General features: G+C 63.1%; 105 protein-coding genes, 1 tRNA gene and 1 pseudogene (2 of these 107 only partly in view). 55 read left to right on the top strand and 52 right to left on the bottom strand.

From position 1 onward, the window contains the following. On the bottom strand, positions 1-81 hold the 5' end (the start) of the coding sequence (msrP, locus tag AC0IPL_RS00040) for a protein-methionine-sulfoxide reductase catalytic subunit MsrP (protein WP_474270988.1). 825 nt of this gene lie to the left of the window's left edge; the window shows 81 of its 906 coding nt (coding positions 1-81); it begins with the start codon at positions 79-81; the stop codon falls past the left edge of the window. 200 nt (positions 82-281) lie between these two features. Between msrP and AC0IPL_RS00045 the strand changes: the two genes are divergently transcribed. The 3 genes from AC0IPL_RS00045 (at position 282) to AC0IPL_RS00055 (ending at position 1,746) form a co-directional block, all read left to right on the top strand. Beyond that, entirely contained in the window at positions 282-719 is a 438-nt protein-coding gene (locus AC0IPL_RS00045) for a DUF302 domain-containing protein (RefSeq protein ID WP_474270989.1), read from the top strand. Positions 720-819: 100 nt separating this feature from the next. Further along, complete coding sequence (locus tag AC0IPL_RS00050) at positions 820-1,386, top strand: hypothetical protein (protein WP_474270991.1); 567 nt, start codon at positions 820-822, stop codon at positions 1,384-1,386. Positions 1,387-1,419: 33 nt separating this feature from the next. Continuing rightward, a complete protein-coding gene (locus tag AC0IPL_RS00055) occupies positions 1,420-1,746 on the top strand; it encodes a hypothetical protein (RefSeq protein WP_474270994.1) in 327 nt (108 codons plus the stop codon). A gap of 113 nt (positions 1,747-1,859) precedes the next feature. On the opposite strand, the gene clpB is transcribed toward AC0IPL_RS00055, so the two are convergent. After that, entirely contained in the window at positions 1,860-4,478 is a 2,619-nt protein-coding gene (gene clpB / locus AC0IPL_RS00060) for an ATP-dependent chaperone ClpB (RefSeq protein ID WP_474270996.1), read from the bottom strand. A 317-nt stretch (positions 4,479-4,795) separates the two neighbouring features. Here clpB and pyrF point away from each other — a divergent pair, with 317 nt between their 5' ends. Further along, entirely contained in the window at positions 4,796-5,506 is a 711-nt protein-coding gene (gene pyrF, locus AC0IPL_RS00065) for an orotidine-5'-phosphate decarboxylase (RefSeq protein WP_474270998.1), read from the top strand. A gap of 309 nt (positions 5,507-5,815) precedes the next feature. On the opposite strand, the gene AC0IPL_RS00070 is transcribed toward pyrF, so the two are convergent. Next, the gene (locus tag AC0IPL_RS00070; protein WP_474271000.1) at positions 5,816-6,295 is read right to left on the bottom strand and encodes an NUDIX hydrolase; all 480 of its coding nucleotides are present in this window, start codon (positions 6,293-6,295) and stop codon (positions 5,816-5,818) included. A gap of 97 nt (positions 6,296-6,392) precedes the next feature. Here AC0IPL_RS00070 and AC0IPL_RS00075 point away from each other — a divergent pair, with 97 nt between their 5' ends. Next, positions 6,393-7,646 carry a DNA polymerase IV gene (locus AC0IPL_RS00075; protein ID WP_474271001.1) on the top strand — a complete coding sequence of 418 codons (1,254 nt, stop codon included), beginning with the start codon at positions 6,393-6,395 and terminating at the stop codon, positions 7,644-7,646. Positions 7,647-7,679: 33 nt separating this feature from the next. Here AC0IPL_RS00075 and AC0IPL_RS00080 read toward each other — a convergent pair whose 3' ends face one another. Further along, complete coding sequence (locus tag AC0IPL_RS00080) at positions 7,680-8,540, bottom strand: N-formylglutamate amidohydrolase (protein WP_474271003.1); 861 nt, start codon at positions 8,538-8,540, stop codon at positions 7,680-7,682. A 163-nt stretch (positions 8,541-8,703) separates the two neighbouring features. Between AC0IPL_RS00080 and AC0IPL_RS00085 the strand changes: the two genes are divergently transcribed. The 4 genes from AC0IPL_RS00085 to AC0IPL_RS00100 all read left to right on the top strand — a co-directional run bounded on the left by AC0IPL_RS00085 (position 8,704) and on the right by AC0IPL_RS00100 (position 11,487). Then, positions 8,704-8,778 (top strand) — tRNA-Val (locus AC0IPL_RS00085). Between the two features lie 79 nt (positions 8,779-8,857). After that, a complete protein-coding gene (ykgO, locus tag AC0IPL_RS00090; protein WP_005648635.1) occupies positions 8,858-8,983 on the top strand; it encodes a type B 50S ribosomal protein L36 in 126 nt (41 codons plus the stop codon). Positions 8,984-9,413: 430 nt separating this feature from the next. After that, complete coding sequence (locus AC0IPL_RS00095; protein WP_474271006.1) at positions 9,414-10,430, top strand: Fe(3+) ABC transporter substrate-binding protein; 1,017 nt, start codon at positions 9,414-9,416, stop codon at positions 10,428-10,430. A gap of 196 nt (positions 10,431-10,626) precedes the next feature. Then, positions 10,627-11,487 (top strand): CobW family GTP-binding protein, encoded by an 861-nt coding sequence (locus AC0IPL_RS00100; RefSeq protein ID WP_474271009.1) that lies wholly within the window; start codon positions 10,627-10,629, stop codon positions 11,485-11,487. 76 nt (positions 11,488-11,563) lie between these two features. Here AC0IPL_RS00100 and AC0IPL_RS00105 read toward each other — a convergent pair whose 3' ends face one another. From AC0IPL_RS00105 to AC0IPL_RS00125, 5 genes are all read right to left on the bottom strand, one after another. Further along, positions 11,564-13,243 (bottom strand): ABC transporter permease, encoded by a 1,680-nt coding sequence (locus tag AC0IPL_RS00105; protein WP_474271011.1) that lies wholly within the window; start codon positions 13,241-13,243, stop codon positions 11,564-11,566. A 153-nt stretch (positions 13,244-13,396) separates the two neighbouring features. After that, entirely contained in the window at positions 13,397-14,614 is a 1,218-nt protein-coding gene (locus AC0IPL_RS00110; RefSeq protein WP_474271013.1) for a phenylacetate--CoA ligase family protein, read from the bottom strand. 17 nt (positions 14,615-14,631) lie between these two features. Further along, positions 14,632-15,480, bottom strand: coding sequence for an ABC transporter ATP-binding protein (locus AC0IPL_RS00115; RefSeq protein WP_474271014.1), 849 nt, complete (start codon positions 15,478-15,480; stop codon positions 14,632-14,634). A 126-nt stretch (positions 15,481-15,606) separates the two neighbouring features. After that, positions 15,607-16,890: an ABC transporter substrate-binding protein gene (locus AC0IPL_RS00120; protein ID WP_474271016.1), complete on the bottom strand. Its 1,284-nt coding sequence runs from the start codon at positions 16,888-16,890 to the stop codon at positions 15,607-15,609. A gap of 92 nt (positions 16,891-16,982) precedes the next feature. Then, positions 16,983-18,059: a branched-chain amino acid ABC transporter permease gene (locus AC0IPL_RS00125; protein WP_474271018.1), complete on the bottom strand. Its 1,077-nt coding sequence runs from the start codon at positions 18,057-18,059 to the stop codon at positions 16,983-16,985. Positions 18,060-18,252: 193 nt separating this feature from the next. Here AC0IPL_RS00125 and AC0IPL_RS00130 point away from each other — a divergent pair, with 193 nt between their 5' ends. After that, on the top strand, positions 18,253-18,588 hold the full coding sequence (locus AC0IPL_RS00130) for an SHOCT domain-containing protein (protein WP_474271019.1): 336 nt from the start codon (positions 18,253-18,255) through the stop codon (positions 18,586-18,588). 39 nt (positions 18,589-18,627) lie between these two features. Here AC0IPL_RS00130 and AC0IPL_RS00135 read toward each other — a convergent pair whose 3' ends face one another. Continuing rightward, positions 18,628-19,614 carry a branched-chain amino acid ABC transporter permease gene (locus AC0IPL_RS00135; protein WP_474271020.1) on the bottom strand — a complete coding sequence of 329 codons (987 nt, stop codon included), beginning with the start codon at positions 19,612-19,614 and terminating at the stop codon, positions 18,628-18,630. A 74-nt stretch (positions 19,615-19,688) separates the two neighbouring features. Continuing rightward, a complete protein-coding gene (locus AC0IPL_RS00140; protein ID WP_474271022.1) occupies positions 19,689-20,507 on the bottom strand; it encodes an ABC transporter ATP-binding protein in 819 nt (272 codons plus the stop codon). A gap of 88 nt (positions 20,508-20,595) precedes the next feature. Between AC0IPL_RS00140 and AC0IPL_RS00145 the strand changes: the two genes are divergently transcribed. Continuing rightward, positions 20,596-20,781: a hypothetical protein gene (locus tag AC0IPL_RS00145; protein ID WP_474271024.1), complete on the top strand. Its 186-nt coding sequence runs from the start codon at positions 20,596-20,598 to the stop codon at positions 20,779-20,781. Between the two features lie 53 nt (positions 20,782-20,834). Here AC0IPL_RS00145 and AC0IPL_RS00150 read toward each other — a convergent pair whose 3' ends face one another. Next, on the bottom strand, positions 20,835-22,799 hold the full coding sequence (locus AC0IPL_RS00150; protein WP_474271924.1) for an AMP-binding protein: 1,965 nt from the start codon (positions 22,797-22,799) through the stop codon (positions 20,835-20,837). A gap of 364 nt (positions 22,800-23,163) precedes the next feature. On the opposite strand from AC0IPL_RS00150, the gene AC0IPL_RS00155 reads away from it, so the two are divergent. The 3 genes from AC0IPL_RS00155 to AC0IPL_RS00165 all read left to right on the top strand — a co-directional run bounded on the left by AC0IPL_RS00155 (position 23,164) and on the right by AC0IPL_RS00165 (position 26,065). Continuing rightward, positions 23,164-25,065 (top strand): hybrid sensor histidine kinase/response regulator, encoded by a 1,902-nt coding sequence (locus AC0IPL_RS00155; protein WP_474271026.1) that lies wholly within the window; start codon positions 23,164-23,166, stop codon positions 25,063-25,065. Then, complete coding sequence (locus AC0IPL_RS00160; RefSeq protein WP_474271028.1) at positions 25,062-25,766, top strand: response regulator transcription factor; 705 nt, start codon at positions 25,062-25,064, stop codon at positions 25,764-25,766. The genes AC0IPL_RS00155 and AC0IPL_RS00160 overlap by 4 nt, the downstream gene beginning before the upstream one ends. Before the next feature lie 71 nt (positions 25,767-25,837). Further along, positions 25,838-26,065: a WGR domain-containing protein gene (locus AC0IPL_RS00165; RefSeq protein ID WP_474271030.1), complete on the top strand. Its 228-nt coding sequence runs from the start codon at positions 25,838-25,840 to the stop codon at positions 26,063-26,065. Between the two features lie 96 nt (positions 26,066-26,161). Here the strand turns inward: AC0IPL_RS00165 and AC0IPL_RS00170 are convergent, their stop codons facing one another. Further along, on the bottom strand, positions 26,162-27,361 hold the full coding sequence (locus AC0IPL_RS00170) for a hydantoinase/carbamoylase family amidase (RefSeq protein WP_474271032.1): 1,200 nt from the start codon (positions 27,359-27,361) through the stop codon (positions 26,162-26,164). 121 nt (positions 27,362-27,482) lie between these two features. Between AC0IPL_RS00170 and AC0IPL_RS00175 the strand changes: the two genes are divergently transcribed. The 5 genes from AC0IPL_RS00175 to AC0IPL_RS00195 are packed head-to-tail and all read left to right on the top strand — an operon-like array spanning position 27,483 to position 31,237. After that, a complete protein-coding gene (locus AC0IPL_RS00175) occupies positions 27,483-28,133 on the top strand; it encodes a histidine phosphatase family protein (RefSeq protein ID WP_474271034.1) in 651 nt (216 codons plus the stop codon). 22 nt (positions 28,134-28,155) lie between these two features. Beyond that, positions 28,156-28,770 (top strand): glutathione S-transferase family protein, encoded by a 615-nt coding sequence (locus AC0IPL_RS00180; RefSeq protein WP_474271036.1) that lies wholly within the window; start codon positions 28,156-28,158, stop codon positions 28,768-28,770. 11 nt (positions 28,771-28,781) lie between these two features. Further along, positions 28,782-29,834, top strand: a complete 1,053-nt coding sequence (locus tag AC0IPL_RS00185; RefSeq protein ID WP_474271037.1) for a saccharopine dehydrogenase — start codon at positions 28,782-28,784, stop codon at positions 29,832-29,834. Further along, entirely contained in the window at positions 29,834-30,082 is a 249-nt protein-coding gene (locus AC0IPL_RS00190) for a SemiSWEET family sugar transporter (RefSeq protein WP_474271926.1), read from the top strand. The genes AC0IPL_RS00185 and AC0IPL_RS00190 overlap by 1 nt, the downstream gene beginning before the upstream one ends. A gap of 12 nt (positions 30,083-30,094) precedes the next feature. Beyond that, positions 30,095-31,237 (top strand): saccharopine dehydrogenase family protein, encoded by a 1,143-nt coding sequence (locus AC0IPL_RS00195; RefSeq protein ID WP_474271041.1) that lies wholly within the window; start codon positions 30,095-30,097, stop codon positions 31,235-31,237. 95 nt (positions 31,238-31,332) lie between these two features. Here AC0IPL_RS00195 and AC0IPL_RS00200 read toward each other — a convergent pair whose 3' ends face one another. The 4 genes from AC0IPL_RS00200 to mutL all read right to left on the bottom strand — a co-directional run bounded on the left by AC0IPL_RS00200 (position 31,333) and on the right by mutL (position 36,396). Continuing rightward, positions 31,333-31,656, bottom strand: a complete 324-nt coding sequence (locus AC0IPL_RS00200; protein WP_474271043.1) for a DUF3775 domain-containing protein — start codon at positions 31,654-31,656, stop codon at positions 31,333-31,335. An 85-nt stretch (positions 31,657-31,741) separates the two neighbouring features. Then, positions 31,742-33,037: an adenylate/guanylate cyclase domain-containing protein gene (locus tag AC0IPL_RS00205; protein WP_474271045.1), complete on the bottom strand. Its 1,296-nt coding sequence runs from the start codon at positions 33,035-33,037 to the stop codon at positions 31,742-31,744. Beyond that, positions 33,038-34,414 (bottom strand): DNA recombination protein RmuC, encoded by a 1,377-nt coding sequence (locus AC0IPL_RS00210; RefSeq protein WP_474271928.1) that lies wholly within the window; start codon positions 34,412-34,414, stop codon positions 33,038-33,040. A 38-nt stretch (positions 34,415-34,452) separates the two neighbouring features. After that, positions 34,453-36,396 carry a DNA mismatch repair endonuclease MutL gene (gene mutL, locus AC0IPL_RS00215; protein ID WP_474271048.1) on the bottom strand — a complete coding sequence of 648 codons (1,944 nt, stop codon included), beginning with the start codon at positions 36,394-36,396 and terminating at the stop codon, positions 34,453-34,455. A gap of 248 nt (positions 36,397-36,644) precedes the next feature. Between mutL and deoC the strand changes: the two genes are divergently transcribed. Both deoC and AC0IPL_RS00225 read left to right on the top strand, forming a co-directional pair. Next, positions 36,645-37,634 carry a deoxyribose-phosphate aldolase gene (deoC, locus tag AC0IPL_RS00220; protein ID WP_474271051.1) on the top strand — a complete coding sequence of 330 codons (990 nt, stop codon included), beginning with the start codon at positions 36,645-36,647 and terminating at the stop codon, positions 37,632-37,634. A 19-nt stretch (positions 37,635-37,653) separates the two neighbouring features. Beyond that, entirely contained in the window at positions 37,654-39,990 is a 2,337-nt protein-coding gene (locus tag AC0IPL_RS00225) for an aldehyde dehydrogenase family protein (RefSeq protein ID WP_474271053.1), read from the top strand. 241 nt (positions 39,991-40,231) lie between these two features. Here AC0IPL_RS00225 and rpsO read toward each other — a convergent pair whose 3' ends face one another. From rpsO to truB, 4 genes are all read right to left on the bottom strand, one after another. Next, positions 40,232-40,501 (bottom strand): 30S ribosomal protein S15, encoded by a 270-nt coding sequence (gene rpsO / locus AC0IPL_RS00230; protein WP_024088374.1) that lies wholly within the window; start codon positions 40,499-40,501, stop codon positions 40,232-40,234. Positions 40,502-40,722: 221 nt separating this feature from the next. Then, on the bottom strand, positions 40,723-41,808 hold the full coding sequence (locus AC0IPL_RS00235) for a calcium-binding protein (RefSeq protein ID WP_474271054.1): 1,086 nt from the start codon (positions 41,806-41,808) through the stop codon (positions 40,723-40,725). Positions 41,809-41,895: 87 nt separating this feature from the next. After that, positions 41,896-42,426: a DUF1643 domain-containing protein gene (locus AC0IPL_RS00240; protein ID WP_474271056.1), complete on the bottom strand. Its 531-nt coding sequence runs from the start codon at positions 42,424-42,426 to the stop codon at positions 41,896-41,898. Between the two features lie 189 nt (positions 42,427-42,615). After that, complete coding sequence (gene truB, locus AC0IPL_RS00245; protein ID WP_474271058.1) at positions 42,616-43,542, bottom strand: tRNA pseudouridine(55) synthase TruB; 927 nt, start codon at positions 43,540-43,542, stop codon at positions 42,616-42,618. Between the two features lie 157 nt (positions 43,543-43,699). On the opposite strand from truB, the gene AC0IPL_RS00250 reads away from it, so the two are divergent. After that, positions 43,700-44,353 (top strand): RluA family pseudouridine synthase, encoded by a 654-nt coding sequence (locus tag AC0IPL_RS00250; RefSeq protein WP_474271061.1) that lies wholly within the window; start codon positions 43,700-43,702, stop codon positions 44,351-44,353. Between the two features lie 121 nt (positions 44,354-44,474). On the opposite strand, the gene AC0IPL_RS00255 is transcribed toward AC0IPL_RS00250, so the two are convergent. Further along, positions 44,475-45,914, bottom strand: a complete 1,440-nt coding sequence (locus tag AC0IPL_RS00255) for an aldehyde dehydrogenase family protein (RefSeq protein WP_474271064.1) — start codon at positions 45,912-45,914, stop codon at positions 44,475-44,477. Positions 45,915-46,225: 311 nt separating this feature from the next. Between AC0IPL_RS00255 and AC0IPL_RS00260 the strand changes: the two genes are divergently transcribed. Next, the gene (locus AC0IPL_RS00260) at positions 46,226-46,876 is read left to right on the top strand and encodes a peroxiredoxin (RefSeq protein WP_474271066.1); all 651 of its coding nucleotides are present in this window, start codon (positions 46,226-46,228) and stop codon (positions 46,874-46,876) included. Positions 46,877-46,971: 95 nt separating this feature from the next. Here AC0IPL_RS00260 and AC0IPL_RS00265 read toward each other — a convergent pair whose 3' ends face one another. The 10 genes from AC0IPL_RS00265 to AC0IPL_RS00310 all read right to left on the bottom strand — a co-directional run bounded on the left by AC0IPL_RS00265 (position 46,972) and on the right by AC0IPL_RS00310 (position 60,157). Next, on the bottom strand, positions 46,972-48,129 hold the full coding sequence (locus AC0IPL_RS00265; RefSeq protein WP_474271068.1) for a rhamnan synthesis F family protein: 1,158 nt from the start codon (positions 48,127-48,129) through the stop codon (positions 46,972-46,974). A 68-nt stretch (positions 48,130-48,197) separates the two neighbouring features. After that, the gene (locus tag AC0IPL_RS00270) at positions 48,198-49,064 is read right to left on the bottom strand and encodes a glycosyltransferase family 2 protein (RefSeq protein WP_474271071.1); all 867 of its coding nucleotides are present in this window, start codon (positions 49,062-49,064) and stop codon (positions 48,198-48,200) included. A gap of 92 nt (positions 49,065-49,156) precedes the next feature. Continuing rightward, on the bottom strand, positions 49,157-51,301 hold the full coding sequence (gene pnp, locus AC0IPL_RS00275) for a polyribonucleotide nucleotidyltransferase (RefSeq protein ID WP_474271073.1): 2,145 nt from the start codon (positions 51,299-51,301) through the stop codon (positions 49,157-49,159). Between the two features lie 232 nt (positions 51,302-51,533). Beyond that, entirely contained in the window at positions 51,534-52,853 is a 1,320-nt protein-coding gene (locus AC0IPL_RS00280; RefSeq protein WP_474271075.1) for a M16 family metallopeptidase, read from the bottom strand. After that, complete coding sequence (locus AC0IPL_RS00285; protein ID WP_474271078.1) at positions 52,850-54,193, bottom strand: M16 family metallopeptidase; 1,344 nt, start codon at positions 54,191-54,193, stop codon at positions 52,850-52,852. Before AC0IPL_RS00285 ends, AC0IPL_RS00280 begins: the two co-directional genes overlap by 4 nt. Positions 54,194-54,362: 169 nt before the next feature. After that, positions 54,363-54,884, bottom strand: a complete 522-nt coding sequence (locus AC0IPL_RS00290; protein ID WP_474271079.1) for a DUF3035 domain-containing protein — start codon at positions 54,882-54,884, stop codon at positions 54,363-54,365. A 54-nt stretch (positions 54,885-54,938) separates the two neighbouring features. Beyond that, on the bottom strand, positions 54,939-55,421 hold the full coding sequence (gene lspA, locus AC0IPL_RS00295; protein WP_474271081.1) for a signal peptidase II: 483 nt from the start codon (positions 55,419-55,421) through the stop codon (positions 54,939-54,941). Between the two features lie 17 nt (positions 55,422-55,438). Continuing rightward, a complete protein-coding gene (gene purH, locus AC0IPL_RS00300) occupies positions 55,439-57,028 on the bottom strand; it encodes a bifunctional phosphoribosylaminoimidazolecarboxamide formyltransferase/IMP cyclohydrolase (RefSeq protein ID WP_474271083.1) in 1,590 nt (529 codons plus the stop codon). Between the two features lie 24 nt (positions 57,029-57,052). Next, positions 57,053-58,795: a heparinase II/III family protein gene (locus AC0IPL_RS00305; protein WP_474271086.1), complete on the bottom strand. Its 1,743-nt coding sequence runs from the start codon at positions 58,793-58,795 to the stop codon at positions 57,053-57,055. Between the two features lie 99 nt (positions 58,796-58,894). Continuing rightward, positions 58,895-60,157 carry an RsmB/NOP family class I SAM-dependent RNA methyltransferase gene (locus AC0IPL_RS00310; RefSeq protein WP_474271088.1) on the bottom strand — a complete coding sequence of 421 codons (1,263 nt, stop codon included), beginning with the start codon at positions 60,155-60,157 and terminating at the stop codon, positions 58,895-58,897. Positions 60,158-60,252: 95 nt separating this feature from the next. On the opposite strand from AC0IPL_RS00310, the gene AC0IPL_RS00315 reads away from it, so the two are divergent. Then, a complete protein-coding gene (locus AC0IPL_RS00315; protein WP_474271089.1) occupies positions 60,253-60,444 on the top strand; it encodes a DUF1674 domain-containing protein in 192 nt (63 codons plus the stop codon). Between the two features lie 129 nt (positions 60,445-60,573). Here the strand turns inward: AC0IPL_RS00315 and dapB are convergent, their stop codons facing one another. Next, positions 60,574-61,383 (bottom strand): 4-hydroxy-tetrahydrodipicolinate reductase, encoded by an 810-nt coding sequence (dapB, locus tag AC0IPL_RS00320; RefSeq protein ID WP_474271091.1) that lies wholly within the window; start codon positions 61,381-61,383, stop codon positions 60,574-60,576. 86 nt (positions 61,384-61,469) lie between these two features. On the opposite strand from dapB, the gene rbfA reads away from it, so the two are divergent. Both rbfA and AC0IPL_RS00330 read left to right on the top strand, forming a co-directional pair. After that, positions 61,470-61,865: a 30S ribosome-binding factor RbfA gene (gene rbfA / locus AC0IPL_RS00325; protein ID WP_474271093.1), complete on the top strand. Its 396-nt coding sequence runs from the start codon at positions 61,470-61,472 to the stop codon at positions 61,863-61,865. After that, a complete protein-coding gene (locus AC0IPL_RS00330) occupies positions 61,862-62,605 on the top strand; it encodes a phosphodiester glycosidase family protein (protein WP_474271095.1) in 744 nt (247 codons plus the stop codon). The genes rbfA and AC0IPL_RS00330 overlap by 4 nt, the downstream gene beginning before the upstream one ends. A 96-nt stretch (positions 62,606-62,701) precedes the next feature. Here the strand turns inward: AC0IPL_RS00330 and dnaA are convergent, their stop codons facing one another. The 4 genes from dnaA to mutM form a co-directional block, all read right to left on the bottom strand. Further along, a complete protein-coding gene (gene dnaA / locus AC0IPL_RS00335; RefSeq protein ID WP_474271097.1) occupies positions 62,702-64,102 on the bottom strand; it encodes a chromosomal replication initiator protein DnaA in 1,401 nt (466 codons plus the stop codon). A gap of 546 nt (positions 64,103-64,648) precedes the next feature. Then, positions 64,649-64,912 (bottom strand): 30S ribosomal protein S20, encoded by a 264-nt coding sequence (gene rpsT, locus AC0IPL_RS00340; protein ID WP_474271099.1) that lies wholly within the window; start codon positions 64,910-64,912, stop codon positions 64,649-64,651. A gap of 218 nt (positions 64,913-65,130) precedes the next feature. Further along, a complete protein-coding gene (locus AC0IPL_RS00345) occupies positions 65,131-65,907 on the bottom strand; it encodes an enoyl-CoA hydratase (protein WP_474271101.1) in 777 nt (258 codons plus the stop codon). Between the two features lie 63 nt (positions 65,908-65,970). After that, the gene (gene mutM, locus AC0IPL_RS00350; protein ID WP_474271103.1) at positions 65,971-66,822 is read right to left on the bottom strand and encodes a bifunctional DNA-formamidopyrimidine glycosylase/DNA-(apurinic or apyrimidinic site) lyase; all 852 of its coding nucleotides are present in this window, start codon (positions 66,820-66,822) and stop codon (positions 65,971-65,973) included. A gap of 86 nt (positions 66,823-66,908) precedes the next feature. On the opposite strand from mutM, the gene ubiE reads away from it, so the two are divergent. From ubiE to AC0IPL_RS00380, 6 genes are all read left to right on the top strand, one after another. Then, positions 66,909-67,661 (top strand): bifunctional demethylmenaquinone methyltransferase/2-methoxy-6-polyprenyl-1,4-benzoquinol methylase UbiE, encoded by a 753-nt coding sequence (gene ubiE, locus AC0IPL_RS00355; RefSeq protein WP_474271105.1) that lies wholly within the window; start codon positions 66,909-66,911, stop codon positions 67,659-67,661. 3 nt (positions 67,662-67,664) lie between these two features. Further along, a complete protein-coding gene (ubiB, locus tag AC0IPL_RS00360) occupies positions 67,665-69,191 on the top strand; it encodes a 2-polyprenylphenol 6-hydroxylase (RefSeq protein ID WP_474271107.1) in 1,527 nt (508 codons plus the stop codon). A gap of 163 nt (positions 69,192-69,354) precedes the next feature. Continuing rightward, entirely contained in the window at positions 69,355-70,839 is a 1,485-nt protein-coding gene (locus tag AC0IPL_RS00365; RefSeq protein ID WP_474271109.1) for an ATP-binding protein, read from the top strand. Next, positions 70,832-71,221, top strand: coding sequence for a response regulator (locus AC0IPL_RS00370; protein WP_474271111.1), 390 nt, complete (start codon positions 70,832-70,834; stop codon positions 71,219-71,221). Before AC0IPL_RS00365 ends, AC0IPL_RS00370 begins: the two co-directional genes overlap by 8 nt. 103 nt (positions 71,222-71,324) lie before the next feature. Then, the gene (locus AC0IPL_RS00375; protein WP_474271113.1) at positions 71,325-74,621 is read left to right on the top strand and encodes a chemotaxis protein CheB; all 3,297 of its coding nucleotides are present in this window, start codon (positions 71,325-71,327) and stop codon (positions 74,619-74,621) included. Positions 74,622-74,747: 126 nt separating this feature from the next. Beyond that, on the top strand, positions 74,748-75,896 hold the full coding sequence (locus tag AC0IPL_RS00380; RefSeq protein ID WP_474271115.1) for a sensor histidine kinase: 1,149 nt from the start codon (positions 74,748-74,750) through the stop codon (positions 75,894-75,896). A 44-nt stretch (positions 75,897-75,940) separates the two neighbouring features. Here the strand turns inward: AC0IPL_RS00380 and AC0IPL_RS00385 are convergent, their stop codons facing one another. Further along, complete coding sequence (locus tag AC0IPL_RS00385; protein WP_474271929.1) at positions 75,941-76,375, bottom strand: response regulator; 435 nt, start codon at positions 76,373-76,375, stop codon at positions 75,941-75,943. 316 nt (positions 76,376-76,691) lie between these two features. Further along, on the bottom strand, positions 76,692-77,867 hold the full coding sequence (locus AC0IPL_RS00390; RefSeq protein WP_474271117.1) for an acetyl-CoA C-acyltransferase family protein: 1,176 nt from the start codon (positions 77,865-77,867) through the stop codon (positions 76,692-76,694). A gap of 180 nt (positions 77,868-78,047) precedes the next feature. On the opposite strand from AC0IPL_RS00390, the gene AC0IPL_RS00395 reads away from it, so the two are divergent. Both AC0IPL_RS00395 and AC0IPL_RS00400 read left to right on the top strand, forming a co-directional pair. Next, positions 78,048-78,614, top strand: a complete 567-nt coding sequence (locus AC0IPL_RS00395) for a helix-turn-helix domain-containing protein (RefSeq protein WP_474271119.1) — start codon at positions 78,048-78,050, stop codon at positions 78,612-78,614. 184 nt (positions 78,615-78,798) lie between these two features. Next, positions 78,799-79,005 (top strand): cold-shock protein, encoded by a 207-nt coding sequence (locus AC0IPL_RS00400; RefSeq protein ID WP_474271121.1) that lies wholly within the window; start codon positions 78,799-78,801, stop codon positions 79,003-79,005. A gap of 72 nt (positions 79,006-79,077) precedes the next feature. On the opposite strand, the gene AC0IPL_RS00405 is transcribed toward AC0IPL_RS00400, so the two are convergent. Next, a complete protein-coding gene (locus AC0IPL_RS00405; RefSeq protein ID WP_474271123.1) occupies positions 79,078-79,473 on the bottom strand; it encodes a VOC family protein in 396 nt (131 codons plus the stop codon). Positions 79,474-79,637: 164 nt separating this feature from the next. Here AC0IPL_RS00405 and AC0IPL_RS00410 point away from each other — a divergent pair, with 164 nt between their 5' ends. Both AC0IPL_RS00410 and tdh read left to right on the top strand, forming a co-directional pair. After that, on the top strand, positions 79,638-80,822 hold the full coding sequence (locus AC0IPL_RS00410) for a glycine C-acetyltransferase (protein ID WP_474271125.1): 1,185 nt from the start codon (positions 79,638-79,640) through the stop codon (positions 80,820-80,822). Positions 80,823-80,839: 17 nt separating this feature from the next. Further along, positions 80,840-81,868 (top strand): L-threonine 3-dehydrogenase, encoded by a 1,029-nt coding sequence (gene tdh / locus AC0IPL_RS00415; RefSeq protein ID WP_474271931.1) that lies wholly within the window; start codon positions 80,840-80,842, stop codon positions 81,866-81,868. A 76-nt stretch (positions 81,869-81,944) separates the two neighbouring features. On the opposite strand, the gene AC0IPL_RS00420 is transcribed toward tdh, so the two are convergent. Continuing rightward, positions 81,945-82,673 carry a metallophosphoesterase family protein gene (locus tag AC0IPL_RS00420; RefSeq protein ID WP_474271127.1) on the bottom strand — a complete coding sequence of 243 codons (729 nt, stop codon included), beginning with the start codon at positions 82,671-82,673 and terminating at the stop codon, positions 81,945-81,947. Positions 82,674-82,824: 151 nt separating this feature from the next. Between AC0IPL_RS00420 and AC0IPL_RS00425 the strand changes: the two genes are divergently transcribed. Then, positions 82,825-83,223 (top strand): hypothetical protein, encoded by a 399-nt coding sequence (locus tag AC0IPL_RS00425; protein ID WP_474271129.1) that lies wholly within the window; start codon positions 82,825-82,827, stop codon positions 83,221-83,223. Positions 83,224-83,282: 59 nt separating this feature from the next. Here the strand turns inward: AC0IPL_RS00425 and serA are convergent, their stop codons facing one another. Both serA and AC0IPL_RS00435 read right to left on the bottom strand, forming a co-directional pair. After that, positions 83,283-84,878, bottom strand: coding sequence for a phosphoglycerate dehydrogenase (serA, locus tag AC0IPL_RS00430; protein ID WP_474271131.1), 1,596 nt, complete (start codon positions 84,876-84,878; stop codon positions 83,283-83,285). Between the two features lie 96 nt (positions 84,879-84,974). Further along, on the bottom strand, positions 84,975-86,120 hold the full coding sequence (locus AC0IPL_RS00435) for a phosphoserine transaminase (RefSeq protein WP_474271132.1): 1,146 nt from the start codon (positions 86,118-86,120) through the stop codon (positions 84,975-84,977). Between the two features lie 293 nt (positions 86,121-86,413). On the opposite strand from AC0IPL_RS00435, the gene serB reads away from it, so the two are divergent. The 5 genes from serB (at position 86,414) to AC0IPL_RS00460 (ending at position 89,278) form a co-directional block, all read left to right on the top strand. Further along, entirely contained in the window at positions 86,414-87,301 is an 888-nt protein-coding gene (gene serB, locus AC0IPL_RS00440; RefSeq protein WP_474271134.1) for a phosphoserine phosphatase SerB, read from the top strand. Between the two features lie 6 nt (positions 87,302-87,307). Beyond that, positions 87,308-88,066 (top strand): TSUP family transporter, encoded by a 759-nt coding sequence (locus AC0IPL_RS00445; protein ID WP_474271135.1) that lies wholly within the window; start codon positions 87,308-87,310, stop codon positions 88,064-88,066. 72 nt (positions 88,067-88,138) lie between these two features. Then, entirely contained in the window at positions 88,139-88,459 is a 321-nt protein-coding gene (locus tag AC0IPL_RS00450) for an ArsR/SmtB family transcription factor (protein ID WP_474271136.1), read from the top strand. Positions 88,460-88,486: 27 nt separating this feature from the next. Further along, positions 88,487-88,924 (top strand): SRPBCC family protein, encoded by a 438-nt coding sequence (locus tag AC0IPL_RS00455; RefSeq protein WP_474271138.1) that lies wholly within the window; start codon positions 88,487-88,489, stop codon positions 88,922-88,924. Between the two features lie 33 nt (positions 88,925-88,957). After that, the gene (locus AC0IPL_RS00460; protein ID WP_474271140.1) at positions 88,958-89,278 is read left to right on the top strand and encodes a YciI family protein; all 321 of its coding nucleotides are present in this window, start codon (positions 88,958-88,960) and stop codon (positions 89,276-89,278) included. A gap of 36 nt (positions 89,279-89,314) precedes the next feature. Here the strand turns inward: AC0IPL_RS00460 and AC0IPL_RS00465 are convergent, their stop codons facing one another. After that, positions 89,315-90,313: an asparaginase gene (locus AC0IPL_RS00465; protein WP_474271142.1), complete on the bottom strand. Its 999-nt coding sequence runs from the start codon at positions 90,311-90,313 to the stop codon at positions 89,315-89,317. Between the two features lie 180 nt (positions 90,314-90,493). Between AC0IPL_RS00465 and AC0IPL_RS00470 the strand changes: the two genes are divergently transcribed. Together AC0IPL_RS00470 and rlmN are read left to right on the top strand one after the other, a co-directional pair. Continuing rightward, complete coding sequence (locus AC0IPL_RS00470) at positions 90,494-91,021, top strand: invasion associated locus B family protein (RefSeq protein ID WP_474271144.1); 528 nt, start codon at positions 90,494-90,496, stop codon at positions 91,019-91,021. A gap of 192 nt (positions 91,022-91,213) precedes the next feature. Further along, on the top strand, positions 91,214-92,401 hold the full coding sequence (gene rlmN / locus AC0IPL_RS00475) for a dual-specificity RNA methyltransferase RlmN (protein WP_474271146.1): 1,188 nt from the start codon (positions 91,214-91,216) through the stop codon (positions 92,399-92,401). A 63-nt stretch (positions 92,402-92,464) separates the two neighbouring features. Here rlmN and AC0IPL_RS00480 read toward each other — a convergent pair whose 3' ends face one another. Next, positions 92,465-93,907: a M10 family metallopeptidase C-terminal domain-containing protein gene (locus AC0IPL_RS00480; RefSeq protein WP_474271148.1), complete on the bottom strand. Its 1,443-nt coding sequence runs from the start codon at positions 93,905-93,907 to the stop codon at positions 92,465-92,467. A gap of 181 nt (positions 93,908-94,088) precedes the next feature. Then, positions 94,089-94,937 (bottom strand): LOG family protein, encoded by an 849-nt coding sequence (locus tag AC0IPL_RS00485; protein WP_474271150.1) that lies wholly within the window; start codon positions 94,935-94,937, stop codon positions 94,089-94,091. A 148-nt stretch (positions 94,938-95,085) separates the two neighbouring features. Between AC0IPL_RS00485 and AC0IPL_RS00490 the strand changes: the two genes are divergently transcribed. The 4 genes from AC0IPL_RS00490 (at position 95,086) to AC0IPL_RS00505 (ending at position 99,163) form a co-directional block, all read left to right on the top strand. Next, the gene (locus AC0IPL_RS00490; protein ID WP_474271152.1) at positions 95,086-96,006 is read left to right on the top strand and encodes a threonine/serine dehydratase; all 921 of its coding nucleotides are present in this window, start codon (positions 95,086-95,088) and stop codon (positions 96,004-96,006) included. Between the two features lie 54 nt (positions 96,007-96,060). After that, positions 96,061-96,660, top strand: a complete 600-nt coding sequence (locus AC0IPL_RS00495; RefSeq protein WP_474271933.1) for a GntR family transcriptional regulator — start codon at positions 96,061-96,063, stop codon at positions 96,658-96,660. Positions 96,661-96,781: 121 nt separating this feature from the next. Then, the gene (gene dapD / locus AC0IPL_RS00500) at positions 96,782-97,609 is read left to right on the top strand and encodes a 2,3,4,5-tetrahydropyridine-2,6-dicarboxylate N-succinyltransferase (RefSeq protein WP_474271154.1); all 828 of its coding nucleotides are present in this window, start codon (positions 96,782-96,784) and stop codon (positions 97,607-97,609) included. A 186-nt stretch (positions 97,610-97,795) separates the two neighbouring features. Continuing rightward, positions 97,796-99,163 (top strand): formimidoylglutamate deiminase, encoded by a 1,368-nt coding sequence (locus AC0IPL_RS00505; RefSeq protein WP_474271156.1) that lies wholly within the window; start codon positions 97,796-97,798, stop codon positions 99,161-99,163. Here AC0IPL_RS00505 and AC0IPL_RS00510 read toward each other — a convergent pair whose 3' ends face one another. After that, a complete protein-coding gene (locus tag AC0IPL_RS00510) occupies positions 99,164-99,751 on the bottom strand; it encodes a HutD/Ves family protein (protein ID WP_474271158.1) in 588 nt (195 codons plus the stop codon). It lies immediately after the preceding gene. Between the two features lie 119 nt (positions 99,752-99,870). Between AC0IPL_RS00510 and AC0IPL_RS00515 the strand changes: the two genes are divergently transcribed. Next, positions 99,871-100,218, top strand: coding sequence for a hypothetical protein (locus tag AC0IPL_RS00515; RefSeq protein ID WP_474271159.1), 348 nt, complete (start codon positions 99,871-99,873; stop codon positions 100,216-100,218). 59 nt (positions 100,219-100,277) lie between these two features. Here AC0IPL_RS00515 and AC0IPL_RS00520 read toward each other — a convergent pair whose 3' ends face one another. Further along, positions 100,278-101,333, bottom strand: a complete 1,056-nt coding sequence (locus tag AC0IPL_RS00520; protein ID WP_474271161.1) for a transporter substrate-binding domain-containing protein — start codon at positions 101,331-101,333, stop codon at positions 100,278-100,280. Between the two features lie 196 nt (positions 101,334-101,529). On the opposite strand from AC0IPL_RS00520, the gene dapE reads away from it, so the two are divergent. Genes dapE through rnr form a run of 4 tightly spaced genes read left to right on the top strand, consistent with a single transcriptional unit; the run spans position 101,530 to position 106,007 of the window. Then, complete coding sequence (gene dapE, locus AC0IPL_RS00525) at positions 101,530-102,675, top strand: succinyl-diaminopimelate desuccinylase (RefSeq protein ID WP_474271163.1); 1,146 nt, start codon at positions 101,530-101,532, stop codon at positions 102,673-102,675. Further along, positions 102,672-103,097 carry a GNAT family N-acetyltransferase gene (locus AC0IPL_RS00530; RefSeq protein ID WP_474271165.1) on the top strand — a complete coding sequence of 142 codons (426 nt, stop codon included), beginning with the start codon at positions 102,672-102,674 and terminating at the stop codon, positions 103,095-103,097. Before dapE ends, AC0IPL_RS00530 begins: the two co-directional genes overlap by 4 nt. Beyond that, on the top strand, positions 103,094-103,675 hold the full coding sequence (locus AC0IPL_RS00535; RefSeq protein WP_474271167.1) for a TIGR04282 family arsenosugar biosynthesis glycosyltransferase: 582 nt from the start codon (positions 103,094-103,096) through the stop codon (positions 103,673-103,675). The genes AC0IPL_RS00530 and AC0IPL_RS00535 overlap by 4 nt, the downstream gene beginning before the upstream one ends. A gap of 52 nt (positions 103,676-103,727) precedes the next feature. Then, a complete protein-coding gene (gene rnr, locus AC0IPL_RS00540; RefSeq protein WP_474271169.1) occupies positions 103,728-106,007 on the top strand; it encodes a ribonuclease R in 2,280 nt (759 codons plus the stop codon). A 26-nt stretch (positions 106,008-106,033) separates the two neighbouring features. On the opposite strand, the gene AC0IPL_RS00545 is transcribed toward rnr, so the two are convergent. Further along, positions 106,034-106,456, bottom strand: a complete 423-nt coding sequence (locus AC0IPL_RS00545; RefSeq protein ID WP_474271170.1) for a DUF1801 domain-containing protein — start codon at positions 106,454-106,456, stop codon at positions 106,034-106,036. 151 nt (positions 106,457-106,607) lie between these two features. Here AC0IPL_RS00545 and AC0IPL_RS00550 point away from each other — a divergent pair, with 151 nt between their 5' ends. Together AC0IPL_RS00550 and AC0IPL_RS00555 are read left to right on the top strand one after the other, a co-directional pair. Continuing rightward, positions 106,608-107,390, top strand: coding sequence for a helix-turn-helix transcriptional regulator (locus tag AC0IPL_RS00550; protein WP_474271172.1), 783 nt, complete (start codon positions 106,608-106,610; stop codon positions 107,388-107,390). Between the two features lie 8 nt (positions 107,391-107,398). Beyond that, the gene (locus AC0IPL_RS00555) at positions 107,399-108,718 is read left to right on the top strand and encodes a lytic murein transglycosylase (protein ID WP_474271173.1); all 1,320 of its coding nucleotides are present in this window, start codon (positions 107,399-107,401) and stop codon (positions 108,716-108,718) included. 133 nt (positions 108,719-108,851) lie between these two features. Here AC0IPL_RS00555 and AC0IPL_RS00560 read toward each other — a convergent pair. The 3 genes and pseudogenes from AC0IPL_RS00560 to AC0IPL_RS00570 form a co-directional block, all read right to left on the bottom strand. Next, positions 108,852-109,697, bottom strand: a pseudogene (locus tag AC0IPL_RS00560) (ABC transporter permease); the annotation flags it as partial. Between the two features lie 14 nt (positions 109,698-109,711). Further along, positions 109,712-110,983 (bottom strand): ABC transporter permease, encoded by a 1,272-nt coding sequence (locus AC0IPL_RS00565; protein ID WP_474271175.1) that lies wholly within the window; start codon positions 110,981-110,983, stop codon positions 109,712-109,714. A gap of 87 nt (positions 110,984-111,070) precedes the next feature. Continuing rightward, positions 111,071-111,887, bottom strand: partial view of an extracellular solute-binding protein gene (locus AC0IPL_RS00570; protein ID WP_474271177.1) — the 3' portion only. The gene runs 284 nt beyond the window's last position; 817 of the gene's 1,101 nt are visible here — the last part of the coding sequence; its start codon lies off the right edge, out of view; its stop codon occupies positions 111,071-111,073.

The following is a 111,887-nucleotide window of genomic DNA, read 5'->3' on the forward strand; positions in this document are numbered from 1 at the left end:
AATGATCTCGCGACGGTTCCAGAACGCCGCCTCCGGGGTTGCATCGGCATGGGTCAGATCGTTGGTCCAGCGGCGCGCCATCGGTGTCTCCTGCGGTTTTGCGTTCTTCTTGAGCTAACCTTCCCCACGGCAAATCCCAAAACATATCCGGTCACGAGTGCGCGAGAGACCTGTAACCTTTGCCGGGGCCGAGGCGCCGCGGCCTGCAAAAACCTGTAGTGTTGCGGAACAGTCTCGGGCAGAAAACCCTGAGACGCCGCAACGAACCCCGGGGAGACCGCATGAAACACCTCATCACCGCAACCCTGCTGGCGCTGGCCGCGCCCCCCCTGGGCGCCCAGGACATGCTGAGCTACGACACTACGCTCAGCTTCGACGATGTGACCTTTGGCCTGGAGAATGCCATCGCGAACCGCGGGCTGCGGCTGGAACATGTCAGCCACGTGGGCGAAATGCTGGAGCGCACCCGCGCCGACGTCGGCTCCGATGTGGTGCTGTTTGAGAATGCCAAAGTGTTCTCCTTCTGCTCAGCGCGGCTGTCGCGCCAGGTGATAGAGGCAAACCCGATGAACATCACCTATTGCCCCTATGACATCTTTGTCGCCCAGCTGCCGGACAGCGAGACCGTTACCATCGGGTTCCGCCCCTACCCGCCGGGTGACATGCAGCTGATTCAGAACCTGCTGGACAGTTTGGTGCAGGAAGCGATCGCGGAGTAACCCGCGCAGGGCGCTGCCGGGCCGAAATTTCCCCCCTGCCCCTGCGGCCCGCATCCGTTATGGTGACGGCAAACGGATAAACCGGCACGGGCAGACCCTGATGAAATCGCTACTGACTACACTGATGCTGCTGGCGGCCAGCCTGCTGAGCGCCTGCGCTACCGGCCCTGCGACCAGCCGCGACGATGTCGCCGAACTGACACGCGCGCTGCAATCTCTGGGTCCGGGCGTCGATCCGGCAGAGGCCCGCCGGGCGGCAGAAATTGCCTATGATCACTCCGCCCAGCTGGCCGAACTGTATAATGTCACCACCTCGCCGATCATCCACAACACGCTGGTCAACACCGGCGTGAAGGAGCGCGGCATCTGCGTGCACTACGCAGAGGACATGCAAGCGCGGCTCAGCCAAGAGAACTTTCAGACCCTGACCATGCTGCGCGCCATCGCCGAACCCCGCAACGAATTCCGCATCGACCACAGTACGGCGGTGATCGCCCCCAAGGGCGCGGATATCTATGGCGGGATCGTGCTGGACCCCTGGCGTCACGGTGGCCGCCTGTTCTGGTCGCCCACCTCTGAGGACACACGCTATGACTGGGAACCCCGCATGAAGGTGCTGCGCCGCAAGTACGAACGCAAGGTCGCCAGAGGAGCGGCTGGAATATGAGCAGCGCCCGCGCCGTCCGCCCACCTGCTGCACATGTCTGGCGCAGTTTGGCTGACACTGGCGGCGCTCCCGCTTGAAGCGGCCAGCGATACGCCCGTTCAGGACGGCCAAAGCTGGGCCGAGCAAAAAAGCGCTCTGTTTCAGCGCGCCACCGGCGACGCGGTGGAGTTCTTGGGACCGGAAAGCTTCCGTTCCGAATTCCAGCCCCGAAACGACGCTTTCATTGAAGGCGGCTGTGTCGGCCGGGGCGATGTCTGCCCGCAGACCGGCAAGGAGCTGGAGTTTGCCAACCTGCTGACCCGCATGACAATGAATGAGGGCATTGCGAGCTCCTTTGTTCCATTCGGCTGCCAGACCTAGACCATAATTGAAACGGTCAACCGGGGGCTCAGTTGGCCGGGTCCCGATCAGACCAGCACAAAAGAAAGGCCCGCCATCGCTGGCGGGCCATTTGATTTACACTCCAAAGGTGATCAGTGCACCACGGCATCGTCAGGCTTGGGCCGGTCCGTGGTTCCCAACCGGTCACCAATGATCAGCCCTTCGCTGCCGGCCGACACCGGCACCGTGTCGCCGTCCTTTATCTCGCCGCTCAGCAGAGCCTCTGCCAGAGGGTTCTGCAGGGCACGCTGGATCACCCGTTTCAGCGGCCGCGCCCCGAACACCGGGTCATAGCCTTCGTCCGCCAGCCAGGTCTTGGCGGCACCATCCAGCTCCAGCGCGATCTTGCGCGCGGCCAGGCGTTTCAGCAGCCGCGCCAGCTGGATGTCGACGATACCGTCCATATCCTTTCGGTTCAGCCGATCAAATATGATCGTCTCATCCAACCGATTCAGGAACTCGGGCCGGAAATGCGCCCGCACCGCGTCCATAACATCGCGCCGCGCGTCGGACGCATCGGCCCCATCCGGCAGCTGACTCAGCGCCTGTGCGCCCAAGTTCGAGGTCAGGATGATCAGCGTCTGCTTGAAGTCCACCGTACGGCCCTGGCCGTCGGTCAGCATGCCGTCATCCAAGACTTGCAGCAGCACATTGAACACATCCGGATGCGCCTTTTCGACCTCGTCAAACAGCACCACCTGATAGGGGCGGCGGCGCACGGCCTCGGTCAGCACGCCGCCCTCATCATAGCCGACGTACCCCGGAGGCGCACCGATCAGCCGCGCGACGGAATGCTTCTCCATGAACTCGGACATATCGATGCGCACCATCGCGTGCTCGTCGTCGAACAGGAAGCCAGCAACCGACTTGGTCAGCTCGGTCTTACCCACGCCGGTGGGGCCAAGGAACAGGAAAGAACCCAAGGGGCGGTTCTCGTCGTTCAACCCGGCACGCGCCCGGCGCACCGCATTGGCTACCGCGGTCACGGCGGTATTCTGGCCAATCACCCGGCGGTGCAGCTCATCCTCCATACGCAACAGCTTGTCGCGCTCGCCTTCCAGCATCTTGGAGGTCGGGATCCCCGTCCAGCGCTCCACCACAGCAGCAATTTGCTCTGGCCGCACGGCCTCTTCGACCATCAACCCCTGTTCTTCCTTGTGCTCAGCATCTGCCAGCTGTTTCTCCAGCCCCGGAATCACTCCGTAGGACAGCTCCCCCGCGCGGGCCAGATTGCCTTCGCGTTTGGCAATGTCGAGATCGGCACGGGCGCGGTCCAGTTGCTCCTTCAGGTCGCGGGCGGAGGCCAGCTTATCCCGTTCAGACTGCCACTGTGCGGTCATCTCGGCGGAGTGTTCCTGCAACTCGGCCAGCTCCTTTTGCAGCTTTTCCAGCCGATCGCGCGAGGCCGCATCCTCTTCCAGCTTCAGCGCCTCTTCCTCGATCTGCAATTGCAGGATCTGGCGGTCGAGCGCATCCAGTTCCTCTGGTTTGCTGTCGACCTGCATCCGCAGCCGACTGGCGGCCTCGTCCATCAGGTCAATGGCCTTGTCGGGCAGGAACCGGTCGGTGATATAGCGATTCGAAAGGGTCGCCGCTGCCACCAGCGCCGCATCGGCGATGCGCACCCCGTGGTGCAGCTCGTACTTCTCCTTAATCCCGCGCAGGATCGAAACGGTGTCCTCCACCGTCGGCTCTGTCACCATCACCGGTTGGAAGCGGCGCGCCAGAGCGGCGTCTTTCTCCACGTACTTGCGATATTCATCCAGCGTGGTGGCACCGATGCAATGCAGCTCGCCACGGGCCAGCGCCGGCTTGATAAGGTTCGCCGCATCCATCGCGCCATCGGCCTTGCCCGCGCCGACCAGCGTGTGCATCTCGTCGATAAACAGGATGATCTCGCCCGCGGCCTCGGTGACCTCGGTCAGCACCGCCTTCAGACGCTCCTCGAATTCGCCGCGGTACTTGGCCCCGGCGATCAGCGCACCCATGTCGAGCGCCAGCAGCTGCTTGTCGCGCAGGCTTTCGGGCACATCACCGTTGACGATACGCAGCGCCATGCCTTCGGCGATGGCGGTCTTGCCCACACCGGGTTCACCAATCAGCACAGGGTTGTTCTTGGTCCGGCGCGACAAAACCTGCATTGAGCGGCGAATTTCTTCATCGCGGCCGATGATCGGATCGATCTTCCCCTCGCGCGCCGCCTCGGTCAGATCGCGAGCGTATTTCTTCAGCGCATCATACCCCTCTTCGGCCGTGGCCGAATCCGCCGTACGCCCCTTGCGAATATCATTGATCGCCTCATTCAGCTTCTGGGCCGAGACATCGCCCGCCTCCAGCGCCTCCTTGGCCTTGGATTTCACCATGCAAAGCGCCATCAGCAGACGCTCGACCGGCACAAAGCTGTCGCCCGCCTTTTCGGCAATCTTGGCGGCCTCATCCAGCACCTTCGCCGTCTGGCCGTCCAGATAGATCTGCGCCGCATCGCCGCTCACCTTTGGCTGCTTGGAGATGGCGGCATCGACCGTTTCGGCCACACGCTGCGGCGCACCGCCCGCGCGGGTGATCAGGTTGCTGGCCAGCCCCTGGTCGTCATCCATCAGTGCTTTGAGAATATGTTCCGGCACCAGACGTTGATGCCCCTCGCGTATCGCGATGGTCTGCGCGGCCTGCACAAACCCGCGCGCACGCTCCGTGAACTTGTTCAAGTCCATCTTGCTCTCCTTTATCAAGCGCCCGTTTGGTTCGGCAGCGCCCGCTTTGCGGCACGCCCCGATCTGGGCCTCAGGGTTAAATGTGGGAAGCAAACCAGCCGCTTCAAGTCCGATAAACACCAAAATGATGAGTAAAACCCTGATCTGGATCAATCCGCCCGACCTGGGTGCTGTCCTGCCAAACGGCAACGCCCGGCGCACCCGGCCGCAGCAGCTGCACAGGCCGCTCCGGCCGCACCGGCCTTGCCCAATGCGCGCTCCACGCGTATGAAACGCCAGTTTCACGCCAAATCCGCCAGCCTCAAAAGGATCCCCCGATGCCCCAAGCCCCGCGCGCCGACGACCGTCTGATTGTTGCCATGGATGTCCCCAACGCGCTGGAGGGGCTGAAGCTGGCCGAACAGCTGGGCGACGCGGTCTCCTTCTACAAGATAGGGCTTGGCATGCTGACAGGCGGCGGGCTGGCGCTGGCGAATGAGCTGAAGCAGGAACAGGGCAAGCGCATCTTCCTCGACATGAAGCTGTTTGACATCGGTGCAACTGTGGAAAACGCGGTGCGCGGACTTGCGCAGTTCGACCTCGACTTTCTCACCGTTCATGGCGATCCTTACGTGGTCCGCGCCGCCCAGGAAGGCGCCGCCGGCAAAGATCTCAAGATCCTGGCCGTCACCATTCTGACCTCGCTGGACCGACAGGATCTGGATACGGCGTTGATCAAGGATGGTGCGGTGCAGGATCTGGTGCTGGAACGCGCCGGAAACGCATTGGCGGCTGGTGCCGACGGGGTCATCGCGAGCCCGCAGGAAGCCGCTCTGATCCGCGCCCTGCCGGAGGCCGAGGGCAAGCTGATCGTCACCCCCGGCGTGCGCCCGGCAGGCGCGGCCCTTGGCGATCAGAAACGCGTTGCGACCCCGGCCAGCGCGATTTCCGACGGCGCCGATCACATCGTGGTAGGCCGCCCCATCTGGCAAGCCGAGGCCCCCCGCGACGCCGCCGAAGCTATCCTGGCAGAGCTGGCCGCCCTGTAAGGCAACATCCATTGCGCGCGCCGCCTGATCGATGCACAAAAAACAGGCGGAATAAAAAATCTATCCAAGTGACGCCTTTTCCCGGTCGCGCCCTGCTCGGCGACCGGGTGACGCCGCAGCAAGACTTTCTTTTGTAAGATGAAAGCCGCGCCGCAGGTGGTCGCTGCGCCAAATCGTCCTGTGCTCAAAATGGCACACCGTTTTTCCCGCCCGTACCCTCCGTTCGCCGCAGTCTTTGCGAAACGCAGCGGGCTGAGCGATTCTAGGTCTTGAGACACTCCCCCGACGGGCTGGACTTCCTGAGGCCCGTCACCTGCCCCCGCCTAGCAGCGGGGGATCTTTCTTTTCAGCACCACCAAACGTTCCGGGCCTTGCCAGGTAGCCCAGCAATTGTCGGGCAAAATGCGGCACCGCAAGGGGGTGGTTGCAATACTCCTGCGGCGCCATCAGCGCCCAACCCTGCCCCTCGTCTCCGAACCGGATATCGCCCGCCAGTGCCGTCGGCTGATGGCTGGCGAACATCCAAACCCGGCCGCGCGTTCGCATATAGGAGCAGGACCAGGACAGCATTGACGACGACAATCGCAACCCCACTTCTTCGAAGGTTTCGCGCAGGGCGCACTCCGCCGGGCTCTCGCCTCCTTCGCGGCCGCCGCCCGGCAGATCCCAATGCCCCGGATAGGGAATGCCTGGCTTGTCGTCCCGCCGGATCACCAGCAAATCGCTGCCCAGGAACAAGGCCAGCTTGGCCCCGGAAAAGTCTGCGTTGGCGCTCTTGTCTGACGTCATGATCTGTCACTTGGTTGCCCCAGCAGCTAAAGACAACCCCTGCGCCAACCGCTAGACTGCTCCCCTGCCCTTTCGCCCGGACACGACCTGACCCGACATGCACGCCCTTTGCCGAGACTGCCTGAGCCCGATCGCCCCAGCGCGACGCTGCCCCCATTGCGGCAGCCCTCGCATCAAGGCGCATGCGGAGCTGTTTTCGCTCACGATTGCGCATATGGATTGCGACGCCTTTTATGCCAGCGTCGAAAAACGTGACAACCCGGAGCTTGCCGCCAAACCCGTCATCATCGGCGGCGGCACACGCGGCGTGGTGTCCACAGCCTGCTACATCGCCCGCATCCGCGGGGTGCGTTCTGCCATGCCGATGTTCCAGGCGTTGAAACTCTGCCCGGACGCGGTGGTGGTGAAGCCGCGCATGGATGTCTATGTCGAGGTCAGCCGTAACATCCGCAAGATGATGAATGAGCTGACCCCTGAGATCGAGCCGCTGTCGCTGGACGAAGCCTTCATGGACTTGTCCGGTACCCAAAAGCTGCACGGCGCGCCGCCTGCGGTGATGCTAGCCCGGCTGGTCAAGCGCATGAAGGACGAACTGGGCGTCACAGGCTCAATCGGGCTCAGCCACAACAAGTTTCTCGCCAAGGTGGCCTCTGACCTCGACAAGCCCAGGGGGTTCTCGGTCATCGGCAAGGCGGAAACGGCCGACTTCCTGCGCGACAAACCGGTGCGCATGATCTGGGGTATCGGCCCCGCAGCGCAGGCCAGCCTGGAAAAGGCCGGGATTCGCACATTTACCGACCTGTTGCGTTGGGACCGGACCGCGCTGCACAGCCGTTTTGGCGCCATGGGCGACCGGCTCTGGCATCTGGCCCGTGGCCAGGACAGCCGTCGGGTCTGCGCCCATGCGCCCGTCAAGTCGATCTCCAAGGAAACCACATTCTCTGAGGACACCGCCTGTCTCGACACGCTGGACGGCCACCTGTGGCGGCTCGCAGAACAGGTCGCCGACCGCGCCAAGGCGCGCGAACGCGCCGGGCGCGTCGTGATGCTCAAGCTCAAACGCGCCAATCACTCTGCCCTCACGCGGCGACTGACACTGCATGCGCCGACGCAGATGGCTGACCGGATCTACCGCACAGCGCGCATGTTGCTTGACCAGCTGGGCGACGAAGGCCCCTACCGGTTGCTGGGCTGCGGCATTTCCGATCTGGTTCCCGAATCACAGGCCGAGGAGGCCGGTGATCTACTTGATCCCCGCGCCAGTCAGCGTGCCGAAGCCGAGCGCGCCACAGATGCCATCCGCAAACGCTTTGGCCCTGCCGCAATCCTGAAGGGCCGCGCCCTGCGATGACATTGCTCCACGGCCGGTGTGCAGCCCCGCCGACTACTCGGCCGCGAGCGGCATTTCCTCGTAACCGATTGCCGCTATTTCTGCGATGACTCCGCGCAGCAGGCGCTGAAAGGCTTTGAAATTCTGATTGGGCTGGATGTTCACCTCATCCATATACAAGGCCCGGTCGATTTCGATTTGCACAGCATGCTGCCCCCGCGAAGGCCGCCCGTAGGTCTGGGCGATATAGGCTCCGGCAAACGGCGCATTGCGCGCAACTTTCAGACCGGCCGCGACAAAGGCCGCCTCGATCCGTTCGACCACCGCCGCATCAGCTGCCGCCCCGAAGCGATCGCCCAGCACCACCTCCGGGCGCCCACCTGCCAATGGCGCCATGGTATCGACGGCCTCATGCGGCATCGAATGGCAGTCCACCAGAATCGCTTGGCCGAATTGCTGGTGGGCCTGCTCCAGCATTGTCTTCAACGTCTGGTGATAGGGCCGCCAGCACTCTTCGATCCGGCGTTCGGCCTCGGCCAGTGGCAGCTTGCCGTGATAAATCGCCCGCCCGTTGGCCACCACCCGCGGAATCACCCCCAGGCCAGAGGCCACACGTGGGCTTTGGCCGCGTTTCTGCACGCCTTCGATCAGCGCCGGGTCCAATTCCTCGGGGGAGCGGTTCAAGTCGAGATAGGCCCGCGGCTTTAGCGCCCGCAACAGCGGTGCGCCATAGTCCGGGGCGGCCGCAAACAGCTGATCGACAAAGGCATCCTCGGAGCTGCGGATCGCCTTTTGCCCCAGAATCGTCTGCGCCAAGAACGACTCACAGTAATCAGTGCCGCTGTGCGGGGAGGCAAAAACCACCGCCGAGGCGGGCTTTCGCGGCGAAATTACGGAAAACGCTGTATCTGGCATCCTTGCTCCGGTGCTTCTTCTGCAAGAAACAGCATATCGTGGAAATTTCTGGGGTCAAAAGCTCTTGCGCCCTCCCGCGACTCTATTTATAGACCCCCTCACCGGCGCGGCACCCCGCGCCCCTTACACTTCTGAGGGGCAGGAACGGCGCGCAGGCCAGAGTGGGCGATTAGCTCAGCGGTAGAGCACTTCGTTGACATCGAAGGGGTCACAAGTTCGATCCTTGTATCGCCCACCACCTCATTCACTGCCCCGGCTTCGGCCTCGGCACTCGCTAACCCAGGCGCTGGTTCGCGCCGCAGACAAGGAGAGAGACCATGAAGGTCAAGAACTCGCTCCGTTCGCTGAAGAACCGGCACCGCGATTGCCGGGTTGTGCGCCGTAAAGGCCGCGTGTACGTGATCAACAAGACCCAGCGCAAGTTCAAAGCGCGCCAGGGCTGAGATCCGCACCAGCGACATTTGAAAAAACCGCATCAGCCGATGCGGTTTTTTTGTGTTTGGCCCCCTGTCGAGCGTCAGGGTGCTTCCTACGACTGGCTGGCGGCGAGACCTGAAGCCGACCGCTCCGCGATCCGCGCGTGCTGCCGACTCCCCCCCTCCCCCGCGCGGGCGGTCCCGCAATCGCGCGCGCGGCCGCCTTGGTCCGGGCGAGGGCCGGCACCTTTGAGCGTAGGAGCGCCACCGCGCAATCGTCACGGAACGCATGCCAAATCACGCGCGGCAGCACTGCGCCGCCCCACCAGTCTGAGACCTGGTGCCTTTGAACCAAAAATCCGATGCTTTCAGTCGGAAATACATTGCATCCGCTGAGAATTGCTTTAAGCGACTCTTTCAGTCGGAATATGAACCACCAAGAAAAATGGGACATGACATGCTGAAAGCCACCACAATTCTCGCCGGCACCCTTGCCGCCTCGATCGCCACCTCCGCCTATGCCGAGGGTGAGCTGAACATCTATTCCTCGCGTCACTACGACACCGACGAGGCGCTCTATACCGACTTTGAAAACGCCACCGGCATCACCATCAACCGAATCGAAGGCAAAGCGGATGAACTGATGGCCCGGATGTCCGCCGAAGGCGAAAACTCCCCCGCCGACGTGCTGCTGACGGTCGACACCTCGCGTCTGAGCCGCGCCAAGGACGCCGGCCTGCTGCAAACGATCGACAGCGACATTCTGGAAGCCCGCGTACCCGCCTATCTGCAGGACGAGGACAACCAGTGGTACGGTTTCAGCCAGCGTTCGCGCATCATCTTCTATGCCAAGGACGCCGTCGCGAACCCGCCGCGCACCTATCTGGACCTGGCCGACCCCGCCTATAAGGGCAAAGTCTGCATCCGCTCCTCGACCAACACCTACAACCAGACCCTGCTGGCCTCGATCGTGACCCACCACGGCGCCGAGAAGGCGCAGGAATGGGCCGAAGGCGTGGTGGCCAACATGGCGCGCGATCCGCAGGGTGGCGATACTGACCAGATCCGCGGCATCGTGTCCGGCGAGTGCGAAATCTCGGTTGCCAACAGCTATTACTTCGCCCGCTCGATCCGCAAGGATGTCAAAGGCCTGTCCGACAGCCGTGACCAGATTGGCTGGGTGTTCCCGTCGCAAAACGAAGAAGGCGCCCACATGAACCTGTCCGGCGCCGGCGTCGCGGCGCATGCCCCCAACCGCGACAATGCGGTCAAGTTCCTGGAGTATCTGGCAAGCGACTCCGCGCAGCAGTATTTCTCGGCCGGCAACGACGAGTATCCCGCGGTGCCCGGCGTTGGGCTCGCCCCGTCGATTGCGGCGCTTGGCCACTTCAAGCCGGACGACGTGAACCTGTCCGAGGTTGCCAAGAACCTGCCCGAGGCCCAGAAGATCTTTGACGCCGTTGGTTGGAAGTAACCACCCGGTCAAAACAGGAAAAGGCGCGGCATTGTCCGCGCCTTTGCCGTTTTGCCGCTGCGCAACGGACCTTCAGCCATCTTAACGCACAATCGCTGGACCGACTTCCCCAAGCTGCCTATACCTGCGCAAAAGTCTTTCAGGGGAGAAATCACATGCAGTATTTCGCATGTTCAGCCACACGAGGCCCGCGCCGATGACACGTGTTCCGGTAACGATTATCAGCGGCTATCTGGGCGCGGGCAAGACCACGCTGGTCAACCGCCTTCTGGCCGAGGACCACGCCCTCAACCTGACTGTCATCGTCAATGACTTTGGTGCCATCAACATCGACGACGCGCTGATCCAGAACTGCGGCGGCGGCACCCTGGCGCTGACCAATGGCTGTGTCTGTTGCTCGATGGATGATGATCTTTCCGCAGCGCTGCAACAGGTCATTGCCCAGGATCCACGCCCCGACCACCTGCTGATCGAGGCCAGCGGCATTGCGGATCCGGTTTCGATTGCCAACACGGTTCTGAATGAAAGCGCGCTGAGCTATGGCGGCATTGTCACCCTGGTTGATGCGCAAAATGCCGACACGTTGCTGGCCGACCCGCTTGTGGCGCCCCAGGCACAGCAGCAGATCCGTGCCGCCGACCTGGTAATGGTCAGCAAATGCTACACGATTACCCCGGAGCTTGGCGACTTGCTGGCCGAAACCGGCGCGCGCACGCCCACGGTGATGAACGGCCGCCCGGTGGCAGAGCTGCTCTTCGATGTGCTGCCCTTGCCCAAGGGCCGCGCGGTGTCGGCCCACCCGGCCTACGCCACCTGGCAACACCGCAGCGCGGAGGTGTTGGACCGCCGCCGTCTGGGTGAGAAACTGGCCGCACGGCCCGCGGGGCTTTACCGGATGAAGGGGTTTGTTATGACCACTGGCGGTGCCTATGAGCTACATGTCGTCGGCCGCCACGTGGAGGCCAGGCGGTGCGACGCTGAGGAGACGGTGCTGGTCGGCCTTGGACCGGCAGACCGCATCAGCCCCGACCAGATCGACGCCTGGTGGGCAGCCTGAGCCTTCGGTGTCGTTCGCGTCTTTACCCCAAGGACGCTCGAACCTCCCTGGCGCTAATTGCCCAACCGTCCTGACTCTAGTGCCGCCGCCCCACCTGGCGACAGATCAGGATCACCGGCAGCAGCCCCACCGCCATGATCACCAGCGACGGCACCGCGGCGCCCTCCAGTCGCTCGTCCGCGGCCAGTCGGTGCGCCTGCACTGCCAGAGTGTCAAAATTGAAGGGACGCATGATCAGCGTGGCCGGCAGCTCTTTCATCACGTCGACAAAGACAATTAGGAGGGCCGTCAGCAGGCTGGGGGTCAGCAAAGGCAGATGCACCCGCCGCAACATACCCAGCGGCCCCTGCCCCAGCGACCGCGCTGCCGCATCTACATTGGCATGCATGCTGGCCTGACCGCCCTCATAGGCCCCCAGCGCCGCCGCCATGAAGCGCACGCCATAGGCCGCAACCAACAACCAGATCGAGCCGGTCACCAAAAGGCCCGTACGGAGGCCGAATGTCTCACGCATCCAGGCATCCAGCGTATTGTCAAAGGCCGCAAAGGGCACGATCAGCCCCACCGCGATGACACCGCCGGGCACCGCATACCCCAAACGCGCCAGATAGGCCGCCAGCGCCGACCCGCGCCCAGGTCGCAGACGTTGATAAAAGCCCAAGCAGATGGCGGCCGCCACCGTCAGCACCGCCGCAGCCGCAGCCAGTGTGATGGAGTTGGAGGTGAAGGCGATGTAGCGACGGCTGAGCAGATCCTGCTCCGAATCGAGGCTCATCACCGACAGGATTACCATCGGCAGAACAAAGCCCAGCAGCACAGGCACCGCGCAGAACACAATCGCCAGTGCCGCCTTGATCCCGCCCAGCTGCGCAGGCGGCATCTGGTTGTGATGCTTGCCCGCGTGGTGATACCTGGCCCGCCCGCGCGTTGCCCGCTCCACCACTGCCAACGTCAGCGCAAAGCCCAGCAGACACAGCGCCAGCTGCGCTGCACCGCCGCGATCTGCCAGTGAAAACCAGCTGGTGTAGATACCGGTCGCAAAGGTCTGCACCCCAAAATACGAGACCGTGCCGAAATCGGCGATGGTTTCCATCACCGCCAGCAGAACGCCAGAGGCAATCGCCGGGCGCGCCATCGGAAGGCTCACCCGCCAAAAGGCCGCCCAGGCGCTTTTGCCCAAAGCGCGCGCCGCCAGAAAGGCGCCCGCGCTCTGTTGCAAAAAGGCTGCGCGCGCCAGCAGGTAGACATACGGATAGAGCACCAGCACCAGCATCAGCGCCGCCCCACCGGTAGAGCGGATTTCCGGAAACCAATAGTCCCGTGGCCCCCAGCCGGTCACTTCCCGCAGGGTGGCCTGCACAATGCCGGGGTGGTCCAGCACATGGGTATAGGCATAGGCCAGCACATAGGCAGGAAAGGCCAGCGGCAGCACCAGCGCCACTTCCAGGAAACGCACGCCGGGAAAGCGCGTCATCGTCACCATCCAGGCCGCCCCAGTGCCGATGGCAAAGGTGCCCAGAGCCACCAAAGCCACCAAAATCAGAGTGGTCAGAGAATAGGTTGGCAGAACCGTCGCCGCCAGATGGCGTATGGTATCGGTGCCGCCTAACAGCGCTGCCAGCGCCACCGCAAGCATCGGCAGCACACAGGAAAGCGCCACGCCCCAGGCCAGCACCGCAAACACACCGCCGCCGCCACGGCCACCGCGGTGCCGCCCCTTGGGGGAATACTCTAACGTGTCATCTGCGGTTGTCATTGGTTCGGCTCGGATTGCGCACAGCCCTAATACGACCAAAGCAGTCGGAAATTCCACCCAGAAAGCACGCTCCGCCCTCTGACAGGCGGCGCAAATGAAAATCGGGCACCCCATGGGACGCCCGATTGCACGTTCGCGGCTCTGGCGGTGGCGTCAGTCGTAGGTGCGCTGGTCCTCGATGACCAGACCATCCTTGGGCAGCGCCCCCGGTGCCAGCAGCTCAACCCGGCCCTTCAACTTGAGCAGTTCCGTGACAGAGCGGGCAAAGGCCGCCTCATCCCCGCCCTGCGCCTCGATGCGGACAGTCATCACGTCCATCTCGCCATCGCGACTGGCCACCACACGCGCCTTGACGATCTCGTCGTGCTTGTCGACCAGCGCCGCCACCTGTTCGGGGCGCACGAACATGCCCTTGATCTTGGTGGTCTGGTCGGCGCGGCCCATCCAGCCCTTGATCCGCAGGTTGGTGCGGCCGCAGGGCGATTCCCCGGGCAGCACAGCCGACAAATCGCCGGTGGCAAAGCGGATCAGCGGATAATCCGGGTTCAGGGTGGTCACCACAACCTCACCCACCTCTCCGGGGGAGACCGGGGTGCCGGTGCCGGGAGTGACGATCTCGATGATCACATGCTCATCGGCAATCAAGCCCTCCATCGCCGGACTTTCATAGGCGATATTTCCCAGATCGGCGGTCGCATAGCATTGCAGGCAGCTGATACCCCGATCGGCATATTCCTGGCGCAGGGACGGAAACAGCGCACCGCCCCCCACCGCCGCCTTGGAGAACATCAGCTCGATTCCCATCGCATCAGCCCGGTCCAAGATCACCTTCAGGTAATCCGGTGTGCCGGCATAGGCGGTGGCTCCAACATCCCGCGCGGCTGTGACCTGCAACTCGGTCTGGCCGGTTCCGGCAGGCAGCACCGCCGCCCCAACCGCCCGCGCACCGCTTTCAAAGATCATGCCCGCCGGGGTCAGGTGATAGCCGAAGCAGTTCTGCACCACGTCGCGCGGCCCAATCCCGGCGGCGTTCAGGAACCGCCCCATGCGCCACCAATCGTCGTCCGCGCCGCCCGGTTCATAGATCGGTCCGGGGGATTGAAAGACATGGGCAAAGCCGTGCGCCGGCTTCGCCGTAAAGCCGCCAAAGGGCGGGTTTGCCGCCTGCGCGCGGCTCAGCTCTGATTTGCGCAGCACGGGCAGGCCCGCCAGATCGGCGTGGGTGGTGACCTGATCCGGGTCCACCCCGTCCAGCATCCCGGCATAACCCGGCGCCTGCTTGGCGCGCGCCAGCTGCTGCGGCAGCGCCCGGGCGAGATCGGCGGCGCGCTCATCGCTGCTGCGGGTTTCCAGCGTGTCAAAATGGCTCATAACATCACGCTCCTGCATCAGCTCAACCACCTCTTGCGGCGGCGGTAGGAGCGCACGTCGCGAAAGCTCTTGCGCCCCTCATCCGACATGCCGAGGTAGAATTCCTTCACATCCGGGTTCTCGCGCAGCTCTGCCGCAGGCCCGTCCATCACCACCCGGCCCGATTCCAGGATATAGCCATAATGCGCATAGCGCAGCGCGACGTTGGTGTTCTGTTCGGCCAGCAGGAAGGTCACCCCTTCCTTTTCGTTGATCGATTTCACGATCTCGAAGATCTGCTCCACCAGCTGCGGTGCCAACCCCATCGAAGGTTCGTCCAGCAGAATGGTTTCCGGTCGCGACATCAGCGCGCGCCCCATCGCCACCATCTGTTGCTCGCCGCCGGAGGTATAGCCCGCCTGGCTTTTGCGCCGTTCCTTCAGACGGGGGAAATAGTGATAGACCATTTCCAGGTCTTTCTGGATGTCGGCGCCGCTGTCGCTGCGCGTATAGGCACCGGTCAGCAGGTTTTCCTCGACCGTCAGGTGTTCAAAGCAGTGGCGGCCCTCCATCACCTGGATCACGCCTTTCTTCACCAGATCGGCCGGGTCGCGTTCGTGCACGCTCTGGCCACGGTACTTGACAGATCCCTTGGTGACCTCGCCGCGTTCCGAATGCAGCAGGTTCGAAATTGCCTTCAGCGTTGTTGTCTTGCCCGCGCCATTGCCGCCCAGCAGCGCGGTGATGCCGCCCTTGGGAACATTCAGGCTGACGCCCTTCAGAACGAGGATCACGTGATTGTAGATCACCTCGATGTTGTTGACCTCCAGCAGGGTTTCGGCCTGCACGTCGGTGGTGCCTGCGGGGGTATTGGCTGCATCCAGCATCAATGCTTGTCCTCATGCGGTCGGGTCAGGCGCGGTCGGCGGCGCTGTCCCGGTCTGTTCCGGCAGGCGCGGCAGCTCCCCGCCGCGCCAGTTTGCATGCGGCCCCGCCAGGGGCCGCGCGCCTTATCACTTGCAGCGCGGCTCGATGTTGTTCTCGGACGCGTAGGCCCCCGAGTCCTCCTCGATCAGCTTGCCGATCACCTCTGTGTCGGTCGGCTTAAAGTCGGAAATCAACGACCAGGTCTGCGTGTCGGCATCCCACTGGGTCACGCCGACCAGGCCAGGGCCACCATGGTTTTCGCAAGACACGCTGAAGGTCGGGCCAAAGTTCGGCATCCCCAGCGATTCCATCTTCGCTTCATCGATCACCAGCGCTTCCATGCCGTCGCGCATCATCGCCGCGGTGATCTCCTTGGTGCCGTGGATCTCCTGCGCAGTCTTGGCGGCCTCGGCAGCCAGCATCGCCGCATACATGCCGCGGTTGTACAGCACGTTGCCCACCTGATCGCCTGCACCAGCGGCCTTGCCAGCGTCCACGACATATTTCTGGATGTCGTCAAACACCGGGAAGTCGCGGCCGACGTTGTGGAAGGTCACGGCCTTGTAGCCATCGGCCTTGGCACCCGCGGGCATCACGTCATGTTCTGCACCGGACCACCACACACCAATGAAGTTCTCCATCGGAAAGCGGATGTTGGCCGCTTCCTGGATCGCGACCTGGTTCATCACGCCCCAGCCCCACATCACGACAGTGTCGGGACGCTCACGGCGGATTTGCAGCCACTGCGACTTCTGCTCCTGGCCCGGATGATCGACCGGCAGGGCAACCAGTTCGAACCCGTGTTTCTCCGACAGCTCCTCCAGGGTGCGGATCGGCTCCTTGCCATAGGCGGAGTTGTGATAGATCAGCGCAATCTTCTTGCCCTTCAGATCACCACCGTTCTCCTCCAGCAGATAGTTGATCACGCCGGAGGCACCGTTCCAGTAGTTGGCCGGATAGTTGAACACATGGCTAAACACTTCGCCATTTGCGGCAGAGGTCCGGCCATAGCCCATGGTGTGCAGCGGGATGTCGTCAGCGGTCACCTTTGGGATCAGCTGATAGGTGATGCCGGTGGACAGCGGCTGATAAACCAGCGCGCCTTGTCCCTTGGTGGATTCATAGCATTCCACGCCTTTTTCGGTGTTATAGCCGGTTTCGCATTCGATCACCTTGGCCGGCACGCCGCCGATGCCGCCGTCGCGTTCATTCAACAGGGTGAAATAGTCGTTGTAGCCGTCCGAAAACGGGATGCCGCCCGCGGCATAGGGGCCGGTGCGGTAGCTCAGATCGGGAAATACCAGATCCGCCATCGCCGGACCTGCGGCCATCGCGGTGCCCAGCACCAGTGTGGTCAGTGTCTTCTTCATCGGCTTGTCTCCTCCCATGGTTTTATCCGATGTACGCATGCTGCGGGGGTGGTCTTGCTTTTCTCCCCGCAGCGCATTGGCCATTGCCCGCATCAATGCGGGAAAGGCCACAGTCTCAGTTTTTCCTTGGCGACGCGCCACAGCTGCGCCATTCCGTGCGGTTCCGCGATCAGGAACACCACGATCAGCGCGCCGACGATAACCAGCTGGAAATGCGCCACGATGTCGGTGGGCCAGCCCAGGATGTCGACGCCGACCACTTTCAGCACCACCGGCAGCAGCACCAGAAAGGCCGCACCGGCAAAGCTGCCGAAGATCGACCCCAGACCGCCCAGGATCACCATGAACAGCACCAGGAACGACTTGGTGATGCCGAAGGCCTCGCCAACCTCGACCGCGCCGAGGTAGACCGCAAAGAACAGCGCGCCGGAGATCCCGATGAAGAAGCCCGACACCGCAAAGGCGGTCAGCTTGGCCTTCAAGGGGTTCACGCCGATGATCTCAGCCGCGATGTCCATGTCGCGGATCGCCATCCAGCTGCGGCCCACGGTGCCGCGGGTCAGGTTGCGCGCCACCAGCGCACAGCCGGTCAGAAAGATCAGGCAGAACAGATAGGTCGCCCAGGCCGACGCATTGGGGCCGGTGATGATGATGCCGAAGGTATCGCGTTCCGGCGCGTTGATCTGGCCCGAGGCGGAGTAGTTGTAGAACCACGGCACGCGGTTGAACAGCCACACCAGGAAGAACTGCGCCGCCAGCGTCGCCACCGCGAGGTAGAACCCCTTGATGCGCAGGGACGGCAGGCCGAACAGCACGCAGACAGCTGCGGTGATGCCCCCTGCCAGCAGCACGTGGATGAACATGCTGACCTCGGGAAAGGCGGTCATCAGCTTGTAGCAGGCATAGGCGCCCACCGCCATGAACCCGCCGGTGCCCAGGCTGACCTGACCGCAGTAGCCGACCAGGATATTCAGCCCGATGGCGGCGATCGAATAGATCAGGAACGGCAGCAGGATCGCGTTGGCCCAGTAGTCATTGATCAGAAAGGGGATGACTCCGAAGGCTACCGCCAGAACCACGTAGTACCGGACGCGGTCAAATTTGATCGGGAAGGTCTGGCTGTCTTCAGCATAGGAGGATTTGAAATCCCCGGCTTCACGGTAGAACATGTCTCAGATGCTCCCTTTCTTTTGCGGGCGGGGTTCGCCCCCGACGCCTGTCTTTGAAATCCCGGTTGCGGCTGCCATCTGGCCTGGTCGTTGTGCGCCAGTGTTGTTAACCAGTTCTTCGGAAATCCTTCTGTGGTCATAATTTGCCCATTTCTCTTTGCGAGCCTGTCGGCGGGTAGAGTGAGTGGAAAAAATGACCGCGATTTTTGAGGAAATCCGGCGGCTGGAGGCCGCGCGGAAGAACGGTGACATATCAGAGGCAGAATTTGCCGACGCCAAAGCGCGATTACTGGACACCGTGGAAGACGCAACCGTATTGACGCCGTTCGAGCAGGCAGCGCCGCCGCGGCGGCAGAGTGCCGACGCCGCGCCGGGCCCTTGGGGGCTGATGCTCTTGGGGTTGTGCGGCGCGGGTCTGCTGACCTTTCTGGCCGGGCAGCTGATCGGTGATCTGACGATCGCGTTCACGCTGGTGGCCGCCTGCGTCGCCGCCGTGGTGGTCGCCGCCTTCCGAAGATTGGAAGGCTGAGCGCACCGGCCATGTCCCGGGGAGCAGATCATATGCGCGTCAGACCCGTTCAATGATCTTCTCCCCGAACAGGCCCTGCGGGCGGAACACCAGGAAGAGCAGCGCCAGCACATAGGCAAACCAGTTCTCGGTCGCACCGCCGACCATCGGACCAATGGCGAATTCGAACAGTTTCTCGCCCACGCCGATAATCAACCCGCCGACGATTGCGCCGGGGATCGAGGTGAATCCGCCCAGCATCAGCACCGGCAGCGCCTTGAGCGCGATCAGCGACAGCGAGAACTGAACGCCGGACTTGGTGCCCCAGACGATGCCCGCAACCAGCGCCACAAAGCCTGCCACCGACCATACCAGCACCCAGATGAAGTTCAGCGAAATGCCGACCGACAGCGCCGCCTGATGGTCGTCCGCCACTGCGCGCATCGCCCGGCCCTGCTTGGTGTATTGGGCAAAACAGACCAATCCGGTCACCAGCAGCGCGGCGATGACGGTCGCTACGATATCCAGGTTGTCGATAAAGAAGCCGTAGCCGAAGATGTTGAACGTGGTCTCGTCGATCCACAGGTTGATCCCCTGCGGCAGGCCGACGTCCAGCGTCTTGATCTCGGAGCCCCACATCAGGTCAGCCACGCCTTCGAGGAAATAGGCCAGGCCAATGGTGGCCATGAACAGGATGATCGGTTCCTGCCCGACCAGATGTTTCATCACCAGCACCTGCACCAGCCAGGCCAGCAGAACCATCACTGCGACGGTCAACGCAATTGCCAGCACCGCGGGCACATTCCAGCCGAAATGGGTGACATGGCCGCCGAAGACGGCGTTGATGACATGCGAGAAGGGCACCTGCCCCTGCATGATCCCCACCAGCGTCATCGCGGCAAACAGCGCCATGACCCCCTGCGCATAGTTGAAGATGCCAGAGGCCTTGTAGATCAGCACAAAGCCCAGCGCGACCAGCGCATACAGGACGCCCGCCATCAGGCCATTCAGCGTCACTTCCATCGCAAAGACGAGTTGTTCAGGCATCCCGCTCTCCTTCTGCAAATTTCATTGAAGAAACTTGCCAAAAATTCTCAAAACTTTTTGACCACATCAGCCGCTCAATCATGCGAGACCCCCAGATAGGCGTCGATCACATCCTGATTGTTGCGCACCTCATCCGGGGTGCCGTCGCCGATCTTCTTGCCGTAATCCATCACCACCACCCGGTCGGACAGGTCCATAACCACGCCCATGTCGTGTTCGATCAGGGCGATGGTGGTGCCGAATTCATCGTTCACATCCAGGATGAAGCGGGACATGTCCTCTTTCTCCTCGACGTTCATGCCCGCCATCGGTTCGTCCAGCAGCAAAAGCTTCGGCTCGGCGGCCAGTGCACGGGCCAGTTCGACCCGTTTTTTCAGGCCATAAGGCAGCCGCGACACTGGTGTCTTGCGGATGTGCTGGATCTCCAAAAAGTCGATGATCCGCTCCACCACCTCGCGGTTGGCGGTTTCCTCGGCCTCGGCCTTGCCCTTCCACAGTGCCTGCGAAAACAAGCCCGTTTTCATATAGTTGAGCCGCCCGGTCATCACGTTGTCCAGAACGCTCATGCCTTCGAACAAGGCGATGTTCTGAAAGGTGCGGGCGATGCCCTGGCGGGCCACCTCAAACGGCTTCATCTGCGGGCGCTTCTTGCCGTGAAACAGCACCTCACCCTCTTGCGGCACGTAAAAGCCCGAGATCACGTTCAGCATCGAGGATTTGCCCGCGCCGTTGGGGCCGATGATGGCGCGGATCTCGCCTTCGCGGATGTCAAAGGAAATGTCCTTGATCGCCACCACGCCACCAAAGCGCAGGGTGATGTTCTTCATTTCCATCACCACACCGCCGATGGTGCGGCCGTCTTCGGTGACGTAGCTGCCGGTGTTATCAAGCATGACAGAGGCCTCCCTTTTGCGGGTGCTCGGAAAAATTAAGATTTCCATGCGACACTTGTGGATAACGAGCAGCAAGGAGATCGAAACAATGTTTGGTGAACTTGAGCATTCCTGCCTTCTTAAGATGGCGCTCGAATGCAAGCGGCTGGGACTGTCGCAATCCGAAAGCCTGGCTTCCCTGGTTGCGCAGACCCACGGTTTCAGCCCCCATTTCAAGATCCGACAGGTGGTTCACACGGCCTTTCATCCCGGCCACAACCCCGATCTGGTCTGACGTCTGCCCAGCCCGTCGGGTGAGGGACAGACAGAGGCGCGATGGTGTCTGCATCATTCCGCGGCCACCTTGTGAACCGCGGCGGGCTGCACCTCGGCGTCGACAATCGTTAGCGTCGCACTGATCGAGCCCTTGCGGCCATCCTCATAGGTCACTTCGGTCACCGTCGAGACCTGATCGGATCCGTCATAAAGCGCGGTGATGATATCGGCGAATTTCTCCTCGACAATCCGGCGGCGCACCTTGCGGGTGCGGGTCATCTCGCCGTCATCCGCGTCCAGTTCCTTGTGCAGCACCACCAGGCGGTGCACCTGACACCCCGACAGCATTGGGTCTTCGGCAACGGATTTGTTGACCTCGTTCACATGCGCGCGGATCGAGGCCAGCACTTGCGGGTGACCTGCCAGCTCCTGATAGGACGCATAAGCGATATTGTTGCGCTCGGCCCAGTTGCCCACCGCCGTCAGGTCGATGTTGATGAAGGCCACGCACCGGTCGCGGTTGTTGCCGAACACTACGGCTTCCAGGATGTCGGGATAGAATTTGAGCTTGTTTTCAACATACTTGGGCGCAAACATCGCGCCATCCGACATCTTGCCCACGTCCTTGGCACGGTCAATTATTCGCAGATGCCCTGTCTTCTCCTCGAAGAAACCCGCGTCGCCTGTCGCCACCCAGCCCTCAGCATCCTTGGTAGAGGCGGTGGAGTCCGGGTTCTTGAAGTATTCCACGAATGTGCCTGGCGAACGGTAGTAGATCTCGCCGTTGTCGCCGATCTTGATCTCCACCTCCGGAGCGGGCACGCCCACGGTATCGGCGCGCACCTCGCCATCGGGCTGCACGGTGATGAACACGGTCGCCTCTGTCTGGCCATACAGCTGTTTCAGATTGATGCCGAGGCTGCGGTAGAAATCAAAGATCTCCGGCCCGATCGCCTCACCGGCGGTATAGCCCACGCGGATGCGGCCATACCCCAGCGTGTCTTTCAGCGGCCCATAAACCAGCAAATTGCCCAGCGCGTATTTCAACCGGTCCATCAGACCAACCGGACGTCCGTCCAGAATATCACCACCGACCTTTTTGGCATGGGCCAGGAAGTAGTGGAACATCTTGCGCTTCAGCGCGCCCGCGTCCTCCATCCGGATCATGACGTTTGTCAGCTGGCCCTCGAACACGCGCGGCGGGGCAAAGAAATAGGTCGGACCGATTTCGCGCAGGTCGGTCATCATCGTGTCGGCGCTTTCCGGGCAGTTGACACAGAAGCCGCACCAATAGGCCTGACCGATGGAGAAGATAAAATCGCCGACCCAGGCCATCGGCAGATAGGACAGGATGTTTTCGCCTTGGGTCAGCCGGTCGAACTCGGCTGAGTTCTTGGCGCTCTGAATCACGTTGCGGTTCGACAGCACCACGCCCTTGGGCTTGCCCGTGGTGCCAGACGTGTAAAGCATCACGCAAGTGCTGTCGTAATCCAACTTGGCCTGGCGCGCCTGCAGTTCCGCGGCCAGCTCATCGCGGGCGGCGCGGCCCTGATCCTGCACATGGCTGTACTGGTGCAGATGGCTGTGATCGTATTTGCGCATGCCGCGCGGATCGAGATAGATCATGTGCTCGAACTGGTGCAGCTGATCCTGGATTTCGATCACCTTGTCGGCCTGCTCCTGGTCACCAACAACCACGAAACGCGCGCCGCAATGGCCCAGCACATAGGCCATTTCTTCGGCCACCGCATCTTGGTACAGCGGCACCGGCACCGCACCAACCGCCTGCGCGGCCACCATGGACCAGTAGAGATAGGGGCGGTTGCGGCCAATAATGGCGACAAAATCACCCTCGTTCACACCAAGGTTGAGCAGGCCCAGCGCCAGCGCCTCGATTTCTTTTTCCGTCTCGGCCCAGGTCCAGCTCTGCCAGATCCCGAACTCCTTTTCCCGATAGGCCGGCGCATTGGCATATTGCGCCGCATTGCGTTGAAGCAGCGCCGGCAGGGATTGCATCCCTTCGACGCCCATCTGCATCTGAGCCAACTTTTATTCCTCCCTTTCCGGCGTTGCTGCCGGACCGACCGCTGTGCGCGGCTCTGGTCCCGATTAGGGACGTGCTCATCCTAGCGCGTCAACTTTTTCCTGAAGTTTTCCCAAATCTTACCAATTGTAACAGGCGGATGTTGACGATATTTCAACCCATTATCTCCCCGCATATCAGGGCGCATTGGCGCAATCCCGCGATCCGAACGTCGCACCCGGCCGTTGCTGGCCGTTCCGCGTCGACCACGGCTCTGCCTCGCGGGGCCGGTCCCCCCAAAGGCGAATCGCCGCTGTGGGGCAATGGCGGTTTGCCAGGATCCCGGTGCGGTGCTAGCCATGCCCGCGGGGGGACTACATGGATCGCAATCGAAAACAACGCGCCGCAATGACAAATGCCGGGCTGAACCTGATTGCTCAGGCGCTGTCGATCTATGACAATGACCTGCGGCTGGCAGTCTGCAACCGGCGCTTTCAGGAAATGTTCGACCTGCCCGACCACCTGGCGCAGCCTGGCGCCTCCTTCGCTGATACCATCCGTTTCCTGGCCGAAGCGGGCGAATACGCCCCCGAAACCGATATCGAGGAGATCGTGCGCACCCGCGTCGAACAGGCGCTGGACTTTGTACCGCATTATCTGGAACGCGAGCGTCCCAACGGGCAAATGGTCTCGATCGAAGGCTCGCCGCTGCCACAGGGCGGTTGGGTCACCGTCTACACCGACATCACCCGCGCCAAACGGGCCGAACAGCTGCTGCGCGCCCGCTCCGAGGAAATGTCGGAACGGCTGATTGCCCACACCGAGGAGCTCACCGCCGCCAACCGGCAGCTGGCCGCCACCAACACCGCGCTGGAGGAAGCCAAACGCCAGCTGACGGAGATCGAGGGGCGCACCCGACTGACCACCGAAATGATGCCCGCTCACATCGCCCATGTGGACGGCGACGGCTACTACACCTACACCAACCGCCGCCTCAGCTCGGTTTTTCCAAGCCGCCCATCCGATATTCTGGGCATGCATATCGCTGATGCCCTTGGGCCCGCCTCGTTTGAGCGGATCGAGCCGCATCTGCTGGCTGCCTACAAGGGCGGCAGCCCGGTGTTCGAATTTACCGAAGGCCACGCCAGCCGCCGCATCCGGGTGGCCTTTACCCCCGACCAGCAGGGGGGCGTTTATATCCTGTCGATGGATGTGACAGAGGAAACCCAGGCGCGGGTAGCGCTGCAACAGGCGCGGCGCCGCGAAATGGCGGCGCAGATGACCAGCGGGCTGGCACATGATTTCTCCAACCTGCTGACCATCATCCTGGGCATGCAGGGCAAGCTGGAGAAAATGGACCTGCCGCCGGAAGCTGCCGAGATGGTTCAGGGCACGCTCTCCGCCGCCCGACGCGGCGGGCGGTTGCTCAACCGGATTGCCGAGATGACCGGCCAGCGCAGCCTGCGCCCCCAAGCCACCGACATGCACACCCTGCTGGCAGAGCTGAAGATCCTCGCCTCGCCCTCGCTGCCGCAGGGGATCGGCCTCAGCATTCTGGACAACATGCCCGACGAGGTGCTGCTGCTGGACAGCGGCAAGTTGCAGGATGCGCTTCTGAACTTGATCCTGAACGCCCGCGACGCCTGTGGTACCTCCGGCCAGATTACCGTCAGCGCCCATGCCGTGGGCCGCACCTGGGTGGAAATCACGGTGACCGACACAGGTCCGGGCTTCTCGCCCGAAGCGCTGGACAAGGCGTTGAACCCGTTTTTCACCACCAAGGGCAGCGAGGGGTCGGGCCTTGGCCTGCCGATGGTCTATGACATGGCCAAGCTGGCGGGCGGCGACATGCGGATCGGCAACGGCGTCAGCGGTGCGGCGATCACGCTGCGGCTGCCCTACCGGCGGGCGCCGGACGCTGGTGGCGGCCTTGCCCTGCTGGTCGAGGACAGCGCCGAACTGCGCGCCGCCTTCCGCGATATTCTGATCGATCTCGGCTACTCGGTGATCGAAGCCACCAGTGTCGACGAGGCCAGCGCGCTGACCGCGAACTTGCCGGACATCGCCCTGGTGCTGTCGGACATCAAACTGGAAGGCTCCGCCACCGGCATCGATCTTGCCACGCGGCTGGACGGGTCCGGTCTCCCCTGCATCCTGATGACCTCACTGCCGACCAGCGATCCGCTGTTTCGCAAGGCGTTGAAATGCGGACCGGTTTTGCGCAAACCTTTTACCACGCACGAATTGTCCGAACTGATCCGGCCGGAGCCCGCCACATGACATCCCCCCTGGTCACCATTCTGGATGACGAACCCGAAATCCGCCAGATCCTGACCAGCACGCTGGAGGACGCGGGCTTTCGCACCCAGAGCTTTTCGCGCGCCCGCGAATTCGAGGCCGCGCTGAAACGCGTAACACCCGATGTCTGCCTGGTGGATCTGTCGCTGCCTGACACCGACGGGCTGGCGCTGGTGCACCGGTTGGCGCTGGAGCAGGGGGCAGCGGTCATCATCATCTCCGGCCGCGCGCAGGTGCAGGACCGAGTCACGGGGCTTGAACTGGGGGCCGACGACTACATCACCAAACCGTTCGACCCGACAGAGGTGGTTGCCCGCATCCGCGCCCGGCTGCGCAGCGGCCCGCGTCAAACCCCCACCGCGAGCGATACAGCGCGCTTTTCCGGTTGGATCGCCCATTTCGACCGCTACCTGCTGGAGGATGATACCGGCGCACAAACCCCCTTCTCCCACGCCGAGGGCGAGGTGCTGCGGCTGTTTCTCGACAGCCCGAAGCGGCTGATTTCCCGCGCCCAGATGCAGGAGGCGCTGGGTGGCGCGGCAGGCGACAGTTTCGACCGAGCCATGGATGTGCGAATCTCGCGGTTGCGCACCAAACTGCGCGAAGACCCGAAGAACCCGCGGCTGATCAAGACGATCTACGGCGCCGGGTACATCTTTCTCGGTGATGTCGACTGGATTTGATCGCGCCTGCGCGGGATGGGCAGCGTTGGAAACGCTTGCCCGTGCGAATCACTGGCATTAGACTCGCTGCCATGGCCACCTGTCTGCTGTATCGCCAAGCCCCCTCTCGCCCGTCGCGGTTCTACCGCATCGAACTGGCGATGAACCTGTTCTGCGAAGTCTCAGTGCTGCGCGAATGGGGGGTGGCCGGTGGCAACGGGAAGACCAGCATCAGCATCTACGACAACCTGCGCGAGGCCTCCATTGCCGCCGACGAACACCGCAACCGGATGTTGAAACGGGGCTACGACCGGGTCTGAACGCGTTCTGCCCTGACCGCGCCGCGCCAGCGGCGCCCGGCCCAACTGTGAGCGACATTCTGCGAATGTCCGCGACCAGGCGGGAGCCCGCCCGGATCAGGACGACAACGTTCGCGCGGCCTGATCCAGAACCCGCAGCCCCAGCACCAGATCGTCTTCGGCAGTGTCCTCGTCAAAGGCGTGGCTGATGCCGCCGATCGACGGCACGAACAGCATCCCCGCGGGCATCACCGTGGCCAGATTGGCCGCATCATGCAGCGCGCCTGATGGCATCTTTTGCCATTTCCCCGGCGCCAGCTCCTCTGCCCCGGCGGCGAGCGCCGCCTGAAGCCGGTCTTCCATCGCCGCGGGTTCGATACCCAGAACTTCGCCCAGTTCTGCCTCCACCCCGTAATCCGCCGCGATCTGTTCAGCCGTCTCCAAGATAATCGCCTGCATCCGGGCCAGCCGCTTCGGATCCGCGTCCCGCCATTGCATCGAAAAGTCGACCCGCCCCGGCACCACCGAGGCCGCATTGGGGTGCAGCGTCACATGGCCGATGGTCCAGACCGTCGCCGGAGTGACCACGCCGACAAGGCGACTGTTCAGCGCCCCGTTGAAGGCCGACAGCGCCTGAAACGCATCGCGGCGCAGATGCATCGGAGTGGTGCCCGCGTGGTTCTGGCGACCGGTAAAACGGATCCGCATGTCGCGAATGCCGACGATATCGGTCACGACGCCCAGCGCCAGACCGGTCTCCTCCAGATACGGACCCTGTTCGATATGCATCTCCAGAAAGCCGCTGAACCTGTCATGCGGCAGAAAATCTCCCGCCAGATCCGCCATCCGACCTCGCATTTCTGCCAGCGTACGGCCGCCGGTATCGGTAAATGCGTCGGCCTGATCCAGCCCCAGCTTTCCGGTCCAGATGTCCGACCCGGTCAGCACACCAAAGCGCCCCTCTTCGTCCTGGAAACTGACACAAGAGATCTGCGGCCCGCCGTCCTCCCGCGCAGCGCGGGCCACTTCCAGCCCGGCGATCACCCCCAGCGCGCCGTCCAGCCAACCGCCCTCCGGCTGGCTGTCACTGTGCGATCCGACCAGCAGACTGCGGCCCTGTGCCAGGCCGAACAGGTTTCCAACAGGATCGAAATGCGGCTCTAACCCCGCATATTTCATACGTTCTGCCAACCATTTTCGCGCCGCAACGTCGGCGTCAGAGTAGGCCTGCCGCACCACCCCCCTGCCAACGCCCGCCGCACCAAAGCTGCGCAGCTGGTGCAAATCTTGCAGAAATCGATGCGGGTCGAGCGGCATGTACGGTCTCCTTCAAAACTGGCCCAAGCCTGCGCCAGCACACGCGGGGGTACAATCCCTCTCTTTTCACGGTCTCCAACCTCGCCTAAGACTCGCGCCGTAACAACCGGAGCCGCCGCCCATGTCCCACATCACGCTGATCCGCCACGGCCAGGCCAACACCCAGGCCCGCGACGAGGCGAGCTACGATGCGCTCAGCGATCTGGGGCATCAGCAGGCGGCCTGGCTCGGCGCCTATCTGCGCGACAGCGGCGGCCACCATCCGCGCATCTACTGCGGCACCCTGACTCGCCACATTGAAACGGCCGTCTCGATGGGCTGCGCGGATGTGGTGCAGGATCCGCGTCTGAACGAGATGGAGTATTTCACCCTGGCCGAGGCCATGCGCGACCAGCACGGGCTGCCGGTCCCACAGGAGCGCGAGGCCTTCATCGACCATCTGCCCCGCGTCTTCGCCGCCTGGGCCTCAGGCGACATCGCCGACCCTTATGAAAGCTGGGACAACTTCGAACGCCGCACCCAGCAGGCCCTGGCCGAGATCGCCGAGGGCGACGGCCCTGCGCTGGTCATCACCTCGGGCGGGCTGATTGCCATGGCGATGCGGCAATCCCTGGGCTTGGACACAACCGCCATGGCGCGGCTGGCTCTGGCGGTGATGAACACGTCGATGCACCGGCTGTTTCCGATCGGCGGCCATTTCAGCCCGGTGCTGTTCAACGCCGTGCCGCACCTGGAGACCCCAGAGCGGCAGTTCGCCCAGACCCATCTTTGACCTGCGAAAGGACCGACGACACATGCAGCTATACTTTGCCCCCGGAACCATCTCCGTCGCCGTGGCCATCGCACTGGAAGAGGCTGGTCTGGCGTATGAAGCGATCAAGATCGACTTTGCCGCCAAGGAACAGACCGGCGCGGCCTACGCCCAGATCAACCCCAAGGGCCGGGTGCCCGCATTGGCAGTCGACGGCGGCATCCTGACCGAAACCGGCGCGCTGCTGGAATATGTCGCCGACCAGGCGCCGGACAGCAACCTGCGCCCCGCCGAGCCGCTGTTGCAGGCCCGCATGCGTGAGGTGATGTTCTACCTGGCTTCCACCATGCATGTGAACCACGCCCACAAGCTGCGCGGCGCCCGTTGGGCCAGCGAACGCTCCAGCTGGAAGGACATGCAGAAAATGGTGCCGCAAACGATGGCGGCCAGCTGCGATTACATCAACCAGAACGGCCTGCGCGGCCCGTTCGTGCTGGGGGACACCGTCAGCCTCGCTGACTGCTATCTCTACGTGGTCTGCACTTGGCTGGAGGGCGACGGGGTGAAACTGGCGGATTACCCCAGGATCCAGGAATTCATGACGGCAATGGAACAGCGCGCTTCGGTGCGCGCGGTTCAGGCCAAGGGCATGCTGTGAAGGACATGACAATGACGCATCTATGGGTACGGGCCGAACAGCGCCCCAACGAAGATCGGGTCGGCCTGACCCCCGAAGGCGCCAAGGCGCTGCTGGACGCAGGCATCAAGGTCACGATCGAGGAAAGCGCTGTGCGGGCGATCCCCTTGCAGGGCTATGTCGATGCCGGTTGCGAGATCGCACCGGAAAACAGCTGGCCCTCGGCCCCGTCGGACAGCATCATCTTTGGCCTCAAGGAATTGCCCGAGGACGGCACCCCCCTGCCGCACCGCCACATCATGTTCGGCCATGCCTTCAAGGGCCAGCACTCGGGCAAGGCATTGCTGGAGCGTTTCAAGGCAGGCGGTGGAACGCTGTACGATCTGGAATACTTGGTTGATGAGACCGGCCGCCGTGTTGCCGCCTTTGGCTATTGGGCGGGTTACGCGGGCGCTGCGGTCACGCTGAAGACCTGGGCGGCGCAGCAGCGCGGCGACATCTGCGGACCAGTGGGCGTGTATGGCGGCAAGGATGTGCTTCTGACGGAACTGGGCGCCGAGCTGGACGCGCTCAAGGCGGACCGCCCTACTGCCATCGTGATCGGCGCGCTTGGCCGGGTCGGCACCGGAGCGGCGGATCTGTGCGAGGCGATGGGCGTAGTGGTCACCAAATGGGACATGGCGGAAACCGCCAGCGGCGGCCCGTTCCCGCAGATTCTGGACCACGATCTGTTCCTGAATTGCATCTTCGCCCGCCCCGGCACCCCAGTGTTTGTGCCGCGCGACGCCCTGACTGCGAACCGCAAGCTGAGTGCCATTGGCGATGTCGCCTGCGACCCGGACAGCGATTACAACCCGGTGCCGGTCTATGATCGCGCCACCACTTGGGACGCCCCCGCGTTGCGGGTAGCGGACAACCCTGTGCTGGACGTGATGGCAATCGACAACCTGCCCTCGATGCTGCCGGTCGAAAGCTCCGAGGATTACGCTGCCCAGCTGCTGCCGTCGCTGCTGAGGTTGGATGATTTGGACCGCGGCGTCTGGGGCCGGGCCAAAGCCACGTTTCAGGAGAACCTGCCAAAATGATGACCCCTTACATAGGTTATCTCGCCGCGATCCTCGGCACTGTCTGCTGGCTGCCGCAGGCCTGGAAGGCCTGGGCGAGTCGTGACACCTCCGGGCTGTCGCTGGTATCAAACCTAATGTTTCTGGCCACGGTGTCGCTGTGGTTCGGCTATGGGCTTCTGATCGGTGACTGGCCCCTGATTCTGGCGAATTTCTGCGCCATTCTGATCGTCGTCAGCATCGTCACGGCAAAACTGAAATTCGGATAACGGAGAACACCCATGACAATTCACTGGTGCGGCACCGGCCTGTCGGCCATCCCCGGCCTGCGCCGCCTGCTCGAGGCGGGCCACGATGTTGCGGTCTGGAACCGCACCCCGGACAAGGCGCGCGCGGCGGTGGGCGATCTGACCACCAACATCCACAGCTTCAGCCTGGCCAACCTAGGCCAGATGCTCAGCCCCAGGGACGTGGTCGTCTCGATGCTGCCAGGCGACTGGCACGTGCCGTTGGCCGAACTGGCAATCGAAAACGGCGCACATTTCGTCTCCTCCTCCTACATCGCGCCGGACATGCGCGCGCTGGACCAAAAGGCCAAAGACGCCGGAGTGTGTTTGATCAACGAGGTCGGCCTCGACCCTGGCATCGACCACCTGATGGCGCATGCGCTGGTGGATCAGTACAAGGCTTCTTATGCCTATGACGCAGACAATGAGGTCAGCTTCATCTCCTACTGCGGCGGCATTCCCAAGACGCCAAACCCGTTTCGCTACAAATTCAGCTGGTCGCCGCTGGGCGTGCTGAAGGCGCTGCGCTCTCCCTCGCGCTCGATCCGCGACTTCAAGGAGCTGGACGTGGCCCGCCCCTGGGACGCGATCTCCTCCTACGCGGCACCGCTGCCTGAGGCGGAGACCTTCGAGGTCTATCCGAACCGCGATTCCATCCCTTTCATGGCGCAGTATGAATTCGAACCGGACTGGAAGGTGAAACAGTTCGTTCGCGGCACCCTGCGCCTGAATGGCTGGGCCGAGGCCTGGAGCGATGTCTTCCGCGAAGTCGAAACCCTCAGCGGGCCCGAAGGCGACGCTCGGCTCAAGGAAATGTCGGACCAGTTCTGGGACGAAAACGCCTATGACGAGGGCGAGCCGGACCGCGTGGTGATGTGCGTTGGGCTGAAGGCTGAGAAAGACGGCGCCGCGGTCTGGCACAAGACCTATGTGATGGACGCCTGGGGCGACGAGCGCGGCACGGCTATGGCACGTCTGGTGTCCTTCCCGGTCTCCTTTGCCATTGAGGCCGCGATGAACGGCAAAATCGCCGCCGGTGTCCACGCCGCGCCCAGCGATCCGGCCCTGGTCGACAGTTGGCTAAAAGAGGTCGGCAAGCTGGCGCAGCACCTGGGCGTCGTCGAGCACACTCGCTGACCCCGATACCAGGCGCAAGGCGCTAAAAAAGGGCACCCGATTTGCGGTGCCCTTTTGCGTCCGGGCCGTCCAGTCGTGGGACGGATGCCTGTATGCTAGCGTCCGATCACGTCATCCTCGACGTCGTTGACATCAATGCCCAGCGCCTCCAGCCCGGCCTCCAGATTGTCTGACAGATGCGGCGTGCCGAGCAGGTAGTCGACGGTGGGGGTGGTGGCCTCCTGCCGGGCGGTATAGATCGCCTCGCCCAGCTCCTCCGGCTCGAAACTGCCCCGGCCGACCCACATGATGCCAACCAGTTCCGCCTGCTGATCCTCGCTCATCCGGTCAACAAAGGCGCGAAGCTCACCCTCGGCCCGGCCCAGTTCGCGGGCCATCATCGCCACCTGTGCCACCTTGCGGGCCGAGATTTCCAGCATCGCTCCACTCCTTGTATTATGGCCAGCATATCAAACAGTGCGGCAAACGCCTAAGTCTTTGATCTGCGGCTAGCACAAGACGCCTTCAGCGCGGCGGTTTGCCAAACAGCGCCATCCCGCTGCGGCGCCCGCGCAAAACCTCCGGTGGCAGGGCTGTCCAGCCGTCGCGCGCGGGCTCGGCCCCCGCAGCCTCCAGCAGCGCGGCAGAGACAATCAGCTCCAGATCATGCGCGCGGGTGATCTGCTCCAGTCGGGCGGCGGTGTTCACCGTGTCGCCAAAAACCGAATACTCCAGCCGCTGCGGCGTGCCGGCCACCCCCGAAAACACTTCCCCCCAGTGCACGCCGATGCCAACGCCCAGGTCGGCCTCGCCCACGGCTTTGCGATCCTGGCGCCATTCCGCCATGGCACCCTGGAGACCGTCGGCGCAGGCCAGCGCCCGTATTGCGGCCCGATCCCCTTCGAACAGGATCATCGCAGCGTCGCCAATATATTTGTCGATCAACCCGTTGTGTTGGGCCGCAACCGCCTCGACGCAGGTGCGAAAATCGGTGATCAGGCGGCCGACCTCCTGCGGCGCGCGGCCTTCGCACCAGCTGGTGAAACCGCGGATGTCGATGAACAGAACGGCCATGTTCTGCTGTCGCCCTTCTTGCAGGCTCTCCAGCTCACCGCCCGCCAGCCGTTTCGCCAGTTGGGCAGGCAAGTATCGGGTGAGGTTGACTTTTTGCCGCGCCTCCTCGATAGAGCGGTTCAGCAGCTCGCGCGTGCGCAAAGCCGCCACCAGCAGGACGACCCCGGCAAGCGACACCATCAGAACCCGCATCATATTCGGCGGCGTTCCGTGCGCCAGCTGCACCCGCCGCACCGCCTCAACCGACACCACCGGCGGCTCCCACATCACCAGCCAGATGAAACCGGCCGCAACCAGCAGCACCTGGTAGCCCAGCATCAGCGGATTGAACCGCAAAACCCCAAAGGCCAGCACCAACGGCGCCATCCAGGCGGAGGGCATGGTGAACACCAGGTCACCCGGCAGTCCGGAGTTGCGCAGCGACAGCCAGGTGTTCAAAAACAGGAACACGCCGTCTGCCGTCACCGCGGCCCAGATCATCCAATGCCGAAACACCCCGCGCCGGATAGCCGCAATACTGAGAACGCCCACGGCCATGTAGGACACCAGCATCGCAGCCGCCAGACCGAGCTGCTGCCATAGGTACATCTCATCCAGCACCGGCAAACCGTCCAGCGCCAGCACCAGCGCAGCCAGCAGCCCCGCCGACACGGCGATTCGCAGCAGCGCCACAATTCGCTCGGCCTCGATCTCAGCCGCGCGCAGCACTGGGACTGCGGCCGGGTTCACCGGCTTTGGCAGATGCATCTATTCTTCCGCCAGCAACGCCACCTGACGTGGCTCAGTTTCGACCTGGCCGGGATCGTCCAGCGCTGCCCCCTGCGGCACCACGCCCATCGCCTCGAACTTGCGCGCCGAAGGGAGAACGCGGGACTCCAGCGACCCAACGGCCTTGTTGTAATTGTTCACCGAGGAGGACAGCGATTTGCCAACCGCCGCAAGATTTTTTGAAAATGTCGACAGCCGGTCGTAGAGTTCCTTGGCGGTCTTCTGCACGGCGACAGCGTTTTCTGCCATCTTCTCCTGCTGCCAGCCATAGGCGATGGATTTGACCAGGGCCATCAGCGTTGTCGGCGTAGCGATCAGCACCCTGTTTTCAAAGGCGTACTCAATCAGTCCGGGATCCGCCTCCGCAGCGGCAGACACAAACGTCTCGCCGGGAATGAACATCACCACAAAGTCCGGCGTCTCTTCCAGCGCGCTCTGGTAGGATTTCGAGGCCAGCTGCTTCACATGGGTCTTCACATGGCCCGCATGTCGGGCCAGCGCCGCGCTCTGGGCTTCTGGGGTCTCGGCCTCCAGCGCGTCCAGATAGCCTTCCAGCGGAGTTTTGGCATCCACCACGATGCTCTTGCCACCGGGGATGCGCACCACCGCGTCGGGACGGCGCAGCCCGTCATCTGTGCCGACGCTTTTCTCCAGCTCATAGTCGACATGTTCAGCCATGCCGGCCATCTCGAACACCTGCCGCAACTGCATCTCGCCCCAGCGACCGCGGGTCTTGGGCGCGCGCAGCGCCTGTACCAGCTTGCGGGTCTCGCCGCCCAGCATCGCCTGACCCTCGGCCAGATGGCGGACTTGCGCCTTGATGGCGCCATACGCTTCGTTGCGGGCCTGCTCGATTTCCTTGATGCGCTCGCCGAACTGGCCCAGTTTCTGGTCCAACGGTTTGACCAGGCTTTCGATCGCCGCGTGGCGCTTGGCCAGGTCCGCATCGGCGGATTTGCTGTGCGCCTGGAAGCGCTCGCTGACCAGGCTCAAAAAGTTATCCGAGTTCTGTTTCAGCACGTCCGAGGCCATCACCGCGAACTTGTTCTCCATCTGCTGGTTCATATTTTTCAGCTCTTCCAGCCGGGCCGCATATTCCGCTTTCAGCGCCTGCACCTGGGCCTCCGCCTGGTAGCGCGCCGTGCGTTCGTTCTCGCTGGTGCGACGCAGTGTCGCCAACTCATCCGTCAGAGCGGGCAGCCGGGCGGCCTCCGCTTGCAAGCCGGCATTATGACTGCGCAGGTCACTGTTGGCTTGCTCCAGCAGGCGGGCATGCGCCCGAAGCCGCAGCGTGACGATTCCCAATACCACGGCCACAGCCGCCAATGCGTAGACGGCCCACTGGGCCTGTTCCATAGTCACTGCTCTGTCTCCCCTGTTGCGGGTGTATTTGTTCAGCTACGCCCGAACAGGCGCTCAATGTCGGCCAGCTTCAGCTCCACATAGGTCGGGCGGCCGTGGTTGCACTGGCCGGAATGGGGCGTGGCCTCCATTTCGCGCAACAGTGCGTTCATTTCCTCGCCCCGCATCCGCCGACCCGAGCGGATAGAGCCATGGCAGGCCACCCGGCTCAGGATCGCCTCGACCCGCGCCTGCACCAGCTGGCTTTCCCCCTGATCCGACAGCTCATCCAAGATGTCCTTGATCATCGCCTCCGCGTTCACCTCTCCTAGGATTGCCGGAGTTTCACGCACCGCGATGGCGTTTCCGCCGAAAGCTTCGATGCCTAGGCCGAACTTGGCCAGCTCATCCGCTACCGCCAACAGGCTGGCGCAGTCATTGTCGCTGAGTTCGACGATTTCCGGGATCAGCAGCGCCTGCGCCGCGACGCCGTTGTCGGCCATCTGCCGCTTCAGCTTTTCGTAGACCAGCCGTTCATGCGCAGCGTGCTGATCCACGATCACCATACCATCGGCAGTTTGGGCAATAATGTAGTTTTCATGCACTTGGCCGCGCGCCGCACCCAGCGGCAGCGCCTCGGCCCCGGGGACGGCCGCTTCGGGCCCATCCGACGGTTGACCCGGGGCCATCGCCGAGTCCTGCGGCTCGGTCACCCGGCCGCTGTAGGCCGCGGCGAATTCGGAAAACCCTGGCGATGGCGGCGCATCTGCGGGCCGCGTCGGCGACCAACCTGGGGATTGCGCCGCGTAGGACGCGCTGCGTGCGCCCAACGACGGCCGGTCCATCTGATAGACTCGCGGCGCGCCGCTGGCGGTCGGTTGCCCCCCGGCCGGTTCGGGACGCATGGCCCCCAGCGTAGCCCCCGCCACCGTGGTCGAGGCCCGGTGCCCGGCCTCTGCCAGCGCCAGCCGCAGGGTAGACACGATCAACCCGCGCGCCAGCCCAGGATCGCGAAAGCGAACCTCGGATTTGGCCGGATGCACGTTCACGTCCACCGACTGAGGCTCACAATCGATGAACAACGCTGCCGCCGGGTGGCGGTCACGGCTGAGGAAATCGAAATAAGCCGCCCGCAACGCGCCGGTCAGCATCTTGTCCTTCACCGGCCGGGTATTGACGAACAGGAACTGCGACACCGCCGCACCGCGCGAATAGGTCGGCAGCGCCGCATAGCCATAGAGCCGGATCCCGTCGCGCGTGGCGTCGATCTTGAGCGCGTTTTCGGCAAACTCGCGTCCCAGCACCGTGGCCAGCCGCCCGTGCAGCGCGTCGAACAGATCGCCGGTCAGGGGATCGGCACGGAACGTCACCCGACCGTCACCGCCCCCCGACACATCGCGCAAGGTAAAGCCGACAGAGGGCTCCGCCATCGCCAGTCGTTTCACCGTGTCGGAAATCGCCTGCGTTTCGGCGCGGTCGCTGCGCATGAACTTCAGCCGCGCAGGGGTCGCAAAGAACAGATCGCGCAGCTCGACGATGGTGCCGGCCCGCAGGGCTGCGGGCTTCACCGGGTCCTGCTGGCCACCGGAAACCCGGATCTGCATCGCCTCATGTCCCGCCGCGCGGCTGGTGATGGTCAACCGACCCACCGCACCCAAACTGGGCAGCGCTTCACCCCGAAACCCAAAGGTATGGATGTTCAGCAGATCCGACCCGTCAATCTTGGAGGTCGCGTGGCGTGACAGTGCCAGCGGCAGGTCCTCCGGGGTCATGCCGCAACCATCATCGGTGACCCGGATCAGCGTTTTGCCGCCGTCCGCGATCTCGATGGTGATGCGGGTGGCGCCGGCATCGATGGCGTTTTCCACCAGTTCCTTGACCGCTGACGCGGGACGTTCCACCACCTCGCCGGCGGCAATCCGGTTGATAGCGCTGTCGTCCAGCTGGCGGATCACGGGACGGGTACTGTCGCTGATATGGGGTTCTACACTGCTCATACCGCTAAATTTAGCAGTTAACGGCGATTCTGCCACCGGAATGCGCAGGCAATCGCCACCGCAATCGTAAAACAGGAAGCCGCCCGCCGCCAAGGGCCGGAATGCAGCGGGCTGCCGCGACGGAACCCCGGTGGATCCCCTGTCTTTTGTCCATTCAGTCAAAAAACCGCCTGCACGCCAGGCCGGTTTCTTGCCATAATGCCGCACCCGTGCAACCTTCTCCCGGAATTCTGCTGAGGATCCCCCGTATGGAAAGCCAAATCGCTGAACGTAGCGCACATCTGCCGCAGCTGACCGAGCCGCGCAATCCCGGCATGGCGCTGGACCTGGACTGGGTCGCCTCGGTGCAGGCCAACACATCCGCCATCGAACGACGTTGCGCCACGCTGCCCGGACGCCGCAGTGTCAAAAAGGATCACCAGGCCGCCTGGCTGTTGAAAGCGATCAGCCTGATCGACCTGACCACCCTGGCCGGTGACGACACCGAAGGCCGGGTGCGCCGCCTGTGTGCCAAGGCGCGCCAGCCGGTCAGCCCAGGCCTGCTGCGCAATCTGGACATGGAGGGACTGACCACCGGCGCCGTCTGCGTCTATCACGACATGATCCCCGCCGCGGTGGCAGCACTGGCAGGCAGCGGCATCCCGGTAGCGGCGGTCTCCACCGGCTTTCCCGCCGGCCTGTCGCCCTTTCACCTGCGGGTGGCCGAGATCGAGGAAAGCGTCCGCGCCGGGGCTGACGAGATCGACATCGTGATCTCCCGCCGCCATGTGCTGACGGGCAACTGGCAAGCGTTGTACGACGAGATGAAGACCTTCCGCGAGGCCTGCGGTGACGCCCACGTCAAGGCGATCCTGGCCACCGGCGAGCTCGGATCCTTGCGCAATGTCGCGCGTGCCTCGCTGGTCTGCATGATGGCGGGGGCGGACTTCATCAAGACCTCCACTGGCAAGGAAAGCGTCAACGCCACCCTGCCGGTGTCCCTGGTGATGATCCGCGCCATTCGCGACTATTTCGACCGCACCGGCTACCGCGTCGGCTACAAGCCTGCGGGCGGCATTTCCAAGGCCAAGGATGCGCTGGTGTATCTCGCGCTGATCAAGGATGAGCTGGGCCACCGCTGGTTGCAGCCCGACCTGTTCCGTTTTGGCGCCTCGTCGCTACTGGGCGACATCGAGCGCCAGTTGGAACACCATGTCACCGGGGCATATTCCGCCGGCCACCGCCACGCCATGGCCTAAGAAGGCAGGGATCAAGAACATGACCATCAAAGAGATTTTCACCACCATGGAATATGGCCCCGCCCCAGAGAGCGCTGCCGAGGCTCTGGCCTGGCTGGTCGATCAAGGCAGCCGTTTCGGCCAGTTCATCAATGGCGAGTTCACCGACCCCACCGACGGGTTCGACAGCAAGAACCCTGCCACCGGCGACGTGTTGGCAAGCCTGAGCCAAGCGCGCCAGGACGATGTCGACGCCGCCGTCGGCGCCGCCCGCAAAGCGCAGGGCAAATGGGCCGCGCTTGGCGGGCCGGGCCGGGCGCGATACCTCTACGCCATTGCACGGCTTCTGCAAAAGCACGCGCGTCTCTTTGCGGTGCTGGAGACGCTGGACAACGGCAAGCCGATCCGTGAAAGCCGCGACATCGACGTGCCCCTGGCGCAGCGACATTTCTATTACCACGCGGGCATGGCCCAGCTTATGGAAGCCGAGCTGCCGGATGCGGAGCCGCTGGGCGTCTGTGGCCAGATCATCCCGTGGAACTTCCCGCTGCTGATGCTGGCGTGGAAGATCGCGCCAGCCATTGCGATGGGCAATACCGTGGTGCTGAAACCCGCGGAATACACCTCGCTCACCGCGCTGCTGTTTGCCGACATCTGCCGCCAGGCCGGACTGCCCAAGGGCGTCGTCAACATCGTCACCGGCGATGGGGCCGTGGGCGAAATGATCGTCGCAGCCGAGGTCGACAAGATCGCCTTCACCGGCTCCACCTCTGTCGGCCGCCGCATCCGCGAAGCCACCGCCGGCAGCGGCAAGGCGCTGACACTGGAGCTGGGCGGCAAGTCACCCTACATCGTCTTTGACGATGCCGACATCGACAGCGCCATCGAAGGGCTGGTAGATGCGATCTGGTTCAATCAGGGCCAGGTTTGCTGCGCCGGTTCGCGTTTGCTGGTGCAGGAAGGCATCGCCGATCGGTTCCACACCAAGCTAAAGGCCCGTATGGACGGTCTGCGCGTCGGAAATCCGCTGGACAAATGCATCGACGTCGGTGCGGTTGTGGACCCGGTTCAGTTGAGCACCATCCGCGATATGGTGGCCGCCAATCAGGCCGGGCGTATGCACCAGGCTCAGGTCGAGATGCCCGAAAGTGGCTGTTTCTTCCCGCCGACGCTGATTGAGGGGCTGACCCCCGCCGACCCGCTGATGCAGGAGGAGATCTTTGGCCCGGTGCTGGTCTCCTGCACCTTCCGCACCCCGGCCGAGGCGGTTGAACTGGCCAATAACACCCGCTACGGCCTTGCCGCGACGCTGTGGACCGAGAACGTGAACCTGGGGTTGGACATGGCACCCAAGCTGGCCGCCGGCGTGATCTGGATCAACGGCACCAACATGTTCGACGCTGCCGCCGGTTTTGGCGGGGTGCGCGAAAGCGGCTTTGGCCGCGAGGGCGGCTGGGAAGGGCTGGCGGCCTATACGCGCCCCAAGACCAAGTCAAAACCGCTGGCAAAAATCGCGCCGTTGGAGGGCAGCGGCACGCCGACAGAGACGCTGGACCGCACTGCCAAACTGTACATCGGCGGCAAGCAGGCCCGGCCTGACGGCGGGTACAGCCAGGCCATCCATGGCAAATCCGGGCAGCTGCTGGGCCACGTTGGGCTCGCCAACCGCAAGGACGTGCGCAACGCAGTAGAGGCCGCCGCCGCCGCCAAGGGCTGGTCCAAAACCACCGGCCACCTGCGCGCACAGATTCTGTATTACATCGCCGAGAACCTCTCGGCCCGCGCTGTCGAGTTTGCCGCCCGCATCGATGCGATGACCGGCAGGAAATCCGGCACCTCAGAGGTCGAGGCCGCGATCCAGCGTCTGTTCAGCGCCGCGGCCTGGGCCGACAAATACGACGGCCAGGTGCATGGCGTCCCGATCAGAGGCGTTGCGCTGGCGATGAAGGAACCGGTGGGCGTGATCGGGGTGCTTTGTGCTGATGAGGCGCCGCTTCTGGGGCTGGTTTCGGCCATGGCGCCGGCCCTTGCGATGGGCAACCGGCTAGTTTTGGCTGCGTCCAGTGCCTTCCCGCTGGCGGCCACAGATTTCTATCAGGTTCTGGACACTTCAGACGTGCCGGCCGGTGTGGTCAATATCCTGACCGGCAGCCACGGTGAGCTGGCCAAGCCGCTGGCGGCGCATCTGAACCTGGATGCGGTCTGGAGCTTCTCCTCCAGCGATCTGTCGGCAGACATAGAAGCGGCCTCGGCCGGCAATCTGAAGCGTACCTGGGTCAACAACGGCACTGCCCCCGACTGGATGCAAGACCAGACCAAACGCTTTCTACAAGAAGCGACCGAAGTGAAAAACATCTGGGTGCCTTACGGCGAGTAACCAGGCGCGACCACGACAGGCAGGCGGGGTACTCCCGCCTGTCTTCGATCTTGCGATCTCTTCCCGTTGGGCCACGCCCAAGCGCGCGGGCGGCGCGGCGCAGCCGCGAGGTTCAGGCGGGCGCGGGAGCGCAGGCCCGGCACCCGTTCCCCATGACCGCCGCGCCGACCCGTGCCGTCGCGCCACAAAAAAACGCCCGCTCCTTCCGGAACGGGCGTTTCTATTCCGGAATGCGCGCGGATTAGCGGCGGATGCCCAGACGCTTGATCAGGTCCTGGTAACGGGCCTCATCCTTGCCTTTGGTGTAATCCAGCAGCTTGCGGCGCTGAGCAACCATTTTCAGGAGACCACGACGACCGTGGTTGTCCTTCTTGTGGGTCTTGAAATGCTCAGTCAGGGTGTTGATGCGCGATGTCAGGATTGCAACCTGGACTTCCGGCGAGCCAGTGTCGCCGTCCTTGGTTGCGAATTCTTTCATCAGGCGTGTTTTTTCTTCTGCAGTAATCGACATCGGGGTCTCCTTCATTAGGTTGAGGTGGATGGCGCAGGCCGGGATGTCGTCCAGCACAGGCCCATGGAGATATCCGCTACGGAATCGCGGCAGATGCGGGCGTATAGACTGTTTCCGCATCAAAGGCAAAGTCTAACTGGGGCGGTGGCGGGATGCACAGCCAAAGTCGGCAGGCAAGTTCAGATAGCCCCCCCTGAGCCTTTGTGTGCAGACCGCCGCCGTCAGCTGGGCAACAAGCCTGCCTGCGCGGCGGAGGCACTGTCCGTCAACACCAGGTCCGCCGCCGTCACGTCCGTGGCGCTTGCCAGCCGCACCGCTGCGACGCCATCGACCAGAACCAGATGTTCCCCCTCGGCATCCGGGTTCGGCAGCACCTCCACGTCTGGCTCTGCCCCCGCATCGTAGTCCCAGACCAGCACCAGCTGGTCCTCTGCCGCGTCAAAATCCATCAGACGCACCGCCGTGTCCGTATCGACCCACCGGCCGATGGTGAAATGATCCTGACCGGTGCCGCCAGTCAGCACGTCCCCCGCCCCCGCGATGAGAGTGTCCAGGCCGCTGCCCCCATTCAGGTAATCCGTAGACGCGTCGTCGTCAGCCCCGCTCACAACATCATTCCCGGCGCCGCCAAACAGGACGTCCCCGCCAGCGCCGCCGGTCAGGACGTCATCCCCGGCATTGCCCAGCAGCCTGTCGTCGCCATCACCGCCAGAGAGGCTGTCCTGATCCTGACCCCCGTAAATTACATCCGCGCCCGCGCCGCCGCGAAGGTCGTCGTCCCCAAAATGACCATAAAGACTGTCCGCACCGGCACCGGCAGCCAGAATGTCATCGCCCTCCTGCCCATGCAGCAGGTCATCCCCGGCGCCGCCCAAGAGCTGATCATCGCCACCATTGCCGTGCAAGACATCGTCGCCCGCGCCCCCCACAAGGGTATCATCGCCGTCATACCCGCCGATCTGATCGTCGCCGCCGCCACCGCCGATACTGTCAGGAGCCGCCGTGCCGGACAGGATTTCGTCCGCATCTGTGCCAGTCTGTTCGCCCGACCTGTCAGAAAGCTCCGTCGCCGGATCGCTGCCCGTTGCGGGTTGGAGATCTGGCTCAGGGGCTCCGGTCACCGTATCAGTCGCACTTCCAAGATCGATGTAGCTACCGTCCAATCCGTCACGGTCGATCGGAGCTGCGTCACTGCCGTCCGCCCCATCCTGGGCCGCCTCGGTCCCGTCTTCCTCGTCGGGATCAATATCAACCAGAACCGCGCCGCCAACGGCCATCAGGCCCAGAACACTCGCCAACCACAACATTGCCAACAAACCCTCGATACAGATCACCCATCATACAACAGGGTCGCACATCCTTGTCAAAGCAGCAAAACAAAACAGGAACAAAGGTTAATGGGCAGCAAGCTCTTGATCCGGCTCCCAAACCACGGGCTGCTGGCGATATGGCAAATACAACGGATGTTTCGGATGTCCTGCCTTGCTGAGGCCCAGATGATACAGCGGGCGACCCGTTGCTCGCAAAGCCGCCGCAACCCGCGCGCCTTGGCCGCGATGGGCCCCATGGGTGCCCCAGGCACAGATCACCATATCCGCCCAATGCGCCCCCTCCAGAACCGCGGTCATGTTGTCCGGGCCTTCCGGCGCATTCAGCCGTCGCATATCGCGCGGGTCCGTGGCCCGGCAGGCAAAGATGTTGGTCGCTCGGAAACCGCCAAAGCCCAGCGCCCGTGCCCGGCGTTCGCAGCGCTCGATGGTTGGGTCGTTCTGGACCTCGGTAGCCGTCGAGGGGTTCAGCATCACAAACATCACCCGCCGCCCAGTCGGATCCCAGATCCGCGTCAGGCTGTAGCGATAGGTTTCACAATCTGAATAAACGGCGGTGGACGGCGCGTCGCCCTTGGTATGGGTGCGGATCAACATACCACAGGTGATAGTGGGTTTGGCCCTGCAATCCAAGGTGCGCCACCCCGACCGCACTGCGCACAGTGGCGCACTCGGCCGAAGTGTCGGGAAGGACGTTCGAAGGCCATTCCATTTTCAGCTGACGAAGAAGTCCGGCTGAATGCGGCCCCCCGGTCGCAACGCCCGAACGCGGAGACCGAACCGGCGTTAGCCTGCTGACTGCGGCGCGGGCTGGTTGAAGACCCGGCTAGGGTGCAGTTCACCAGATTTGTAGACACCAACAGCCACCGCCTGCCCGTCCAAGGACGCCCAGGCTTCCTCGCCGTATTCCAGATCCGAGGCCATGACCATGCCCGGGTTGCCGTTGCGCAGCCGCACGGCACCCTGAGGCGTGCATTTCAGCTCCGGCAGGTCGGCCAGTCCTTCCTCCAGCGGGCGCAGATACTGGTCCAGATCAGGGTTCTTGGCCAGTTCCTCAACCTGCTCCAGCGAGATACCGTCCTCCGCGTCGAACGGACCGGACCAAATGCGGCGCAACTCCCTGACGTGACCATGACAGCCCAGCGACGCCCCCAGATCGCGCGCGATGGAGCGCACATATCCGCCTTTGCCGCAGGTCATCTCCAGCACCACATGGTCAGCATCCGGGCGATCGAGCAGGATCAGCTCCTCCACCCACAAAGGGCGCGCGGTCAGCTGAACGTCCTCACCGTCGCGGGCCAGCTTGTAGGCGCGCTGGCCGTCAATCTTGACGGCAGAGAACTTGGGCGGCACCTGCATGATCTCGCCGAGAAAGGGTTGCAACGCTTCCTTGATCTGCTCATCGCTGGGCCGGTCGGCGCTTTCTGCAATCACCTCTCCCTCGGCATCATCGGTGTTGGTGGCCTGTCCCAGCCGCACGGTGAAGGTATAAGCCTTCAGCGCGTCGGTGATATAGGGCACGGTCTTTGTCGCCTCTCCCAGCGCCACCGCCAGAACACCGGTTGCCTCGGGATCGAGCGTGCCGGCATGGCCCGCTTTCTTGGCATCCAAGGCCCAACGCACCTTGTTCACCACTGCGGTCGAGGTCAGCCCGGCAGGCTTGTCCACCACCAGCCAGCCGGAAATATCGCGCCCTTTGCGTTTGCGTGCCATGCCTCGTCCCCGTGTGTATGTGAGGCGCGCCGGTTACCGGATCGCCGGGACGGTGTCAATTTAGCAAATCACCGGCGGGTGGGGAATGCCACCGGTCTACATGCCACACACCTGCCCGCGCTTGCCCCCAGAGGCTGCGGGCGCTAGGCAAGCGAGCATGGCCGTATCAAGCGAATACACCCCGCCGCAGGAGCCGCTGGAGATCCTGCATCACGACGCCGAAATCGTGGCGGTGAACAAACCTGCCGGGCTCCTGTCGGTGCCGGGTCGCGGCGCGCATCTGGCCGATTGCCTGATCGCCCGTGTGCAGACCGTGTTTCCCGAGGCACTGTTGGTCCACCGGCTGGACCGCGACACATCGGGGGTGATGGTCTTTGCCCTGTCGCCTCATGCGCAGCGCCACCTGTCGATGCAGTTCGAGAAACGCTCTGCCAAGAAGGCCTATGTGGCGCGGGTTGCCGGACGGCTGGAGCCCCGCGCCGGCACCGTTGATCTGCCGCTGATCGTGGATTGGCCGAACCGACCACGGCAGATGGTCTGCCATGACACTGGCAAACCCGCGGTGACCGACTGGCGCGTGATGAAATACGAGACCGATGCCACACGGGTGCGGCTGACGCCCAAGACCGGGCGCTCGCATCAGCTGCGGGTGCATATGCTGTCGCTGGGCCACGCGATCCTCGGCGATCCCCTCTATGCCACGGGCGACGCGCTGGCGCATCCGCGGCTGATGCTGCATTCCGAAGAGCTGCGCATCAAGCACCCCGACAGCGGCGAGTCGCTGAAGTTTCGGGTCAAGGCGCCCTTCTAACGGGTCTGTCGTGGCGACCGGCGGCGGCGGCGCGCACGGGTATGGGCATGGCCTGATGCGCAAAACGAGAAAGCCGCCCCTGGGGGCGGCTTGCATGTTTCAGGGTATGTCCGTGCGGGGGTTATTCCGACGCCCAGCCGCCAACGGCTTTCACTTCCAGGAAATCCTCAATCCCCCATTTGCCGCCCTCGCGGCCCTTGCCGGACTGTTTCATGCCGCCAAACGGAGACCCGGCCGAGCGTGATTTGCCGTTCATTTCGACCATGCCGGAGCGCAGCGCGCGGGCCATGCGGTTGGCGCGCGCGCCATCCTGCGTCTGCACATAGTTGGTCAGGCCGTAGGGTGTATCATTGGCGATCTCGACCGCTTCCTCTTCGGTCTCAAACGGCAGAATCGCCAGAACCGGACCAAAGATTTCCTCGCGCGCGATGGTCATCTGATTGTTCACATCGGCAAAGACCGTGGGTTTGACATAATAGCCCTTGTTCAAACCGTCGGGACGGCCCGTTCCGCCGGCCACCAGCCGGGCCCCTTCGTCGATGCCCTTTTGGATCAGATCCTGAATCTTGTTCCACTGCAGCTCATTCACCACCGGGCCGATGTGGCGGCCTTCCTTGTCAGCCGGGCCGACCTCGACCTTGGTGGCAACCTCAGCGGCTTCGGCCACCACGCGGTCATAGATGCCCTTCTGCACCAGCATCCGGCTTGGGGCGTTGCAGCTCTGGCCGGTGTTCTGCATCATGTGCAGCACGCCGCGCTTCACGGCCTTTTCATCGGCATCCTCAAACAGCACGTTGGCGCCCTTGCCGCCCAGCTCCAGATGCACCTTCTTCAGCGTCAGTGCCGCGTTCTGGCTGATCGCAATGCCTGCGCGGGTGGAACCGGTGAAGGACACCATGTCGACGTCCTTGTGGCCGGTCAGCTGCGAGCCGACGCCGACACCGTCGCCGTTCACCAGGTTGAACACGCCGGGCGGGAAGCCTGCCTCGTCCATCAGCTCGGCAAAGATCATCGCGTTCAGCGGGCTTTGCTCCGACGGTTTCAGCACCATGGTGCACCCGGCAATCGCCGCCGCGCCGACCTTGAGAGTGACCTGGTTCATCGGCCAGTTCCAAGGCGTGATCAGGGCGCAGACGCCAACCGCCTCGTGGATGATGCGGTCGTTCGGCGACTGCTCATTCAGCGGTGCGTCGAACTTGAACGCCTTTGCCGCCTCGATGAAGCCGCGCAGATGCCAGGGACCAGCGCCGACCTGAGAGGTGCGCGACAGGTTGATCGGTGCGCCCATTTCCATCGACATCGCCTGGGCCAGATCCTCGGCACGGGCCTCGTAGACGTCGACCAGTTTTTCCACCAGCGCGATGCGGTCCTCTACGGGCGTGGCCATCCAGCCCGGCAGCGCCGCCTTGGCTGCAGCGACCGCCGCATCAGTGTCGGCCTCACCACCCAGCGAAATCACCGCACAGGGCTCCTCAGTGGAGGGGTTGATGACCTCAAAGTCGTTGGCAACCTTGGGGGCGACCCACTGGCCGTTAATGTAAAATTCGCGTTTCTCGATCATCGCGGGTATCTCCCATTTCAGACGTGCTTTCCCAACTGCATGGCCGGTTTTGCGCCACTGTGTCACCGGGCCGGAAGCGGGGCAAGGGGCATTGCTGTCTAAATTTGATCAAATCCTGAGGCCGTCTGTGAGGCGGCGCGGGCACCAATCTGCAAATCCTTGCCAAGCCACGGAAATTGGAGTTTTCACGTGGCATCGTGGTGCAAGGGCTGTAACGTGGACGCAGAGCACCTAGGTAGCAATGAGGCGACTCAACCGCCACCGCGCGGCAGACAACCTGACACGACAACCTGACTTAGGAGGACAATGCCATGGCTTTGCGCATTAACGACGTGGTTCCCGATTTCACCGCTGAAACAGATCAGGGCAGCATCTCGTTCCATGACTGGATCGGCGACAGCTGGGCGATTCTGTTTTCTCACCCCAAGGATTTCACCCCGGTCTGCACCACGGAGTTTTCCGCCGTGGCGCAGCTGTCCGAAGAATGGGAAAAACGTAACACCAAGGTGATCGGCGTCTCCGTTGACGGGGTCGAGGAGCACAAAGGTTGGAAAAAAGACATTGAAAGCTACGGCAATGCCACGGCTGGCTTCCCAATCATCGCCGATGGCGGGCTCGAGGTCTCCAAGCTCTATGACATGCTGCCCGCCGAGGCCTATCTCCCCGATGGTCGCACCCCCGCCGACAGCGCCACCGTGCGCTCGGTCTTCATCATCGGCCCGGACAAGCAGCTGAAGCTGTCGATGACCTACCCGATGACCGTGGGCCGGAACTTCGCCGAAATCCTGCGCGCGCTGGACGGGTTGCAGATGAGCGCCAAGGGCGTTGCCACCCCCGCCAACTGGGTGCCGGGCGAAGACGTCATCATCCCGCCTGCGGTGTCTGATGATGACGCCAAGGTCAAGTTTGGCGAATTCGAAACCGTCTTCCCCTACCTGCGCAAGACCAAAGCACCGGCGTAAGCACAGCTGACCCGCAGGCGGTGCCGGTTTCCCGGCATTGCCTGCGGGCAGGACGCAGCAAAGAGGCGGCGGCGCCGCGTCTGTCTCTTGAGCCGTCAGTACCCCTTGCGCCGCCGGATCATGGCAATCTCGTCGCGGATGATCTGTCCGGCTTGTCCGTCCAGCTGCCGGGCGAACGCCTCAACCCTGTCCGAGTTCTCCTTGTTCACAGAAGCGAGGGACTTCTTGAGAAAAGCAAATCCGTGCTGTTCATACAGCAGCTGCGGCAGCACGTAGCTGGCACTGATCCGGGCTGTAACAGTTAGTATCAATCGGGTGGCCCGTTTGCGATCTTCCGATGACCGGGTCGCGTCTAGGCTGGGCACAATATTATCGATGACTTGACTGCAATACTTGTCATCGAGAAAAGTCATCGACCGGACGTAGTAATTGATCTGGGCATCAGAGCAAGCGTCTAAAACATCCGGCAGGCTGCGGATGTCATAGACCGCACCGTGGCTAAACCCATTTTTCAGAACAAAGCGGGTCATCCCGATCTCCCCGCGGCGCACGACCCTGTTCTTTTCCTTGGTCAGCGCATAGCGCTGCCAATACCGGCGGAAACCAGCATCCTGCAACACGCGAGGCCCAAGCGACAGCGCATAGGATCCATAGTGGAAATTTCGCAACGTGGGATCAAACTCCCATGCGATGTCCTCGAATTGATCCGGCTTGACCCTCGGGATACCCATGCTGGTTGCAGCAGCGGCATAATCCACCTCCAGCGCTTCCGCCTCACGCAGCCAGTTGCCCGCTCCCGGCAAGGGGAACCAGCTGGAATCATTCAGAAGCACCAACCGTTTCAGGTGCTCACGGTCTCCCTCCAGTGACAGGAAACCGTCTCGGTAGCCTCCGAAGTCATAGCCGACGTTGGGCCGTTCCATCACCCGCCAGCAGCTGCCTTGCAACTCGGCCATGTCCTGGTCCGACAGGGGCAGGTTGGACACCACCAGCGGCGCGTAGCCGTTCTCCCGCAGGTAATCCAGCGCCAGCCTGTGGCTGGGCAGCAGCCCGTCCTGCGGGTAGATCAGATAGATCGCGACCCGGTCTCCACGCGGCAGTGCGCCCGGGGTAATCTTGATCCGCCGTGCGAGGAACATGTCATAGTACTTGGCACCAAAAAGCAGCGTTCCCAATAGCCGCGGCAGGGCCGGGATCTGTTGAAACGGGCGCTTCAGTTCGCGGGTAATTTTCCAAAGCGGCGGCAGCGACATCAGGTGACCTTATCTTCTGTAATGGCGGCCGCGTGGACGGCGACCGATTTGGGCAGGAAGGGGCAAAGTTATTGCCAGGGCGGTGGCCTGTCAGCTGTCCGCGCCGTCGCACTGCCCAGGATGGCGCGAAAGTAGTACCAGTTCTTGGCGCGCTTTCGGGCCGACAGCAGTGTGAGCGGAGACAGCAGTTGCAGCGCCGCCTCTGCCAGCGCCCGCGGATAGGCCAGCGGCAGCCCGTGCTTGCGGGCGCCATAGACCCGCGACTGGCCCATGTACCAGGCCTTGAGCGCCGCTGTGCGCGCCGACCGTTCGGTGGCATGGCCCAGCAGATGCTTGACCCTGGCGCCAAAAACATAACGCAGCGGTCCGCAGACGTCCTTCAGCCGCAGACTGAGGTCGTCATCCTCGTGGAACAGAAATATCGCAGGGTCAAAGCCGCCGACCCGCTCGAACGCGGCCCGGCGCACCAGCAACGCACCGCCGTTCAGAACCGGCACTTCGCCATCGCGTTCAGCTGCGTCGCGCCCCAGCCAGAGTGAGTTGGATATCAACTTGCTGCGACGCTTGAAGAACAGAGAGCCGTCACCTTTGACGATCCGGGTGTTGAAGGCAGAGGCTTCGGGATGGGCGTCCGCCGCCGCCAGCAACTGCTCCAGCGTGTCGTCGAACAGCTCCGCATCAGGGTTCACGAAGAACAGAAATTCGGTCTCGGCGACGGCGGCGCCCAGATTGCAGGCCGGGCCGAACCCGATGTTCTTTGAGTTGGCGATGAATGTGGCGCCGTGACTCTCTGCCAAGGCTTTTGTCCTGGCCGCATCGCCAGAGGCATTGTCCACCAGCACCACCGGCACACCCGGCGCGATGGAGCGCAGCAGGTTCTCGACGATGGCAGAGGAATTATAGGTAACGGTAACGATGGAGATACGGGGAGTCATCAGCAGGCCCACGCGCGTCCGGCAGGAAATGAAGAGCCCGAGGCGCGCGGTATTTCGCGCCTCGGGCCGGTCTTGTAGAGGTCAGGCGGGGCTTAGTCCTGCTCTGCCTTCTCTTTTTTCTCCGGCTGGATTTCCTCGCCGGTTTCCTGATCGACGATCTTCATCGACAGGCGCACCTTGCCGCGATCGTCAAAGCCCAAGAGCTTCACCTTCACTTCCTGGCCTTCCTTCAGAACATCCGAAGGGTGGTTCAGGCGGCGGTTTTCGATCTGGGACACGTGCACCAGGCCGTCGCGCTTGCCAAAGAAGTTCACGAAGGCACCGAAGTCGACGATCTTCACAACCTTACCAGTGTAGATCGCGCCCTCTTCCGGCTCTGCCACGATCGAATGGATCATGTCATAAGCCTTCTGGATCGCGTCGCCATTCGGGCTCGCGATCTTGATGATGCCGTCATCGTTGATGTCGACCTTGGCACCCGAGGTTTCCACGATCTCGCGGATGACCTTGCCGCCGGACCCGATCACTTCACGGATCTTGTCGGTCGGGATCTGCATGGTTTCGATGCGCGGGGCATGGACCGAGAAATCGTTGGTCTCGGACAGTGCCTTGGACATCTCGCTCAGGATGTGCATCCGGCCGTCCTTGGCCTGAGCCAGGGCTTTTTCCATGATTTCCGGGGTGATGCCGGCAACCTTGATGTCCATCTGCAGCGAGGTGATACCGTTTTCGGTACCCGCCACCTTGAAATCCATGTCGCCGAGGTGGTCTTCGTCGCCCAGGATGTCGGACAGGATCGCATAGGAGCCGTCGTCTTCCAGGATCAGACCCATGGCCACACCGGCCACCGGTGCCTTCAGCGGCACACCTGCGTCCATCATCGACAGCGAGCCGCCGCAGACGGAAGCCATCGAGGAAGAGCCGTTGGATTCGGTGATCTCGGACACCACACGGATGGTGTAGGGGAAGTCGGTCGGTGCCGGCAGAACCGCCTGCAGCGCGCGCCAGGCCAGCTTGCCATGGCCGATTTCACGGCGACCCGGAGAGCCGACACGGCCAACTTCGCCAACCGAGTAGGGCGGGAAGTTGTAGTGCAGCAGGAAGTTGGATTTGAAGTTGCCGTGCAGCGCGTCGATGAACTGCTCGTCGTCGCCGGTGCCCAGCGTGGTCACCGCCAGCGCCTGGGTTTCGCCGCGGGTGAACAGCGCCGAGCCGTGGGTCCGCGGCAGCAGACCGGTTTCCGACACGATGTCGCGGATCTCGTCGGTCTTGCGGCCGTCGATACGCTTGCCGGTTTTCACAACATCGCCACGCAGGATGCCTGCTTCGAGCTTTTTCAGAGCGGAACCGAGGTTGCCGTCCTCCAGCTGCTCTTCGGTCAGCTTGCTTTTGATGGTTTCACGCGCAGCGGCAACAGCGGCAGTGCGCTCCTGCTTGTCGGTGATCGCAAAGGCAGCGCGCATCTCGGACTCACCTGCCGCTTTGACCGCCTCATACAGGTCGGCATAATCCGGCGGGGTAAAGTCGAAGGGCTCGTTTGCGGCTTCTTCGGCCAGCGAAATGATCAGGTCGATCACCGGCTGGATCTGCTCGTGGGCGAATTTCACCGCACCCAGCATCTCGGCCTCGGACAGCTCGTACGCTTCCGATTCCACCATCATCACGGCGTCTTTGGTGCCGGCAACGATCAGGTCCAGGCGCTGCTCGGGGTTCAGGCGCAGATCCTGCATGTCGTCAACGGTCGGGTTGAGGACGTATTCGCCATCCTCGAAGCCAACGCGCGCGCCGGCGATCGGGCCCATGAACGGCGCACCGGACAGGGTCAGAGCGGCGGAGGCGGCGATCATGGCAACGATGTCCGGGTCATTGACCAGGTCGTGGCTCAGCACGGTGCACATCACCAGAACTTCGTTTTTGAAGCCGGGAACAAACAGCGGGCGGATCGGACGGTCGATCAGACGCGCGGTCAGGGTTTCTTTTTCGGTCGGGCGCGCTTCGCGCTTGAAGAAGCCGCCTGGCACTTTGCCCGCAGCATAGTATTTTTCCTGGTAGTGGACGGTCAGCGGGAAGAAGTCCTGGCCGGGCTTCTGCTGACGGGCAAAGGTCACGTTGGCCATGACGCTGGTTTCACCCAGAGTGGCGATAACGGAGCCATCCGCCTGGCGGGCGACCTTGCCGGTTTCCAGTGTGAGCGTCTCTTCGCCCCACTGCATCGATTTTTTCGAAACGTTAAACATCTAGCGTATCCTGTATGGGAGCACTCCCGGCCCTCCGGGTCTCCCGTTTGCGTGGCGGCCCCATTGCCGCCGGCCCCATCTATCTTGCTTTCGCGTGCCGGGGCCTGGGCACATCGTCTCAGATAGGTTCGCCCATACATGACTTTGGGGAAAATTGAAAGGGTTCGCGCAGGGGGCTGCCACCATCAGCAGCGCCCTGCCGACGCTTGCGGGGCACAGTGCCCCGCAGCGTTCAGTTGGTGGTTTCCAACCCCTCTGGTCGGCCAACGATGGTGAAATGCAGCCCCTCAGGGTCCATGAAACGCGCGGCGAAGGCGTTCAGCTGTTCCAGCGTGACCGCATTGATGCGGTCATTGCGGGTTTCGACATAGCTGATCGGCAAGTCGTCCATCTGCATACCCGTCAAGATAGAGGCAATGCGACCGTTTCCGTCAAACCGCAGTGGGTAGGCGCCGGTCAGATAGGTCTGCGCGTCGCGCAGCTCCTCCTCTGTCACGCCCGCCTCTGCCATGCGGCGCCACTCGTCGCGGATCACCTGGACCGCTTCGGCCATCTTGCCGTTGGCGGAGGCGACCGACCCCATATAGATGGCCGCCAGGTCACTTGGCACGAGGTAAGAGTAAACCCCATAGGTCAATCCGCGCTTTTCCCGCACCTCTGTCATCAACCGTGTTTCAAACGAGCCGCCGCCTAGGATCTGGTTCATGACGTAGGCGGTAAAGAAGTCGGGGTCGTGCCGTTCGATTCCCTTCTGGGCAAAAAGGGCCACCGACTGCGGCGTATCAAAATCCACCACGGTAACGCCGCCGTCGATTTGAACCTCGGCCGGGCCGGGAATCGGCGCGCCGCTTTCTGGCAACGCGCCCAGCAGCTCATCCAGCAACTGCCCCAGTTCCTCAGCCGTGATGTCACCGACGGCGCTGACGTAAACCCGGTCTCGCGCAAACACAGCCTCGTGGGCATCGAAAATATCCTGCCGGCTGAGCGCCGAGACCGTTTCTGCGGTGCCCTTACCATTGCTGCCATAAGGATGATCGCCAAAGGCCATGCGCGCAAAGGCCCGGTTGGCAATCTTGTTCGGACTCTTCGCGTCAGCCCGCAGCCCGGCCAGAACCTGGGCCCGCACCCGGTCCAACGCATCTTGGTCAAAGCGCGGTTCAAATAGCGTCTGACGCAGCAAATCCACCGCAGCGTCGCGATTCTCGCTCAGGAAACGGGCGGAAATGGAGACCGAATCCTTGTCCGCATCGTAACTGAAACTGGCGGCTAAGGACTCGACAGCGCGGGCATAGTCCTGGGCGCGCAGATCGCCTGATCCTTCCTCAAGCAGCCCCGTCATCAGATAGACCGCCCCGCGCTTGCCCGGCGCATCCAGCGAAGTACCGCCACGAAAGCGCACTTCGAGCGCAGTGAAGGGAATCGCGTGATCCTCCACCAGCCAGGCGGTGATACCGCCTGGTGATGTCACTTCCTCGATCTTCACGCCAGCCAAGGCAGGCACCGCCACCAGCAGAGCAATCAGCGTCACGGCGATATGTTTGAACACCTTCATTGGGTGACCTCCACGTCGCGGGACATCCAGCCGGTAACCGATGTTTCAGGGCGCAGCACCTCATGGGCGGCGGCGAGGATTTCATCCGCGGTGATAGATTGCAGGATCTTTGGCCAGTCCTGAACGTCCTGAACTGTCAACCCGATGCTCAGCGCCCGCCCGTACCGGTTGGCCGTGCCGTTCACATTATCCCGATCGTAGATTTCCGCCGCGCGCAGCTGCAATTTGATCCGGTCGAGCTGTTCCGGGTCCACGCCTTCGCTCAGGAAACGGGCGATGCTGGCGTCCAGCGCCGCCTCTGCCTCCTGCATGGAGACCCCATCGGCGGGTACGATCAGGAAGGTGAAAGTCGTGTCGTCCAGCGAACTGCCGGAATAGAACGCGCCAGTGTAGACCGCCACCTGCTGGTCGAATTGCAGCGCATCCGCGAGGTAGGAGGTGTTGCCGCCCCCCAGCAATTCAGCCAGCAAGTACAGCGCCGCCGCCTTTTCCTGCGCACCGCTGTCGCGTTCCGGTGCCAGATAGGAACGCTGCACATAGGGTTGCGCAACGCGCGGATCGGTGAAGCTCAGCCGCCGTGCGGCAGTCTGCGGCGGTTCCTGGCTGCGGAAACGCTCGGGCAGATCAGGATTGGCTGGGATCACCCCATAGTATTTTTCCGCCAGCTGCCGGACCTGCTCAGGCTCGACGTCGCCGGAGACCACCAGAATGGCATTGTTGGGCGCGTAGTAGGTCCGGTAGAAGGACAGCGCGTCCTCCATATCAAGGCTCTCCATCTCATGTCGCCAGCCGATCACCGGCTGACCATAGCGATGGTTGAGATACTGCACAGCCTGCAACTGTTCGCGAAACAGCGCCACGGGATCATTGTCTGTGCGTTGGCTGCGCTCTTCCAGAATGACCTGCCGCTCCGTTGCGATGTCCTCGGGCCGCAGGCGCAGATTGGTCATGCGGTCGCTCTCCATCTGCATCATCAGCTCCAGCCGGTCGGCCGCAACACGCTGGTAATAGGCGGTGTAATCATAACTGGTAAAGGCGTTGTCCTGACCACCGTTGGCCCGCACTGTCGCTGACAGCTCCCCCGGGGCCAACTTGTCGGTGCCTTTGAACAGGAGATGCTCCAGAAAATGCGCAACGCCGGACTGGCCCGGCGGCTCATCAGCAGATCCGGCGCGGTACCAGACCATCTGCTGCACGACAGGGGCGCGGTGATCCTCGATCACCACGACATCCATGCCATTCTCCAGCGTAAACGCCGTCACGGCCTCGTCCGCGGCCTGCAAGGGCGCGGAAAGGGCGGCGACCAATGCCACCGCGGCCCAAGTGATCCTTTGGATCATCCGGCTTCCTCCAGTTTCTGCACCCAGCGCTTGCCCGGCGCGGTGCGATTATTCCTGCTCATGTCGCATCAGGCTGGCGACACACGATCTGGCGTCGCCAGCCTGATGGCCGCCGTCAAATTACGCTGCTGCTGGCGTCTTGCAAGACCGGCTGGCGGAAAAGTGAGGATCAGGAGCCGTCCGCAGGCGGTGCCGAGGGTGTGGCCACCCCGGCGCGGCGGAACTGCTGGTTGACGACATGCGGATCCAGGGTCTGCCGCTTGTAGGCGTCGCTGTAGCGGTCGACGTTAAACAGTTTGAAGCGCGCCGTGCGGTTCTCGCGCTTACGGAAGGCGGCGTCTTCGGCGGCCAGCGACTGGCGAATGTCCGGCTGCACACCATAGCGGCCCGAACTGCTGACCAGCGCCAGATCTCGTTCCGGCACGCCTTCGCCCGCCACCAGCAGCGCGGGCGCGCCGCCCAGCGCGGCGACCGCATCGGCATTCGGGTTGGGGTCAGTGATGTTCGCACCACCCGGTGTCGGCGGCGGCAGCGCCGCATAGCTTTCCGGCTGGCTCAGTGGTTTGGAGGGCAGCACCAGGAATTCATCCGGTCCGGTGCCAGGCTTTTGCAGCTCCCGCAGACCGCCCTTGGAGCAGCCAGCCAGCGCCACGATACCTGCCAGAACGATCACACCAAACGGGATCCGCATGCCCCAAACTCCTGCCTGTTTCCCGGCGCTTTTAACGCATTTGCAATCCAAGGTCTACGCAGGGTTTTTCGTGCGACCCTCGAACAGGATCAGCCCGGCGGCGCCCGCAAAGATGAAGATGTCTGCGACGTTGAACACAAACGGATTGCGAATGCCGCAGCAGGACATGTTCAGGAAATCCAGCACATAGCCATAGAGCAGCCGGTCCACCACGTTGCCCAACGCACCGCCGATCACCAGCCCGGCGGAGAGCGGCATCATCCAATGCCGGTGCCCGCCGCGACAGATCCAGATCACCAGCGCGAGGCAGATTACCAGCGACAGTGCGATCAGGATCCAGCGCGCCGCATCGGTGCCGCCGCCGAACAGGCCAAAGTTGATGCCGGTATTTTCGCCATAGCGAAAGTTCAGTAGTGGCGGCAGCACGTCGATCCGCAGGCGCTGGTCCAGCCCCATCCAGTGAACCACCAGGTATTTGCTGACCTGATCGGCCAGCAGGGACAGGATCGCGCCCCAGATCATCCAACGTGCTGCCATGTCTTCTGATGCCCTGCTCAGTGGCGGAAGTGGCGCATGCCGGTAAAGACCATGGCAAGGCCCGCATCATTCGCGGCCTTGATGACCTCGTCGTCGCGCATCGATCCACCCGGCTGGATCACGCAGGCGCCACCCGCGGCGGCCGCCTCCAGCAGACCATCCGCAAAGGGGAAGAAGGCGTCCGACGCAACCGCGCAGCCTTTGGCAAGGCTTTCTTCCAGCCCCAGCTCCGCCGCCATGCGGCCGGCCTTGGCAGCAGCCACATTGGCGCTGTCCAGACGGCTCATCTGGCCTGCGCCGACACCGACGGTGGCGCTGCCCTTCACATAGACGATGGCATTTGATTTCACGTGCTTGGCAACCTTCCAGGCAAACAGAAGATCCTGCATCTGTTCGTCGGTCGGGGCCTTTTCGGTCACCACCTTCAGGTCTTCCATGCCGACGTAGCCCACGTCCTTGTCCTGCACCAGCAGACCGCCCGCGACCTGCTTGTAGGCGGTGATGGGCTGGCGCGGATCGGGCAGGCCATCAGTCAGCAACAGGCGCAGGTTCTTCTTGGCGGAGAAGATTTCCTTGGCTTCCTCGGACGCGCCGGGGGCGATCACCACTTCGGTGAAGATCTCGGTGATTTTCTTGGCGGTTTCGGCATCCAGCGGCTGGTTCAGCGCCACGATTCCGCCAAAAGCCGAGGTGCGGTCGCAGTCGAACGCCTTCTGATAGGCCTCGGCCAGGGTTGCGCCCTTGGCGACGCCACAGGGATTGGCGTGTTTGATGATCGCCACCGCGGCGCTGTCAGCCGGGTCGAACTCCGCCACCAGCTCATAGGCGGCATCGGTGTCGTTGATGTTGTTGTAGGACAGTTCCTTGCCCTGCAACTGCTGCGCGGTGGCGACGCCGGGGCGGTTTGTGCCGTCGGTGTAGAAGGCGGCTTGCTGGTGGCTGTTTTCACCATAGCGCAGGGTCTGCTTCAGCTCACCGGCAAAGGCGCGGCGGCGTGGGGTCTTTTCCTCCAGCGCAGAGGCCATCCAGTTGGACACAGCCGCATCATAAGCGGCCGTGCGGGCATAGGCATTCTGGGCCAGACGCTGGCGGAACGCATAAGAGGTCTGCCCGTCGTTGGCATCCAGTTCGGCCAGCAGCGCCTCATAGTCCTGCACGTCCGTCACCACATTGACGAACAAATGGTTCTTGGAGGCAGCGCGGATCATCGCCGGGCCGCCGATGTCGATGTTCTCGATCATCTCATCGTAGTCGGCACCGCGGGCCAGCGCTGCTTCAAACGGATAGAGATTCACTACCAGCAGGTCGATGGCACCGATGCCGTGTTCGTCCATGGCGGCGACATGGGTGTCGTTGTCGCGCAGCGCCAGCAGGCCGCCATGCACCATCGGGTGCAGGGTTTTTACACGACCGTCCATCATCTCCGGAAAGCCGGTGACCTCGGCCACATCTTTCACGGCCAGCCCTGCCTCGCGCAGCGCCTTGGCGGAACCGCCGGTGGACAGCAGCTCGACACCGCGCGCATCCAGCGCCTTGCCCAGCTCGATCAGGCCGGTCTTGTCGGATACGGAAAGCAGCGCACGGCGTACGGGGTGAAGGTCGGTCATGGCAGGGCGGTCCTTTTCAAAGGCTCAGTCAAACGGCTCGGGGTCGTCCCGGTTCAGGTCTCGCACGGCAACCGCAGTCTCCTGCGCCTTGCTGAGCGTCCACCGGACGCGGGTGGCATACTGCATCGCCCGCCCGGATAAAACGATCTGCATTGCCGCACGTGGCTTCAAGCGGGTCTTTTCCAGGTAGACGCTCGGCTCCAGCCGCAGCTGGCAGCTGCCGTCGTGGCGGAAAACCCAGATCTCCCCGCTCTTGAGCGCCATGGATACCGCCGCGCCGCCCAAGTCAAGGGCTGCATCCACATCCGGATGCAGATGCAGCCGAATATCGTACCCGATGCCGCCCTGCACATGCGCCTTGCAGACCTTGTCGAACCGGCGTTTGGCGGGGTCCTCCAGCGCCACCAGCATGTCCTCTCCACTGAGCGCGCGACCATCAAAAGACAGGTCCAGCGTGCGCGCATGGGTCAGGCCGAACTGCGCCGCGTAGCCGTTGTGCCCCCCCTGAAACCGGCTGCCCTCGGCCAGCTCGCTCAGCTCCAGTGGCACATCGTCCGGCGCCTCAATCAGCTGCTCGTGACCGGTGGTTTTGTGCGGCGGCGCCAGCCGGGCGCTGGAATGGCCTTCGATGCACAGGGTCGTGTGCGACGGCGTCGCGCGCCCGGCCCGGCGCCATTCAACACCAAAGGTCTCGCCCGATCCGCAGTTGACGATCAGCGGCCGCCGCCCCGAGGTCAGCTCGAACGCCAGGGTCGAGGCATGGCCGGAATTGGACGCCTTGCCGCTGGGCGGCGCCGAGGCATCGACGATGACAGAGGTGCGCCGCGCCGCCAGCCGGGCAAAGCCCATCGCCAGCCCGTCAGCCTTGCGGGCCGGCACATGGCTGGCCGCCAGCGCGTGGTCGAGCCGCCCCTCCAGCCCGCGGCCACCGCCGTGGAACCGGGCCAGCCCACCATCACTGTGGCGCAGGGTGCGCAGGGTCGGGGCGATGCGTTCGATCGCGGCGACATGCGCCGCAGGCACCGTGCGGCCAGCCTCGCGCAGAGCTGCCGCGGCCCAGATCAACAGTGTGAAAACCTCCAGCAACTCCTCGGGGTTGCGGGTGGGCAGACCGCCCTGGGCGTCGATTTGCGTCTCGCACTCCGTCGCCAGCGCCCGCACCGCCGGATCGGCCAGCTGCTCGCGCCCCTGCAGGGCAAGACCCGCGTAGATCAGCCCGCATAGCGCCTCGAACCGGGGCAGGCCCGGAGCCGCCCCCTGCCAGCGCTGCGCCAGAAACCAGGTCTGTCGCGACAGGGAACTGTAGAAGGCTTCGGTCTCTTCCCGGTCCTTGCCGCTGAGCAGGAACAGCGCATGGTTGATCCAGCGGATCACCCGCCGCCCGGTCAGATCGGGCAGCCAGGCCAGCCCGCCGCCGGTGCCGTGCTGGTCAATCCAACCCCAGACCCATTTCTGCGCCTTGGCGCGAGCCTTGTAATCGCCAACCGCAGCCAGATCGTCCAGCCAGGCGAACCCGTGCCGCTCACAATCAAAGGCAGCATCAGGCGCTGAGACCTCCCACAGGCCGGTGTCCGGCGATTCGACGAGGTAACCCGCAAACAGCAGGTTGCCCGCGACCAGCTGGCGACCACGCGCGAAACTGCCAATGGTGCGCGGCTCTGGCTGCGACACAAAACCGGTCGCCGCCGGTTCCTTGCGGGCGCGCCAGGCATAATACCTGTTCAGCAAGCGGGTGCCGCGCCCCGCCATCCTGTCATATGTGGACATGCTCTATCTGCCTCACGCCAAAGCCTTTCGGGGGCGTTTTGGCAAAAGCATAACGTGCGCCGTGCGGCAAGTCACCGACGAATGCGGGAGCGCCCGGCCTCAGCCCGCTTTGCGCAGCAGCGCCATGTAGAAACCATCCATGCCGCCGCGCTCAGGCCAGTAATCCGGGCGCAGACGCAGCCCGCCCTCTTCTGTGATCCAGGTCGCATCCCCCCCCGGCACAGCCAAGGCCGCCCGGTCCGCCGTCATGTCCGGGAACATCTCCAACGCGTCCTCAACCTGGCATTCGCCCTCGTCCGGCAACAGAGAGCAGGTGCAGAACATCAGCCGCCCACCCGGCTTCACCAAGCTCCAGGCATGGGCCAGCATCTGCGCCTGAAGGTCGATCAACGCGCCAAACTCGCTGCCGTCCTTGGCCTGCGGCAGGTCAGGGTGACGGCGAATGGTGCCCGTCGCGGAACAGGGCGCATCCAGCAGCACCGCATCGTATTGCCCGGTTTGCGCCAGCGCGTCGCCCACGATCAGATCGGCGGCCAATCCGGTGCGAGTCAGGTTTTCCTGAAGCCGGGCCATCCGCGACGCCGAGGCATCCACCGCGGTGACGCGGGCACCGGCTGCCGCCATTTGCATGGTCTTGCCGCCCGGTGCCGCGCACAGATCCAGCGCCCGCTCCCCCGGTTGCACGTCAAGGATCCGGGCCGGCAATGCGGCGGCGGCGTCCTGCACCCACCAATCGCCCGCGTCATATCCCGGCAGCGCCGATACCTGCCCGGCTGCGGCCAGACGGAGCGACCCGGTGGGCAGCTGTTCTCCCCCCAGCGCGGTCAAGTCCGCGCCCGGCTTGCCGGTGACGTCCAGCGGCGCCCCTGCCAGATGCGCCGCCTCGATCCGCAGCATAGCCTCTGCCCCCCAAGCCTGAGCCAAGGGTTTGCGCAGCCAGTTCGGCAGCCGCGGCACCCGCAGTTTCGCCCATTCGGTCGGCCCTTCCACCGCCACTTTGCGCAGCACCGCGTTGACCATGCCCTTCAGCTGGCCGTGGCGGCGGTGTTTCGAGACCAGCGCCACCATTTCGTTCACCACGCCATGCGCCGCCCCGCCCGCGCACAGCTCCACGGCGCCCAGCCGCAGCACGTTCATCACCGTCAGGGGCGGCACCTTCTTCAGGTGTTTTTTCAGCACCCGGTCGGCGCGTTCCAGACTGCGCAGGGTCTGCACGGTCAACCGTTGGGCCCGCGCGCGATCCTCGGGCGCCAGATTGTCCAGCGCGCCAGCCGCGTAACATTCGGCCAGCAGCCGCCCCTCTCCCAGAACCTGGTCCAGCAGGTAGACCGCGGTGCGGCGGGGGGTGTGGGCATTGGACATCTGGCAGCTCCTCAGGACGCGGGGTGTTTGTATTGAACAGGTTGTTTGCGCGGGACAGGGGCGTATATCATGCACGCAGCATAAAGGAACCCGCGATGAGCGAAGACAGCGCATTCACCACCACAGACTTGCCCGCCGCCGCCCGGCGCGCCCTGGCCGAGGCCGAGGAGCGCCGCAAGGCCGCCGCCGCAGACGTCCCCGCCGCCAAGGAGCTGGGCGGCCGCGACGGGCCTGACCCTGCCCGCTACGGCGATTGGGAGAAAAAGGGCATTGCGATCGATTTCTGACTACGGGCAGCGGGGGCCAGCCCCCACACCCTCGGGCTATTTTCCGGCAAGAGGATAGACCGCCCCGCAGCCTCCCCTTGCCCCAAACACCCAAGTCCGCCAGTGCCGCGCAACGCGGCGGGCAGCGGTCTAAAGTCCCAGCACATCAACCATGTCGTAATGGCCCGGCGCCTTGCCCTGCCCCCACAGCGCCGCCTTCAGCGCCCCGCGGGCAAAAATGGCGCGGTCGGTGGCCAGGTGGCGCAGCACGATGCGTTCACCGGCGGCGGCAAACAGCACGTCATGTTCACCGACGATGTCGCCGCCGCGGATGGCGGTGAAGCCGATGTCACCGCGCTTGCGTGCGCCGGTGATACCATCGCGCCCCGAATCGCGCACATCCGCCAGATTGACACCGCGCCCCTCAGCCGCGGCTTCGCCCAACATCAGCGCAGTGCCGGAAGGCGCGTCGACCTTGTGATGGTGGTGCGCCTCGATCACCTCGATGTCAAAATCCTCATCCAGTGCCGCGGCGACTTTCTTGGTCAGCTGCACCAACAGATTCACGCCCAGGCTCATGTTCCCGGCCCGGACGAGCACGGTGTCACGCGCCGCCGGCTCCAGCTGGGCGATTTCGTCATCGCTCATCCCGGTGGTGCCGATCACATGCACAACGCCTGCTTGGGCGGCGAGCCTGGAAAACGCGACCGTCGCCGCAGGCGCGGTGAAGTCGATCACTGCCTGCGCGGTGGCAAAAACGGCCTGCGCATCTGCGGTCACGGTGACACCCACCGGCGCACCGCCCATGGCTTCGCCGATGTCTCGCCCGACCCACGCATGCCCCTCGCGCTCTACCGCGCCCGCTAGGGTCGCGGTGTCGCTGTCCAGCACCGTTTTGATCAGCATCTGCCCCATGCGCCCCGAAGCGCCGGTAATCACGATCCCTGGAGTGTCAGTCATAGGCCCATTCCCTTGTTCAAGCTGGTTTTGTCCTACAGTGCCGGGCAGCGCTTGGCAAAGGCGGCGATCCGGCTTAGATCGGATGTATGGCAAAGAACAAATTTCACGATGGCCCCGGCCCCTCGCAACGTCAGCTTCGCGTCGGCGAACTGATCCGCCGCTCCCTCTCCGACGTGTTGGCGCGCGGCGATGTCCACGACCCCGATCTCAACCGCATGTCGATCACCGTCGGCGAGGTGCGCACCTCCCCCGACCTGAAGATCGCCACCGCCTTTGTGCTGCCCCTTGGCGGAAAGGGGCAGGAGGATTTGCTGAAGCTGCTGGCCCGCAACAAAGGCGAGCTGCGCCGCGCGATGGGCAAGAAGCTGGGACTGAAATTCACCCCGGACCTGCGATTTCGCCTGGATGAGACGTTTGACCAGATGGACGACACCCGTCGGATGCTGAGCCAGGACGCGGTGCGCCGCGATACGGAAGAGTGATCCGACGGGCCGCCTTTCTGCTGACCGCATGGCTGGCCGCTCCGGCGGCCGGAGCGGTGGAGTGCAGCAACGTGGCCTATGAGGGCAACCGCTATACGATCTGCGAGGTGGACGCCGCCCGCGAGCAGTTGAGTTTGTTCCTGCGCGACGATGCAGGACAGGTGATCGGGCATTTCTCTACCCTGGAGAAACAGCTGGCAGAACGTGGCAAGACGCTCAGCTTTGCCACGAATGCCGGCATGTATCACAGCAGCCGCGCGCCCGTTGGTCTTTACATCGAGGACGGCGCAGAGGAGATGCGGCTGGTCACCAATGCCGGGCCGGGCAATTTCGGCCTGCTGCCCAACGGCGTATTCTGTATCCGCGAGGGCCGCGCCGATGTGATCGAGACCCTTGCGTTTCAAAAGACTGCCCCCGGATGCACCGATGCCAGCCAATCGGGGCCAATGCTGGTGATCGACGGCGCGCTGCACCCGCGGTTTCTGCCGGACTCCGACAGCCACTATATCCGCAACGGTGTCGGCACCTCCGCAGACGGGCGGCGGGTCGTGTTTGCAATCTCCCGCAACGCGGTGAGCTTTCACCAGTTCGGCAGCCTGTTCCGCGATTACCTGGACCTGCCCAACGCGCTGTATTTCGATGGCAACATCTCGCGCCTGCATGCGCCTGAGCTGGGCCGCAGCGATGCCGGTTTCATGATGGGCCCGATCGTCGGCGTGGTTGAGGACGCCGACAACTGAGCCGACGGCCCTGCGCCATTCAGCCAGCCTTTCTCCACACAACAAAAAAACGGCCCCGGAGTCCGGGGCCGCAGTTGAATGGGGGGCGTGCGCCCGTCAGGCTTCGAGCGAGCGGCGCAGCATCTCAACGTCCTCAGCGATCTGCCCGTCAGTCAGCTTCAACTCTTCGATGCGCTTGACGCCGTGCATCACGGTGGTGTGGTCGCGCCCGCCAAAACGGCGGCCGATCTCGGGCAGCGAGCGGCTGGTCAGCTGCTTGCAGAGATACATCGCAACCTGCCGCGGCCGCGCATAAGAGCGCAGGCGCTTGGGGCCGATGATGTCGGACATGCGGATGTTGTAGTACTCCGACACCTTGCGCTGGATCTCCTCGACGGTGATCTTGCGCTCGGAAGCGCGCAGCACATCCGCCAAGCAGTCCTGGGTCAGATCCATGTCGATCTCGCGCCCGACCAGAGAGGCAAAGGCAAACAGCCGGGTCAGCGCGCCTTCGAGCACGCGCACGTTGGTCGAAATCCGGTGCGCCAGAAACTCCAGCACGCCATCGGCGATCTGCAGGTCCGGATAGGTCTCGCGCTGCTGCTGGACCTTGGTTTGCAGGATGCCCAGACGCAGTTCGTAATCGGTTGGGTGAAGATCCACCACCAGACCGCACTGCAGGCGGGATTTCACCCGGTCCTCCAGGTCCTTGATTTCACCCGGGGCGCGGTCGGCAGAGATGATGATCTGCTTGTTCTGGTCCACCAGCGCATTGAAGGTATGGAAGAATTCCTCCTGAGTGGAATCCTTGCCCGCGATAAACTGCACATCATCAACCATCAGCACGTCGACCGAGCGGAACAGGTGTTTGAAGTCCATCATCCGGCGTTCGCGCAGCGCCTGCACGAAGCGGTACATGAACTGTTCCGCCGACAGATACAGCACGTTCAGCGACGGGTTCTTCTCTTTCAGTTCCCAGGCGATGGCATGCATCAGGTGGGTTTTACCCAGCCCCACACCGCCATAGAGCACCAGCGGGTTGAAGGTGACCGGACCGCCCTCGCCGACCCGGCGCGCGGCGGCATGTGCCAACTCGTTCGGCTTGCCGACCACGAAGCTGTCGAAGGTGAACCGCGGATCCAGCGGCGCGGCCTGAAACGCCTCCAGCGTTTCTTTGCCCGCAGCGGATGACGGTACGGCCGGTGCCACGTCAATCGCATCCCGCATGGCAGCCGCCTGATGCACAGCGGGCCCCTCTGCCGGACGTGCGGGCGCATTGGCGATCACACGGAAAGCCAGACGCTGCACGGCCTCGCCGGACATCGTCAACTCATGCAGGATCAGATCCGCAAAGTTCTGGCTGACATAGTTGCCCATGAAATTCGTCGGCACCTTGAACACGGCGATACCACCGTCCACGGCATCAAATTCAAGCGGCTCGATCCAGGTCGTATAGTTGTTCTGGCCCACCGTTTTCAGCAGCCGATTTCTGACCTGTCCCCATTTTTCTTCCGTCATGCAGTGCCTCTCGCATCCCCAAAAGCAGCAGCCCATTTGCCAGGCCAATTCTATCGTTCCCCCCCGACAACGCGGGGGCGATCACTCAACACACGATCGTGTGCGGACCGAAGGGCGGCCGCATTGCCCGAAGGCAAATCGTTCGGTTAGAAACAGAAAAACACGCCGCAATATGCGGCGCACCTGCCGTCACGAACTCTATCGTACACAATCAGGACATGGCTGCTGTCATCACTGAACAGCAGTCGAAGTCGGCCAGATCTGGCACCCCAGTGCCGTCTGTCCGATCAACCTGGCAACCTTGATGCCCGTCAAGATTGCCCTTAGCAGCCTGTCCCCCCAGCGAGTGAATCGCTGTGACAGTGGTAGCAATTTGAGGGGGGGGCCAGCAACGAAACTATGATGTTGACTCTGGCTTTGGCGGCAAAGAATCTCTTGGGTCAAACGGGCCGTTTCAGGGCTTTCCCCAAAAAATCAGGGCGCTGCAATCCGCAACGCCCTGAACGATTGTTCACAAGTTCGGGACACTTCCCCAGGTGCCGAATCTCAGCCCAGCGACTTCACGCGGGCGGACAGGCGGGAGATTTTCCGCGAGGCGGTGTTTTTGTGATACACACCCTTCGTGACGCCGCGCATCAGTTCCGGCTGGGCGGCGCGCAGAGCTGCGGTTGCCGCGTCCTTGTCGCCCGATGCGATGGCTTCTTCAACCTTACGCAGGTAGGTGCGGATGCGCGAACGACGGGCTTTGTTGACGGCAAAGCGCTTTTCGTTCTGACGTGCGCGCTTCTTGGCCTGGGGCGAATTTGCCATGGTGTCTGACCTTATCTTCGAGTTCTGTTTCTATCGGACGCAATGCCAGCCGAACCCGGATCGGACCACCGGTGTGATTCTAGCCTAGGCGGGCTGCACGCGCATGTATGACGGCGGCATCTAGCCAACTTGGAGCCAAATTGCAAGAGCGCCAGTGCCGGAAAGGCAAACGGCGGGCCAGACAGCCCGCCGTGCCATGGGTTTCTGAAGGTCCGGCGTTACTTGTCGCGGAACTGCGCTTCGCGCTTTTCAAGGAAGGCTGCCATGCCCTCTTTCTGATCTTCGGTGGCAAACATCGAATGGAAGACCCGGCGCTCGAACAGCATGCCCTCGCTCAGCGGCAGCTCATAGGCCCGGTTGACCGTTTCCTTGACAGCCATTGCCGTAAGCAGCGATTTCTCGGCGATCTTCTGCGCGGCGGCGGTGGCTTCCTCAACCAGCTTCTTGGCCGGAACCACGCGTGACACCAGGCCCGCGCGCTCCGCTTCCTCGGCGTTCATGAAGCGACCGGTCAGATTCATGTCCATGGATTTGGACTTTCCGACAAAGCGCGTCAGCCGCTGGGTGCCACCGATGCCTGCCACAACGCCCAGGTTGATTTCTGGCTGGCCGAACTTGGCGGTTTCCGCCGCGATGATGAAATCGCACAGCATCGCCAGCTCGCAACCGCCGCCCAGCGCATAGCCTGCCACAGCCGCGATAATCGGCTTGCGGATGGCGCTGATGCGGTCGTTGGCCGCGGCAAAGAGATTGGTGGAGTACACCTCGGTGAAGCTCATCTCCGACATCTCCTTGATGTCGGCACCGGCGGCAAAGGCCTTCTCCGATCCGGTGATCACGATGCAGCGCACCTTGTCGCTGGCGTCAGCCTCTTCCAAGGCGTCGCACAGCTCTCCGAGAAGAGCCTGATTGAGCGCGTTCAACGCTTCCGGGCGGTTCAGTTTAATAAGGCAAACGTGGTCCTGCACATCGACGTTGATCGTCTCGTAGGCCATGGTTTCTCTTTCGGTTGTTCCGTTCAAATCCGAGTCCTTACCAAAAGGGCCCCGCGGATCAAGCTATCTTTGGCACTTTACACAATAGAAGGTAGAGCGTCCCGATTGCGTGATTCTGGTCACGGTCCCGTTACACCCCTGGCGCCGGCACGGCGCGTTTTCACGGCCGTAAACATCAAACGAGTGTTGGAAATACCCAAGCTCACCAGAGGCTTGCCGAAAATCCTTGAGGGATGATCCCCCCGCCCGGATCGCGTCCTCCAGCACCCTCCGGATGATCGGCACCAACGCCGCCACCCGTGGCGCCGCGATCTGGCCCGCCTTGCGCCGCGGCGAGATCCCGGCGCGAAACAGGGCTTCGCAGACGTAGATATTCCCAAGCCCGGCGATGATTCCCTGATCCAGCAAGGCCGATTTCACCGGCGTATTGCGCCCCTTGAAGGCCGCGATCAGGTGGTCTTCGTGGAAGTCATTTCCCAGGGGCTCCGGCCCCAGAACCGCCAGCAGCTTGTGCTGCTCTGCGGTGGCAGTATTCAGCAGATCCATCGCCCCGAACCGACGCGGATCGTTGAAGGTGATGCGCGCGCCATTGTCCATGTCCAGCACCACATGGTCGTGCTTCTCAGCCTGCGGATGGACATGCGCGAACTGGCCCAGCGGATCGCCCGACACCGTCATCCGCCCCGACATGCCCAGATGGATCAGCAGCGTCTCGCCCGTATCCAGATCCGCCAGGATGTATTTCGACCGCCGCCGCAGCTGGTTGACCCGCGCGCCGGTCAGCCGTTCGGCCATGGCCGGCGGGAACGGCCAGCGCAGATCCGGGCGGTTCACCGCAGCGCGGGCGATCACCGCGCCCTCCATCGCCGGCGCCAAACCGCGTTTCACCGTCTCGACCTCGGGCAATTCTGGCATTACACCGCTCCTGAACCAATGGGCCGCATTGTGCCTGCCCTCCAGCGCCTTATAACAAGGGCGAAACCCAGCAAACGGCAAGTGGCATGAGCAACAACAGCGACAACACCACCCATTTCGGCTTCGAAACCGTGCCGGAAGGCGAAAAGGCAGGCCGGGTGCAGGGGGTCTTCAACTCCGTTGCCTCGAAATACGATATCATGAACGATGTCATGAGCGTCGGCATCCACCGCGTCTGGAAAGACGCGATGATGGATTGGCTGGCGCCGCGGCCCGGTCAGCGGTTGCTGGACGTGGCGGGCGGCACCGGCGACATTTCCTTTCGCTTTCTGAAACGTGCTGGCTATGGCCATTCCACCGTGCTGGACCTCACCCGTCCGATGCTGGAAGAAGGCCGCAAGCGCGCCGAGGCCGAACAGATGGCCGACAGTCTGGACTGGGTCACGGGCGATGCGATGAAGCTGCCGTTCCAGGACAACAGTTTCGACGTCTACACCATCTCCTTTGGCATCCGGAACGTAACCCGCCCACAGGAAGCCCTGAACGAGGCTTACCGGGTGCTGCGCCCCGGCGGGCGGTTGATGGTTCTGGAATTCTCGCAGCTGCCCAATGAGGGCATGCAGAAGCTTTACGATCTTTACTCCTTTAACGTGATACCCCGGATGGGGCAGTTGATCGCGGGCGACTACGACAGCTACCAGTATCTGGTGGAATCGATCCGCAAGTTCCCGGATCAGGAAACCTTCTTGGGCATGGTCCAGCAGGCGGGTTTTGAGAACGCCAAATACCGCAATCTGTCGATGGGCATCGCCTGCCTGCACTCCGGCTGGAAGATCTGAGCCATGCGCGGCCCCCACAACATTCTGCGCCTGATCCGCACCGGCGCCACGTTTGAACGCACCGGCGCCATGCAATCCGTGCTGGAAGCGTTCGAAGCGCCAAAGCCCTTGCGCATACTGGCCCGCACGCTCGGCTGGCCGTTCAAATGGCTGGGCTACAGGGGCGACCCGTCGATGCCGCCGGAAACCCGCGCGCTGAACGCGTTGGGACCGGCCTACATCAAGTTCGGGCAGGTGCTCTCCACCCGTCCCGATGTGGTGGGTAAGGATCTGGCCAACCAGCTGCGGGTGCTGCAGGACAAGCTGCCGCCATTTTCCCGCGCCGAAGCGCTGGCAGAGGTGGAGCGCGAGCTGGGCCGTCCGGCGTCAGAGATCTTTTCGGATTTCAGCGACCCGATTGCCGCCGCCTCGATTGCGCAGGTGCATCGCGCCACCCTGGCCGACACCGGCGAGGATGTCGCCGTGAAGGTGCTGCGCCCCGGCGTGGAGCGCGCGTTCAATCGTGATGTCGACGCCTTCTACTTTGCCGCGCGGATCGTCGACCTGTTCGCGCCCGGCGCCCGGCGCCTGAAACCCATGGACGTGATCGAACACTTCGACGGCGTGGTCCAAGGCGAGCTGGATCTGCGGCTTGAGAGCGCCGCCGCCTCCGAATTTGCCGCCAATACGGCCCAGGACGAAGGCTTTCAGCTGCCCGAGATCCGCTGGGCGCACTCCGCCCGCCGGGTGATGACGATGGGCTGGGCCGACGGGGTTCCGCTGGGGGACAACGCCGCGTTGGATGCAGCGGGTCATGACCGCAAGCTGCTGGCAAACCGCGTGCTGTCGCTGTTCCTGCGTCACGCGCTGCGCGACGGTTTCTTTCATGCTGACATGCATCAGGGCAACCTGAAGGTGGCCGCCAACGGCGACATCATCGCCTATGATTTCGGCATCATGGGGCATATCGACGAATACACCCGCCGCGTCTATGCCGAGATCCTTTATGGGTTCATCAAGCGCGACTATAAACGTGTGGCCGAGGTGCATTTCGAGGCAGGCTACGTGCCCGCCAACCGTGACGTCGATGAATTCGCCCGCGCCCTGCGCGCCGTGGGGGAGCCGATCTTTGGCATGGATGCCAGCCAGATCTCCATGGGCCGTCTTCTGAACTACCTGTTCGAGGTGACCGAGCGTTTCGGCATGGAAACCCGCACCGAGTTGATCCTCTTGCAGCGCACCATGGTCGTGGTCGAGGGCGTTGCGCGCTCGCTGGATCCGCATATCAACATCTGGGAGGCCGCCCGTCCGGTGGTCGAGGATTACATCAAGAAATCCATCGGTCCGCGCGCCGTGGTCAATGATCTGCTGGGAACCGCGCGGGTGATGGCCCGTTTTGGCCCACGTTTGCCGGCCCTGGTCGAACAGGCTCTGATTGCACAGGCACAGCAGCCACAACAACAGAACCGCAGCAACACCTGGGTCGTGCCGGCCCTTTGTGGCGCCGTGGGCGGCGCCGCGGTGATCGGCCTTCTGACACAGATCCTGTAGGCCAGGCAGAGACTTCCCTGCATGGACGATCGTCGCAGCGCGGCCGCGGTGCGGGCGAAACGCGGACCTGTGTCACGAGGCCACGCACAAAGCCCGCTACAACCAAAAGATGTCCCGCACAGGCATTTGGAGGTTTGCTTCGGCCGTATCTGCCGCGCTATGCATGGATATGTTCAAAGCGGTTTTTCATAGTCAGCTGAGCCTGCGCCTCATCGTGGCGTCACTGATCATCAGCTCGATCCTGTCGGTTTTTTCGACCGGCGTGCAACTGTATCTCAGCTATGAAAGCCAAAAACGGGATGCTGCCGCCGGGCTGCAATTGATACGCGAGACCGTGTCCACCTCGCTGGCCAGGGGGCTCTGGGAGTTCAACCAGGACATCGTGCAAGCTATCCTTGAAGGCGTGGTGACCAGTGATTTCATCGACGCCGTTGCCCTGACCACGCCCACCGGCACATCGTGGCAGCTGGGCGAAAACCCGCGGGAGCAATACGACGAGAACGTCCCGCTTATCTATACGCTGTCGTCCGACGAAAGCTTCCAGGTTGGCACGCTGAACGTTTCGGTGGACTATTCCAGGATTCAGCAGCGTATCTGGACCCAGCTGTGGACCACTCTGGGCTCCAATGTCGCCAAGGCCTATGTCGCGGCGCTCGCTCTGTTGCTGGTTTTCTATACGCTGGTCTCCCGTCATCTGGTGCAGATCGCGGCGCATATCGACGCGCCCGGAGCGGACGAGGGAGCGCGAACGCTGACCCTTGACCGGCCGATGGTGGGAAAGCCTGACGAGCTGGACAAGTTGGCGGCGGCCTTCAACCAGTACGAGGCGCGCATCGCGCGCCAGATGGAGGCGCTCAGCAGCGAAATCCGCGATCGCAAACGCGCTGAAAAAGAACGGGACGCGCTGTCCATCCACTCGGCCTTTCTGACCACCGTCAGCCACGAAATCCGCACACCGCTGAACGCGATACTGGGGCTTCTGCACCTGGTGGAACTGGCCCCCGACAACCCGCCCAAGACGCGGCAACATGCGCGCACAGCCCTGGCGGCAGGGCAGAACCTTCTGGAAATGCTGAACAACACTCTGGAGGCTGCGCGGCTGGAGGCCAAAGAGGTCAAGGTCAACCCTGTCAAAACCAATATCCGCGATCTGGCGGCCTATTGGCTGGAAACCACCCGCGCGGCGATCCACCGCCGCGGCAAAAGCGACAAGGTCGAGGCCTCGCTGCATATCGCGCAGGATCTGGCACCGCATTACCGGCTGGATGGCGCGCGCCTATCCCAGGTTGTGGGGAACCTGACCGACAATGCCGCGAAATTCACCGCAGAAGGACAGATCGAGATCGAAGTGGGGCTACGCGCGCCGCGCGATTCGCTCCATTCCCCACAGTTGACGGTAAATGTGCGGGATACGGGTGGCGGCGTAGAAAAAAACGCGCAGAAGATGATATTTGATCGCTTCAGGCAAGTTGACCAAGGGTTGAAACGACAGCATGATGGTGCGGGACTTGGACTGGCAATTTCCTCTGAAATCGCGGAACTGATGGGTGGATCCCTAGAGCTGCTTGAAGTCCCCAGAGACGGTTTCGCGACCGAATTCCTGTTTCTGATTCCAACCGAAGCAATTACGGAACCGGCTGATGAGTAATCCGCGCAAAGTCCTGCTCGTCGAAAATGACGAATTCACGCGATACATGATGCGCGAAATCATTCTGGCTTTGGGCGTCGACGTGGAAATCGCCGTGGATGGTCAGGAAAGCCTTGATATTCTCTCGAAGGCGCCGGGCGCTTTTGGCCTGGTTTTAATGGATCTACACATGCCGCGTGTTTCGGGCATCGACGCCACCCGGCAGATCCGGGACAACCGCGCAGACCCGCCGCGCAACGTGCCGATCATCGCGGTGACGGCCGATGTGGCCTATCACGACGATTCGATCGTCAGGGAGCTGGGCATGAACGGCTTTGCCTCAAAGCCTGTGACACCGGGACAGTTGTTGAACTTGATAGACAAATTCTGCGCGGCGGCCTGACACCGCGGCAGAATCAGCGACGGGTTCCTTAAACGGCCCCTTCGGGGCCGGGTCATTGCCAGCAACCGAGCGCGCCTGAGGAACGAGTAAGGACAGGTTACGCATGGACGACCAGGACCAAAACGAGCGCACTGCGTCCGCGCTGAGCGAGCAGGCCAGCTGCACCGAAGCGGAGACCAAAAGCCGACTGGACTACCGGGTCGTGGGCATCGCCGCGTCGGCGGGCGGGCTGGAGGCGCTCTCGTCGCTGGTTCAGAACCTGCCGCGCTCGGCGCGGGCCATCTATGTCATTGCCCAGCACATGTCTCCGACCCACAAAAGCGTGCTGACCTCGCTGATCGTGCGTGAAACGTCTTGCCTTGTCGCCGAGTTGGAGGCCGAGGTTACGCCTGAGATCGGCACCATCTATGTGACCCCGCCCAACACCGATGTGGTGTTCGAGGGCGGCAAGCTGCGTCTGCGCAACCCGACGGGGCATCCAGCCACGCCGAAACCTTCCGCCGACCGGCTGTTCACTAGCATGGCGAAGGAATGCGGCGAGGATTGCGTCGGCATCGTGCTGTCCGGCACCGGCAGCGATGGCAGCTACGGCGTGCAGTCTATTCGTGAGTGCGGCGGCATCACCATCGCGCAGGAACCGGGTTCTGCCAAATACGACGGCATGCCGACCTCGGCGATCGAAACCGGCTGCGTCGACCTGACCCTGCCCCCCGAGCAGATCGGTACGCATTTCGAAAAGATCCTCGCGCAGCCGCGCAATCTGGAATTGCTCCGCCCAGATCCGGATGAGCCCACCAAGCTGAGCGAGTTGTTTGGCATCCTGCTGGCCCGCACGCAGGTGGATTTTGCAAATTACAAGGAAAACACCCTAAACCGCCGCATCGCCAGGCGCATGTCGGCGCTGGGGATAGAAGATTACGAAGGCTACGTCGATTACTGCCGCACGAATATCGATGAGGTCGACGCCTTGCACCGCGATCTGCTGATTTCGGTCACCCGCTTCTTTCGCGATCCCGAACAGTTCCAAAAACTGTACGAACAGATGGAGAAACAGCTGGCCAGCCGCGCCTCCGGGCCGATCCGTGTCTGGGTTGCCGGCTGCGCCACCGGCGAGGAAGCCTATTCTATCGGCATCCTGATCGCCGAAATCCTTGGTGGCATTCACGAGCTGTCCAAAAACAATGTCCAGATCTTCGCCACCGATATCGACCAGAACGCCATCGAGATTGGGCGCAAGGGTGTTTACCCGATTTCCGCGGCACAGGATATACCCGCCAGCTACCTCCAAGAATACTTCATTGTCGGCGAGAACGACATTACCGTGCGGCAGGAACTGCGCAACGTAACCTTGTTTTCCCGGCATAACGTTTTCCAGGATCCGCCGTTTATCAACGTCAATCTGGTCACCATTCGCAACGTGTTGATCTATTTCAACCCTGCCTTGCAAGAGCGGGTCCTGACCCGGCTGCATTACGCTATGGCCGTCGGCGGCCTGCTTTTTCTGGGCACCTCGGAAACCGTGGGCGAGATGGGTGTCTACTTCGATGCCCGCCAGGGCGCCGACAAGATCTTTGGCAAGCGACGCGGCATTTCAGGCGAACTCTCGGTCGCCCCAGGCAACAGCGGCAGCGGCTATCTACGCTCCGTGCGCGGACATAAATCAACCCAGCTGACGGCCAATGACCAGGCGACGCAGGCGGACCTGTCGCTCGCCCGTGCGGTGGCGCCCAACGGGATGATCTGCACCCGCAACGGCGACATCATCGAGGTGCTAGGAGATATCAGCGCCTATAGCGAGATCCGGGCTGGTATTTCCACCTCGCTCAGCGTGAAGATGCTGATCGAGCCGTTGCGCGGCGAGGCCGCGAGCCTGATCGCCATCGCGATCCGCAGTGAAGCGCGCCGCGACGGGCGCTGGCATCCGGTATCTCTGCCAACGGGTAATCGGGTGCAATTGCAGGCCTTTCCTTTCTTTCACCACCGCGGTGGCGAGGTGCACTGCCTGCTGGCAATCAACGCCAGATTCGAGGAGGAAAAGGAGATCAACCTGGATCAGATCTCCGACAGCGACCAGCGCGACTACGTCCAGCGCATGGAGCTGGAAATCCGATCCACGCAGGAGGCACTGCAACAGACGATCGAGGAACTGCAGGCAGCCAATGAGGAACTGCAATCCGCCAACGAAGAGCTGCAATCCACCAATGAAGAGTTCCAGGCCACGAACGAGGAGCTGGAGACCTCCAACGAGGAGCTGCAATCCACCAACGAGGAGCTGCTGACCGTCAACGAGGAGTTGCAGATCAGCTCGGCCGAACGACAGGCGTTGGCGTCTGAGCTGGAGGCGACCCTGGCATCCTCGCCCTATGCGGTGGCTTTGGCGGACCCGGCGTTGATCATCCGGCGTCTGTCACGGGTGGCGCTGGAGGTGTTTGGTATCGCGGAACTGCCGCCGACCGGGCTGCATCTCAGCCAGTGTAACCTGCCGCGCGGTTTCCCGGCTCTCGCGCCGATTGCCAACGCGGTTCTGCGACTCCGCGAGACCCGGCGCATACCGGTGCTGTCCAACGGCGAGGACTTCACCCTGGTGATGTCGCCTGTGCTGGATCAGCATCAAAAGCTGATCGGGATCTCGATCACCATCACCCGGTACGACAACGGCCCCTTCAACAATGTCCTGCGGCTGGTCAGCAAGGTGGCGCGGGTCGGGTTCTGGACACATAATCTGGACACGCGGGAAAGCCAACTGTCGCCGGAAACGCATGTGGTTCTCGGCATCGAGGGCGCACCGGACGCGCTGAGTTTCGACGATATCCTCAACCGCGCCCACCCGGAAGATCAGCCTGCGCTCCGGTCCTCGATCGATCGGCTGATCGACAAAGGTGGCTCCTTTGAATTCGAAGCCAGGTTCTTTGACGATGCGGGCGGTACGCGCAAGATCAATGGCAGCATGATGGTGTTCCGCGATTCGCATGGCGAAACCGTGCAGCTGATCGGTGTCTGCTGGGACAAGGCGAAACAGGACGAACACAAGCTGATGCTGGATTGCAGTGCCGCTGTTCAGGCACAGCTGGGCATCGGTGTCTTCTCCTACGATGTGGTAAACAATGTTCCGATCTGGAATCCGGGTATGTATGACATTCTCGATTATGATCGCAGCGTTGAAATTTCCTCGATCGAAATGCTGCTGGAACGGATCCACCCCCAAGACAGAGACGGCGTTAAGAACCACCTGCAAAGCACCCTGATGCACGGCGCCCGGTTCCAGTCACAGCTGCAGCTGGTTGATCGGCAGGGCCACGCGCGCGCCGCGACCCTGATTGTGGAGGCAAACCAGGATCATCACGGCAGGGTCACGCATGTGTTTGGTGGAATGCAGCTGCATCCGGCGGAGGCTGAATGACCTGCCGCCCCGCATCGGGCCGCCCCGGGAACAATGGTCATCACCACCATGTCCCTGCCCCTTTCGCCCAATGCCGGGTCTGGCCCAACTTTCGGCACGCCCCTGCTCTGACAGACGATGATATCAATGGATCTTGAGGCGACGAAAATCGGGTTCGATGTCTTGGGCAATGCCTTTCTCGCGTCGCCCTATGCGTCGATGATCCTGGACTGGAACGGTAAGATCCTCACTGCCAACAGGCGGGCTGAACGCAGTTTTGCCGCCCCTGAGGCCATCGGGACCCCCAGTTTGGCGGGTATACCGCTGAGTGATCTGACGCGCTGCGACCCAGATGACGTCCTTGCGCGACTGCGCAAGGGGGCCGCAGCGGGCACCGTCGGGTTGCCGATGATCGGCAATTCCATGATCCAACCGGCGGCGGATACCGAATTCCGGGTCTCGCTGCTCCGTGCGGCCGTCCAAGGGGAACGGCTGCTTCTGTTGACGCAGGACCAGCTGCGGGTCACCGCTGACTCTCTGCGCCAGATGAATGAGCTGCGCGCCAAGCTGCATGATGAGCTGCGCAGGGCCCGCGACGACGTGATGAGCCTTCAAGAAACCCTGTTCACGATGCAGGCCTTCGCTCATGCCGCGTCCCATGACCTGCGCACGCCGATCAACACGCTGATCGGCTCCCTGCAGTTCTTTTCGGAGAACTACACGGAAAATCTGCCCGAAACGGCGTTGCAATTTCTGCAGCACATGTCCCGTGCCGCCCGTCAGATGGATACGCTGACGACAGAGCTGCTGGAGCACTCTGTTTCAACCGCGGCAGAGATCAAGTTTCGGGATGTCCAGATGGAGGAGGCCGTTGCCGAAGCCTGCGACAGTCTCACACAGCCGTTGCAGGCAAGCGATGCGCAGCTGCGGGTTAACGGGACCGGCTGTCTGATTTACGCCGAGCCCACTCTGCTGCATCTGGTGCTGACCAACATTCTGTCCAACGCCTTAAAATACCGGTCCCCGGCGCGGCCGCTTGAGATTGACATCACCATGGCGGGCAGCGGCCGGGAGAACTGGACCCTGTCAATTGCCGATAACGGCATCGGGTTTTCAGACGCAGATAGATACCGGATCTTTCAACCTTTTCATAGAATTAACAGGGAGATCGAGGGCACCGGCATCGGCCTGTCCACATGTTCCGAGATCTGCCGCCGCCACAAATGGACGTTCGAGGCGCAGGGGGTACCCGATCGCGGCGCAGTCTTTACGATTTCAGCCCGCGCTGCCCGCTAGCGCGACGCGCCGGAAAATGCCGCCCATCGCGGGTTCCAGAGCGATCAGGTGCCGGCCGCGACGTGCGGAACCGTGGCCGCCCGAAGGGGTTCAGTGGTGCTCAAGCGGCCGCTAACGTGATCCACCATGCTCAGCAGATCCGGCAGTGCAACGGGTTTGCGCAACACCCAGCGGATGTTGCGGCTCAGCCCGAACAGCTCTCCGCCGGTGAACAGTCGGCTGCCGGTGATGTAGACAACGGGCGTGTCCGGGCAGCTCAGCGCGGCATAATCTGCAACCGGCAGCGATATCTCTTCACCGATCTTCAAATCCAGCACCAGAACGTCGGGCGACGCTTTCGACAGTTCTGCGATCGCCTCGGCGCAGCTCGCCACCGCGGTGACCTCATAACCAACGGTTCGCAGCGCGTTTTCAAATGTGAAACGGGCGCCGATATCATCTTCCAGAATCAGGACCTTGGATGCCAAACTGCCCTCCATTCGCACAGCTGACCCGTGCTGTTGCTGCGAAGATCGCACTTTTTATCGCTGGCCTTAACAGCCAGTTCACAGAAAGGCGGGAGCCAGCGCGACGCGGATACAGGCGCGGACTCGCAAATCCTTCATTATGGTATACGACTCTACCCTAGATTGTCACCCTGACGCGTAAAAACCGCGCAAACTTTCCGCGTTAGGCTGCTCGCCGTGGCACCTGAGTCGGTCGCTACGCCATGTTCCCCATAAAAAAAAGGGCTATTGGGCGAATGTGTTATACGCCCGATAGCCCCCGTTACCCCGGCAGCGCACCCGCTATGCGTTACAGCCGTTCGATCGCCAGCGCGATGCCCTGACCGCCGCCAATGCACATGGTCACCAGCCCCCGGCGACCGCCAATGCGTTCCAGTTCATACAATGCCTTCAAGGTGATGATCGCGCCGGTCGCGCCGACCGGATGGCCCAGTGCAATGGCGCCCCCGTTGGGGTTTACGCGGGCAGGGTCGAGGCCCAGCTCCTGGTTTACCGCCAATGCCTGCGCGGCAAAGGCTTCATTCGACTCGATCACGTCAAAATCATCCGCCGACAGGCCGGTGCGCGCCAACAGGTTGCGCACGGCCGGCACCGGGCCGATACCCATGACCTCGGGGCGTACGCCCGCATGTGCATAGCCCAGGATCCGCGCCTTGGGCTTCAACCCGGCCTGCGCGGCCGCGTCAGCCGTAGCCAGCACCATCGCAGCTGCGCCATCATTGATTCCGCTGGCATTACCGGCGGTTACCCGACCGTTTTTTTGAAACACCGGTCGCAGCCCCGCCAGTGCCTCGGCGCTGGAGGCCTTGGGGTGTTCGTCCACATCGAACGGCACCAATTCGCGTTTCACCTTTACCTCGATCGGTGTGATCTGGGACTTGAAATGCCCCGCTTCGATCGCCGCGGCGGCGCGGGTCTGGCTGGTCACGGAAAAAGCGTCCATCTGTTCACGGCTGATGCCGTGCTCATCGGCGACGTTTTCCGCCGTCACCCCCATGTGGCCGGTGCCAAAGGGGCAGTTCAGCGCTCCCAGCATCATGTCCAGGGACTGCACGTCACCCATCTTGGCCCCCCAGCGGCTCTGCTGGAGAATGTATGGGCTGCGCGACATGTTCTCAGCGCCGCCAGCCAGGGCGAACTCTGCATCGCCCATGGCAAGCGATTGATAGGCCGAAATAATCGCCTGCACGCCAGAGCCGCACAGCCGATTCACATTCATCGCAGGCACAGACTCCGGCACCCCCGCCTGCATCGCCGCAACCCGGCTCAGGTACATATCGCGCGGTTCGGTGTTGATGATATGGCCGAACACCGCATGGCCGATCTGCGGCCCCTCGACGCCTGCGCGTTGCAGCGCCGCGCGGGACACTGCGGCGGCCAGATCAATAGGCGCTGTATTGGCCAACGCCCCCCCAAAAGTGCCAATTGCCGTACGAGCGCCGTCCAGGATCACGATGTCACGCATTGTCTTCTCCTCATCCGATTTGCCGCGACTATGCACTCGCAGCATCAACCTGTCTGCCGGGACGTGCCGTCACAAAGACCACCGCCATGCCCCGCCTCTGTGCCCCGCGTCACGCGGCTGGCTGCTTCACCGACGTACCGGCGATTGACAAACACCCGGCGGCGGCGCAGAGAATCCGTCATGACGGAAAACACAGACGACATCCTGACCCTGCTGCCCGCCCGCCTGAAGGAAGCCCGCCGCGCCCAAGGCCTGAGCCTCGAGGCGGTGGCCAATCTCTCCGGCGTCAGCCGTTCGATGGTCAGCCAGATCGAACGCGGCGAAAGTTCTCCTACAATTGCAACTCTGTGGAATCTGACCCGCGCCTTGCAAGTGGATTTTGCCGGTCTGCTGGAAGCAGGCGACATGCAGGACCGGGTCGACGTGTTGCGCGCGGCCGACGTTCCCAAGATCGAGAACATGGGCCAAGGCTGCCGCATTCGCATCCTTTCGCCCCCCGAAGATGCCGGCGGTCATGAGGTTTACGATATTCGGTTCGAGACGGGCGGCGAGCTGAACAGCCAGCCACACACCCGCGGGACCGTAGAGCAATTGACCGCGTTGGAAGGCACCGTAAGGGTGGTGTCGGGCAGCGCCCAGGATCACTTGCGGGCGGGCGACACGGCCCGGTATGCTGCGGATGTACCTCACGCTATCACCGCCCCGGACGGGCCGGCGCGGGTGTTCCTGATCGTCAAGAATGCCTGACGCAGAAAAAACTTCCGCATATCCTCTTGAACGACTCAGCATCTAGGCGCATATGTGGGCTGCTTACGTTATTCTTGTCGATCCACTGTCTCCCGTTTTCGCGGCGTTATCAGTCTCTCGATCCAGACCGACTACGCCGGGCTGCCGCACCAACGCGGGCAGCACAATTTAGGAGACTACGGATATGGCCACTGGCACCGTAAAATGGTTCAACACCACCAAAGGCTTCGGCTTCATCGCACCCGACGGCGGCAGCAAAGACGTGTTCGTGCACATCTCTGCCGTGGAACGCTCGGGTCTGACCGGCCTGGCAGACAACCAGAAAGTCACTTTCGACATCGAGCCCGGCCGTGACGGCCGCGAGTCGGCAGTGAACCTGGAACTGGCATAAGCCAGACTGCCACTGCAGTATTGCGGCGCGGTCCCCGAAAGGGGGCCGCGTTTTTTTGTGGCGAGACGCGCCTCAGGCCTTGTCCTGCCAAAGCTGCGGCTGCCACAGCTCCACCTTGTTGCCCTCCGGGTCCATGATCCAGGCAAAGCGGCCGTTCTCGTGGCTTTCCGGCCCCTGCAAGATGGGTATGCCCGCCTGAGTCAGCTGGGCAACCATGCCGTCCATGTCGTCAATTCGATAGTTTATCATGAAGGGCGAAGCACTGGGGTTGAACCAATTGCTGTCCGCCGCCGCCGTGCTCCAGACCGTGAGGCCGCCATCATTGGCCGTGTCCTGCTGCCAGTTGAGAATGGCCCCGCCGAAATCGGCCAGCTCCAGCCCCAGATGATCGCGGTACCACGCCGCCAGCGCCTGCGAATCGCCCCGCGCCTTGATGAACACCCCGCCAATTCCTGTTACCCGTGCCATGTGCGTGCCCTCCCACTTGCTGAACAGCAGATAGGTCAACTAGCCAGGTTGTCATCCGGGCGTCCGGTTTTACGGATTTTATTCCGGGATAGTGAAATCCCGTATTTCGGATCTCAATCCGTTATGGTAGAAGCTCGAGTCGAGACATATGAGGGAGCTTGCGCATGTCCACTGCATTTCTGACCGACATCTCCAACACACTGACCCAGATCGAGAACGAGGGCCTGTACAAGCGCGAGCGAATGATCACCTCCCCGCAGGGGGGTGAGATCACGGTAGGCGACCGGCAGGTAGTCAATTTGTGCGCCAACAATTACCTTGGTCTGGCCGACCACCCCGACCTGATCCGGGCCGCGCGCGACGCGATGGATCCCAAAGGCTTCGGCATGGCCTCGGTCCGCTTTATCTGCGGTACCCAGGACATTCACCGCGAATTGGAACAGCGGCTGGCGAATTTTTTGGGCAAGGACGACGCGATCCTGTTTGCCGCCTGTTTCGATGCCAATGGCGGGCTGTTCGAGCCGCTTTTGGGGCCGAAGGATGCGATTATCTCGGACAGTTTGAACCATGCGTCGATCATCGATGGAATCCGCCTGTGCAAGGCCAAGCGCTATCGCTACCTCAACAGCGATATGACCGATCTGGAAGCTTGGCTGAAACAGGCCCGCGAAGACGGTGCGCGTCATATCATGATTGCGACCGACGGCGTGTTCTCGATGGATGGCTACCTGGCGAAACTGCCTGAAATCCGGGCGCTGGCCGATAAATACGACGCCGTCGTGATGGTCGATGACTGCCACGCCACCGGCTTCATGGGGGCAACGGGGGCCGGCACGCCGGAGCATTTCGGGGTGGACGTGGATATCGTCACCGGCACATTGGGCAAAGCACTTGGGGGGGCCATTGGCGGTTACATCGCCGGGCCGCAGCCAGTGATCGACCTGCTGCGGCAGCGGGCGCGGCCCTATCTGTTCTCCAATTCGCTGCCGCCCGCAATTGTCGCCGCCGGGCTGGAGGCGATCCGGCTGGTCGAGGAAGGCGATGCGCTGCGCGCCCAGCTGTTCGAGAACGCCAAATACTGGCGTGCGGGGCTGGAAAGCCTGGGCTTTGACCTGCTGCCGGGCGAGCACCCGATCATCCCGGTGATGCTGGGCGATGCGCAGCTGGCGCAGGACATGGCGACGCGGCTGTTCGACGAGGGCGTTTACGTGTCGGGCTTCTTTTTCCCGGTGGTGCCGCGCGGCCAGGCACGGATCCGCACCCAGATGAATGCGGCGCTGACGCGGGACGAGCTGGACCGGGCACTGGCCGCATTCGGCAGGGCCGGCAAGGCGCTGGGGGTGATCTGATGGGCCATCCCAACACGATGACGGCGCTGGAGAAAAGCCACCCGCGGGAAGGACTGTGGATGGTGCAGGCACCAGTGCCGGAGATCGGCCCGGACGAGGTGCTGATCCGGGTAAGGAAAACCGGCATCTGCGGCACCGACATCCACATCTGGAACTGGGACGACTGGGCCGCGCACACGGTCCCGGTGCCGCTGATTACCGGCCATGAGTTCGCCGGCGAGATTGTCGAACTGGGCCGTGATGTGACCGGGCTGGAGATTGGTCAGCGCTGCTCTGGCGAGGGGCATCTGATCGAGCATGACTCGCGCCAGAGCCGCGCGGGCAAGTTCCATTTGGACCCCGGAACCCGCGGCATCGGGGTGAATGAACAAGGTGCCTTTGCCCAGTATCTGAAGCTGCCCGCCTTCAACGTGGTGCCGCTGCCGGATGATGTGCCGGACGAAATCGGTGCCATTCTGGATCCCTTAGGCAATGCGGTACACACAGCGCTGAGTTTTGACCTGTTGGGCGAGGATGTGCTGATCACCGGCGCGGGTCCCATCGGCATCATGGCGGCGGCGGTGGCGCGGCATGCCGGCGCGCGGCATGTGGTCATAACCGACATCAACCCGGACCGGCTGGCGTTGGCGCAGCATGTGGTGCCGACACTGCGCGCCGTAGACGTGGCCCGCGAAGACCTGCAGGATGTGGTGCGAGAGTTGGGGCTGAAGCAGGGGTTTGACGTCGGGCTGGAGATGTCCGGCAGCCAGGCGGCCCTGGACCAGATGGTCGAGGCGCTGGTGATGGGAGGTCGCATCGCGTTGCTGGGCATCCCACCGGGGAAATCGCCGGTCGACTGGTCGCGCATCGTGTTCAAGGCGATCACCATCAAGGGCGTCTATGGCCGCGAGATGTTCGAGACCTGGTACAAGATGATCGCGATGCTGCAGAACGGTCTGGACGTCAGCCGGGTCATCACCCATCGATTCGGCGTCGATGACTTCGCCGAAGGCTTTGCCGCGATGAAGTCCGGCGCCAGCGGGAAGGTGGTGCTGGACTGGACGTGACACCGCACGTGGGGGGCTTTGCCCCCTCGCGCTGCCGCGCTCACCCCCAGGATATTTCTGGCCAGAAGAAGAGGGGTCAGGGCGTGAGCACCCGACGGCCCTCATCGGTCAGAAGCCAGCACTCGCGGCCTTCGAATACGGCCGTGGTCAACGGGTGCCCGTAGCCCGCGCCGGTGTCCAGGTTCACACGGTTGCCGTGATGCTCGGCCCGCTTCACGTGGGTGTGGCCATGCACCACCAGCCAGGGGTGCGGGCGGTTGTCGGTCAAAAACTCCTGGCGGATCCACACAAGGTCGTCCTCTGCCTGCTGCGCCAGCGGCAGTCCGGGGCGAATGCCCGCGTGGACGAACAGCAGTTCACCCTCTTGGTGGCAGGCTTTCAGCTGCGCTGCAAACGCGCGGTGCTCCGGCGGTACCGCGGCGCGGGCCCGGGCGTGGACCTGGTAAATCCGCTCACGCTCAGCCACGTCGACGCCATAAGATTGCAGGGTTTCCACCCCGCCGATGCGCGGATGCAGCCAATGGTAGCCGACCAGCAGCCGGTCGTCGGTGCGGGGATGGTCCTCCAGGAACATCGAAAACATCCGGTCATGGTTGCCCTTGATGCAGACCCAGTTGCGCCCCTCGGCCTGGCCGCGCGCCAACCGGTCGATGACCCCGTGGCTGTCAGGGCCACGATCGCAATAATCGCCAAGGAAGACAATGCGCGCATCGGGCCCGCCGTCGGCTTCGATCCGCAGAAGCGCGTTTTCCAGCATGGCAAGCTGTCCGTGAATGTCGCCAATGGCATAGATAGGCGCAGACATATGGGGCTCCTGTGACGAGGTCTGGGACGGTGATGCCGGATTGCGATGAGGGGCTCAAGCCTTGCGGCGGATAAACAGGGCTGGCCGCGCGACGAAATTGCCACATCTTATGGGAACATAAAACGGACATAACAGACCGGGAGGGATGGTCATGACAGGAATTGCACGTTGGTTCATGCTGTTGGCGCTGGGATCAGTGCTGGCGGGCATGGTGTGGGGAATTCAGATGTCGGCAAGCGAGGATCACCTGCTGTCGCCGGCCCATGGGCATCTGAATCTGCTGGGTTGGGTCAGCTGCTCGATCTTTGCATTCTATTACCACCTGCTGCCGGGCGCTGCGGCGGGGCTGTTGCCGCGGCTGCATCTGGCGGCGACGGTGCTGACACTGCTGCTGCTGATTCCGGGCATCCCGCTGGCAATCCTGGAGCGCACCGAAGTGCTGGCACAGATCGGGTCGCTGGTGGGGCTTGTGTCGATGGTGATCTTTGCGAGCGTGGTGCTGCGTGGCACCCCATCGCAGGCGCGTGACGCGGTGCCCCAGCGGGGCTGAAACGGCAAACGCCCCCGCAGAGTTCTGCGGGGGCGCGGGTGTTTCAGATGGTCCCCGGATCAGGCGACGTCGAATTGCAACGGCTTGATCTGGTTGAACATACCGGTCTCGGCCAGTTTGGCGCGGGCCTCGGCCGGGACGGCTTCATCCACGTACAACAGCGCAATCGCCTCGCCGCCGGCCGCGGCCCGGCCCAGGGTGAAATTGGCGATGTTGACACCGTTGTCGCCAAGGGTGTGGCCCAGGGTGCCGATGATGCCGGGTTCATCATTGTTGGTGGTATAGAGCATATGCGCTCCCACATCCGCCTCGATGTTGATGCCCTTGATCTGGATGAAGCGCGGCTTGCCGTCCGAGAACACAGTGCCCGCAACCGAACGCTCGCGCTTGGCGGTGACTGCGGTCACCTTGATGTAGCCGTCAAAGGCGCCGGATTTGTCCTGGTTGGTGGTCGAAATCTGGATACCGCGCTCCTTGGCAACGACCGGGGCAGAGACCAGATTCACCTCGGGGTTGGCGCGCTTCATGATGCCTGCGATCACCGCGCAGTTCAGGGCGTCCAGGTTCATGTCCGCGGCGACACCATCATAAAGAATGTTGATCGCCTGGATCGGTTCATCCGACATCTGGCCAACAAAGCTGCCGAGGTGATCGGCCAGCTTGATCCACGGCCCCATAACCTTGGCTTCCTCGGCGGTGACCGATGGCATGTTCAGCGCGTTTTCCACGGCGCCCGTCAGCAGATAGTTCGACATCTGCTCTGCGACCTGGAGGGCAACGTTTTCCTGCGCCTCGGTGGTGGCGGCGCCCAGGTGCGGGGTGCAGACCACGTTGGGCAGGCCGAACAGGGCGTTTTCTTTGGCCGGTTCTTCGGCAAAGACGTCAAAGGCGGCGCCTGCCACATGGCCGGAGGTCAGCAGCTCCGCCAGCGCGGCCTCGTCCACCAGACCGCCGCGGGCACAGTTGATGATGCGCACACCCTTCTTGGTCTTGGCCAGGTTGTCCTTGGACAGGATGTTGCGGGTCTGGTCGGTCAACGGCACATGCAGGGTGATGAAGTCGGCGCGAGCCAAGAGCTCGTCCAGCTCCACCTTCTCAACGCCCATCTTGTCGGCCTTTTCCTGGCTCAGATAGGGGTCAAAGGCCGCAACTTTCATCTTCAGGCCGCGGGCGCGGTCGCAGACGATGCCGCCGATGTTGCCGGCACCGATCACGCCCAGCGTCTTGCCTGTCAGCTCGACGCCCATGAACTTGGACTTCTCCCACTTGCCCGCGTGGGTCGAGGCGGAGGCCTCCGGCAGTTGGCGCGCCACGGCGAACATCATCGCGATGGCGTGTTCGGCGGTCGTGATCATGTTGCCGAAGGGCGTGTTCATCACGATGACGCCGCGCTTGGACGCCGCTTCCTTGTCGATATTGTCGGTGCCGATGCCGGCCCGGCCGATCACCTTGAGATTCTCGGCGTTCTCGAGAATCTTGTCGGTCACCTTGGTGGCGGAGCGGATCGCGAGACCGTCGTATTGGCCGATGATTTCGGCCAGCTTTTCCTTGTCCTTGCCCACGTCGGGCTGAAAGTCGACCTCGATGCCGCGGTCACGGAAGATCTGAACGGCGGCTTCGGAAAGCTTGTCGGAGATGAGAACTTTGGGAGCCATTGATGTGGTCCTTCATATGCAGAGGCCGGGGTGCGGCCCGAAAAACGGAGAATGTCTGGCGCTGCCCGGCGCGGGCCGGGCAACGGGGATCACGGATCAGCCTTGTGCGGCGATCTCGGCCTCGAAGGCCCATTCGAGCCAGGGCAGCATTGCCTGGATGTCCGCGGTCTCAACCGTGCCGCCGCACCAGATGCGCAGGCCCGCAGGCGCGTCACGGTAGGCGCCGACGTCCAGCGCCACGTCCTCGGCTTCCAGGCGCTTGGCCACGGCCTTGGCAAAGGCGGCGCCCTCCTGGATGCGTTCATCGGTGAACTTGAGGCACACAGAGGTGTTGGAACGCGTTGCCGGATCCTCCGCCAGGTTGGCGATCCAGGGCCTCGCTTCGCAGAAAACGAACACCGCCTGCGCATTGGCATCGGCGCGGGCAATCAGCCCTTCCAGACCACCGACAGAGCGTGCCCAGTCCAGCGCCAGCAGGTAATCCTCCACCGCCAGCATCGACGGCGTATTGATGGTGGCGCCCTTGAAGATGCCGTCGATCAGCTTGCCACCCTTGGTCAGGCGGAAGATCTTGGGCAGCGGCCAAGCGGGGGTGTAGCTTTCCAGACGCGCCACTGCACGGGGGCTCAGGATGATCATGCCATGCGCCGCTTCGCCGCCCAGCACCTTCTGCCAGGAGAAGGTGGTCACATCTAGCTTGTCCCAGGGCAGATCCTGCGCGAAGGCGGCAGAGGTCGCATCGCAGATGGTCAGACCGGCGCGGTCGGCCGCGATCCAGTCGCCGTTGGCAACCCGCACGCCGGATGTGGTGCCGTTCCAGGTGAAGACCACGTCATTGGCAAAATCGACGCTGGCAAGATCCACGATCTGGCCATAGTCGGCAGTTTTCACCTCGGCGTCGATCTTCAGCTGCTTGACCACATCGGTGACCCAGCCGGCGCCAAAGCTTTCCCAGGCCAGCATCTCGACCTTGCGTTCGCCCAGCAGGTTCCACATCGCCATCTCAACCGCGCCGGTGTCGGAGGCGGGCACGATGCCGATCTTGTAGTCTGCGGGGATGTTCAGCAGCTCACGCGTACCTTCGATCGCAGCCAGCAGCTTGTCCTTGCCCACCGCGGCGCGGTGCGAGCGGCCCAAGGGCGCGTCGGACAGTTTGGCCAGATCAAAGACGGGGGGTTTGGCGCAGGGGCCAGACGAAAAACGCGGGTTGGCCGGCCGCGCGGCCGGTTGTGCAATAGCCATAAATGCTACCCTTCCAGATAAGCGCCCCTCGTTGGGGAGGGGTGTCCCGCGATCAGAGCTAGAGCGCCGCCTCGCGACTCGCAACAGGCAAAATCGTTCAAAACGGCCAATCACCCGATTTTTGCGACACAGAAAATCCACCATCGGAAACAGCCGCCCCCGTTCGATGCCGCCGCGGGCCGCCGGATGGCGGGCCAACCGCCCCGCGACCATCGCGCCACGGTCAACACTCTGGTCGTTTGCCGGGTGGGCGGCTATGACACCGGGAAACAACCGATGCCACGGAGCCGCCGATGTTTGTCGCTACCCTGCTTTGCAACCCTGCCACCCCGGTGCTGGAGCCCGCCCTGCCGGACTCGTTGCGCAACGCCTGGGGCGGCGGCACCGTGACCTGGCTGGCTCCCGGCACCGCTGCCGAATTCCCGCTGGAAGAGATGCCCGGCAACCGCTGGGACGTCTGGGCGGAATTGCAGGGCAGCGGCGTCGACTTGGTGATCCAGCCGCAGGCAGAGCGGCGCAAGAAGATGCTGCTGGCCGACATGGATTCGACCATGATCCAGCAAGAATGCATCGACGAGTTGGCCGAGGAAGCCGGCGTGGGCAGCCGGGTCAAGCAAATCACCGCACGGGCAATGAACGGCGAGCTGGATTTCGAAGGCGCGCTGATCGAACGGGTCGGCCTGCTGAAAGATCTGCCTGAGCCGGTGATTGCCAAAGTGCTGAAAGAGCGCATCACCTTGATGCCGGGCGGGCCACAACTGCTGGCGACAATGAAGGCCGCGGGCGCTTATGCGGCGCTTGTGTCAGGCGGGTTCACCGCCTTTACCGCGCAGGTGGCGGCGGAGCTGGGTTTTGACGAGAACCGCGCCAATACGCTGTTGGTGCAGGATGGCAAGCTGACCGGCGAAGCGGTACGACCGATCCTGGGCCGCGAGGCCAAGGTGGAAGCACTGGAGCAGATCACCGCCCGACTTGGGATCTCTGAGACTGACGTGATGGCCGTCGGCGATGGTGCCAATGACCTGGGCATGCTGAAGCGGGCGGGAGCCGGGGTTGCGCTGCACGCCAAACCCTCGGTGGCGGCCGAATGCGAGATCCGCATCAACCACGGCGATCTGACGGCCCTGTTGTTTATCCAGGGTTACGCACAAACTGATTTCAAAACCGCATCCGAAGGCTGACATCACATGCTGGAAGTGGGTTTCGAGACCCTGCTGCTGTTGCTGGCGGCAGGGTTTGTTGCGGGTTTCATTGACGCGGTGGCAGGCGGCGGCGGGCTGATCACCGTGCCGGTGCTGCTGCTGGCGGGCGCTTCGCCTTTGCAAGCCTTGTCGACCAACAAGATTCAGGGGTTGTTCGGCGCGGGCACCGCGGCGCTCAGCTATGCCCGTGGCGGCCATGTGAATCTGCGCGCACAGGCGGGGCCAGCGCTCTTGGCCTTTGCCGCCTCAATCGCGGGGGCTCTGCTGGTGTCGGTGCTGCCGACGGACTGGATCCGCATGGTGCTGCCGGTGCTGCTGGTGGGCATTGCCATCTTCTTTGCCACCAAGAAGGGCCTGGGCGATCTGGACCGCGCACGGCGCCTGTCGCCCGCGCTGTTCACCGCCACAATGGTGCCGCTGTGTGCCGCCTATGACGGGCTGCTGGGGCCGGGCGCCGGCAGTTTTTACATGCTCGCCTTCGTCAGCCTTGCGGGCTACGGCATTCTGAAGGCCACCGCGCATACGAAGCTGCTGAACTTTGCCTCCAACGCCGGCGCGCTGTTGGCCTTTGCCTTTGTCGCCACGCCCTGGTGGATCACCGGGATCCTGATGGGTCTGGCGCAGATCGCCGGCGCGCAGGCCGGGGCGAAACTGGCGCAGAACCAAGGCGCCCGGCTGATAAAGCCGCTGCTGGTACTGACCTCCGTCACGCTGGCGGCAAAACTGCTGTGGGACATGATCTGAACAGCCTGCACTGCGCACGCGAGCCGCAAAACTTCTGCTTCCATTATTTAACAAAATAGTTAATAATGAAGCATGAATACCCTGACCAAGTCCTTCGCCGCTTTGGCCGATGAAACCCGCCTGTCGATTGTCGAACAGCTGGTCGCCGAGGGAGAGCTGCCGGCGGGCGACCTCGCGCCCGCGGCGGGCATTTCTCCGCCGGCAATTTCGCGCCACCTGAAGGTGTTGCGCGAGGCCGGGCTGGTCAGCCAGCGCGCCGAGGGCACGCGGCGGCTCTACTCCGCCCGGCCGGAGGGACTGCGGATGATTGCCAGCTGGACCCGGTCGCGGCGCGCCTTTTGGGAAGGCAGTCTGGACCGGCTCGGGACCGCGCTGACGGAAGAAGGTAAGTGAAGACCTGAGACAGAGGGAGACCACAGCATGGCCGATCTGCACCTGCGGCGCGTCTTTGACACCAGCCCGGAGCGGCTGTTTGCCTGGGTGACCACGCCGGAGCTGCTCCTGCAGTGGTGGGGCCCCGAGGGCATTCATATTCCCGAACACGCACTGGATCTCAGCCGCACCGGCCCGTGGCATTCGGTGATGCAGAACGACGACGGAGACCGGTTCCATGTGTCAGGACAAGTGACCCATGTGGACGCGCCGAAATCGGTGGGCTTCACCTGGGCTTGGCACGGCGACGACGGCAGCCGCGGCGCCGAGAGCCATGTAATCTTTACCATCGCAGCCACCACCGATGGCGCCATGCTGATGGTCGACCACCGCGATCTGGGAGATGACGAGATCGCCGCCCGCCATGAGGAGGGCTGGACCTCCACCCTGTGCAAGCTGGAGGAGGCGCTGACCCGGCATACCTGAACGATCAACAGCAGCAACCAAGGGAGAAGACCAATGCCTCAGTATATTTTTGCCTACCACGGCGGCAAGAAGCCGGAAACCGAGGAAGAAGGTGCCAAGGAAATGGCGGCTTGGTCGTCTTGGTTCGAAAACATGGGCGAAGCCGTCCAAATCCCCGGAAATCCCGTCGGCATGTCCAAAACGGTCAGCGCCGAAGGCGTATCGGATCACGGGGGCGCCAATCCTTTGTCAGGATACACCGTCGTCAAGGCCGACAGCATCGAGGCCGCCTGCGACATGGCCAAGGGGTGCCCAATGGTGTCGGATGGCCACGGCTCGGTCGAAGTGGCCGAAGTGATCGAGATGGAAATGTAAGGCAAATGCCCCGGTTCCGGACCGGGGCATTTCCTCTCAGAACAGCAATTCCGCCGCGGGGCGAATGGCGCCGCATTCCAGCCCGAGTCGGCTGTAAAGTATCTTGTTCATGTACTTGCGGGTTTCCGGGTGATCCGCCTCCAGCACACCAAGACTGACCAGCAGCGCCGCGATGGCACATTCGCTGGCGCGGGTGGCACCATCGGTAATTTTCAGCGCCACGCCCAGCTTCTGCTCTGGCAGGATGGCGATGAACACCGCTTCGGCACCGGTCTTGATCGCCACCTTGCCCCCCATTGCGCGCATCAGGTTGGTGCAGGCGCGGGTTTCACCCGCCACCAGTTCGGGATGCGCGGTCATAGCCCCCACCAACTGCTGCGCCGCTTGCGAGGCGCGGTCGGACCGGTCCGCGGCGCTGGCGAACCAGGCCATGGACCGCGCCAGTCCGGTGACCGTCGTGGCAAAATTCGGCGCCGAGCAGCCATCAATGCCGTAACCGGGACTGTCCTGGCCGGTGGTCTCCTCGAACGCAGCCAAGCAGGCCTGCTGCACCGGGTGATCCACCTCGATATATTCAGCGTTGCCGCCCAGATATTGGTTAAGGGTCAGAAAGCCTGCGTGCTTGCCGGAACAGTTGTTGTGCACCTGACAGGGGCTGCTGTCGGTCTTGATTAGCTCGTTGCGCGCCGGGATGTCATCGGGCAGCTGCGGACCACAGCGAAAATCGTCATCCGCCAGCCCCAGCTGCGCAAGCCAGCTGGTCACCCGGTCGGTGTGAATATGGGCACCGTTGTGCGATGCGCAGGCCAAAGCCAGCTGTTCCGAGGTGAGGCCATAGCGCGCGGCAGCGCCTGAGGTCACCAGCGGCAGCGCCTGGATCATCTTGGCCGAACTGCGCGGGTAGATGACTGCATCCGGATCCCCCCAGCTGCGCACCACCTGGCCGCTATCGTCGCAAACAACGGCGTGACCCAGATGCAGGCTTTCCAGCAGCGGGCCGCGCCAGACTTCGGCCATCGGCACAGGTTTCGGCATGATGTCTCCCTTCATATTAAGTGGGCGAAATCCTGCCAAAACGCACTTTCACCCGTGGTGCTGGATACGTTAGTGTGATTGTGTAGCGCAAGCGAGGGGATCGGCACAGACAGCGACTGAAACGCTGCGGACCCTTTGATTGAACTTGAGGTGAAACGAACAGTCTTGGAGTCGGGACAAATGGCATCGAAACTCGCCCGCATAGCTGCGGGCCTGTGTCTGGCAGCATTGGCAACCACCGCATCAGCACAAGCAACCTCGACCAATCGGGTCGCGGCAAATGTGGACTGGAGCGTGTTTGAAGGCGACAATCCAAGCGAATGCTGGGGCGTGTCCGCCCCCAAGGAAACCGTGAACACCCGCGACGGCCGTGTTGTGGCGGTGCGGCGCAGCGCGATCCAGTTGTTTGTCACCTTCCGCGGCGACGCAAACCCCAAGGGTGCGGTCAGCTTCACCGGCGGCTATCCGTTTGCACCCGGCTCGACCGTGAACGTAGACATCGGCGATTCCGAATTCGAGATGATCACCGATGGCGAATGGGCCTGGCCGGTGGAGGGCGAGGACGCCAAGGTCATCGCCGCAATGAAGCGCGGCGCCGAGGCCGTGCTGACGGCACGCTCCGCGCGCGGCACCCAGACCAAGGATACGTTTTCTCTGCTGGGCTTTACCGCAGCGATGGATGATGCGGAAAAACGCTGCACCAAGTAAGTCGCAGCTGGCCTTCCCTGAAAACCCCGGCCCGCGCCGGGGTTTTGTTTTTACGGCTGCACCGACCTGACCCGGGCGCGCAGATCATCGGTCGCGGCGGTGCCTGAAAAAAGCGCTGTAGGAATCTCTTTTGATCTTCTGGCGAAATCCTATATAGAGCCGCATCCGCCCACCAGCACCGAGGCACATGCCATGACCGCCAGCGCGCCGATCACCCAAGACGTATTGACCCTGCCCCGCAAGGAACCCGAGGGTGGCAAGATCAACCTTGTCGGCCTGACCCGCGCGCGCATGCGCGAGGTGCTGATCGAACATGGCACGCCAGAAAAGCAAGCCAAGATGCGCGTCGGTCAGATCTGGCAGTGGATCTACCAATGGGGCAAGCGCGACTTTGCCGAGATGACCAATCTGGCCAAAGCCTATCGCGCCCAGCTGGACGAGCATTTCGAGATCCGTATTCCCGAGGTGGTGAGCAAACAGGTCTCTACCGATGGCACCCGCAAGTATCTGGTGCGGATCGCGGGCGGGCATGAGGTGGAGGTGGTCTATATCCCCGAGGATGACCGCGGCACGCTGTGTATCTCCAGCCAGGTGGGCTGCACCCTGACCTGCTCCTTCTGCCACACCGGCACCCAGAAGCTTGTGCGCAACCTGACGCCGGCCGAAATCGTCGGCCAGGTGATGATGGCGCGGGACGATCTGGAGGAATGGCCCACCCCCGGCGCGCCCAAGGACGAAACCCGCCTACTGTCCAACATCGTTCTGATGGGCATGGGGGAGCCACTGTACAACTTCGACAACGTGCGCGACGCGATGAAAATCGCCATGGACCCCGAGGGCATTTCCCTCAGCCGCCGCCGCATCACTCTGTCGACCTCCGGCGTGGTGCCGGAAATTGCCCGCACCGCCGAGGAAATCGGCTGTCTCCTGGCGGTGTCCTTCCATGCCACCACGGATGAAACCCGCGACATGCTGGTGCCGATCAACAAACGCTGGAACATCGACGCGCTGCTGCAGGCACTGGCGGACTATCCCAAGGTGTCGAACTCGGAGCGGATCACCTTTGAATATGTGATGCTGGACGGTGTGAACGACACGGACGAAGACGCGCACCGGCTGCTGGACCATATCAAGCGCTACAACATCCCGGCCAAGATCAACCTGATCCCTTTCAACGAATGGCCAGGCGCGCCCTACAAACGGTCGTCCAACAACCGGATCCGGGCGTTTGCCAATATCATTTATCAGGCGGGCTACGCCTCGCCGATCCGAAAGACCCGCGGCGATGACATCATGGCAGCTTGCGGTCAGCTGAAGTCGGCCACCGAGCGCGCCCGCAAGAGCCGCAAGCAGATTGAGGCAGAAGCTGGGGTCAAGTGATCCCGGCGGCCCGCAGCAACACCGGTGAACCAGCGGCGGTCAGGCGTGCGCAAACGCGTCGGCTCAAAAGATGAAATCGTCCGCCGCGAGGCCGCCTTTGTAGTCCTCCAGCTTGATATCGAGACTACCGCCGGACACGAACGTGTTGCCAAAGCGCGTGGTCACCGTAAGGTCTCCGAAGTCCTCCAGATTCAGTGAATAATCGCTGAGATCAATCTGGTCGCGCCCGGCCTCAAAGTCGCGGATCACGTCCCGTCGTCCGGCATCGGCCCAGGTAAAGACAAACACATCTGCCCCATTGCCGCCGGTCAACAAATCCCGCCCGCGCCCCCCGCTGAGCAGATCGTTGCCGCTGCCGCCGTTCAGCACGTCATTGCCACCATCGCCATACAACGAATCGCTGCCTCGGTTGCCAGACAGCCGGTCCCGAGCGGAGCCACCGGTTCCGGCAGTTCCGAAATCGCCGATCAGCACATCGCCCTTGTCGCCACCATGCAGCGCGTCGCGCCCGTCGCCCCCATACAGATGATCGCGCCCATTGCCGCCCAAAAGCCGGTCCCGGCCACCGCCGCCGTATAGGGTATCCTCCCCAGGGCCGCCGTCCAATGTATCCGCGCCGCTGCCTGAATACCCGCTGCTGCTTTGCCCCCCAAGCAACCGGTCGTTGCCGACATTGCCGTGCAGGTGGTCCTCGCCGCTGCCCCCTGTCAGACTGTCATCCCCCGATCCACCCAGCAGATCGTCGTCGCCTTCACGGCCGGTCAGCGTATCGGAACCGCCGCCGCCCAGCATCCGACTGTCCTGCCCCGGTGCCAGCATGATGTCATCGCCATCGGCGGCTTCTATCCGCACCCCGCCGCTGCGGGTGGTGCCGAAATCCCACCCCGCGAACTGGGCATCGCTGCCGTAGATGTGCTGCAGCGCAGCATAGTCAAGCAGCCCCGGCCCATACGCATAGGTGTAGCCGAAATTGTAGGTCATCACGGTCTGGCTACTATTGTCCAGATCACCCGCCAGGGTCAGATCCCCCTCATGCGGGTGCGACAGCCCCAGACCATGGCCGATCTCATGCAGGATAACCTCGTAGTGGAATGTGCCTGGCGCAACCGAAGTTGCCCCCATCTGGTCCAGCTTGATAACGATGTCGCCGCTACCGGCCCGGTCCTGGCTGGCCCAGGGGTAGTGTCCCCAGCCAGCCGTGTTGCCCGCAAACGATGGAGTTCCGTACAGGTTTATCATCGCCGGGCCGTCAACCTCGACAAAGCGCAGGCCGACGCCCTGTTCGAACTGGCTGAAAGCCGCACGCGTGTAATCGCGCTGCGTCTCCGAGAGGGCGATGTACTGGCTGGCACCATGGGGATCGCTTGCCGCGTTGCCCAGCGCCGCGCTCTGGGTGAAACTATAGGTCACCACAACGCCCAGCCCGGCATCAGCCCCGCTGTTCCAACGGAATCGATCATCTTCCAGCATGGCGAGAATTGCGGTGTGGTCGCGGACTACGGGCACGTTGGGTCTGCCTCCGGTTTTGGGCTGTGCGGCGCGCGCCAACAGCACGCTAAATCAATCATAAGGCGAAAAGGCTAGGCGCAAAACTACGGGAGGGCAAGACATCAAACCTGCCGAACTGGCCCAAGATGCCCTTGCCCTGACGGCAACGCTCCGCCACTCCACAAATAACGCAACAGCCCTAGCCCTCGCGGCCGGGAATGCTATCCCTTGGCGGCGCAGGGTCCCAATTGTCGATGATCTGCACCGCTTCCTTGGCGGTGTCCACGAACCGGAACAGATCCAGATCCTGCTTCGAAATTGTGCCCGCGTCGGCCAATGCGTCCCAGTTGATGATTTTCTCCCAGAAGGCCTTGCCGAACAGCAGGAAGGGCACCCGCTCCATTCGGCCCGTCTGGATCAGCGTCAGGCTTTCGAACAATTCATCCAAAGTGCCAAAGCCGCCCGGGAAAACGGTGATCGCGCGCGCGCGCATCAGGAAGTGCATTTTGCGAATGGCGAAGTAGTGGAAATTGAAGCTGAGATCCGGCGTGACATAGCCATTGGGCGCCTGTTCGTGCGGCAGCACAATCGACAGACCGATGGACCGCCCGCCCGCATCATGCGCGCCCCGGTTGCCTGCCTCCATCACCCCCGGTCCACCGCCCGTCACCACAACGTTTTCGCGGCCGCCACTCCGCTTGGATTGTTCCGTCATCAGGCGGGCGAACTCCCGGGCCTCGTCGTAGTAATGCGACAGATCGGCCAGTGTCTGGGTTCTGGCCTGATCCTTGTGCTGCGGATCCGGGATGCGGGCACCACCGAACATGACGATGGTACTGTTGATCCCATATTCATTCAGCATCACCTCGGGCTTCAACAGCTCCAGCTGCAAGCGCACGGGGCGCAGCTCTTCGCGACACAGGAATTCCTCATCGGCAAAGGCCAGGCGATAGGCGGATGCCTGGGTCTGCGGGGTTGCGGGCACATGTTCGGCCCGGCTGCGATCCGAGTGGGCATCGCGGAAACGGCTGTGACGATCTTCGGTCATGGGCAATCCAAACAAGAATATCAGGACTTCCCTTGTAGCCTTCCTTACGGCGCCGCGCCAATCAAGAATGCAGGAACTTTGATCGGCTTGCGCCCGGCCACTACCCAGCTAAGCTTGCGGCGCAACACCGAAATTGGCAGGAGCGCAGATGGACTGGAAGGCAGAAATCACGGCAGCGGCGGGGCGGATCCGCTCCCATGTGCAGCAAACCCCGGTCATGCAGACACAGGGCTTTGGATTGCCCCATCCGGTAGAGCTGAAACTGGAGCACATGCAGCACACCGGCAGCTTCAAGGCCCGCGGGGCCTTCAACACATTGCTCAGCCAGCCAGTACCTGACGCCGGGCTGGTTGCAGCGTCTGGCGGCAACCACGGCGCTGCGGCCGCCTTTGCGGCGCACCAGCTGGGGCACAAGGCGCGGATCTACGTGCCGGAGATGGCAGGCCCTGCCAAAATCGCCCTCATCAAAAGAAGCGGCGCCGATTTGCAGGTTGTGCCCGGAGCCTACGCCAATGCGCTGGAACAGGCGCAGGCTTATGAGCAGGCGACCGGCGCAATGCAGGTCCACGCCTATGACGCGCCCGCCACCGTGGCGGGACAGGGCACTTGCTTTGCAGAATGGCAAGACCAGGGACTGGCCGCTGATACGCTGCTCATTGCCGTCGGCGGTGGCGGGCTGATCGGCGGTGCGCTGGCCTGGTTCCAGGGCACAAAGAAGATTGTCGCGGTCGAGCCGCGGACCTCCTGCGCGCTGCACCAGGCACTGGAGGCGGGTGCGCCGGTGGATGTCGACGTGTCCGGCGTGGCCGCCAACGCCCTGGGTGCAAGACGCATCGGCGAAATCTGCTACGGTCTGGCCACCGCGCAGGGCGTCACATCCCTCACCGTCGACGACAGCGCCATTACAGATGCCCAAGCGGCCCTGTGGCGCGAGCGGCGGATCCTGGTGGAACCGGCGGGCGCCACCGCGCTGGCGGCGCTGATGTGCGGTGCCTACCGGCCGGAGCCGGGTGAACGTGTCGCCGTGTTGATCTGTGGCGGCAACATCGCGCCCGACCCCCTGGGCTGACCCTGCCGGGGATATCTCTTGCGGCAATACACCAGCGGCTGTATCGCCAAGGGCATGTCTGCAACCATTGCCGATATGATTTATCACGCCCTCAGCGAGCGTATCATCACCGGCAGCCTGGCCGCCGGTGAAAAACTGCGTCAGGAACATATCGCACGCGAGTTTGAGGCCAGTCACGTGCCGGTCCGCGAGGCGCTGCTAAGGCTGGAAGCCCACGGGCTGGCCCGCTCTGAGCCGCGCCGCGGCACCCGCGTCAGCGCTCTGGACCCGTCGGAAATCCGTGAAGTGATCGAAATGCGCGTCGCCCTGGAGGTGCTGGCACTGACCCATGGCTTTGCCCGGCTTACCCCGGCGGATGTCGAGGCCGCAGAGGCCGCGCGGCTGGCCTGCGATGCGGCGGCTGACATGGCCAGCTGGGAGCGGCTGAACCGCGCGTTTCACCGGGTGATCCTCGCCCCCTGCGCCATGCCGCGCCTGCTGGCGGCGATCGACGATCTGCATATCGCCGCCGCCCGCCACCTGTTCGCCAACTGGCAACACCAATGGACCCGCCGGGTGGACAGTGACCATGCCGCCATCGTCCAGGCCATGCACCGCCGCGACGCCGCCGCGGCCTGTGACATCCTGCGCCGCCACCTGCGACGGGTGCGCTGACACGGCGGTATAGGGCGCGCCGTCGTGGGGGGCGGCAATTTGGACGCAATCCGGGCATGACCTGCGCACAGAATGCCGCTATGAAACCCCGAACGCTAACCGATCCCAAAGGAAAGACCCCATGTCCAACGCCCAGCTGGAAGCCGCAATCGAAGCCGCCTGGGAGGCGCGCGACAGCATCACTCCCGCCACCACCGGTGAACAGCGCGATGCCATCGAAGACACCCTGAACGCCCTCGATTCGGGCAAGCTTCGGGTAGCCGAAAAGCAGGACAGCGGCGATTGGCACGTGAACCAATGGGCCAAAAAGGCCGTGCTGCTGGGCTTTCGCATCAAGGATATGGAAATCCACGAAGGCGGTCCGCAGGCTGGCGGCTGGTGGGACAAGGTCGACAGCAAGTTTGCCGGCTGGGGCGAAGCACAGTGGAAAGAGGCCGGCTTTCGGGCAGTGCCCAACTGCGTCGTGCGCAAATCCGCCTATATCGCGCCCGGCACCGTGCTGATGCCCTCTTTCGTGAACCTCGGCGCCTATGTGGACGAAGGCACCATGGTTGATACCTGGGCCACCGTCGGCTCCTGCGCGCAGATCGGCAAGAACGTGCACCTGTCCGGTGGCGTCGGTATCGGCGGCGTGCTGGAACCAATGCAGGCCGGCCCCACCATCATCGAAGACAACTGCTTCATCGGCGCCCGTTCCGAAGTGGTCGAAGGCTGCATCGTGCGCGAGGGCTCTGTTTTGGGCATGGGCGTGTTCATCGGCAAGTCGACCAAGATCGTCGACCGCGAAACCGGTGAAGTGATGTATGGCGAAGTGCCGCCCTACTCTGTTGTCGTGGCAGGCTCGATGCCGTCGAAAAACAATGTCAGCCTGTATTGCGCCGTGATCGTCAAGCGCGTCGACGAACAGACCCGCTCCAAGACCGGCATCAACGAGCTGCTGCGCGACTGAGTGCCGCCGCAGCCTGCACGCAGAGAAACGCGCCCGCTGGTCGGGCGCGTTTTTTCTTGGGGCTTTACCCCAATCCTCAGGATATCGTCACCACGCAGAAGCGGCAGCGCCCCGCCCGCCAGCAAGACCCTTGCCGCAGGTTAAACCTGCCGTTAAAGATATTACATCTATACATAAGAGGGTCACATGCAGACAATTCATGCCCGACGCGCCCGCCTGCCCCAAGGGTGGGTCGAGGATCTCCGCCTGACGGTTGTAGATGGCCGGATCAGCTCCGTGACCAGCGGTGTCCCGGCGCAGGACGGCGACACCCGCACCGATGTGCTGCTGCCCTCGCTGGGCAATCTGCACTCGCACAGCTTCCAGCGCGCCATGGCCGGCATGACCGAATTCCGCGCCGCAGGCAAGGACAGCTTCTGGACCTGGCGTGAGCTGATGTACCGTTTCATGGATCACATCACCCCGGAACAGTATGAGGCCATCGCCGCGCTGGTCTTCATGGAAATGCAGGAGGCAGGCTATGCCTCGGTTGGCGAATTTCACTATGTCCACCACCAGCCAGGCGGGGCACAGTTTGACTCGCAGACCGAACTCAGCGAACGGGTCTTCGCCGCTGCCAGCCAGACCGGCATCGGCCTGACCCATCTGCCGGTGCTCTACACCTATGGCGGGGCCGAAAAACAGGCTTTGAATGGCGGTCAGCAGCGGTTTGGAAATTCCGTGCCCGCGTTTGCCCAGCTGGTCAGCCGCGCCCGTGAGTTGGCCGCGCGCGACCTGCCCAACGACGCCAAAGTCGGCATCGCGCCGCATTCCCTGCGCGCCACCTGCCCGGAGGATCTAAGCGAGGTCCTGAAGATCCAGGACGGGTTGCCGGTGCATATCCACATCTCCGAGCAACCCAAGGAAGTCGCCGACATCACGGCCTGGCTGGGGGCGCGGCCTGTTGATTGGCTGCTGGACAACGCGCCTGTCGATGACAACTGGTGCCTCATCCACGCCACCCATATGACCGCCTCGGAAACCTCCCGAATGGCACGTTCCGGCGCCGTGGCCGGCCTGTGCCCGATCACCGAGGCCAATCTGGGCGATGGCCCGTTCAACGGCGCAGAGTACCTGGCACAAGGCGGCGCATTTGGCGTTGGATCAGACTCCAACGTGCGGATTTCTTTGGTCGAGGAATTGCGCACGCTGGAGTATTCCCAGCGGCTTCGCGATCTGGCGCGCAACGTGCTGGTGCCCGGCGAAGGATCGGTCGGCGAGACCCTGTATCTGGGTGCTGCCCGTGGCGGCGCACAGGCGCTGGCCCGTGATGCAGGCCGGATCGAAACCGGCGCGCTGGCCGATCTGGTCGCCATTGACAGCACCGTACCGGCCCTCTGCGCCCTGGCGCCGGAACAGTTGCTGGACGGGCTGTGCTTTGCTGCCGGCGATGACACGGTGACCGATGTCTGGAGCGGCGGGCGCCACATGGTACAGCAGGGTCGCCACATCGCCCGCGACAGCGTCCTGGCCAGCTACCGAACCGCCATCAAGGCGTTGGTGGAAAAGCTTTGATCAGGCTCTAACAAGAGCAAATCGCACCAGAATGACAGCGCCGTCGTCGGAGATTTCACCCCTGACGGCGCTGTCCAGCGTCCGCCCTTCCCCGTTGGACAATGTGCCGTGACCGTCCAACGTCAGGCTGCCCTCCGCCACGAAGACCACATGACAATCGGCGCCCGCTGCCCAATCTGCGGCCCCATCGACGGGCCATTCGCCCGCCCGCAGAACGCGGGCCTTGGCCTGAACTAACTCGGGATCGTAGATCACGTTAAACGCCTGGCAGGAACCACCGATCAGCTGGCAATCCAGCGCCAGCGCGCCATCAAACACCAGCGGTTTCAGCGGCTGCGCCACAAGGGTAACACCCTCTCCGGTCAACCGGTGGCCTGCCCCAGCTACCACCGTGTGAATGCGGGCCAGCCCCGGAAAGGCCGAGAACGGCCCGCTTTCATCAATATCCGCCAAGCTGATCCGCCAGACCATCCGCCCCTTGGACCGCCCGCTGGCGGGAACACCCTCTTGGTGCCGGGCCAGTTCGCGGGTGCGGCCGCCGCCGTTTTTCCATGCCACGGGTTGGGTGTCCTTCGCAGAAAAGCGCATCCCGGTCTCCTCTGGTCCGCGAATTATGCCTACACATAATATCAGGACCCGTCGGGCATCAACCCCCGTGACCGCGCATCGGGATTGACCGCCCCCGGTCGCGGCGCTATGGCGGCGACATGGAAAAGAAGAAACCCTCCCGCCAGCAAGTCTACACCCTGCTTGTCCAGATCGGACGCAAGGACGGAGACGGGCTTCCCGATGGCGCCACAGGGGCGGCGCTGATGATCTATGCTTCCGGCGTTGACGAAGCCGAAGCCGTGCGGGAAACCGTAGCAATCCTGAAGCAGGCCGACACCGCGCCGCTGGATGTCACCGGTTATGGCACCCTTGCAGAGCGCGAGGCCGAGGGTCATGAAATCGGCGAGGAGGAACGCGGCCTGATGCAGCGCGCACTGGATGAGAATGCCGTTATTGTCACCCAGATGACCCCGTTTTTCGACGGTCAGGAACCGGTGTTTCACTGACAGGGTCAAGGCGGTCTCTGGCTAGGCGAACTCGCGCCCACGGTCAGTCACGGCGACGGTCAGTCACGGCCACCAAACCATTTACGGTGGAGGGCATCATAACTGCCGTCCTCCTGCACCGCCAGCAGGGCCTGGTTGACCTGTTCCACCAAGGGCGATCCTGACGGAAACACCAGCCCGTAGTTTTCCCGCAGAAACGGCTGGCCGATTGTGTGACCAAAGCGGTAGCCACCTTGCTGGGCATAATAATTCAGCACCGGCGCATCAAACACCATCGCCTTGACCGCGCCGTTCTCAAATGCCTCCAGCATGTAGTCCAGCCCCGGATAAGCCACATAGCCAATCTCGCGTCGCTCCAGAAACCCTGCCGCGGTAGAGCGCTCGATCGTGCCGACGGACTTGCCATACAGATCATTCACCGAATTGACCGAGCCGGTGATCGCCTCCACTGTCATCACCGCGGTGATCTTGGCCACAAAGACGGAGACAACGAACAGGGATGAAACCACCAGCACCACGCCAAACATGCGGCCAAACGGGGTGCGCGGCACCCGCTCTTCGAAGCCGCCGTTGACCACCAGGTTCAGTGCCCACCAGAAAGAGGGAAACCAGGCCTCCTTCAGCGGTCGGTCGAAATAGGGCTGGGCGCGGCGTTCAAAAACCCACATGAACATGCCGCCCGTGAACAGCAGCAGGAAGGCAATGCCGATCGCCGCCAGCAAATCCCAAGACAGGATCGCCCGCAACAGCGAGGGCTCGCGGATCTCATCCGCCTGAACCATGATTTGCAGGCCGCTTTCGAAAATCGGGTGGCTGAAATCCATCTCCACCTCCCGCGCTGCGGTAATGGAGATATTGGCGACCGCCAGATCCGCCTGCTGCACGCGCACGCGCTCCAGCATGTCGGCAAAACTGTCGCTGCGGTCGATCCGGTATTCCCAGCCCAACCGCTCTGCCAGCAGCCGCATCAGCTCTATGGAGAAGCCGGTGTCGCGCCCGTCCTCAACCATTGAAAACGGCGGGCGGGTGACGGTCTGGACCGTGAGAACCTGAGCGGGAAGAATGTGCCCCCACAACAGGAAGAGAGCGGCAAGGGTCAGGCGGACATACAGCACGGAACAGCTCGTATTGGGCCGGGTGACGGCGACTGGATACCGTCCTTAGGCGCTTCGCCTATTTCACGCAAGCGGCATCGCCGACGCGGCCCATCCGGCTGGCATTTGCGACACAGGGGCGGCTGCCGCGCCTGTGAATTGCGCCCCTCACAGATCCGCGATAGGCCTTGGCCAAGAGAATATTCAGGAGCCACCGATGCCGCAGACCGACCCCGCCCGCCTGACCGCAGACCTGATCCGCTGCCCCTCTGTTACCCCCGAGGAAGGCGGCGCGCTGGTGCTGCTGGAACAGCTGCTGCGCGCGGCCGGCTTTGACTGCACCCGAACCGACCGCGGCGAGGTCAGCAACCTGTTTGCCCGCTGGGGCGCCAAGGGCCATGCCCGCACCTTCGGCTTTAACGGCCATACCGACGTCGTGCCGCTCGGGGATGAGGCCGCGTGGACAATGCCCCCGTTTGGCGCGCAGGAAAAGGACGGGCTCATGTATGGGCGCGGGGCCACGGACATGAAATCCGGCGTCGCCGCCTTTGCCGCCGCCGCCATTGATTTCGTCCGCGACACCCCCCCGGATGGCGCCATCATCCTGACCATCACTGGGGACGAGGAGGGGGATGCCGTGGATGGCACCACCGCGCTGCTCGACTATATGGCGCGCGAGGGCGAGCAGATGTCAGCCTGTTTGGTGGGCGAACCCACCTGCCCAAACGAAATGGGTGAGATGATCAAGATCGGCCGCCGCGGCTCGCTCACGGCCTGGTTTACCGTGACCGGCGTGCAGGGGCATTCGGCCTATCCGCATCGCGCCAACAACCCGCTGAATGCGATGGCGCGACTGATGGACCGGCTGGCCAGCCATGAACTCGACCAGGGCACTGAACATTTTGATGCCTCGACGCTGGCAGTCGTCACCATCGACACCGGCAACCCGGCGACCAACGTGATCCCTGCGCAGGCAAAATCGACGGTGAACATCCGCTTCAACGATGCCCATTCGGGCGCCAGCCTGACAGAGTGGCTGGAGGACGAAGCCGCCAAGGTCGCCGCCGCGTTCGGCGTCGAGATCGGGCTGGAGGTGAAGGTCTCTGGCGAAAGCTTCATCACTCCGCCCGGTGCTTTGTCCGACCTGGTCTCTGCCGCGGTGGAGGCCGAGACGGGCCGCAAACCGGAGCTGTCGACCACCGGCGGCACCTCGGACGCGCGTTTCGTCAAGGATCACTGCCCGGTGGTTGAGTTCGGCCTGGTCGGCAAGACCATGCACCAGGTCGACGAACGGGTGGAGGTGGCACAGATCCATCAGCTGAAGTCCATCTATGCCCGAATCCTGCGGAACTTCTTCGCATGAGCGCGCAGATATTCATCACCGATGACCTGGACAGCTGCCTGGCGCTCCGGTTTCAGGTGTTTGTCGACGAACAGGGCGTCCCGGAGGAGGAAGAGCGCGATGCCCTCGATGAAACGGCGACCCATCTGCTGGCGGCACAGCACGGGGAGCCGGTGGGCACGGCGCGCATTGTCTTTGGCGATGACACCGCCAAGATCGGCCGGGTCTGCGTGCTGCAATCCCAGCGCGGTACCGGGCTGGGCGCGCAGCTGATCGAGTACGCGGTAGAAATCGCCCGCCAGCGTCCCGGCATCACCCGCGCCAAGCTGGGGGCGCAGCTGCACGCGATTGGATTCTACGAGAAACTGGGCTTTGCCGCCTTTGGTCCCGTCTATGACGACGCAGGAATTGACCATCGCGACATGGCGCGTGATTTCACGTGAAACGCACGCTGATCGTCATGGTCAAAGAACCACGGCCGGGTCGGGTCAAAACTCGGCTCGGCCGCGACATCGGCGTGATCCCGGCCACCTGGTGGTTCCGCCACCAGTCTGCTCGGTTGATCCGCAGTGTGCGTGATCCGCGCTGGCAGATCATGCTGGCCGTGGCACCCGACACCGCTGTTGCCTCTCGCGTCTGGCCTGCCGACCTGCCGCGACTGCCGCAGGCTGGCGGTGATCTGGGGCAACGCATGAAGCGGATGCTGACATCCGTACCTGGCCGCAGCGGCCCTGTCTGCCTGATCGGCGCGGACATTCCCGGAATCCGCCCCGCCCACATCACCCGCGCCTTTGCGGCACTTGGCACCCACGACGCGGTGTTCGGCCCGGCTGCGGACGGCGGCTATTGGCTGGTCGGTGCCAGACACCCGGCCCGCCTGCCGCAGGGGGTGTTTTCCAACGTGCGCTGGTCCAGCAGCCATGCGCTGGCTGACACGCTGGCAACCCTGCCCGGCTGGCGCATCGCCCTGACGGATACCCTGCGGGACGTGGACACGGGCGCCGACCTGTACCGGCGCTGAGCGCCGTCTTTTCACCATGACGTCGCGCCTTCGCCGTGCTAGGCCGGAACGCATGAGCCGTATTCCCACCAAGGCCGAAATCCTCGACTGGATTTCCGCCAACCCGACCCACACCTCCAAGCGCGACATCGCCAAGGCCTTTGGCATCAAGGGCGCTGACCGGATCGACCTCAAGCGGATCCTCAAGGAGCTGGAGGCCGAAGGCCATCTGCAAAAGCGCAAGAAGACCTACCGTGACCCGGAACAGCTGCCGCCGGTCACGGTGGTGCAGGTGAAGGCACCGGATGAGGACGGCGACCTCTATGCCCGCGCGCTGGAATGGCACGGCGAGGGGGACGAGCCGAGGATTCTGATCCAGACCCGCGCTTCTGATCCGGCCCTGGGCGAGGGTGACAAGCTGCTGGTCAAATTGCAAAAGATGCAGGGCGAGGACCACGACTATCAGGCGCGGTTGATCCGCCGTATCGGCAGCAACCCCAAAAAAGTGCTGGGCATCTTTCGCGCGGGTTCCGAAGGCGGGCGCATCGTGCCGGTCGACAAGGCCGGAGCGAACGAATGGATGGTGGCTTCCGATGACGCCAACGGGGCCCGCGATGGCGAGCTGGTCGAGGCCGAACAGGCCGGCCCCAAGGGCCGCATGGGCCTGCCGCGCGCCCGCATCGTGGAGCGCCTGGGCGACCCTTCTGCCCCCAGGGCGGTATCGCTGATCGCCATTCACCAGCACGGCATTCCCGACCAGTTCCCCGACAAGGTGATGGCCGAAGCTGACGCCGCCAAACCCATGGGCCTGAAAGGGCGCGAGGATCTGCGTGATCTGCCACTGGTCACCATTGATCCTTCCGATGCCCGCGACCATGACGACGCCTGTTATGCCCATGCCGACGACGATCCCAAGAACCCCGGCGGCCATGTCATCTGGGTGGCGATTGCCGATGTTGCCGCCTATGTGCGCCCCGGCTCGGCGCTCGACCGCGAGGCCCGCAAGCGTGGCAACTCAAGCTATTTTCCCGACCGGGTGGTGCCGATGCTGCCGGACCGGCTGTCCGGCGATCTATGCTCCCTGCACGAAGGCGTGCCGCGTCCCTGCATCGCCGTGCGGATGCAGATCGACGCCGAGGGCAACAAAATCGACCACCGTTTCGTACGGGGACTGATGCGCTCTGCGGCCTCGCTGCATTACGCCGAGGTCCAGGCCGCGATGGACGGCGAGGTGAATGAGAAGACCGCGCCTTTCGTCGACGCGGTGATCCGCCCGCTGTATGCCGCCTATCAGGCACTGACAAAGGCACGCGCCACGCGCGAGCCGCTGAACCTGGAGCTGCCCGAGCGCAAGATCGTGCTCGACGAGAATGGCACCGTGGCTTCGGTTGCGTTCCGCGACAGGCTGGACGCGCATAAGCTGATTGAGGAATTCATGGTGCTGGCCAACGTCGCCGCGGCCGAGACCCTGACCAAGAAACGCGCGCCGCTGTTGTTCCGTGTCCACGAGGAGCCGACCCAGGAAAAACTGGACAACCTGCGCGAGACCGCCCGCGCCGCCGGGCTGAACCTGGCCAAGGGCCAGGTGCTGCAAACCCGGCACCTGAACGCGCTGCTCAATCAGGCCGCGGGCACCGATGACGCGGAGCTGGTCAATATCTCAACGCTGCGGTCCATGCAGCAAGCCTATTACAACCCTGAAAACTTTGGCCACTTTGGATTGGCGCTGCGTAACTACGCCCATTTCACCTCGCCGATCCGTCGCTATGCTGACCTGATCGTGCACCGCTCGCTGATTTCGGCGCATGGATGGGGCGACGACGGGCTGACGCCCGAGGAAATCGAGCGGCTGGAGCAAACCGCGACCCAGATCTCCGACACCGAACGACGTTCGATGATTGCGGAGCGCGACACGACCGACCGCTATCTGGCGTCCTACCTCAGCGAACGGGTCGGCAGTGAATTCACCGGCCGCATCAGCGGCATCGCGCGGTTTGGTGCGTTTGTAAAAATGGACGAAACCGGGGCCGACGGGCTGGTGCCGGTGCGCTCCATCGGGCGGGAATTCTTCCATTTCGACGCCGAGGCCGCGACCCTGACCGGCAGCGAAACCGGTACGGTTCTGGGCATCGGCCAGCGGGTGACAGTGCGGCTGGTACAGGCCGCGCCGATCACCGGCGGGCTGGAGCTGGAACTGCTGACGATCGAGGATCAGAAGCTGCCCGGTGGCGGCGGGTCCCACAAGGGCGGGCGCCGCAGCCCGGCCGGCCGGACCGTGAAACGCAAGGCCGCCAAGTCCAAGCTGAAAGCGGCCAAGGTCAAACGCAAGGTGGAACGCAAACGCCGCAAGTAGCCCGTATTCTGCGGTATTCTGCGGTCTTAGGCCAAAGCCCCAAGCGGTGCGCGGATGTGATAGGTCAGCGCCCGCTTGATCAGCCAACCATGGCGAATCGGCTCCACCTCTGCCGGATCGTCAAACAAGACCGCGCGGGTGCCCTCCAGACGATCCCAGGCCGGAAACACGGTTATGAACTCCGGGATCAGCTGACTTTGGCAATGCACGAAGAGCGCAAAGCGGGCGTTCTTGGGGATGCCCAGCCGCAGGGTGGAGCCCGATTTGCGCTCCGGCGTCAGATAGGCGGGCTGTCCCCAGCGCAAGGCCTCTTCAACGCGCCCGGCCTCTGGCGTCAGGGCTGCCGTGTCTAGAATCAGCTGCCGCAGTGTCAGAAGGCCGACACGCGCCAGCGGGTCGGCAACGTTGAACGCCGCGGCGACCCGAACGGAGGCGAATGGCTGCATCATCGAAGCGGCCCCGCATGGTGCTTCCTGTCACAAACGATGACCGCTCTGTCGCGGGGGTGGCTGGGCATGACGTGCTCCGCTGCGAGAAATTATCCCGACTATAGCGCGTCATAATGACAGAAACTGTCATTAGATGTAGACAGAGTGAGACATGTCCCGAACCCACCGTCTTTTCCAGTTGATGCAAGCGCTGCGCCTTGGGCCTGGTCCGCACACCGCCGCGCGGCTGGGGCAGGAGCTGGGCGTGTCGGCCCGCAGCATCCATCGGGACATCGCCACGCTGCGTGAGATGGGCGCGGTGATCGATGGCGAAGCGGGCTACGGCTTTACCTTGATCGAGGACAACGCGCTGCCCCCGATGGGCTTTCGCGACACGGAGCTCGAGGCGCTGGTGCTGGGCCTGCGCGAGGTGGAACAGATCGGCGACCCGGAACTGGCAACCGCCGCCTCCGAGGCGCTGCGCAAGTTGCAGGCACGGCTGCCGCAGCGCCAGGCACATCGGCTGCGCCACGCGGTTCTGGCCCCCTACCGGTTTACCCGCCCAGTGCCCCCGGCGATCTCGGCCCAAGCCCTGCGCCAGGCCACATGGGACGAGGTCGAGGTGCGATTCGGCTATACCGACGGCAAGGGCGCGGTGACAACGCGGCAGGTCAAACCGTTGAGCGTGGTCTATTTCGACCGCTCCACGGTGCTGATCGCATGGTGCTGCCTGCGCCGCGACGTTCGGGTGTTCCGGCTGGACCGAATGCGCGCGCTGGAGGTGACCGACAACAGCTTTCGTCCGCACCGGGTGCCGATGCTGCGCGACGCTCTGGCCCAATTGCAGGCGGAACGCGCGACCGAGGCCGCACAGGCGGCGGACCGCACAACCGACGACTGCGCCCTTTACCCGCCAGCCACTGGCGATACACTGCCTCCGAGCAGCCAAGAATGAGGTGCAAAATGCGCAGTTGGGTGATGGCGTCCCTGTTTGCAGGCGGCGCGGCAGCGGCAGGGGCCGCACCGGACTCCTCGCTAAGGCCGCCGCCGCGGCCAGACACGCTGAACGAAGGGGCGCGTTACGAGGCGACCCAGCTGGCCGCAGCACAGCGGCCGGAGGCCCGGCCGCAACAGAAAGCACAGCATCAGACGACGCCCGCGTCCGAGGCGGGTTTTCAGGACTGGATCCGTGCGTTTCGCGCCCGCGCCACGACCCGCGGCATCCGCCCGGCGGTGTTGGACGCCGCCTTTGCCGGGGTGAAACTGGACCCGGAGGTGATCCGGCGCGACCGCAATCAATCCGAGTTCACCAAGACGATCTGGGATTACCTGGACAGCGCCGTTTCCGACTTGAGGGTCACAAACGGCAAGGCCGCGCTGCGCAATCAGCAGGCCCGCCTGGAGCAGATCGAATCGGCCTACGGCGTCGAGAAAGAAATCGTGGTGGCGGTCTGGGGGCTGGAAAGCAGCTTTGGCAGCTTTCGCGGCAAGGATGACGTGATTCGCTCGTTGGCGACGTTGGCCTATGACGGGCGCCGCGGTGCGTTTTTTGAGGGTCAGCTGATCGCGGCGCTGAAGATTTTGCAGGCAGGCGACGTGAACGCGCGGCGGATGACCGGCAGTTGGGCCGGGGCCATGGGCCACACCCAGTTCATGCCGACCTCCTACCTGGAGTATGCAGTCGATTTCACCGGCGATGGAAAGCGCGACATCTGGTCGGACGATCCCGCCGATGCGCTGGCCTCAACCGCGGCCTACCTGAACAAATTTGGCTGGGTCAAAGGCCAGCCCTGGGGCGTCGAAATCACCCTGCCCGCCGACTTCGACTACCGTTTGGCGGATCGCAACATCACCCGGCGGCCTGCGGATTGGGCGGCGCTGGGGGTCCGCGCAGTGGATGGCCAGCCGGTGGAGGATCATGGCCTGGCCTCCATTCTGCTGCCCGCGGGCAGCGATGGTGCGGCTTTTATGATTTTTGAGAACTTTGCGGTGCTAGAGCGTTACAACACCGCCGATGCCTATGTGATCGGGGTGGGCCATCTGGCTGATCGGCTCGCCGGTGGCGCCAAACTCCAGGCGCGCTGGCCGCGTGGCGACCGGGCGCTGACCCTGAGCGAACGCGAGGAGATGCAGCAGCGACTGACACGTGCGGGCTTTGACACCGACGGCATCGACGGCAAGATCGGCCCTAAGACCATCGGTGCGGTGCGCGCCTATCAGGTGGCACATGGTCTGACGCCGGACGGTTACGCTTCGTTGCGGCTGCTGCACCGTCTGCGCTGACGGCGACCCGGTTCGCGGGGCCAGCCCCCCTTTTGGGCCTGTGGCCAATTTCCCCCGGGATAGTTCCGGCAAGAGGACGCGCAAAAGGCCCCGCAAACTGCGGGGCCTTTTGTGTTTCGGGTTCGTCGCCGGTTCAGCTCGGTGACATGCCGCGCAGGCGTTCGGAACGGCGGCGCAGCAATTCCACCGTGGTCAGCAGCGCGATGGAGATCGCCACCAGAATCGTTGCCACCGCGAGGATGGTCGGCGAGATCTGCTCACGCAGGCCGATGAACATCTGCCAGGGCAGGGTCTTCTGCCCGGCCGAGCCGACGAAGAGCACCACAACCACCTCGTCAAAGGAGGTGATGAAGGCAAACAGGCCCCCGGAAATCACCCCCGGCAGAATCAGGGGCATCTGGACCCGGAAGAACGTGGTGACCGGATCCGCCCCCATATTGGCCGCCGCACGCGTCAAAGAGCGGTCAAAACCGACCAAGGTGGCGGTCACCGTGATGATCACAAACGGGATGCCCAGGGCCGCATGCGCCAGCACCACACCAAGATAGGTGCCTTGCAGGCCGATCCGGCTGTAGAAGAAGTACATGCCCGCGGCAGAGATGATCAACGGCACGATCATCGGCGAGATCAGGATCGCCATGATTGCCCGGCGGAACGGCACATGCGGCTGGCTGAGACCTATGGCGGCCAGGGTGCCGAACGTCACGGACACCAGGGTCGCCATGGGCGCAATCTTCAACGAGTTCCACATCGCCGACTGCCAGGAGCTGTCATTGAAGAAATCCTCGTAGTGCTTGAGCGAGAACCCTTCGGGATCCAGCCGCAGCATTTCTGGCGTGAAGGTAAAGAAGTCCTCGGCGTTGAAGCTGAGTGGGATGATTACGATGATCGGTGCGATCAGGAAGAAGAAGATCAACCCGCAGATCACCCGGAAGGAATAGAACCAGACCCGTTGGCCAGTGGTTGCATAAGGAGGAAGTGCGCTCATGTCCGTTACCCCAGCTTCACGTTGTCGATGCCGACGATCTTGTCGTAGACCCAGTAGAGGAGCAGTACGACGGCCAGCAGGATTGCGCCCAATGCCGCGCCCAGCCCCCAGTTGCCCGAGGTCGAGATGTGATAGGCAATCAGGTTGGAGATGAAGGTGCCCTTGGTGCCGCCAACCAGCGCAGGTGTGATGTAGTAGCCCACCGCCAGGATGAAGACGAGGATCGAGCCCGCACCGATCCCCGGCACGGACTGCGGGAAGTAGACCCGCCAAAAAGCGGTCCAGTTGGTCGCCCCCAGCGATTTCGCCGCGCGCAGGTAGGACGGGTTAATGGTCTGCATCACAGAATACATTGGCAGGATCATGAACGGCAGCAGGATATGCGTCATCGCAATGATGGTGCCGAGTTCATTGTTGATCAGGACCAACCGGTTGGCATCATCTACCAATCCGATCCACACCAGGGTGTCGTTGATGACCCCTTGTTGTTGCAGCAGAATTTTCCAGGCCGAGGTTCGCACCAGAAGCGAGGTCCAGAACGGCAGCAGCACCAGAATCAGCAGCAGGTTTGCCTTGCTCGTCGGCAGGTTCGCCAGCAGCCAGGCCACCGGGTAGCCCAACAGGATGCAGCTGAAGGTGATGATCAATGACATCCGCATGGTGCGGATCAGCAGCGTGTTGTAGATCCGTTCGTTCTCAGGGCGGACTTCCACCCCATCAGCGCCCAGTTTCAAATCCACGGCGTTGAGAAAGTAGCCCGGCGTGCGGGACGCGGAATAGGTCTTGATGGTGCGCCACAATTCGATGTCGGCCCAGCCATCGTCGATGTCGATCAATTTTTCCTTGAACGGCGCGTCGGCGTCCAGATCCCACTTGCGCACCTTGCGCCCGGATTTGCGGAACACCGAGGAGACACCGGGGTTTTCATAGTTCAGCCGTTTGCCGACACGGGTGTGGACCTTGGCCTCCGCAGCCACCTTGAGATCGGCGGCCATCGCGGCATAGACCGTCTCGCCGGGCAGCTGGTCCTGACTCTCGTCCCAATCTGCCAGCGCTTCGACCGTCCGGGGCAATGTATTTTCGACAATGCGGTTGTCCACCGACCGGTACAGCATGTCTGCAACCGGCAGGATGAAGGTCAGAAGAATGAACAGCAACAGCGGCGCGATCAGCAGCAACGCCCGCATCTTCTGCATCCGCAGCGCCCGCGCCAGACTGCGCTTCAAGGGCCTGCCGTCCGCAGCCAGCACCGGGCCGGATTGGGTGGTATCGCTCATGGGGTTCCCCGTCGGACTTTTATTTTGGGGCGGGGGCCGCTGTCACGGCAGCCCCCGCCGGATGTTCAAATCCCGGTTGGGATCAGATTACTGGGCCAGCCATGCCTGGAACTTGGCGTCCAGATCATCGCGGTTGTCGGCCCACCATTCGTAGTCATAGCTGTGGACGTTGCCCGCGTTGGCCGGATCGGTCGGCATATGCGGCGCCATTTCGATGCCCAGCTCTGCGTGTTTGCCAACCAGCGGTGCCGAGGAGGCACGGGCCGGACCATACGAGATGTAAGCCGCCTGATCAGCCAGACGCTGAGTGTCGGTCGCGAACTTCAGGAAGTCCATGACGCGGGCCTTACGATCCGCGGGCAGGCCGGCGGGAACAACCCAACCGTCAAGGTCAAAGGACTGCATGTCCCACAGCATTCCGATCGGCTGGTCCTGTTCGGCAATGGCCGAGAACAGGCGACCGTTGTAGGTCGAGCCCATCACAACTTCGCCGTCCGCAAGCAGCTGCGGCGTCTCGGCACCCGCCGACCACCAGACCACCTGGTCCTTGATGGTGTCGAGCTTGGCGAGCGCCTGGCTCACGCCTTCGTCGGTGCCCAGAACGTCATAGATTTCGTCCTTGGCCACGCCGTCGCAGTACAGCGCCCATTCCATGTTGTCGATCGGGCGCTTTTGCAGCGCGCGCTTGCCCGGATATTTTTCGGTATCGAAGATGGCGCAGACCGAATCCGGCTTGTCGATCAGGTCGGTGCGATAGCCAAAGGTGGTCGAGTAAACGATCTGCGGCACGAAGCAGTCGCTGACAATCAGATCGCCGAAGTCTTCGGTTGCCGGGGTCCCGTCGGGCGCCGCGGCCAGCACTTCGTCGTGATCCAGCTCTTCCGCCAGGCCTTCGTCGCACAGG

The organism is Leisingera sp. SA32 (assembly GCF_056033425.1).

Excerpts from the sequence above, each read along its gene's own strand:
- AC0IPL_RS00045 (WP_474270989.1), top strand. The coding sequence starts at position 282 with ATGAAACACCTCATCACCGCAACCCTGCTGGCGCTGGCCGCGCCCCCC.
- AC0IPL_RS00050 (WP_474270991.1), top strand. The coding sequence starts at position 820 with ATGAAATCGCTACTGACTACACTGATGCTGCTGGCGGCCAGCCTGCTG.
- AC0IPL_RS00055 (WP_474270994.1), top strand. The coding sequence starts at position 1,420 with ATGTCTGGCGCAGTTTGGCTGACACTGGCGGCGCTCCCGCTTGAAGCG.
- clpB (WP_474270996.1), bottom strand. The coding sequence starts at position 4,478 with ATGGACTTGAACAAGTTCACGGAGCGTGCGCGCGGGTTTGTGCAGGCC.
- pyrF (WP_474270998.1), top strand. The coding sequence starts at position 4,796 with ATGCCCCAAGCCCCGCGCGCCGACGACCGTCTGATTGTTGCCATGGAT.
- AC0IPL_RS00070 (WP_474271000.1), bottom strand. The coding sequence starts at position 6,295 with ATGACGTCAGACAAGAGCGCCAACGCAGACTTTTCCGGGGCCAAGCTG.
- AC0IPL_RS00075 (WP_474271001.1), top strand. The coding sequence starts at position 6,393 with ATGCACGCCCTTTGCCGAGACTGCCTGAGCCCGATCGCCCCAGCGCGA.
- AC0IPL_RS00080 (WP_474271003.1), bottom strand. The coding sequence starts at position 8,540 with ATGCCAGATACAGCGTTTTCCGTAATTTCGCCGCGAAAGCCCGCCTCG.
- ykgO (WP_005648635.1), top strand. The coding sequence starts at position 8,858 with ATGAAGGTCAAGAACTCGCTCCGTTCGCTGAAGAACCGGCACCGCGAT.
- AC0IPL_RS00095 (WP_474271006.1), top strand. The coding sequence starts at position 9,414 with ATGCTGAAAGCCACCACAATTCTCGCCGGCACCCTTGCCGCCTCGATC.
- AC0IPL_RS00100 (WP_474271009.1), top strand. The coding sequence starts at position 10,627 with ATGACACGTGTTCCGGTAACGATTATCAGCGGCTATCTGGGCGCGGGC.
- AC0IPL_RS00105 (WP_474271011.1), bottom strand. The coding sequence starts at position 13,243 with ATGACAACCGCAGATGACACGTTAGAGTATTCCCCCAAGGGGCGGCAC.
- AC0IPL_RS00110 (WP_474271013.1), bottom strand. The coding sequence starts at position 14,614 with ATGAGCCATTTTGACACGCTGGAAACCCGCAGCAGCGATGAGCGCGCC.
- AC0IPL_RS00115 (WP_474271014.1), bottom strand. The coding sequence starts at position 15,480 with ATGCTGGATGCAGCCAATACCCCCGCAGGCACCACCGACGTGCAGGCC.
- AC0IPL_RS00120 (WP_474271016.1), bottom strand. The coding sequence starts at position 16,890 with ATGAAGAAGACACTGACCACACTGGTGCTGGGCACCGCGATGGCCGCA.
- AC0IPL_RS00125 (WP_474271018.1), bottom strand. The coding sequence starts at position 18,059 with ATGTTCTACCGTGAAGCCGGGGATTTCAAATCCTCCTATGCTGAAGAC.
- AC0IPL_RS00130 (WP_474271019.1), top strand. The coding sequence starts at position 18,253 with ATGACCGCGATTTTTGAGGAAATCCGGCGGCTGGAGGCCGCGCGGAAG.
- AC0IPL_RS00135 (WP_474271020.1), bottom strand. The coding sequence starts at position 19,614 with ATGCCTGAACAACTCGTCTTTGCGATGGAAGTGACGCTGAATGGCCTG.
- AC0IPL_RS00140 (WP_474271022.1), bottom strand. The coding sequence starts at position 20,507 with ATGCTTGATAACACCGGCAGCTACGTCACCGAAGACGGCCGCACCATC.
- AC0IPL_RS00145 (WP_474271024.1), top strand. The coding sequence starts at position 20,596 with ATGTTTGGTGAACTTGAGCATTCCTGCCTTCTTAAGATGGCGCTCGAA.
- AC0IPL_RS00150 (WP_474271924.1), bottom strand. The coding sequence starts at position 22,799 with ATGCAGATGGGCGTCGAAGGGATGCAATCCCTGCCGGCGCTGCTTCAA.
- AC0IPL_RS00155 (WP_474271026.1), top strand. The coding sequence starts at position 23,164 with ATGGATCGCAATCGAAAACAACGCGCCGCAATGACAAATGCCGGGCTG.
- AC0IPL_RS00160 (WP_474271028.1), top strand. The coding sequence starts at position 25,062 with ATGACATCCCCCCTGGTCACCATTCTGGATGACGAACCCGAAATCCGC.
- AC0IPL_RS00165 (WP_474271030.1), top strand. The coding sequence starts at position 25,838 with ATGGCCACCTGTCTGCTGTATCGCCAAGCCCCCTCTCGCCCGTCGCGG.
- AC0IPL_RS00170 (WP_474271032.1), bottom strand. The coding sequence starts at position 27,361 with ATGCCGCTCGACCCGCATCGATTTCTGCAAGATTTGCACCAGCTGCGC.
- AC0IPL_RS00175 (WP_474271034.1), top strand. The coding sequence starts at position 27,483 with ATGTCCCACATCACGCTGATCCGCCACGGCCAGGCCAACACCCAGGCC.
- AC0IPL_RS00180 (WP_474271036.1), top strand. The coding sequence starts at position 28,156 with ATGCAGCTATACTTTGCCCCCGGAACCATCTCCGTCGCCGTGGCCATC.
- AC0IPL_RS00185 (WP_474271037.1), top strand. The coding sequence starts at position 28,782 with ATGACGCATCTATGGGTACGGGCCGAACAGCGCCCCAACGAAGATCGG.
- AC0IPL_RS00190 (WP_474271926.1), top strand. The coding sequence starts at position 29,834 with ATGACCCCTTACATAGGTTATCTCGCCGCGATCCTCGGCACTGTCTGC.
- AC0IPL_RS00195 (WP_474271041.1), top strand. The coding sequence starts at position 30,095 with ATGACAATTCACTGGTGCGGCACCGGCCTGTCGGCCATCCCCGGCCTG.
- AC0IPL_RS00200 (WP_474271043.1), bottom strand. The coding sequence starts at position 31,656 with ATGCTGGAAATCTCGGCCCGCAAGGTGGCACAGGTGGCGATGATGGCC.
- AC0IPL_RS00205 (WP_474271045.1), bottom strand. The coding sequence starts at position 33,037 with ATGCATCTGCCAAAGCCGGTGAACCCGGCCGCAGTCCCAGTGCTGCGC.
- AC0IPL_RS00210 (WP_474271928.1), bottom strand. The coding sequence starts at position 34,414 with ATGGAACAGGCCCAGTGGGCCGTCTACGCATTGGCGGCTGTGGCCGTG.
- mutL (WP_474271048.1), bottom strand. The coding sequence starts at position 36,396 with ATGAGCAGTGTAGAACCCCATATCAGCGACAGTACCCGTCCCGTGATC.
- deoC (WP_474271051.1), top strand. The coding sequence starts at position 36,645 with ATGGAAAGCCAAATCGCTGAACGTAGCGCACATCTGCCGCAGCTGACC.
- AC0IPL_RS00225 (WP_474271053.1), top strand. The coding sequence starts at position 37,654 with ATGACCATCAAAGAGATTTTCACCACCATGGAATATGGCCCCGCCCCA.
- rpsO (WP_024088374.1), bottom strand. The coding sequence starts at position 40,501 with ATGTCGATTACTGCAGAAGAAAAAACACGCCTGATGAAAGAATTCGCA.
- AC0IPL_RS00235 (WP_474271054.1), bottom strand. The coding sequence starts at position 41,808 with ATGTTGTGGTTGGCGAGTGTTCTGGGCCTGATGGCCGTTGGCGGCGCG.
- AC0IPL_RS00240 (WP_474271056.1), bottom strand. The coding sequence starts at position 42,426 with ATGTTGATCCGCACCCATACCAAGGGCGACGCGCCGTCCACCGCCGTT.
- truB (WP_474271058.1), bottom strand. The coding sequence starts at position 43,542 with ATGGCACGCAAACGCAAAGGGCGCGATATTTCCGGCTGGCTGGTGGTG.
- AC0IPL_RS00250 (WP_474271061.1), top strand. The coding sequence starts at position 43,700 with ATGGCCGTATCAAGCGAATACACCCCGCCGCAGGAGCCGCTGGAGATC.
- AC0IPL_RS00255 (WP_474271064.1), bottom strand. The coding sequence starts at position 45,914 with ATGATCGAGAAACGCGAATTTTACATTAACGGCCAGTGGGTCGCCCCC.
- AC0IPL_RS00260 (WP_474271066.1), top strand. The coding sequence starts at position 46,226 with ATGGCTTTGCGCATTAACGACGTGGTTCCCGATTTCACCGCTGAAACA.
- AC0IPL_RS00265 (WP_474271068.1), bottom strand. The coding sequence starts at position 48,129 with ATGTCGCTGCCGCCGCTTTGGAAAATTACCCGCGAACTGAAGCGCCCG.
- AC0IPL_RS00270 (WP_474271071.1), bottom strand. The coding sequence starts at position 49,064 with ATGACTCCCCGTATCTCCATCGTTACCGTTACCTATAATTCCTCTGCC.
- pnp (WP_474271073.1), bottom strand. The coding sequence starts at position 51,301 with ATGTTTAACGTTTCGAAAAAATCGATGCAGTGGGGCGAAGAGACGCTC.
- AC0IPL_RS00280 (WP_474271075.1), bottom strand. The coding sequence starts at position 52,853 with ATGAAGGTGTTCAAACATATCGCCGTGACGCTGATTGCTCTGCTGGTG.
- AC0IPL_RS00285 (WP_474271078.1), bottom strand. The coding sequence starts at position 54,193 with ATGATCCAAAGGATCACTTGGGCCGCGGTGGCATTGGTCGCCGCCCTT.
- AC0IPL_RS00290 (WP_474271079.1), bottom strand. The coding sequence starts at position 54,884 with ATGCGGATCCCGTTTGGTGTGATCGTTCTGGCAGGTATCGTGGCGCTG.
- lspA (WP_474271081.1), bottom strand. The coding sequence starts at position 55,421 with ATGGCAGCACGTTGGATGATCTGGGGCGCGATCCTGTCCCTGCTGGCC.
- purH (WP_474271083.1), bottom strand. The coding sequence starts at position 57,028 with ATGACCGACCTTCACCCCGTACGCCGTGCGCTGCTTTCCGTATCCGAC.
- AC0IPL_RS00305 (WP_474271086.1), bottom strand. The coding sequence starts at position 58,795 with ATGTCCACATATGACAGGATGGCGGGGCGCGGCACCCGCTTGCTGAAC.
- AC0IPL_RS00310 (WP_474271088.1), bottom strand. The coding sequence starts at position 60,157 with ATGTCCAATGCCCACACCCCCCGCCGCACCGCGGTCTACCTGCTGGAC.
- AC0IPL_RS00315 (WP_474271089.1), top strand. The coding sequence starts at position 60,253 with ATGAGCGAAGACAGCGCATTCACCACCACAGACTTGCCCGCCGCCGCC.
- dapB (WP_474271091.1), bottom strand. The coding sequence starts at position 61,383 with ATGACTGACACTCCAGGGATCGTGATTACCGGCGCTTCGGGGCGCATG.
- rbfA (WP_474271093.1), top strand. The coding sequence starts at position 61,470 with ATGGCAAAGAACAAATTTCACGATGGCCCCGGCCCCTCGCAACGTCAG.
- dnaA (WP_474271097.1), bottom strand. The coding sequence starts at position 64,102 with ATGACGGAAGAAAAATGGGGACAGGTCAGAAATCGGCTGCTGAAAACG.
- rpsT (WP_474271099.1), bottom strand. The coding sequence starts at position 64,912 with ATGGCAAATTCGCCCCAGGCCAAGAAGCGCGCACGTCAGAACGAAAAG.
- AC0IPL_RS00345 (WP_474271101.1), bottom strand. The coding sequence starts at position 65,907 with ATGGCCTACGAGACGATCAACGTCGATGTGCAGGACCACGTTTGCCTT.
- mutM (WP_474271103.1), bottom strand. The coding sequence starts at position 66,822 with ATGCCAGAATTGCCCGAGGTCGAGACGGTGAAACGCGGTTTGGCGCCG.
- ubiE (WP_474271105.1), top strand. The coding sequence starts at position 66,909 with ATGAGCAACAACAGCGACAACACCACCCATTTCGGCTTCGAAACCGTG.
- ubiB (WP_474271107.1), top strand. The coding sequence starts at position 67,665 with ATGCGCGGCCCCCACAACATTCTGCGCCTGATCCGCACCGGCGCCACG.
- AC0IPL_RS00365 (WP_474271109.1), top strand. The coding sequence starts at position 69,355 with ATGGATATGTTCAAAGCGGTTTTTCATAGTCAGCTGAGCCTGCGCCTC.
- AC0IPL_RS00370 (WP_474271111.1), top strand. The coding sequence starts at position 70,832 with ATGAGTAATCCGCGCAAAGTCCTGCTCGTCGAAAATGACGAATTCACG.
- AC0IPL_RS00375 (WP_474271113.1), top strand. The coding sequence starts at position 71,325 with ATGGACGACCAGGACCAAAACGAGCGCACTGCGTCCGCGCTGAGCGAG.
- AC0IPL_RS00380 (WP_474271115.1), top strand. The coding sequence starts at position 74,748 with ATGGATCTTGAGGCGACGAAAATCGGGTTCGATGTCTTGGGCAATGCC.
- AC0IPL_RS00385 (WP_474271929.1), bottom strand. The coding sequence starts at position 76,375 with ATGGAGGGCAGTTTGGCATCCAAGGTCCTGATTCTGGAAGATGATATC.
- AC0IPL_RS00390 (WP_474271117.1), bottom strand. The coding sequence starts at position 77,867 with ATGCGTGACATCGTGATCCTGGACGGCGCTCGTACGGCAATTGGCACT.
- AC0IPL_RS00395 (WP_474271119.1), top strand. The coding sequence starts at position 78,048 with ATGACGGAAAACACAGACGACATCCTGACCCTGCTGCCCGCCCGCCTG.
- AC0IPL_RS00400 (WP_474271121.1), top strand. The coding sequence starts at position 78,799 with ATGGCCACTGGCACCGTAAAATGGTTCAACACCACCAAAGGCTTCGGC.
- AC0IPL_RS00405 (WP_474271123.1), bottom strand. The coding sequence starts at position 79,473 with ATGGCACGGGTAACAGGAATTGGCGGGGTGTTCATCAAGGCGCGGGGC.
- AC0IPL_RS00410 (WP_474271125.1), top strand. The coding sequence starts at position 79,638 with ATGTCCACTGCATTTCTGACCGACATCTCCAACACACTGACCCAGATC.
- tdh (WP_474271931.1), top strand. The coding sequence starts at position 80,840 with ATGACGGCGCTGGAGAAAAGCCACCCGCGGGAAGGACTGTGGATGGTG.
- AC0IPL_RS00420 (WP_474271127.1), bottom strand. The coding sequence starts at position 82,673 with ATGTCTGCGCCTATCTATGCCATTGGCGACATTCACGGACAGCTTGCC.
- AC0IPL_RS00425 (WP_474271129.1), top strand. The coding sequence starts at position 82,825 with ATGACAGGAATTGCACGTTGGTTCATGCTGTTGGCGCTGGGATCAGTG.
- serA (WP_474271131.1), bottom strand. The coding sequence starts at position 84,878 with ATGGCTCCCAAAGTTCTCATCTCCGACAAGCTTTCCGAAGCCGCCGTT.
- AC0IPL_RS00435 (WP_474271132.1), bottom strand. The coding sequence starts at position 86,120 with ATGGCTATTGCACAACCGGCCGCGCGGCCGGCCAACCCGCGTTTTTCG.
- serB (WP_474271134.1), top strand. The coding sequence starts at position 86,414 with ATGTTTGTCGCTACCCTGCTTTGCAACCCTGCCACCCCGGTGCTGGAG.
- AC0IPL_RS00445 (WP_474271135.1), top strand. The coding sequence starts at position 87,308 with ATGCTGGAAGTGGGTTTCGAGACCCTGCTGCTGTTGCTGGCGGCAGGG.
- AC0IPL_RS00450 (WP_474271136.1), top strand. The coding sequence starts at position 88,139 with ATGAATACCCTGACCAAGTCCTTCGCCGCTTTGGCCGATGAAACCCGC.
- AC0IPL_RS00455 (WP_474271138.1), top strand. The coding sequence starts at position 88,487 with ATGGCCGATCTGCACCTGCGGCGCGTCTTTGACACCAGCCCGGAGCGG.
- AC0IPL_RS00460 (WP_474271140.1), top strand. The coding sequence starts at position 88,958 with ATGCCTCAGTATATTTTTGCCTACCACGGCGGCAAGAAGCCGGAAACC.
- AC0IPL_RS00465 (WP_474271142.1), bottom strand. The coding sequence starts at position 90,313 with ATGCCGAAACCTGTGCCGATGGCCGAAGTCTGGCGCGGCCCGCTGCTG.
- AC0IPL_RS00470 (WP_474271144.1), top strand. The coding sequence starts at position 90,494 with ATGGCATCGAAACTCGCCCGCATAGCTGCGGGCCTGTGTCTGGCAGCA.
- rlmN (WP_474271146.1), top strand. The coding sequence starts at position 91,214 with ATGACCGCCAGCGCGCCGATCACCCAAGACGTATTGACCCTGCCCCGC.
- AC0IPL_RS00485 (WP_474271150.1), bottom strand. The coding sequence starts at position 94,937 with ATGACCGAAGATCGTCACAGCCGTTTCCGCGATGCCCACTCGGATCGC.
- AC0IPL_RS00490 (WP_474271152.1), top strand. The coding sequence starts at position 95,086 with ATGGACTGGAAGGCAGAAATCACGGCAGCGGCGGGGCGGATCCGCTCC.
- AC0IPL_RS00495 (WP_474271933.1), top strand. The coding sequence starts at position 96,061 with ATGTCTGCAACCATTGCCGATATGATTTATCACGCCCTCAGCGAGCGT.
- dapD (WP_474271154.1), top strand. The coding sequence starts at position 96,782 with ATGTCCAACGCCCAGCTGGAAGCCGCAATCGAAGCCGCCTGGGAGGCG.
- AC0IPL_RS00505 (WP_474271156.1), top strand. The coding sequence starts at position 97,796 with ATGCAGACAATTCATGCCCGACGCGCCCGCCTGCCCCAAGGGTGGGTC.
- AC0IPL_RS00510 (WP_474271158.1), bottom strand. The coding sequence starts at position 99,751 with ATGCGCTTTTCTGCGAAGGACACCCAACCCGTGGCATGGAAAAACGGC.
- AC0IPL_RS00515 (WP_474271159.1), top strand. The coding sequence starts at position 99,871 with ATGGAAAAGAAGAAACCCTCCCGCCAGCAAGTCTACACCCTGCTTGTC.
- dapE (WP_474271163.1), top strand. The coding sequence starts at position 101,530 with ATGCCGCAGACCGACCCCGCCCGCCTGACCGCAGACCTGATCCGCTGC.
- AC0IPL_RS00530 (WP_474271165.1), top strand. The coding sequence starts at position 102,672 with ATGAGCGCGCAGATATTCATCACCGATGACCTGGACAGCTGCCTGGCG.
- rnr (WP_474271169.1), top strand. The coding sequence starts at position 103,728 with ATGAGCCGTATTCCCACCAAGGCCGAAATCCTCGACTGGATTTCCGCC.
- AC0IPL_RS00545 (WP_474271170.1), bottom strand. The coding sequence starts at position 106,456 with ATGATGCAGCCATTCGCCTCCGTTCGGGTCGCCGCGGCGTTCAACGTT.
- AC0IPL_RS00550 (WP_474271172.1), top strand. The coding sequence starts at position 106,608 with ATGTCCCGAACCCACCGTCTTTTCCAGTTGATGCAAGCGCTGCGCCTT.
- AC0IPL_RS00555 (WP_474271173.1), top strand. The coding sequence starts at position 107,399 with ATGCGCAGTTGGGTGATGGCGTCCCTGTTTGCAGGCGGCGCGGCAGCG.
- AC0IPL_RS00565 (WP_474271175.1), bottom strand. The coding sequence starts at position 110,983 with ATGAGCGATACCACCCAATCCGGCCCGGTGCTGGCTGCGGACGGCAGG.